The following is a 115,343-nucleotide window of genomic DNA, read 5'->3' on the forward strand; positions in this document are numbered from 1 at the left end:
GGGTGACAGTGCCTGTCGACCAAGCACGCTGTCGGCGAAGCCGGGAGCGAAGTGATCGACGGTGGCGATCATCAGGTCGGCGACGGTATCGCGGTGATCATCCCAGTGACGGCCATCGGGCAGCTCCGGCGCCACGTGCTGGCAGAACAGGCTGGCCACATGCTGCCCGGGTGGCGCCAGCGAATCATCCAGCGTGCTCGGAATCAGCATCTCCACGATGGGCTTGCGCGACCAGCCCTCGCGACGTGCGTCCAGCCAGGCACGGTCCATGTAATCCAGGCTGGGCGCCATGATGATGCCGGCACTGAGGTGATCGCCGGGACCGGGCAGGGCGCGGAAATCCGGCAGCCGCGACAGCGCGACGTTCATCCGGAACGTGCCCGAGCCGCAGCGCCAGTTCGCCATGCGTTCACGGGTGGTGGCGGGAACCTGGGCGGGCTGCAGCAGTTGTTCGTACAGCAGCTTCGGGTTGACGTTGGCCACCACGGCACGTGCGCGCAGGCTCTCGCCGCCGGACAGCGCGACGCCGACCACGCGCCCGTCCTCAACCAGCAGGCGTTGCACGCCGGCATCGACGCGCAGCTCGGCGCCGGCCGCACGCGCGGACGCGGCGATGGCCTGGCTGATCGCGCCCATGCCACCGATGGCGTGGCCCCACGCGCCCTTGACCCCGTTGCACTGGCCGAACACGTGATGCAGCAGTACGTAGGCGCTGCCTGGCGTGTACGGGCTGGCGTAGTTGCCAACAATGCCATCGAAACCAAACAGGGCCTTGATCGGCTCGCTTTCGAACCAGCGATCCAGGTACTCGGCGGCCGACAGCGTGAACAGGTCCAGCAGTTCCTGGCGCAGTGCAGGGTCCAGTGCGGCCAGCTCCCGTCCCAACCGGCCCATCTGCCACAACGCCGGCAACGCACGCCAGCCAGGCATCACCCCGAGGTCGGGCGGCGGGCGCAGCGCCCAGTCGCGCAGCACATCGGCAAATACCTCCAGGCGCGCTTCATAGGCGGGCAGCGCCTGCGCATCACGTTCGGAGAACTTCGCCACCTCGGCCTGGGTGCGGCCAGGTGCGGACAGCAGGTAGCGACCGTCAGGCAATGGCAGGAAGTTGTTGGCTGGCCGCGCGACGATGCGCAGCCCGTGCGCATGCAGCTGCAGCTCCTCGATCACCTTCGGCTGCAGCAGCGACACCGTGTACGAGGCCACCGAGTTGCGGAAGCCCGGGTGGAACTCCTCGGTGACAGCCGCGCCGCCAAGGATGCCGCGACGTTCCAGCACCAGCACCCGTTGCCCCGCGCGGGCCAGATACGCCGCGCACACCAGCCCGTTGTGGCCGCCACCAACGATGATCGTGTCCAACGTCGTCATGCGTTGCGGATCGCCGCTTCGATGGTGGCGATGTCGATCTTCTTCATCGGCATCATCGCGTTGAAGGCGCGCTTGGCCAGGGCCTTGTCCTTGCTGGTCACCGCGTCGATCAGCATGCGCGGACTGATCTGCCAGGACACGCCCCAGCGGTCCTTGCACCAGCCGCACTGGCTTTCCTGGCCACCGTTGCCGACGATGGCATTCCACAGGCGATCGGTCTCGGCCTGGTCCTCGGTGGAAATCTGGAACGAGAACGCTTCGCTGTGCTTGAAGCTCGGGCCACCATTGAGGCCGACGCAGGGAATGCCGCAGACCGTGAATTCGACGGTGAGCACGTCCCCCTGCTTGCCGTCGGGGAAGTCGCCGGGCGCGTGATGCACAGCGGTTACTTCGCTGTCGGGAAAGGTCTTCGCATAGAACGTGGCGGCCTCGAGCGCACCGTTGTCATACCAGACGCAGATCGTGTTCTTGTGGGCCATGGCGGGGCTCCGCAGTGGACGAAGGCGCAGCGATAGCATGGGCGGTGTTAATGCCGGATCGTGCTGCACTGCGGGAGCTGCCGGCGCCGCGCTACCATGGCCAGACGACACGACAGGGATGATGCGTGAAGATCCTGATTCTGGGTGGCTATGGTGTATTCGGAGGGCGTCTGGTCCGCTTGCTGGCCGACCTGCCGATGCTGGAACTGCTGATCGGTGGCCGCAACCTGGCAGCGGCGCAGGCCTTCTGCGCAAGCTATGTGGGGCAATCGAGGCTGCGTCCACTGCAGGTCGACCGGCAGCAGCTGGCCACGGCCCTGCAGGCCGAGCGACCGGAGCTGGTGGTGGATGCCTCCGGTCCTTTCCAGGACTATGGCGAACACCGCTATGGCGCGATCGAAGCCTGCATTGCCGCCGGCATTGATTATCTGGACTTCGCCGACGCGGCAGACTTCGTATTCGGCGTTTCGCAGTACGACGCGCAGGCCAGGGCGGCTGGCATCTACGCACTGTCCGGCGTCAGCAGTTTCCCGGTATTGACCGCGGCAGTGCTGCGCGAGATGGCCACGCACATGGATATCGTCAGCGTGGAAGGCGGCATCGCGCCATCGCCGTATGCCGGCATCGGCCTGAACGTGATGCGGGCGGTGGTCGGCTATGCCGGTTCGCCGGTGAAGCTGCGCCGCAGCGGTCGCGATGGGCACGGCATCGGCCTGGCCGAGAGTCGCCGCTTCACCGTCGCGGTGCCGGGGCGACTGCCGCTGCGCAACCTGCACTTCTCGCTGGTGGATGTGCCGGATCTACAGGTGTTGCCACCCGAACATCCGACGATGACCGACATCTGGATGGGGGCTGGCCCGGTGCCGGAGATCCTGCATCGCGTGCTCAATCTGCTGGCCAAGGCGCGCCTGCACCTGAAACTGCCATCGCTGGAGCCATGCTCGCGGTTGTTCTATACCGTGTTGAACCTGATGAAGTTCGGCGAGCATCGCGGCGGCATGATCGTGCGTGCCGTGGGCACCCGCGATGGTGCGCGTGTGGAACAGAGCTGGCACCTGCTGGCCGAGGCCGATGACGGCCCGTACATTCCATCGATGGCGATCGAAGCGGTGATCCGCAAGCAGCTGGCCGGTGATCGGCCGTCACCGGGTGCACGCCCGGCCACGCATGCGCTGGAACTGTCCGACTACGACCGGCTGTTCGACGGACGCACGATCCATACCGGTTTCCGCCGCGACATGCCCGGTGCCAGCCTGTACCAGCGCCTGCTGGGCAGCGCGTACGCGCAGCTGCCGGCCAGCGTGCAGGCGTTGCATGCACCGTCTGCCGCCAAGCGCTGGAGCGGGACGGCATCGGTCGAACGCGGTGGTGGGGTGTTGTCGCGGTTGCTGGGGAACGTGTTCGGTTTTCCGGCAGCGGGCGAGGCAGTGCCGGTCAGCGTCGAGTTCACCGCAGAGGCGGGGGGGGAGCGCTGGACGCGGACCTTTGCCGGCCGTCGTTTCTCTTCGTTGCAGACGCAGGGGCAGGGGCGCAACGAAGCGCTGCTGGTCGAACGGTTCGGTGCGGTATCGGTAGCGTTGGCACTTCTGGTCGACAACGGGCGGCTGCAACTGGTGCCGAGACGCTGGTCGATCCTGGGCCTGCCGTTGCCGCAGTGGCTGTTGCCCGGGGAGAACAGTTTCGAGAGTGATGAGGATGGGCGCTTCGTCTTCGACGTGGAGATCGGCGCGCCGGTGGTGGGGCGGATCGTGCATTACCGCGGAACGTTGGAGGCGTTGTGATGGGTGTCGGTGCAGCGCTGGATACACCACGAGTGTCGGAACCAGAACGCGGGGCTGTCGTATTGAACGCTTAACAGAACCCATCAACCGTGTTCATGTGACGGATATAACCGCTGGTGCCCCGCTGCGGATGCCGTCGCGACGGTGCCACTGATTGGCTGAAATCCCCATGTTTTCAGCTGTATGTCCCGATTCAGAGGCGTCGCCGATGCCTGCTTGCTGACGCTTCTGCCCTGATTCATCGCGGGTTGCAGCACTGCCTTGCGAGGAACACCCGTGCCTATAAATCCCCGTCAGTTTCATTACGGGAGAGAGCTTCATGGCATTTGCATCCACGCATCGTGTGTTGAAGCGCAGCGCGCTTTCGGCAGTGTTGTTTTCCATCGTTGGTGCCGTTGCTGCACAGAGCACGACCGGCACGTTGTTCGGCACCGCAGCCGGTGCCGAAGGCGCTACCGTTGTCGCCCAGAGCGAAAGCGGTCTACGGCGGACGGTAGTCGTCGATGCACAGGGGCGCTACAGCTTCGGCGCATTGCCGGTGGGGCGCTACAGCGTCAGCGTACAGCGCGACGGCCGTGTCATCGAGCAGCAGGAGAACGTCCAGCTGCGCGTGGGCAGTGGTACCGATGTAAGTTTCGCTGCACATGGGCCGGCCACCACGCTGGACGCGGTCAACGTCACCGCAGCGAACCTGCCGAAAATCGATGTGACCCACACCGTGTCGAAGTCCGTCATCACGTCCGAACAACTGGATGTGCTGCCGCTGGGCCGAAGTGCCGAGGCCATCGCTTTGCTGGCCCCTGGGGTGGTCGCCGGTAGCGGTGAATTCTCCAACGGTTCGCGATCGGTGCTGTCGTTCGGTGGCGCCAGCGTCACCGAGAACGCCTACTACCTCAACGGCTTCAATGTCACCAACCCGCTGAATAACCTCGGTGGGATCAGCCTGCCCTATGGATCCATCGATCAGCAGGAGACCTTCACCGGTGGGTACGGTGCGGGTTATGGCCGTTCCACAGGCGGTGTCATCAACCAACTGGGAAAGCGCGGTACCAACAGGTGGCGGTTCGGTGCCCAGGTGGCGTGGACACCGGCGGAGCTTGCCGAGTCGCCGGAATCGGTCAACTACCCCGACATGGCCCTGCCGGATGGGTATGCCTACGAGAACGAGTCCAAGCCCGGCACTTTGTACCGTTACCGTCGAGGGGACAAGGCGACCACAACCACCTACAGCGGATATGTCAGCGGACCCCTGATTGAGGATCGCCTGTTCATTCACTTGGCCGCTGAATCCAACCGGCGTGAGGGCGTTTCAACCGCCAGCGAGGCATCTGCGCAGCAGGCACGCAACCATTACCGCGTGGATACACCGAAGTTCTACGGCAAAATCGACTGGAACATCAATGACAGCAACATTCTCGAGTACACCCGTTTCCAGGACACTGATCGTTCCGGTGGTTACTACACCGGGTTCGACTACGACACCTTGACCGAGGGGGATCGCACGGGCACGTTTCCCAATACGACCAAGGCCACGACGGACGTCGATATCTTCAAGTACACGGGGTATCTCAACGACGACCTGACCTTGAGCGCAGTGTGGGGGCGCACCCGCGTCGGCAACCTGGAATTCAACCCACTGGATTCGGGCAACCCCTTCATCAGTGGTGCCGGGAACCAGGATCCGTCCCTCACTGGCGGAGCCCCGGTTCGCAATGACCAGGCTGGCCTGTACACCAAGGCTTCTGATGCGGGGAGTACCACGCAGGGGCTGCGCATGGACCTGCAGTACCGCATTGGCAACCACGAGCTGACCGCTGGCGTCGACAACATGACCTATCGGGCGCACAACGAAGGGCAGTCCATGACCGGCCCGGGTCATGCCTGGATCTACTCCCGCGGCAATCCGGGTGCGTCGCCCAACCCCGGCTTCGGCATCGCACCGCCGGGCGGCAATGGCTATTTTGTGCAGAAATACATCTTCTCCACCACCACCAGCATGTCGGTGAAGCAGAAGGCATACTACCTGGAAGACCGCTGGCAGCTGACGCCCGAGTGGTTGCTGACGCTGGGCCTGCGGAATGATCGTTTCACCAACTACAACAGCGATGGACGCGCGTATGTGGAAAGTGGCGACCAGTGGGCGCCACGGTTGGGCGCCAGTTGGGATGTGTTCGGTGACGCGTCGCTGAAGGTCTTCGCCAACCTGGGCCGCTACTACCTGGCATTGCCCAACAGTGTGGCCATCCGTGGTGCGTCCGCGTCGACCTACACCCGTGAGTATTTTACGTATACCGGCATTGATGCCGACGGCAACCCCACGGGCCTGACGCCTTTGGGCAATGGTCCAGTATCAACAAACAACGAGTACGGCCAGGCTCCGGATCCCCGTTCGGTGGCGCCCACAGACCTGCGTTCCCAGTACCAGGATGAGCTGATCCTGGGTTTCGAGAAAACCCTGGGCAGTAGCTGGAACAGTGGCGCAAAACTGACCTTCCGGCGGCTGCAGTCGGCCATTGACGACACCTGTGATTCCGATCGCTTCGCCGACCGGCTCGCTGGCATGGGGCTGGATACCGACGCGTACGAGCTCCCGGGCTGCGTGATCTTCAACCCGGGGCAGACCAATACGTTCCAGGTACGCCATCGCGATGGGTCCGGCTATACGCCGGTCAGCATGAGCACGTCCGATTGGGGCTACGACGGCAAGAAGGCCAAGCGCGAGTACGTGGCGGTCGATCTGTTCATCGAACACCCGATGTCCGAGCGCTGGTACGCGCGCCTGGACTACACCTGGTCACGTAGCTTCGGGAACACCGAAGGACAGGTGAAGTCCGATATCGGTCAGGATGATGTTTCCAAGACCCAGGACTGGGATGCGGTGTCGCTGATGGAGTACGCCGGTGGCTACCTCGCCAATGATCGCCGGCACCAGTTGAAGGCGTTCGGCGCCTACCAGATCAATGACGAATGGACGGCCTCGTCGACGGTTCGTGTGATGTCGGGCATGCCCAAGAGCTGCCTGGGTTACTACGGAAGCGACCAGAGCGATCCGGCGCATGGCTATGGATCGGCGTACCACTATTGCAACGGTGAGCCGTCACGGCCCGGTGATGCCGGCCGGCAGCCGTGGACGGCGCAGCTGGACATAGGCGTGATGTACCGGCCTGCGTCTGCCGACAACCGCCTTGGCCTGGGGTTGAATGTCTTCAACGTACTCAACCAGCGGCGCCAGCTGCAGTCGACGGCGAAGTATCAGACGGGTCCGGATACGGTCTCCAATCTCTACGGAATGGGCAGTTATTTCACGCCGCCGCGAACGGTTCGCTTGACCGCCTCGTACGACTTCTGACCTGCGCGCATAGCGGCTCACTCTCCGCATGGGTTGGCTTGGCCCTGATTCGTCAGGGTCCTTTTCCAGCAGAGCTCTCAACAAAAAAGGGCGCCCGTAGGCGCCCTTTTCATCAACACGAAACCATCAACCTCAGCGCCAGACCTTGATCTGCTCGCCGTCGGTGCGCTGCATCGGCTGGCCCGGCTTGCAGCTGAAGCTGGCGCCGAACGCCGGCAGGTTCGACAGCGGGCCGTTGGTGCGCCAGCGGCCCGGTGCGCGGATGTCGGCGGTCAGGCGGCGTGCGGCCTCGTTCGGCGAAAGCTGCTGCGGCCACAGCGCGGCCCAGGCGCGGAAGAAGCCCTGCTGCTGTGCCGGCTTGGCCTTCGGCTCCTGCGCGGTGTACGCGGCCCAGGCCAGCTCCAGACCGGCGATGTCGGCCAGGTTCTCTTCCTGGGTCAGCGTGCCGTTGACCTTGGCCCCCTTCACGCCGGGGAACTCGTAGGCGCCGTACTGCGCGGCGACACGGGTGCCGAGCAGGGTCCAGGCGGTCTTGTCGGCCGGCGTCCACCAGCTGCGCAGTTCGCCCTTGGCATCGACCAGCGCACCCTTGGCATCGATCGCACGGGTCAGCTCGTGGCCGACCAGGCCGCCGAAGCTGCCGAACTTGTCCGCGGCATCGGCCTTGGCGTTGAACACCGGGCCCTGCAGGATCGCCGCAGTGACGATCAGCCGGTTCTGCGCCAGGTCATAGGCCAGCGACGGCTGCTGCGGCAGCACGTCCCAGCGGCGGTCGGCGTTGCCCTTGCCGATGCGCTTCATTTCCTCGCGGTGGCGCCAGGTGGACGCGATCAGCATGTTGCCGCCGAACGAGCCACGGCCCATCGGCTGCACGCTGTAGTCCAGGTCGCGCAGCGGGGTGCCGATCTCGATCTTCAGCGCGGCCAGCTTGGCCTGTGCTTCGGTCTTGGCCTCGGCGCTCATCCAGCTGTTGTTCTTGACCGCTTCGATCTGCACTTCACGCACCTTGTCGACGATCCAGGCCGCCTGGCGGCGGTCTTCGGCGGACAGGTAACGGGCTGCGTATTCGCGGCCGACCATCGGGCCAGCGGCCACGTTGATCGCGTCCAGCACGCTTTCCCAGCGCTGCGGCGGCAGGGTCTCGCCACGCAGCACGCGGCCACGGAACTCGAACTCCGCGTCGCGGTACGCCTTGGACAGGTACGGCGCCATCGAGTCGCCCACGCGCCAGCGCAGGTAGGCCTTCCACTGGTCCGGCTTGAGCTTGGTGACCATGCCGTCGAGCTGCTTGAACAGCGCCGGATCGGCCAGCGACACCAAGTCATCGTTGACGCCCTGCGCCTTCAGGAACGCATCCAGCTGCAGGTTGCGGTAGCGGCTGTTGAGGTCCTTGGTGGAGATCGGCGCGTAGTTGTTGAACGGATTGTTGATGCCCGCCAGCGACTGCGCATTGCGGGCCAGTTCGGTTTCCAGCGCGATCACCGCCTGTGACTCGGCGTCCAGCTTGGCCGCCGGGGTGCCGGTCAGTGCGAGGATCTGCTTGACGTAGTTGCGGTAGCGGCCCATCAACGCGACGGTGTCGGCGTCGGTGCGGGTATAGAAGGCCGGATCAGGCAGGCCCATGCCACCCTGCATGAAGTAACCGATGTGGCGGTCCAGCGCCTTCAGGTCCACGTCCGGACCGAAGTTGAAGGCCACCGGGATGCCGACCTGGTGCAGCGCGGCGATCGAGGCCGGGACATCCTTGGCCTTCTTGATCGCGTTGATGCGGGTCAGCAGCGGTGCGATCGGGTTGGAGCCGTCGGCTTCCACGGCCGCTTCGTCCAGGCCGCTGGCCCAGAAGTCGCCCAGCAGCTTCTGCACGTTGCCCTGCGGCGCCTTCATCGAGGCGTCCAGCAGTTCACGCTGTTGCTGCCGGCTGCGGTCGACCAGCTGGCCCAGTGCGGTGGCGGCGCCGGCCTGCGGCACCGGGTTGGCCTTCAGCCAACCTGCATTGGTGGCGTCGTAGAAATCGCTGCACTGCGCACTGACGGCCGGGGCGCGTGCGGCCTTCTTCTTGGCGGCGAACGCATCGTGGGTCGGAACCAGGGTCGCCAGGCTGATGCCCAGGGCGATGGCAAGCGGACGGAAGTTGGGCATGTAGAACGAATCCGTGATGGATTGAGGGCGGGCGAACTATAGCAAGCCGCGCATGGGCAGGGGATGCACACCTCATGGTGCATCCGCCGGACATGGCCCGGCGCTACCGGGCGGGTGGCATGGGCAGGGGATGCGCGCATCACGGTGCATCCGCCGGGCATGGCCCGGCGCTACCGGGCGGGTGGGATGGCCACGCCATGCGTGGCTGCGGCCACCGCGCGAAAAAACAAAGGCCCGGGAAATCCCGGGCCTCTGCAGGCAAGCCGTGGCCTCAGCCGTGGCTTACCAGATCACCACCTGCGAGTCGCCGGTGCGCGACATCGGCGTACCCGGCTTGCACTGGAAGGCCGCGGTGAAGGTCGGCAGGTTCGACGGCGCACCGACGGCGCGGAACTGCGCCGGCGCGTGCGGGTCGGTTGCCAGGCGGACCTTGGCGTTCTCCGGGGTGTACTTGGTGCGCCACACGGTGGCCCAGTTGAAGAAGAAGCGCTGATCGCGGGTGAAGCCATCGATCTTCGCGTCTTCCTTACCGGCCGACGCCTTCTGCAATGCGTCGTAGGCGGTGGCCAGGCCACCCAGGTCGGCGATGTTCTCGCCCAGGGTCAGATGGCCGTTCACGGCCTGGCCGTCGACCTTGTACTGGTCGAACTGCTTGACCAGCTTGCCGGTCAGGCCAGCGAAGTTCTTCGAATCGGCTTCGGTCCACCAGTTCTCGAAGTTGCCGGTCGGCCCGAAGCGGCTGCCCTGGTCGTCGTAACCGTGGGTCATTTCGTGGCCGATGACCGCACCGATACCGCCGTAGTTCAGCGCGTCGTCGGCCTTCGGGTCGAAGAACGGCGGCTGCAGGATGGCGGCCGGGAACACGATCTCGTTCTGCAGCGGGTTGTAGTAGGCGTTGACCGTCTGCGGGGTCATGCCCCACTCGGTCTTGTCCACCGGCTTGCCGATCTTGGCCAGGTTGTACTGGTAGTTGAACGCGGTGGCCGCGCGCACGTTGCCCAGGTAGCTGTCACGGTTGGTCTGCAGGCCCGACCAGTCACGCCACTTGTCCGGGTAACCGATCTTCGGAGTGAAGGTTTCCCACTTGGCGATGGCCTTGGCCTTGGTCTCTTCGCTCATCCAGGACAGGCCCTGGATGCGTTCCTTCAGCGAGGCGGCCAGGTTCTTCACCAGCTCTTCCATCTTCGCCTTGGCTTCCGGCGAGAAGGCAACCTTCACGTACAGCTGGCCGAAGGCTTCGCCGGCATCGCTCTCGATGGTGCCCAGCACGCGCTTCCAGCGCGGCTTCTGTTCCTTCTGGCCATTGAGGGTCTTGCCGTAGAACTCGTAGTTCTCCTGCACGAACGCATCGGCCAGGTACGGCGAGGCACCGTCCACGGTGTGGAAGCGCAGGTAGGCGCGCCACACCGACGGATCGGTATCGCCCAGCGCCTTGCTCACTTCCTGGTGGAAGGCCGGGATGGCCAGCGAGAACTTCTCCGGCGCGGCCACGTTCTGCGACTTGAAGAACTCGGTCCAGCTGAAGTTCGGGGTCAGCGCATCGGCCTCGGCCAGGCTGACCGGGTGGTAGTACAGGGAAACGTCGCGCGACAGCTCGACGCTGGACTTGGACGCCTTGGCCAGGCGGGTCTCGAACTTGACGACTTCTTCAGCCTGCTTTGCGGCATCGGCAGCAGCCACGCCGGACAGTTCCAGCACCTTGGCGACGTGGGCCTGGTAGGCCTTCAGCTTGTCGGCCTTGGACGCATCGGTATAGAAGGTCTTGTCCGGCAGGCCCAGGCCGCCCTGGCTGGCGTAGGCCATGTTCACGGCCGAGTTCTTGAAGTCGGCTTCGGCGCCGAAGCCGAACAGCACGTTCTCGCCCTTGGCAGCGCTGGTGCGCAGGTAGTTGGCGATGGCGGCCTTGTCCTGCAGGCCGTCGATCGCGGCCAGGTCGGCCTTCAGCGGCTCGATGCCCTGGGCGTTGACCTTGGCTTCGTCCATGCCGGTGGCCCACAGGTCGCCGACGATCTTCTCGATGCCGGCCGGGTTCTTGACCTGCGCGACCTGCTCGGCCAGCTGATGCTGCACGGCCACCGAACGCTCATCGAGGATGGTGAAGGCGCCCCAGCTGGTGCGGTCGCCCGGAATCTCGTTGGCGGCCAGCCACTTGCCGTTGACGTAGTCGCCGAAGGCGGTGCAGGCGTCAAGGTTGCTGTCCAGATCGCTGGCCTGGAAGGCGTTGTAGGCCGGCAGCTTGCTCTCGTCGAGCTTGTAGGTGGTGGCGGCGTCGGCCGCGGCCGGCGTGGAGGCGGTGGCATCCTTTGCCGGGGTTTCGTTCTTGCCGCAGCCGACCAGCGCGGCCGAAACGGCCAGGGTCAGCAGCACGATCTTGGGAGTACGGGTCACTTGAATGGCCTCCAGGCCGAGTGAGTCAGGGAAGGGCCGGGGGAACGGCCGTGGGCCGAACGATACGCCGCCGGCCCACACTGCAAGGGTGTCGAAGGTCATGGCCGGGCGCAAGGGGGCCTTGCCGGCACCGGAAAAGACAGACCCGGCAAAAGCCGGGTCTGTCGGGTACTACATGTGTTGCTCGATCAGAACTTGTAGGTAGCGCCCATGTACATGTAACGGCCGATGTTGTCGTACATCGCCGAACCGACGTCGGAGCCGAAGTAGTTCACCGGCGGATCCTTGTCGAAGGCGTTGTCCACGCCCAGGTAGACGTCGATCTTGTCGCCCGGGAAGCGGTAGCCGAACTGGAAGTTGTGGTAGACGTACGAACCGTTGCGGATCGGGCTGCTCTGGCCCGGATTGGCCTGGTAGCTCTTGGGCTGCACGCGCAGGTTGCTGCTCACGTAGTTCAGGTCCCACGACGCGCGCCACTGACCCAGCGAGTACTTGGTCTGCAGCGAACCGCGCCAGCGCGGGTCGGTCACCCAGGTGACGTTCTCGTCGTACTCGTTCGGGAAGTCCTGGAAGGCCCATTCACGCGACTGCAGCAGGCGGGTACCTACCAGGCGGATCACCGTGTCGCCCTCGGCGAGCTTGAAGCGGTAGTCCATTTCCAGATCGACGCCGACGCGACGCGAGCGCGCCAGGTTTTCGTTCAGTGCAACCCAACGGCTGATCGAGTGTTCCGGGAAGGTGCGGCCGCCCGCATCGGTCTTGCCACCGACCGGTGCGCGCTCGATGAAGCCGCAGAAGCTGTTGTTGATGCCTCCCGGAGAATCCACGCAGCGGGTGGCATTGGTCTGCGCGGTCACTGCGCCGATTGCATCCTTCAGGCTGATCCACCAGTAGTCCACCGACATGCCGAAGCCCTGCAGGAAATCAGGCTGCCAGACCAGGCCATAGGTGAAGCTGCGCGCGCGCTCCGGCTTCAGGTTCGGGTTGCCGCCGCTGACACCCGGGCGGGTTGCGGTGTAGGTATCGACCCAGCCCACCGGCACGCCCAGCGCCGAGCAGTTGGCCTGGCGCAGGGCCGGATCAGCTGCCGTATTGGGGCGGTTGGAATTGGTGGCCAGGTAGTTGCAGGGATCGTTGACGGTGGCGAAGTTCTCGCTCTGCGGGTTGTACAGTTCGCCGATGCTCGGCGCACGCACCGCCTGCGACAGGGTGCCACGGGCACGCAGGGACGGAATGATGGTCCAGTCCAGGCCGACCTTCCAGGTGGTGGTCTTGCCGATGCTGCTGTAGTCGGACCAGCGACCGGCAGCGTCCATGGTCAGGTTGTAGATGCCCGGGATGTCGGCCAGCAACGGCACGGTGGCTTCGACGAACGCTTCGCGCACATCGTACTTGCCCATCCGGTTGGGGATCGCGTTGAGGAAGGTCAGGCCCTGCGCTGCCAGCGGATCGGTGATTTCGCGGCTCTTCTCGCGGCGGTATTCCACGCCACCGGCCACGCCGACGTCACCTGCCGGCAGGCTGAACAGCGAGGCGTTGGCCAGCGAGGCGCTGAACACCGACTGCTGCAGGCGCGAATAGTTGAACGAATCGACGTTCATCCAGTCGCGTGCTGCCTGGGTCACCGCGCCATTGCCGAACACCGAGAACGGCACGCAGCCTTCGCGGGCGAACTGCGAGTACACGCGGTTGCCGTTGTTGGGGTTGGTGGCGTTCGGGTTCAGCGTGGTGCGGCAGACGATCTGGCCGGTGGACGGATCGACCACGGTGTCCAGGCCTGCCTGCCAACGCTCGTTGATGCGGTTGTTGAGGTTCCAGCGCTTGACTTCGCTCTGGCCCCAGTTGCCGTACACGTCGTAGGTCCAGTTCTCGGTCAGGTTGCCTTCCACGCCGAGCACGAAGCGCTGGGTGTTGCGCTCCACGTGCTCGCCACGCTGGCCGGCATCGACGTTGAAGCGGCTCAGGGTCAACTGGCTGGCGCCGTTGGCGGCCATCAGCGCGCGCAGCTGCGGCGAAACGTAGGCATTGTCGCGCTGGATGCGCAGGGTCTGGTCGAACGACGGCTGGGCCAGGAAGTCCGAGACGGTCTCGGTGTACTTGCCTTCGAAGTACAGGCGGTGGTTGTCGGTCAGGTCGAAGTTGACGACCGCATTGACGCTCTTGCGGTCGAAGCCGGGCTGCAGATCGGCGACCGAATTGAGGTCGGCGAAGTCGCAGTTGACGCAGCTGGTGGTGCTCGGCATCACCCCGTCATAGCGCTGCGGGCGGTAGGTGCCATCCGGATTGAACTGGTAGCGGTTGCCCCAGGTCGCCTTGTTGGTGGGCGAGAACGCACCCAGCGTGAAGGTGCCGCCGAAGGAGATCGAGTGGTTGCCACCCGGACCGCTGAGCACGGTCTGCGGATTGGCTTCGTTGGAGGGCTTGGTCGGGTCGTAGTTGGGGTTCGGCACCGACACCAGGAATTCATTGCCGATCGCGCGGTCGCTGCGGACGAAGCGGTCCTGCCTGCTGTACTCCAGTGCGATCGCGGCGTTGCCGCGGCCGTTGGCGAAATCGGTGCCGGCCGAGGCACTGATGAAGGAGCGGTTGAAGCCGCCTTCACTGGCCATGCCGGTCTGGCCGCGCACTTCGGCGCCATCGAACGACTTCTTCATGATGAAGTTGACGACACCGGCCACGGCATCGGCACCGTACACGGCCGAGGCGCCACCGGTGATGACTTCAACGCGCTCGATCCACTCGACCGGAATCGTGTTGACGTCGACTGCCGAGGAGCCGGAGGTCGCGCCGACATGGCGGCGACCATTGACCAGCACCAGCGTACGCGAGGTGCCCATGCCGCGCAGGTCCATCAGGCCCACGCCGGCGGTGCCGATGAAGCGGGTGGAATTGCCCAGCGTATAGGTCGGGCTCAGCGCCGGCATGCGCGCCATCAGGTCGCCGATGTTGTTGGCGCCGGTGGCACGGATTTCTTCGGCCGTGATGGCGGTGACCGGCGAGGGGGTCACGAAGCCGGTACGCGCGATGCGCGAGCCGGTCACGCTGACGCGGTCCAGGTCGATGGGGTTGCTGCCGGAGCTGGCTTCCTGGGCCAGGGCCGGGGTTGCGGCCGCCATCATCAGGCCGGCGAGCAGGGCGTTGGTCAGCGGGTGGCGACCGAGCGTGCGGTGGTGCGTCATCAGGTAAATCCCCCTAGTGGAAAGAGATCGACCACCTCCCTGTGTCTGTTATGTCGTTGTTCATGTGTCTTCCTGACGTTCATCGAACCTAACATGCATTTAACGAAAAAAGCATGGGTTCGTCACATTTCCATGTCGTGCAAGGGGATTTCGATCATCAAATTGCAACAAATACAGTGTCTTAGTCTCATTTGTGATGCTTAAATTTTGTTTCTCCTGCAATTCATGAATGGGGTGTTAAGCGACACTTTGCGCAAATTGGCGGTTGAGTGCCTGCGCGCGCATCCCTCAAGGGCGAGCGGTACCCGGGGGCCAGGCAGCTCCGTTGAGGTTGTACTCCCGTCCTCCACGCTGCCAAGTCAGGCCGCCATCGGGCCACATATCAAGTCTAGGAGGGCGCAGGCCCGCAAAAAGGAAAGGGCGGCTTGCGCCGCCCTTCCCGGGTACTGCTGTTACTGCCGGATCAGAACTTGTACTTCAGACGCACGAACGGGGTGCGGCCGTAGTAGTCGTACTGGGTGGCGAAGGCCGGCACGTTACCGTAGCGGGAATCGGCGACGCCGGTGGAAACCAGCGGCGGGGTCTTGTTGAAGATGTTGCTGACGCCCACCAGGATTTCCCAATCGGCCTGCGCGTAGCTGACGGACGCGGTGTGGTAGATGCGCGAATCAGCCACGATGTCACGATAGGAGTTCGGACGGCCCTGGTAGGTGAACACCGGATCCAGATCGATGTCTTCGGTCTTGTGGATGTAGGTGGTCAGCCAGTTGTACGACCAGTCACCGCGGGTCAGGCTCAGCGCCAGGTTCCCCACCACCTTCGGACGGCCGATGTCGCCCAGCAGTTCCGACGAGGTCAGGCCGCTGGCCGCCGCGCTGGAGAACACCTGCTGGGTGTCTTCGATGGTGTAGGTGACCTGGGTCTCAGCCGAGAACTTGCCGAACGAGAAGTCGTGGTCGAAGTTCGCGGTCAGGTCATAACCACGGGTGCGCTGCTTGTTGATGTTGATGAACTTGTTCTGGATCTCGGTAACCGCATACGGCTGGGTAGCATTGGCCGGATTGCGGGTGAGCAGATCGCAGTAGCTGTTCGGGAACACCGAGCCGCCATAGCAGCCACGCAGGACGTTGGTGCTGCCCAGCTGCGCGATCTCATCGCTCACCTCATAGTCGAAGTAATCGATGGCCACGCTCAGGTTGGCGAAGGTCGGGGTGAACACGATGCCGGCGGTCTTCGCGCGCGAAGTTTCCGGAATCAGCGTGTTGCCACCGCCCTGGCCATATACGGTGCCACTGCTGCCACCACCGGCATAGTTGGCCGGAATGCCTGCGGCTGCGCAGTTGGCCTGGTAGTTGGTGTTGGAGCTCTCGCCCCAGCGTACGCACGGATCGTTTGCCTGCGAGAAGAAGCCGGTCTGGTTGCCCAGATACAGCTCGTACAGGCCAGGAGCGCGGTAGGAGGTGCCGATCGAGCCGCGCAGGCGCAGTGCCGGGATGATCTGCCAGTTCACGCCGACCTTCCAGACGTTGTCCGAGCCGGACACGGTGTCGTACTTGAACACGCGACCCGAGGCATTGACGCTCAGCGACTCGACGCCAGGCAGGCCCTTCAGCAGCGGCACGTCGAGTTCGACGAAGGCTTCCTTGACCTTGTCATTGCCCTTGGTCACGTCAGCCGAAGACGAACCCCAGATGTCGCCGGTACGGGACAGTTCGCTGGGCTGGTCGTTCAGCGAGTAGTAGCGGTATTCCAGACCAGCTGCCACGCCCACGGCGCCGGCAGGCATTTCAAACAGGTCGCCGCTGACGATCGCGTTGATCGTGGCCTGCTTGTAGATGGTCTTGCCCCAGTCCCACACGCCCAGCTTGTCGACCAGTTCGTCGACCTTGCGGCCGCTCAGATAGTCCGGGTCGAAGTAGTTCACCGCCGGCGGCGCGTCGGTGTAGTCCAGGTCGCCGCTCTTGGAGGCCTGGATGGCCAGGTTGCCGTACTTGCCCTTGGAGTGGCTGAAGTTCGCGTTGACTTCCCACGCCCAGGTGTCGGTGCCCTTGAACAGGCCATCGAGCTTGGTTGCGGCGTAGAAGTAATCGACCGTGACATCCTGCTGCGACTTGAACAGCATCACCGGGTTGGCAACGATCTGGGTGCCCGGAATGTACGCGTACGGGAAGAACTGGCGCCAGGAGAACGTCTCCGTTTCGCGGCGGTTGAACAGGAACTGGGTCTTCCAGTTGACCGAATCGAAGCCGAAGTCGGTGGCCAGGTAAGCAGTCTTCCGCTCCTGCTTGTTGATGATGTGGCCCTGGCCCCAGCGCGCGAAGTTCACCGGCTCATCGTAGAAGGCCTGGCCGCGCGTGTAGTTCTGGGTCTTGCGCGGGCGGTAGCCCGGCAGCGGGCCGACAGTGGTGCCATCACCCGATGGCACGTAGCGGGTGCTGCCGATGTCGACCACGTTGTGCAGCATGTTGTTGCAGTTGGCCAGCGGTGTACCGGCATTGAGCGAACGATCTTCGCGGTCGATGCGGTTGCCGTCGGCGTCCTTGATCAGGTCGTTGCTGCAGTTGAGGAAGTCGCGGTCGCCGCGGGTCAGTTCGTTGTGCTGATACCACTCGACGGCAGCGATGATGCTGCCCTTCTCGAAGTTCCAGCCATTGGCCAGCGACGCCGAGAACACTTCACCGCCGCCCTCGGTCGGCACGCGGCCGGTGACGGTCAGTTCCGGACGCTCGATGTTCTTCTTGGTGATCAGGTTGACCACACCAGCCACGGCATCGGAGCCGTAGATGGAGGACGAGCCGTCCTTCACGATCTCGGCGCGCTGCAGGATAGCGGTCGGAATGACGTTCAGGTCGAAGGCGCCCACGGCACCACGGGTACCGGCCGGGCCCGGACGCTGGCCGTCCAGCAGCACCAGGGTACGGTTGGCGCCCAGGCCGCGCAGCGACACGGTCTGCACGCCGGTGCCGCCGTCGACGACGAAGCCGCCGAACTGGTGGGTGATCTGCGTTTCAGCCGAGCCAATGGCCGACTTCTGCAGGAACTCGGCGACGTTGACCTGGCCCTGCTTGGCATTGGTCTCGGCGTTGATGGTGAACACCGGCGAGGTGGTTTCGTAGTCCGCACGGCGGATCAACGAGCCGGTGACGGTGACCTTGTCAAGGTCGGTCGCGCGCTGGGTGGAGGAAGAAGTGCTTGACGCCTTTGCTTCCTGCTGGGTGGTCTCCTGGGCCAGTGCCGGTGCGACCTGGAGGCAGGCCAGCACAGCGAGAGTCAGTGGTACGCGGCTTGGCTTGATGTGGCGGTTGGCGTTGCGCATTTCGTCGTGATCCCCACTTGTTATGCTTCGGTTAATGGAGTGTATGTGTGGCGTAAAGTAAATGCAACATGAATGGATATTTCCCGTAACCCGTTGTTGCTAAGGGAAAATTCAGTCATTCGGGCATTAAAAAACCCCGCCGGTTAAGCCGGCGGGGTTGTTGATCGGCCCCTCTGCTGGGGGTTACAGGCCGCCTGGCCCGCAGTCCTTGGCCAGGTAGTCGGCCATCAGGGTGAGGGTCGTCTGGAAGTGGCGCGGGTACCACGGCATGCTGTGCGGCATGTCGGGAATCAGCTCAAACCGGGCCGGAACCTTGCCCTGCACGGCGGAATAGAAGTTGCGGGCATGGAACGCCGGCGTGCGTACGTCGCGGTCGCCGACGAAGGTCAGCAGCGGGATGGTGGCCTTGGCGGTGTTCTGCATCGGGTCCATGCCCTTGACGGTGCGGCCCTGCAGGATGCGTTGCAGGCGGTTCTGGCTCCAGGACGTGCCCAGCCGGCCCAGGTCGGTGACCGGCGCGCCAGCAATGGCGCACTGGTACGGCGATGGGCTGCGTACGGTGGCTGCTGCCGCCGCGAAGCCACCATAGGAGTAGCCGAAGATCGCGATGCGATCCTTCGCCGCGATGCCCTGCGACACCAGCCAAGCGGCACCGTCGTCCTTGTCATCCTGCATCTTCTGGCCCCACTGGCCATCGCCGGCCAGCCACAGCTTGCGGCCCAGCCCGGAGCTGCCACGGTACTGGGGGCGCAGCACGGCATAGCCGCGCGAGGTGAAGAAGGGCACCCAGCCGGACACGTCCCAGCCCGTATAGTCACGCGCCCACGGTCCGCCATGCGGATGCACCAGTGCCGGCAGTGGGCCGTCGCCCTGCTTCCAGCCTGCCGGCAGATCGAGGATCGCCGGGATCTGCTGGCCATCACGCGCGGTGTAGGTCACCCAGCGCTGTTCGCCGATCTGCTTGCTGTCCACCCAGGGACGTTCGCTGCCCAGCGGCATCACGTCCTTGCGGTCGGCCAGGATGTAGTAGCTCTTCGGGTTGCGGTTGCTTTCCGTGGTGAACAGCACGCGCGAGAGATCGTCGTTGTAGCCGGTGATGTAGACGGTCAGGCCCGGATAGGCTTTCTGCAGGCCCTCCTGCAGGCCTTTCATCTGCGGGTCGACATAGATCGCCTGGCGCTGTGGTCCATCGATGTAGAAGCCGAGCACCTGGTTGAAGTTGCTCTTGCGTGTGCCCAGGATCAGCGAGCTGATGGAGAAGGTCGGGTGGGCCGCCAGAGGCTCCTTGTCGAATTCCTTCTTGACCGGGTCATACAGTCGCGCCTGTACCAGATCGGAGAACTGGTCGGTCAGCACGTACAGCTTGCCGCTGTCATCGTCGATGCCGACCACGTCCACCGTGAAGCGTTCGCTCAGCTTGGTGGTCAGCGGCGCATGCACCTCGAACTGGCCGGCGCTGTTCTTGATCAGCACACGCTGTTCGAAATCCTCGGCCCCGCTGGATTCTATCTGGGTCTGGGTCACCACCTCGCCGGTGCGTGGGTGGAACAGGCCCGGGGTCGTGCGCGAGCTGCCCTTGAACAGCAGTTCGGTCTGCCCGGTGCGCAGGTTGAAGCGGTAGTAGTTGGCCTGCAGGGTGGCTTCATTGAGCTGGTTGATGATGACCCGGTCCGGGTCCAGCGGCAGCAGGTGCACCAGCGAAGCGGTGCCGGCCAGCTCCAGGCAGCGCAGCGTATCGGCACTGACGCCCAGCGTTCGCGTGTTGCTGGCAAAGGCCTCGTCGAACTTCGCCTGGCTGGCGTCGGTCAGGTAGGCCTTGGTCAGGAAGGTCTTGGTGGCACCGGTACTGTTGCCTTCACCGCAGCCGCCCAGCTTGCCGGTCCACTCCTGGCGGCTGATGACCAGGTTGCGCCCGGCCTTGAGCGCGCTGGCGGCGATGAATTTCATCCGATCGCCGGACGGGGTGATGGCCACCGGCCCGGCGGTGAGGTTGTCCAGGTTCCAGTTGGCCAGGGCAGTGTCGGCGTTGTTGCTGCCGGGGGCGGCAATGATGGCGACCAGCTGCTTGCCGTCGGCACTCATCGTGACCGACTGCAGCGCGGGAATCTTGGCGAAATCCTCTGCGGGCAGAGGCGCGGCGGCGGCTTGGCCGACGCACAGGCCCAGCAGCATTGAAACGGCGGCACCCAGGCGGGCAGGCGTATATCGGAGTTGCATCATCAGCGGTTCCTTGTGGCGGGGCACGGCAACATGACCGGAAGATGAACGAAGCCCGGGTTCTCGTCAACTCCGCGTGAAGCCCATCCGCATGCGTACCATTGATGGAAGAGACCCCGCCGGAGCGGGGTCTTTTGCTGCAGGAAACGACGTCGACGGATCAGTTGTTGCCGAACTCGTACTTGGCCTGCACGTAGATGGCACGGCCATAAGCGTTGTACAGGTAGTTGTTGTACGGCTGGCCGCTGGTGCCGGCGAAGCTGTACCGCTGGTTGTCAGGCATCTTGTTGAACACGTTGTTGACCATCAGCGACAGGGTCAGGTTGTCCATCGCCCGATAGTTCACGCTCAGGTTGTAGGTGGTGTACGAACCCCACTTGCCGGCCTTGTAGCCGGAGCTGTGGACGTAGTCGTAGCCATTGCCCAGGTAGGCCATGTAGTTCGGCGTCTTGCCGATGTAGTTGGCATACAGGGTGGTGGTCCACTTGTCCTTGGCCCAGCCGATCGAACCGTCGGCGCGCACCTTGGCGTACGAGTCGTACACCCACATCGCATACGGGTCGCGCAGCAGGTCCAGGTACTCATCGCCCGGCTGCGGTTGCAGCTCGCGCTTGAGCATGTCGGTGTAGTTGCCGGAGAACTGCAGCGAACCGAAGCGGCCGATGTCCTGTACGTACTTGAAGCTGGCCGTCAGCGCCTGCAGGTTCTGGCTGGCCACGTTCATCTTCGGCGTATAGATTTCATCGAGTACGCCGGAGGCGTCGCGGGTGATCCAGTCGCTGACGTTCTGGCAGCTGGCAGAGGTGTTGTTGGTCTGGCCGTTGCGGCAGTAGTACTCGGCCAGCAGTAGCTGGTCGGAGCTGAGGGTGTTGACCTCGTTCTTGATCTTCCAGTTGTAGTAGTCCACCGACAGCGAGAGGTTGTTGATGGGCGCCCACACGATGCCGGCGTTCCAGACATCGGCGGTGATCGGCTCCAGGTCCGGGTTGCCGGATTGGGTGCCGAACACCGACACGCTGTCATACGGGCAGCCTGTGGTGTTGGCCGGGTCGTAGCCCAGCTGGCCGCAACGGTAGTAGTCGGTGGAGCCGTTGGCGTAGTAGCCGCTGACACCCTGGAAGGCATCGGACAGGGTGGGCGCGCGGAACGCGGTGCCGTACTTGCCACGGAACAGCAGGCTGTCGATCGGACGGAATTCCAGGCCGATGCTGTAGGTCGCCTTGTCGATGGTGTTGCCACCGATCTTGAAGGCGTCGTAGCGGCCGGAGCCGGTCACCGTCAGTGATTCCAGCAACGGCATGCGAAGTTCGCTGGTCACCGCGTAGCTGCTGCGATGGCCGGCGCCGGAAACCGCGGTGGTGCCCCACACGCTGCCATCCACCAGGCGGGTATCGGGCGTGTAATCCCAGCCTTCGCTGCCGCCTTCAACCACCACTGCGAAGCCGGCGTCGCCGCCGGGCAGCTTGAACAGCGAACCATTGGTGACCTGCGCACGCAGCAGGTTCTGCCAGGTGCGGCTCTGGCTGTAGGTGTAGCCGGTGAAGCTCTGGAAATCACCGCTCGGCAGTGGCGAGTAGAACGCTTCCCAGTCCGGGCTGTAGATGTTGTACCCGGTGCTGGTGGTGCCCAGCACCGGCCCCAGCACGCGCTGCTCGAAGTAGTCGTTGATCGGATCGTTCCAGCGCACGAAGTTGCGCTCGGTCAACTTGTATTCGCCGCGGGTGAAGCTCGCACTGTAATCCCAGCTGCCGGCCGTGCCGCGGCCGCCGAGCGTGACCTGGTAAGCCTTGTTGCGATCGGTGTTCATGATGTCGCGATAGCCGCCGGCGCCGATGTCCTCCGGCGCGAACACGCGCTGCAGGTTCAGGTACTGGCCGCTGTCCTGATCGTAGAAGCGGCCCCAGCCGGAGGAGGTGCCCCACCAGGTGTAGTTGGAGCCGGTGGCGTATTTCACTTCTTCCAGACTGTAGAGCGCGTCGCCGAACAACTGGATGTTGTCGTTCACATCGAAGGTCATCGAGCTGTAGATCTGCCCGCTTTCCTTGCCGTTCTTGATGGTCTTGTAGCCGGTGCCATAGACCGAGCCGCAGGCCTGGCCGGTCGGCCGGGTGCCGAGCACGGTGGTGCCGTCGAACTGGCCCGCCACGTTGGCGCACAGGTTCGGGTCCATCATCGCGTAGCGGTTGCTGTTGGCCGGCAGCAGCACCAGGAAGTCGTTGGAGACATACTGGGGGCTGTAGCCGTCGGGATTGTTGACCTTGGTCAGGTCACGCTGATAGCCCCAGATCGGGCTGGTTTTTTCATACTGCACGTTGACCAGCGCATGGAATCGATCGTCGACACCGTTGAAACCGCGTGCGGCACTGACGCGTACGCTGTTGCCGCCGCCCTCGGAGTAGGCACCGCCACGGACGTTGAGCACACCGCCATCCATGCGCTCCTTGAGGATGATGTTGACCACGCCGGCGATCGCATCCGAACCGTACAGCGAAGACTGGCCGCCGGGCAGGATCTCGATGCGCTCGACGATGTCGATCGGAATGCCGCTGATGTTGTTGAAACTGTCGCTGCCGTTGTACAGCGCCGGATACGAGAGCATCGGGCGGCCGTTGATCAGGTACTTGGTGTAGCCGGGGCTGAGCCCGAACATGCCGGCGGCCTCGGCACCCTGGGTGAACGACGCGGAGGTCTGCCCGCCCTGCAGGCCGCCGGTCGACAGCGAGGACTGCTGCAGGACGTCGGCGACGCTGGTGAAGCCGCGGGTCTGGATGTCCTCGGCGGTGACGGTCAGGACCGGCGTGTGGTTCTCGATCTGCGTCTGCGGGATCAGTGAACCGGTGACGGTGACGCGGTCAAGCTGGGTCGGGCCGGTGTCCTGCGCGTGGGCTGCGCCGGAGGCGAGCAGGGTGCCGATCAGGGCAAGGGTCAGGGGGTGACGCGAAGGCGTGGAGCGATGGCGAGACATGATGGATCCCCGTAATGAGCGATGTCGTCTGGCTGATGTCCTCCCTGACATCTTCATGAGGTGTTCAGTTGCAATCCATTCAGCCGGACCGTAACACGACGTTCACGCGGTCAAAATGGTCCCGTCACGCGGGTGTGCTGCCCATCGGATAGAAATCCCTTTTAAATCAGTGCACAAACGCGATTGTCTGGGAATGTTTCAAAATGTTGCGCTGCGGTACGAAATTGGGCAGGGCGGAGATTTCGCATGCTGATCAACTAGTTGCCGCCTCCGTGAAGCATTTCTGAATATTTAATTTATGGGACGTGCGCGGCTGTTGCGTCTCAATCAACGGGCAAAAAAAAGGCCCCGCCGAAGCGGGGCCTGGTCCGGAATCAAACCCGGAAATCGACGGGATTACTTGCCGAAGTCGTACTTTGCCTGCACGTACACGGTGCGGCCGTAGACGTTGTACAGGTAGTTGTTGAACGGCGTGCCGGAGGTGCCCTGGTAGCTGTGGGCCTGCTGCTCGGGCATCTTGTTGAACACGTTGTTGACCATCAGCGACAGGGTCAGGTCATCCTGCACGCGGTAGTTCACGCTCAGGTTGTAAGTGGTGTACGAAGCCCACTTGCCTGCCTTGTAGCCCGACGCACCATGGGTGTACTCGTAGCCGTTCAGGCCCGCCAGGTAGTTCGGGGTGTGGCCGATGTAGTTCGCGTACAGCGTGGTGGTCCACTTGTCCAGCGACCAGGCCACCGACGCGTCGGAACGGACCTTGGCGTAGCTGTCGTAGTTCCACATCGACTTCGGGTTGCCCAGCAGGTCCTGGAAGTCCTCGCCCGGCTGCGCCTGCACTTCACGCTTCAGCATGTTGGTGTAGTTGCCCGAGAACTGCAGCGAACCGAAGCGGCCGATGTCCTGCAGGTACTTGAAGCCGACGGTCACGGCCTGCAGGTTCTGGCGGGCCACGTTCATCTTCGGGGTGTACAGCGAGCTCAGGTTGCCGGCCGAATCGCGCACGACCCAGTCGGCCACGTTCTGGCAGGTGGCCGAGGAACCGTTCGGCAGGCCGTTGCGGCAGTAGTACTCGGCCAGCAGCAGCTGGTCGGTGCTGGCCGTATCGACCTCGTTCTCGATCTTCCAGTTGTAGTAGTCGGCCGAGATCGACAGGTTCGCCATCGGCGCCCAGACGATGCCCGCGTTCCAGACGTCGGCGGTGATCGGCTCCAGGTCCGGGTTGCCGGCACGCTCGGAGTAGACCGAGACGCTGTCTGCGTAGCGGCAGGCGTCGGTGTTGCCCGGCGCGTAGCCCAGCTCACCGCAACGGTAGTAGTCGGTGGAGTTGGCGGCGTAATAGCCGCTGCGGCCCTGGAACGCATCCGGCAGGGTCGGCGCGCGGAACGCGGTGCCGTACTTGCCGCGGAACAGCAGGCTTTCGATCGGACGGAACTCGACACCCACGCTGTAGGTGGCCTTGTCGACGGTGTTGTCGGCGATCTTGAAGGCGTCATAGCGACCGGAAGCGGTCACCGTCAGCGACTCCAGCAGCGGCATGCGCAGCTCGCTGGTCACCGCGTAGTTGCTGCGATGACCGTTGCCGGCAACAGCCGACGAGCCCCACACGTCGCCGTCCAGCAGGCGCTGGTCGGGGCTGTAGTCCCAACCTTCGCTGCCGCCTTCGACGACCACGGCCAGGCCGGCATCACCGCCCGGCAGCGAGAACAGCGAGCCGTTGGTGACCTGCGCGCGTGCCAGGTTCTGCCAGGTGCGGCTGTGGTTGGTGGTGTAACCGGTGAAGCCAGCGAAATCTTCCGGCGAGATCGGCGAGTAGAACGCGCCCCAGTTGGTGTTGTAGATGCCGAAGCCATCCTTGGTGCCCAGCTGCGGGCCCAGCACCTTGTCGGCGAAGTAGCTGTTGATGGCATTGCCGAAGCGCTGGAACTTGCTCTCATCCAGGCGGTATTCGCCACGGGTGAAGCTCAGGCTGTAGTCCCAGTTGCCGACCGCACCCTTGCCGCCCAGGGTGATCTGGTAGGCACGGCTCTTGTCGTTGTTCAGGATGCCCTTGTAGCCTTCGCCGCCGATGTCTTCCGGAGCGAACGCGCGCTGCAGGTTGACCAGCTTGCCGGAGGCCTGGTCATAGAAGCCACCCATGGTGCTCTTGGTGCCCCACCAGAGGTAGTTCGAGCCCGAGGTGTATTCGGTCTTTTCCTTGCTGTACAGCACGTCGGCGAACAGCTGGAAGTTGTCGTTCACGTCGAAGGTCATCGACGAGTAGAACTGGCCGCTGTCCTTGCCGTTCTTCAGGGTCTTGTAGCCGGCGCCGAAGACCGAGCCGCAGGACTGGCCCGTCGGGCGGTTCGCCAGCACGGTGGTGCCGTCGAACTGGCCGGCCACGTTGGCGCAGTTGCTCGGGTCCATCATGTACAGCGCATTGGTCTTGGCGTCGATGACGGCGAAGTCGTTCGACGGCAGCTGCGCGGTGTAGCCGTTCGCGTTGTTCTGCTTGGTCAGGTCACGCTGGTAGCCCCAGATCGGGTTGCTGCTTTCGATCTGCACGTTGACCAGTGCATTGAAGCGGTCGTCCAGCGCCGAGAAGCCGTGTGCACCGCTGACGCGGAAGCTGCTGCCACCGCCTTCAGTGGAAGTGCCGCCACGCACGGACAGGCTACCGCCTTCCATGTGGTCCTTCAGGATGATGTTGACCACGCCGGCGATCGCATCCGAGCCGTACAGGGAGGACTGGCCACCCGGCAGGACTTCGATGCGCTCGACGATGTCGATCGGAATGCCGCTGATGTTGTTGAACGCGTCGCCGCCGTTGTACAGCGCCGGGTAGGACATCATCGGGCGGCCGTTGATCAGGTACTTGGTGTAACCCGGATTCAGGCCGAACATGCCAGCGGCTTCAGCGCCCTGGGTGAACGAAGCGGAGGTCTGGCCACCCTGGATGCCGCCGGTGGTCAGCGAGGACTGCTGCAGCACCTCGGCGACGCTGTTGAAGCCGCGCGACTGGATGGCTTCAGCGCTGATGGTCATGACCGGGGTCTGGGTCTCGACCTGGGTCTGCGGGATCAGCGAGCCGGTGACGGTGATCTTGTCCAGATTGGTGGCCTTGTCCTGGGCCATTGCCGGCGAGGCGGCAACCAGGGCGGAGATCAAGGCGACAGCGAGGGTGTTGCGACGTGCAGAATTGCGAAGGTCTTTCATGTAGTTCCGTTCAGAGAGCAAATACGAGTACGGCACTGCGCATGCGCCATCGTGCGTGCCGTAGATCAGCAACGCAGCCCAAAACCAGTGCTCAGCGAACGTAACATGAACTTAACAATCTGTGCACGAATCTGTAGCAATCCTGAATTTCAGTCAGCGTACGTCCAGCTAGTATGATGTTGGGTTCTTCTTGTCGATCCACCCGGAGCCCGCAGTGAACAGTTCTTCCCGTCGTCCGCATGCCAGCCAGGTGCAGAAGGGACTGGCGCCGCATGCGCGCATCCGCAACGTGATCGCGGTGGGCTCGGGAAAGGGTGGCGTGGGCAAGTCGACCACGGCGGTCAACCTGGCCGTCGCACTGCAGCAGCTGGGGGCGCGCGTAGGCGTGCTTGATGCCGATATCTACGGCCCCAGCGTGCCGGCGATGCTCGGCCTGTCCGGTCGCCCGGAAAGCCCGGACAACAAGAGCATCGAGCCGATGCGGGCCTTCGGCGTGGACACCATGTCGATCGGTTATCTGGTCGAGGATGAAACGCCGCTGATCATGCGCGCACCGCGCGCGACGGCGGCGTTGACCCAGCTGTTCGAAGACACGCTGTGGGACGACCTGGACTACCTGCTGATCGATCTGCCGCCGGGCACCGGCGACATCCAGCTGACCCTGGTGCAGAAGATCCCGCTGGCCGGCGCGGTGATCGTCACCACGCCGCAGGACATCGCTACGCTGGATGCGAAGAAGGCGCTGAAGATGTTCGAGAAGGTCGAGGTGCCGGTGCTGGGCGTGGTCGAAAACATGGCGGTGCATACCTGCAGCAACTGCGGGCATGTGGAGCACCTGTTCGGCGAAGGTGGTGGCGAGCGCATGGCGGCGCAGTATGGCGTGCCGCTGCTGGGGTCGCTGCCGCTGCAGATCGGCATCCGCGAGCAGGGCGATGCCGGTACCCCGATCACCGCCGCGCAGCCGGAATCGGCGGCGGCCCAGGCCTACCACCGTGCCGCTCAGCGTCTGGTCGAGGAAGTGGGCAAGCGTCCGCGCGCTTCGATCCCGATCCTGTCCTCGCTGCTGTAAGGGCCCGCTGGGGGCAGCGGCGGCGACGCCCGGCCCCCTGCTAGAATCCTCGCGCCCCCTCGCACCCAGGACAGAGCATGAGCATCAAGAGTGACCGTTGGATCCGCCGGATGTCCGAACAGCACGGCATGATCGAGCCGTATGAGGCCGGGCAGGTCAAGCAGGCCAACGGTGAGCGCATCGTCAGCTACGGCACTTCCAGCTACGGCTACGACGTGCGCTGCTCGCGCGAGTTCAAGGTGTTCACCAACATCAACTCGACGATCGTGGACCCCAAGCATTTCGATCCGGGCAGCTTCGTCGATATCGTCGGTGACGAGTGCATCATTCCGCCCAACAGCTTCGCGCTGGCACGCACGGTCGAGTATTTCCGCATTCCGCGCGACACCCTGGTGGTGTGCCTGGGAAAGAGCACCTATGCGCGCTGCGGCATCATCGTCAACGTGACCCCGCTGGAGCCGGAGTGGGAAGGCCACGTGACCCTGGAATTCAGCAACACCACGCCGCTGCCGGCGCGCATCTACGCCAACGAAGGCGTGGCGCAGATGCTGTTCTTCCAGTCCGATGAAGTGTGCGAGACCTCGTACAAGGATCGCGGCGGCAAGTACCAAGGCCAGACCGGCGTGACCCTGCCGCGCACCTGACGGCTTGCCTCAGCGGGTATCGGTAGCGCCGGGCCATGCCCGGCGTTTCCGTTTGTGGGGCCGCGCGCTGCGTTCGCCGGGCATGGCCCGGCGCTACCTTATTTGCCGCGACCGAACAGGATCGCGATGCCCACGGCCACCAGGCCGAGTGGCCACCAGGTCAGCAGCAGGCGCGACAGGTTCAGGTTGGTCCAGCCCAGGTTGCTGGCCAGCATGAACAGGCCGATCAGGATCAGCAGGATGGCGGCGACGATATTGAATCGCATCGGGTCGGCACTGGCTCAGGAATGGGCTGGATATCCTAGCCGTTCCTTCCAGTAGGCGACATGCTGGTCCAGCGCGGCCGGCTCATAGCGGTGCGCCGGGCCACTGCCCCAGACCGGTCCCGGCCACGCCGGATCGCCGTCGTGGCGGCCGATCACGTGGAAATGCAGCTGGCGCACGATGTTGCCCAGCGCGCCGATGTTGATCTTCTCCACCCCGTCCGAACCGTGCAGGGCCTTGCAGGCGCGGTTGAGCTCGGTGCGCAGCTTGTCCTGCTGCTCGCCGTCCAGCTCGATCCACTCGGTCACCCCGGCCAGACGCGGCACCAGGACCAGCCAGGGGAATCGTTCGTCGTTCATCAGTCGCACTTGCGACAACGGGCCTTCGGCCACCAGCACGCTATCGGTGGCCAGGCGTGAATCGAGTTCGAAATCGCTCATCCAAGATGCTCCGAGAAGAAGTCCAGGGTGCGTTGCAGCGCCAGGGCGGCGCTGTCTGGATCATACGCATGTCCGACCTCGCGGTTGAAGGCATGGTCGGCCGGATACACGTAGGTCGCCATCTGCGGCAGCTTCTCACGGTGCGCCTGGACCGCCTCGGGCGGGATGCTCTTGTCCTGCGCGCCGAAGTGGAACATCACCGGGGCCTTCGGCGTCTCGTCCAGGAACTGCACGTTGCGTGCGCCGTAGTAGCTCACCGAGGGCAGGCCCAGGCGCAGCGCGGACAGCAGGGCGACGCTGCCACCCCAGCAGTAGCCGACCGTGCCGACCTTGCCATGCGGGGCCAGCCGGGTTGCCGCGGCGCGGACCACTTCCAGTGCCTTTTCCATGCCCAGCGCGGTGACCCGTTCCAGGCCATCCTTCACGCCCTCGGGGCTGTAGGGCAGGGCATCGGGGTCGGCCTCGGGGCCGTCGACCAGGTCGAAGAACGACGGCGCCAACACGGCGTAGCCCTCGGCCGCGAATCGCTCAGCGACACTGCGGATGTGCGGGTTGGCGCCGAAGATCTCCTGCACCACCACCAGCGCGCCGCGGGGTTTGCCCTCGGGCAGGGCCTGCCAGGCGCGGACCGGGCCGTAATGCGTATCCAGGGTGATCCATTCGGACATCGGGGGTACCTCGTTGCAGGGGCCAGGCCTGCATTGTCGGTGCTGGGCGGGTTAGCGCGATGTCAGCGGCTGTGCGGGATCGGGCGGCTGGGTGTTCAGGGGCGGGCGCATGGTCGCCATGTCAGTTGAGTGGGCTCCGGATTTTCTGACTGCAGAATCGGCTGCCTCTGACGATGATTTCATTAAAGCATCCGGTGGGATGGAAAAGGTCAACGAATATGATTTTGGCTGGCTTTATGGGGCGGTGGCGCCGCCGGGAGGCGCAGGGGCTGTTTCAGGTCGGTGTTCTATATTTTCTTCGGATCATGGATGGGAACTATTTTGATGAATACTAAACGGATTATTGGAGGAGTTTGGATGGCTGCTCTCGCACTGGCGTCTGCTTCAGCGCACGCGAGTGACAGGTCCTATACGGATCATGAGCTGGCGTCACGTGATGGAAAGAAGTGGATAACAAGGACTGCTGCTCTGACCGACTTCGATGGAGGTCAGGTTGTTGTCGAGTTGCGGTTGTTTGAAGATGGCAAGGGCGGGCTTGTCTATCGGTATGACGATCAAACCGAGGCTACCAAGCTCTATCATCAGGCTTCCTGTGAGGAAACCGGCGCTGAAGTCAGGCGCGGTGATACGGTTCTTGGGGGTGAGTCTGTGGCCGCGTGGTCATGCGTGGGGGCTGCTGACAAGCAGGCGGAGCTAGAGAAATCGACGGAGAGAACGGATGCGCCGCGAGCGGCCTATTACGTGCATGCTTTGGCGCCCAGCGGCAGCGCGCCTTTGGGGGTCAACTTCCACTCGGTAGGAATTGCCCGTTATCAAAGTTCCATTGCAGGGGAGTCCAATGGCAATGTCTCGATTGACAATGGTCGTTGTACTGCATCTGCTGTCGATCATCATACCGGCCCATTTGTTGGCAGCTACGAGCTCAAGGTGGTTTGTATTGGCACTCAGCGCGGACTGCTCAATACCTCCATGTCAGCATGTATTCCGAGGGTATGTTCGAAAGATGTCGGGGCCGTGGACGTGATTTAAGGTGTCCTGCGGGAGTTGGCGGAGGCATTTCAAGGGCTGGGCGGGCCGGGGGACGGGCGATTCAGTTCCACCCACCAAGACCATCCGCCAACCCCGGTATACTGGCGCCCCTTCAGGCCCCGGCCCCCAGGTCCCCTGCCATGCCGGCAGGAGCCCAGGCCCCCAGAGTCCCGCGATTCCATGTCCCAGCTGAACCCCAAAGTCGGCTTCGTCAGCCTTGGCTGCCCGAAGGCCCTCGTCGATTCCGAGCGCATCCTCACCCAGCTGCGGTCGGAAGGCTACGACATCGTCCCGTCCTACGATTCGGCCGACGTGGTGGTGGTCAACACCTGTGGCTTCATCGATTCGGCGGTGACCGAATCGCTGGATGCCATCGGCGAGGCGATGAACCAGAACGGCAAGGTCATCGTCACCGGCTGCCTGGGCAAGCGCCCGGAGCAGATCCGCGAGGCGTACCCGAACGTGCTGGCGGTGTCCGGACCGCAGGATTACCAGAGCGTGATGGAAGCGGTGCATGCGGCGCTGCCGCCCAAGCACGATCCGTTCGTGGATCTGGTGCCGGACTACGGCATCAAGCTGACCCCGCGCCACTACGCATACCTGAAGATTTCCGAAGGCTGCAACCACCACTGCAGCTTCTGCATCATTCCGTCGATGCGCGGCAAGCTGGTCTCGCGTCCCGTGGACGAGGTGCTGCGCGAAGCCGAGCGCCTGGTGCGCGGCGGTGTGCGCGAACTGCTGGTGGTTTCGCAGGACACCTCTGCCTACGGCGTGGATGTGAAGTACGCCGAGAAGATGTGGCGCGACAAGGCCTACCAGACCCGCCTGAAGGCACTGTGCGAAGGCCTGTCCGAACTGGATGCGTGGGTGCGCATGCACTACGTCTATCCGTATCCGCACGTCGATGACGTGGTGCCGCTGATGGCCGAGAGCCGGATCCTGCCGTACCTGGACATCCCGTTCCAGCACGCCAGCCCGCGCATCCTGCGCCTGATGAAGCGCCCCGGCGCGGTCGAGAAGACCCTGGAGCGGGTGCAGAACTGGCGCCGCATCGCGCCGGACATCACCGTGCGTTCGACCTTCATCGTCGGTTTCCCGGGCGAGACCGAGGTCGAGTTCGAAGAGTTGCTGTCCTTCCTGGACGAAGCGCAGCTGGACCGCGTCGGTGCGTTCGCCTACTCGCCGGTGGAGGGCGCTACGGCCAACAACCTGCCGGACCCGGTGCCGGAAGAAGTGAAGCAGGAACGACTGGCGCGCTTCATGGAGAAGCAGGCGCAGATTTCGGCTTCGCGTCTGGAAGCCAAGATCGGCACGGTGCAGCAATGCCTGGTCGATGCCATCGAAGGCGATATCGCGGTGGCCCGTTCCAAGGCCGATGCGCCGGAGATCGACGGCCTGGTGCATATCCAGAACGCAGACCAGGTGGCATTGCGCGTGGGTGAGTTCGTCGACGTGGAAATCACCGAGAGCGACGAGCACGACCTCTACGGCGACGCCCTGCCGCCGACCACGCGCCCGGCATTCGACCTCAAGGTGCTGTGACCGGGGCGGAGGCTGCTGATGGCGGCCCCCGCCGCTTCGTGCCACCGTTGCGTGCGGCGGTGGACAGGGCTGCGTTCGATCATCCGCTGTTTGCCGGTATCGCCGGGTTCGGTGATCTGCTGACGGCAGCGGACTGGCCACGCGTGGTCGATCTGGACGCGCGCCTGGCGCTGCCGGGCAAGCGCTTTGTTGAACAGGATGCGGCGTTGCTGGCCGACGGCCTGCACTACGAAACGCGCATTGCCGAAGGGCGCATCGCAACCCGCGCGGGCAACTGGCACGACCTGTTCAACGCCCTGGTCTGGGCACGCTACCTGCCGATCAAGTGCGCACTCAACGCGCAGCAATGCCGGCACATCGAGGGCAGGGCCGCAGGGCAGCGCAACCGCGCGCAGGCCGCGCTGACCCAGTTCGATGAAACCGGCGTGGTGGTGCGTGTGCGTGACCCGGCGTTGCTTGCAGCCTGGGATGCTCACCAGTGGCGCGTGCTGTTCGAACCGATCCATTGGCAGTCAGGACGGATCGCCATCGCCGCAGTATTCGGTCATGCCTTGATGGAACAGGCGCTGCTGCCGGGCCGGCTGCTGGTCGGCAAATGCGTGGTGCTGCAGGGCGATGACGATGCGGGCTGCATCGACACGGTCGCGCGCGCCATCGAGGAAGGCAGGGTGCTGCTCGATCCCTTGGAACTGCGTCCGCTGCCATTGACGGGTATTCCCGGCTGGCACACCGACCAGGCGCCAGCCTTTTACGCGAACGACGATTATTTCCGTCCGCTGCGCGAAGGGCGCCGCTATCCGCCGCCGCTTCTGTAGAACCGGGCCCATGCCCGGCTGAGCGCCGCTGCTCGCCACAGGCTCAGCCGTTGGCCGCGGTCTCGTACTCCACACCGATCACCGCAAAGGTGTGGTTGCCACTGGGCAGTTCCACTGAAAACTCATCATCCAGGCGCTTCTTCAACAAGGCCCGCGCCAAGGGCGAATCGATGCTGATCCAGCCCAGCCCCGCATCGGTCTCATCCGGCCCGACGATGCGGTAGCGGCTGGTCTGCCCGCTGTCCACGTTCTCCAGTTCCACCCACGCACCGAAGAACACCGCTTGCGGATCGGTCGGCGTGGTGTCGACCACGCGCAGTGATTCCAGGCGCTTGGTCAGGTAGCGCACGCGACGATCGATCTCGCCCAGCTGTTTCTTGCGGTAGGTGTATTCGGCATTCTCCGAGCGATCGCCTTCGGCCGCGGCCGCCGCCAGCGCCTTGACCACCTCGGGTCGACGCACCCGCCACAACTCATCCAGCTCGGTTTTCAGGCGTGCATGGCCGGCGGCGGTGATCAGTGCGGTGCTCTTTTCTGCGGGGGGGCGCCAACGCGACATGTAATGCGGATTCTCGTGCGGAATGAAACAACTACGGCGCGCCGTCGCCGGCGCGCCGCGAAGGTGAAGGTACTATCGGAGCTCTCAGCGCTTGCCGCCGAAGATGCCACCGAGGATGCCGCGCACGATCTGGTTGCCCAGCTTGGTGCCAACCGTACGGGTGGTCTGCTTGGCCATCGTCTCGATCATGCCCTGGCGGCGCTTGGTGCCGAAAATGGCGTCCTTGATCGACTGCCCGAAACCGCCTTCCTGCGCTTCGTCCTGCTCACGGCTGCGCGCGGCCGGCGCATCGGTTTTCTCGACGGCCTTCTGCGCGCGCTGGGCCAGCAGTTCGGCTGCCGATTCGCGGTTGACGGCAGTGTCGTAGCGCGTGCCGACCGGGCTGCCGGCACGCACCTGCGTACGTTCGGTGTCGGTGACCGGTCCCATGCGGCAGCGGGGTGGCGCGATCATCGTCTGCTGCACCGGCATCGGCACGCCCTTGTCCTGCAGCGTCGAGACCAGCGCTTCGCCGGTACCGAGCTGGCTGAGCACCTTCGCCACATCCAGCTTCGGGTTCGGCACGAAGGTCTCGGCGGCGGTCTTCACCGCCTTCTGGTCGCGCGGGGTGAATGCGCGCAGCGCGTGCTGTACACGGTTGCCGAGCTGGCCGAGGATGTTGGCCGGCACATCGTCCGGGAACTGCGAGCAGAAGTACACGCCCACGCCCTTGGAACGGATCAGCCGCACCACTTGTTCGATGCGCTGTACCAGAGCGGGCGGTGCATCGTCGAACAGCAGGTGCGCTTCGTCGAAAATGAAAACCAGCTTCGGCTTGTCGAGGTCGCCCACTTCGGGCAGCTGCTCGAACAGCTCCGACAACAGCCACAGCAGGAACGTGGAGTACAGCTTGGGCTTGAGCACCAGCTGGTCGGCGGCAAGGATGCCGATGACACCACGGCCGTCATGGTTGACCCGCATGATGTCGGCCAGTTCCAGCGCCGGTTCGCCGAAGAAATGCTCGCCGCCGTCCTGGGCCAGCCGCAGCAGGGCGCGCTGGATGGCGGCCACCGACTGCGCACTGACCAGGCCGTACTCGGTGGAGATGTCCTTGCGCTCCTCGGCCACCAGGCCGAGCAGGGCGCGCAGGTCGTCCATGTCCAGCAGCAGCAGGCCGCGGTCGTCGGCCAGCTTGAACACGATGTCGAGCACGCCGGCCTGGGTGTCGTTCAATTCCAGGATGCGGGCCAGCAGGGTCGGGCCCATCTCGCTCACGGTGGTGCGCACCGGGTGGCCGAGCTTGCCGTACAGGTCCCAGAACACGGTGGGGCTGGCGGCCGGGGCATAGTCGCTCACGCCGATCTCGGCCGCGCGCTTGAGCAGGTTCTCGGCGCCGGTACCCGGCACGGCCAGGCCGGAGACATCGCCCTTCACATCGGCCAGGAACACCGGTACCCCGATCCGCGAGAAGCCCTCGGCCAGGGTCATCAGGGTCACGGTCTTGCCGGTGCCCGTGGCGCCGGCCACCAGCCCATGGCGGTTGCCGAGCTTCGGCAGCAGGGTGACAGCCACATCGTCGGTGATGCCTTTGCCGAGCAGAATCGGATCCATGGTCCAGCCCTTGTGATGAATGTGCCAATGTTAACCGCCGACAGTGACGGGCCGAAGGTCGGCTTGCCCCGACCTTGGCAGCGCCGCTACTCTGCCTGCCTGTTTCATACACAGTGCCACCAATGCCCGTTCCTGTCCTGATTTCCCGCACCTGGCCGCTGCTGGCCCTGGCTGGCCTGGTTTCCCTGGCACCGGAGGCCCACGCACAGCGGGTTTCGGCCCGGGACAAGGTGAAGGTGGATGCACTGCAGCAGCGCATGACTGCAGCCGAGAAGCGCTACAGCGATGCCGTTCTGCTGGTGGCCAACGCCGATCCGAAGGGGCGCAACGAGGCCGATGCCGCGCTGGAGGACATGGAAGATGTCATCAGTGAGTGCGTGAAGCAGAAGGGCTGCCAGATGAGCAACATGCTGGCCACCTACAAGCGCCTGCTCAAGCACGATGCCGATGCCGCTGCCGATGATGACGTGGCCGACGAAGTCGGCGACCGCCTGGAGGCCGACCCGGACCATGTCGGCCCGCTGGCTGCCGACGTGCCCGAGGCGGCCCGCGCAGCGGCGCTGCTGAACGACAAGCGCCATGCCTTCGACAACATGGTCGAGTACAACCCCGCGGTGCAGGCCGGCATCCGCCGCTGGCTGACCGACATGCGCCCGGCGCTGATGACCACCTACGAGAACTACCAGAACCTGCGCGCGGTGATGTGGCCGGAATGGGAGAAGCGCGGCCTGCCCGAGGCGCTGCTGTTCGGCATCATGGCCAAGGAATCCAACGGTCGCGTGCATGCGTCCTCGCGTGCGGGCGCCGCGGGCCTGATGCAGTTCATGCCAGCCACCGGCCGCCGCTTCGGCCTGGGCCCGGACGGTACCGGTTTCGATACCCGCTTCGATGCGCGCAGCGCCGCTGAAGCCAGCGCGACGTACCTCAACGAGCGGATGCGTGAGCTCAACAACAACGTCGAACTGTCGCTGGCCGGCTACAACGGCGGTGAGGGCCGCGCAGCGCGCGTCTACAAGCAGTACCCGGGCCAGAGCTTCTGGGTGGACAGCGTCTACAACCAGTTCCCGGGCGAAACCAAGGACTACGTGCCGATGGTGATCGCTGCGTCCTGGATCTTCCTGCACCCCCAGCAGTACGGCGTGGAGTTCCCGAAGATCAACGCGCAGCCGGCCACCATCCGCCTGGCCCGCTCGACCACGATCTACGAACTGACCATCTGCCTGGGCAGCCATGGCACCCGCGATGGCTACATGCGCGCATTGCGCAACCTCAACCCGCGCTATGAGGCCGATGGCTGGATTCCGGCAGGCACCCTCATCAACGCCACCAACCGCATTGCTGGCCTGTACGCGCGCAACTGCGTCAGCGGCCCGCGTGCCGATCTGGCCCGCACCCTGATCACCGCCGACCTCAATGCCGCGATCGTGCGCCCGAGTGCTGCCAGCTACACCGGCAGCGTGGCCGTGGGCGGGGTGGTGCCGGTGGTCGATCCCAATGCCGCCAGCAGCGTGCCGACCACGCCTGCCGCGCCGGTGGCTGCGCCGCGCCCGGCGCCGGCCCCGCGCGCCAAGCCGGCCCGCAGCTACAAGGTCGGCAAGGGCGAGACCCTGGGCCGGATCGCCGCGAAGTTCCAGTGCGATGTGCCGGTGCTGGCCCGCGCCAATGGCCTCAAGGCCCCCGGCTACAGCCTGCGCCACGGCCAGGTGCTGAAGCTGCAGGGCTGCGACAAATAATCTTTCCGCACTCTGGATATCGCATGGACCTCGAAGACACCCGCAACCTGTTCACCAACCTCCGCGAGAACACCGACTGGGACCTGGACGCCCCGCTGCTGTGGGGGTACTTCTTCGTGCACTCCACCGCCGAGCCGCTGCACGCACTGGCCACCCACCTGCAGGCACAAGGTTATGTGCTGGTGGAAGTGTTCGAGCAGGAGCCGGAAGACGGTGAGGCTGCATTCCACGTGCTGCATGTGGAGCGCGTGGAAGTGCACGACGAAACCTCGCTGGACAAGCGCAACCAGGAACTGAGCGCGCTGGCCACGCAGATGGGCGTGGAAGACTACGACGGCATGGACGTCGGCCCGGCGCCGACCCTGCAGTAACGCACCTGTCCGGTAGTGCCGGCCGCTGGCCGGCAACACTGGACGCGTTGGATCAACGGAGATGCCGGCCAGCGGCCGGCACTACCGCAGGATCAGCGTAGCTTGGCCAGTGCCTGGCCCAGCTGTACCGGATGCTCGGCATCCAGGTGCGGGGCGAATTCGGCCACGCCCGGCGGCAGCAGCACGATCACGGTCGAGCCGTAATTGAAGCGCGCCATCTCTTCGAAGCGCTGCAGGGTGATGCCGCGGCCCCGGTAATCCTTGCGGGTGATGCGGTCGCCGTAGTGCGGAATCTCTTCGCCGCTCCACACCGTTTCCACGCCCGACACCAGCAGCGCACCGACCATCACGCTGACCATCGGGCCGAAGCTGGTGTCGAAATGGCAGACCAGGCGTTCGTTGCGTGCGAACAGGCCGGGCACGTTGTTCACCGCGGCCGGGCCGACGCTGAACAGGCGACCGGGCACGTGCACGGTTTCGCGCAGGGTGCCGGTCCACGGCATGTGCACGCGGTGGTAGTCGCGCGGCGACAGGTACACCGTGGCATACAGGCCCTCGTTGAACGGCTTGGCGTCCTCGGCGCTGCCCAACAGCTCGGCGGCGGTGAACGACTGCCCCTTGGCCTGGAAGATGCGCCCGGCGTCGATCTTTCCGAGCTGGCTGATGCGGCCGTCCGCCGGCATCACCAGGCTGCGCGGATCGGCATCGGCCACGCGCGCGCCGGGTTTCAGCGCGCGGGTGAAGAACTGGTTGAAGGTCGGGTAGCTGCGCGGGTCCGGATTGGCCGCTTCATCCAGGTTGACGTTGAACTTGCGGGTGACCGTGTCGATCAGCCAGCGCGATACGCGCGGGTTGTCCGAGTACGCCAGCGAACGCGCCATCGAGGACAGCAGGCGGTGGGGCAGGACGTACGTCAGGGCGGTGGTCAGACTCATGGGGCGGATTTCTCGGTCAGCTTCTGCAGGTCGCGGGCGATCGCCGGCGCATTGAACGGGGGCCGCACCAGGCCGGCGAGCCGGCCCTGCGGATCGAGCACGGCCAGGCTGGCGGAGTGCTCGAGGGTGTAATCCTCGGGATTCTCGTCGAAGTGCTTGCCCGGCACCTTCTGGAACACGAAGCCCAGCGAGGTGGCAAAGCGCTCCAGCGAGGGGATGTCGGCGGTCGCCGCCAGGGTGTCCTTGTGGAAGCCATGGGCGTACTCGCCCAGGCGCGTGGCGGTGTCGCGCTCCGGGTCGACCGAGACGAACAGCACGCGCGGGCGCAGGCCATCGGGCAGCGCTTCCCACTGATTCTGCGCGCCGGCCAGCTCGGCCAGGGTGGTCGGGCAGACGTCCGGGCAGAACGTGAAGCCGAGGAACACCAGGGTCCAGTGGCCCTTCAGTTCGCCGGGAATCAGGCGCGTGCCGTCGGACTGGGCCAGGTTGTAGTCGGGCAGGGCGCGCGGCTGCGGGTACAGGGTGATCGCTTCGGTGGCCGGCTGCCCGGCCGGCGGCTTCGGCGCGAACACCTGCTGGGCGGCGAGCAGGCCAAGGCCCGCCGCCAGGGCGATCAGCAGGATGATGCCGACGTTGCGATTGAACATGGGATTCCGCCGCAGGAAGTGGCCACCATCATACCGGCTGCGGCTGGATCGTTTCTGCCGCAACGGATGCCGGCGCAGGCGGCAACCCTTATAATCGGGGGCCACTTTGCCCGCAGTACCGCCATGACCGCTGAAACGGCCGCCGAACTCCATACGATCATCGATCTGATCCGCTACGGCACCAGCCGTTTCAATGCTGCGGGCCTGACCTTCGGGCACAGCTACGACAATGCCCTGGACGAGGCCACCCAGCTGGTGCTGCACGGCCTGCACCTGCCGCACGATCTCGGCCCGGCCTACGGCCAGGCGCGCCTGCTGCGCGAAGAGAAGCTGGCGGTGCTGGAACTGTTCCAGCGCCGCATCGACGAGCGCATCCCGGCCGCCTACCTGACCGGTGAAGCCTGGTTTGCCGGCCTCAGCTTCAAGAGCGACACGCGCGCCCTGGTGCCGCGTTCGCCGATCGCCGAGCTGATCGAGTGCGGCTTCGAGCCGTGGCTGGCCGGCCGCGATGTCAACCGCGCGCTGGACCTGTGCACCGGTTCGGGCTGCATCGCCATCGCCATGGGCCACTACTACCCGAACTGGGAAGTGGACGGCGTGGACCTCAGCGATGAGGCGCTGTCACTGGCCGAAGAGAACAAGGAACGCCTGCAGGCGCACAACGTGACCCTGCTGAAGTCGGACCTGTTCAACGGCCTGACCGGTCGCCACTACGACCTGATCGTCACCAACCCGCCGTATGTCACCAACGACGAGACCGACGCCCTGCCGCAGGAATACTCCTACGAGCCGGAGATGGGCCTGCGTGCCGGCGACGATGGCCTGGACCTGGTGCTGAAGATCCTGCGCGACGCGCCGCTGCACCTGAGCGAGGACGGCCTGCTGATCTGTGAAGTGGGCGAATCCGAACAGCACCTGATCAAGCTGCTGCCGGAAGTGGATTTCGCCTGGGTCGAATTCAAGGTCGGCCAGATGGGCATCTTCGCGGTCGAGTGCCGCGAGCTGATCGCCCACAGCGCGCGCATCACCGAACTGGCGGCGCAGCGCCCGTGAGCTCCAATTCGTTCGGCAAGCTGTTCACCGTCACCACGTTCGGCGAATCGCACGGGCCGGCCATCGGCTGCGTGATCGATGGCTGCCCGCCGGGGCTGGCGCTGGACGCGGCCGAATTCAACCATGACCTGCAGCGTCGCGCCACCGGCAAGAGCCGGCATACGTCGGCGCGGCGCGAGGCCGACGAGGTCGAGATCCTGTCCGGGGTGTACGAGGGCCTGACCACCGGCACCCCGATCGCGCTGCTGATCCGCAACACCGACCAGCGCAGCAAGGACTACAGCAACATCGGCCAGCAGTTCCGTCCGGGGCATGCCGACTACAGCTACTGGCACAAGTACGGCATCCGCGACCCGCGCGGCGGTGGCCGCTCCTCGGCGCGCGAGACCACCATGCGCGTGGCTGCTGGCGTGGTCGCCAAGAAATGGCTGGCCGAGCGTTTCGGCATCACCGTGCGCGGCTACCTGTCGCAGCTGGGCGGGATCACTCCGGCCGGTTTCGACTGGTCGGTAGTCGAGGAGAATCCGTTCTTCTGGCCGCACGCGGCACAGGTGCCCGAGCTGGAGGCGTACATGGATGCGCTGCGCAAGTCCGGCGATTCGGTCGGTGCCTGCGTGGACGTGGTCGCCGACAATGTACCGCCGGGCTGGGGCGAGCCGATCTACGGCAAGCTTGATGGCGAGCTCGCGGCCGCACTGATGAGCATCAACGCGGTGAAGGGCGTGGAGATCGGCGACGGTTTCGCCAGTGCCATGCAGAAGGGCACCGAACACCGTGACCTGCTGACCCCGCAGGGTTTTGCCAGCAACCATGCAGGCGGCATTCTCGGTGGCATTTCCACCGGCCAGCCGGTGGTCGCCTCGATGGTGCTCAAGCCGACTTCCAGCCTGCGCCTGCCCGGTGAATCGCTGGATACGGCCGGCAATGTGGTGGAGGTGGTCACCACCGGCCGCCATGATCCCTGCGTCGGCATCCGCGCTACGCCCATCGCCGAGGCGATGATGGCCCTGGTGCTGATGGACCAGGCGCTGCGCCACCGCGCGCAGTGCGGCGATGTCGGCACCATCACCCCGCGCATTCCCGGCCAGCTTGATGGCTGATACGCGGCCGACGGTATGGGTGAGCCAGCCGCTGATCGACGCGGCCATCGCGCCGCTGCGCGATCGCGTGCAACTGCGCACCACCGATACCGTCACCGCCTGGTCGCCACAGCAGATCGCCGCGCAGCTGGCCGACGTTGACGGGGCGATCATCACCCTCAACGAGCGCATCGGCCCGACCCAGGTCGCCGATGCCGCGGAGTTGAAGGTAATCGCCAATGTCGGGGTCGGCTACAACAACCTGGATGTCGATGCGCTCAGTGCCGCCGGCATTCTCGCCAGCAACACCCCGGACGTCCTCACCGAAACCACCGCCGATCTCGGCTTTGCGCTGCTGATGGCCACCGCGCGCCGGATCACCGAATCCGAGCGCTGGCTGCGCGAGGGCCAGTGGGGGCAGTGGTCGTTCCAGACCATGCTGGGGGCCGACATCCATGGCAGCACGCTGGGCATCCTCGGCATGGGCCGCATCGGCCAGGGCATCGCCCGTCGCGGCGCGCACGGCTTCGGCATGAAGGTGCTCTACCACAACCGTTCGCGGCTGCCGGCCGATACCGAAGCCGCGCTCGGCGCCACCTACGTGGATCTGGACACGCTGCTGGCGCAGTCCGACCATCTGTTGACCGTGTTGCCATACACCGCCGCCTCGCACCACATCATCGACGGCGCCGCGCTGGCCAAGATGAAGCCGTCTGCCACCCTGGTGAACATCGCCCGCGGCGGCATCGTCGACGAACTGGCGCTGGCCGAAGCACTGGCCAACGGTCGCCTGGCGGCGGCCGGCCTGGATGTCTACGAAGGCGAACCCAACGTGCGGCCGGAACTGCTGGCCCTGCGCAACATCGTGCTGACCCCGCATATCGGCAGCGCATCGCTGGCCACGCGCACGGCCATGGTGCAGATGGCCGTGGACAATCTGCTGGCCGGGCTTGGCCTGGACGGCAGCCCGTCGCGCATGCCGAGCGCGATCAACGCCGACGCGGCCCTTGCCGCGCGCGCGACCTCGGACAAAAAAAGCGGGAAACGATAGGGAACCTCCGCGCATCCATCCGAGGAGGCTCCCCGAACCCAGCTGTCGTGCGTGAGTTTTCCCCCTTCCCGTTTTCGTGAGAGTTCCCCCATGAGCAATGCACAACGCAGCTTCCACGTCGCCATCGTCGGCGCCACCGGCGCGGTCGGCGAGACCATGCTGGCCATCCTGGCCGAGCGCGATTTCCCGGTCGGCACCCTGAGCCTGCTCGCTTCCGAGCGCTCGGCCGGCGGCGAAGTCGAATACAACGGCAACAAGGTCAGGATCCAGGACCTGGCCACTTTCGATCCAAGTGGCGTGGATATCGCCCTGTTCTCGGCCGGTGGCAGCGTGTCCAAGGAATACGCCCCGAAGTTCGCTGCCGCTGGCGCGGTGGTGATCGACAACTCCTCGGCCTTCCGTTACGACGATGACGTGCCGCTGGTGGTGTCGGAGGTCAATCCGGACCAGGTCGCCAACCGTCCGCGCGGCATCATCGCCAACCCGAACTGCTCGACCATGCAGATGCTGGTCGCGCTGGCACCGCTGCACCGCAAGTACGGCATCGAGCGCATCAACGTGTCCACCTACCAGTCGGTATCCGGCGGTGGCCGTTCGGCACTGGAAGAACTGGGCAAGCAGACCGGCCAGCTGCTGAGCTTCCAGGAAATCGATCCGCAGCGTTTCCCGGTGCAGATCGCCTTCAACCTGATCCCGCACATCGACGACTTCCTGGATAACGGCTTCACCAAGGAAGAGATGAAGCTGGTCTGGGAGACCCGCAAGATCCTGGGCGACGACAGCATCCTCGTGAACCCGACCGCGGTGCGCGTGCCGGTGTTCTATGGCCATTCCGAATCGGTGGCGATCGAAACCCGTGACAAGGTGACCGTGGCCGAAGCGCGCGCGTTGCTGGAACAGTCGCCGGGCATCGAGGTGGTGGATCGTCGCGAGGCCGGTGGCTACCCGACGCCGGTCACCCATGCCTCGGGCACCGACGCGGTGTACGTCGGCCGCATCCGCGAGGACCTGTCGCATCCGCGCGGCCTGAACCTGTGGATCGTGTCGGACAACGTGCGCAAGGGCGCAGCCCTCAACGCGGTGCAGCTGGCCGAGCTGGTCGCCGCCGAGAAGCGCTGATCCCCGCTGTTGCCTGACCGGTAGTGCCGGCAGCTGGCCGGCACCAGCGCGGTTCGCCTCCCCGGTGGGTGCGGACCGTGGTCCGCACGCTTTATAGTGTCGCCCATGAATAAACGAGCCAAGGGCGCACGGCGTCCGCTCACCTGTCTTTCCGCCGCGCTGCTGGCCCTGGTCAGCAGTTCGGCCATGGCCCTGGGCCTGGGCGACATCCGGGTCCTGTCCAAGCCGGGACAGCCGTTGCTGGCCGAGATCCCGGTGATCTCGGCCGATCCGTCCGAACTTGAGAACCTGCGCGTCGCGCTCGCTTCGCCGGTCACCTTCGAGCGCGTTGGCCTGCAGCGCCCGGTGGGTCTGGTCAGCGAACTGCAGTTCGAGCTGACCCGCAATGCGCAGGGCAGGGCGGTGGTACGGGTGACCTCGCAGACGCCAGTGGAAACTCCCTCGTTGAGCTTCCTGGTCGAGGCCGACTGGGGCCAGGGCCGGCTGGTGCGTGAGTACTCGGCGCTGGTCGATGCACCGGCCAGTGCACTGGCCGTGGCCGAACCGGAAATCGTCGCGCCAGCCGGTGTGCTGTCGGACACCATCGTCCGGGATGCGCCTGCCACCGCTGCAACCGTACCCGAGCCGGCACCGGTCACGGCGGCCGCCGCACCTGCCGCACCGCGTCCACGGGCTGCGTCACCTGCGCCAGCACCTGCACCTGCACCAGCGCTCGCTGCAGACGGCAGTGTGACCGTGCAGCGCGGACAGACGCTTTCGCAGATCGCCGGCTCGCTGGCCCGTGGCAATCAGATCAGTCGCGACCGGGCGATGATCGCGCTGTTGCGTGCCAACCCCGAAGCCTTCATCCGTGGCAACGTCAACCTGCTCAAGCAGGGCGCGGTGCTGCGCATGCCGGGCGATACCGCACTGGCCGCGGTGGATGCGGCCGAGGCGGCCGCGCTGGTCCGCGAACATGCCGCGCAGTGGCGGCAGGCACGCACCGTGCCACAGCCGGCTGGCGCCGCGATGCCGGTGGCCAAGGCCGATGGCGCTGCTTCTTCCCCGGCTGCGGCCACAGGGGCACGACTTGAAATCGCTCCGGCGCTGGCATCCGACGCCGCGCACGCGGGCACAACCACCGGCACCAGTGCCGGCAGCGAGGGTGACATGCTGGGCAACGAACAACTGCGCCAGGCCAAGGAGGACATCGCCACCCGCGATGCCGAAATCGGCGATCTGAAGCAGCGCGTGGCGGAGCTGGAGAAGCTCAAGGAGCAGCAGCAGTCACTGATCGCGATGAAGGACAACGACCTGGCCGCCGCCCAGCAGCGTTTGGCCCAGGCGCCCGGTGCGCCCGGCGCTGGCACGCCGTGGTACTGGCTGGGCCTGCCGCTGCTCGTGCTGGTTGCCCTGGGCGCCTGGCTGCTGCGTCGTCGCAAGCCCTCGCCGCTGCCGCCGCTGCGCGAGGAACACGATGCCGCCGGCCTGGCAGCAGCGCTGCCGGCAGGTGCCGCGCTGGATACCCTGACCGAACAGGACGCCGGGGTGAACTTCGCCGCCGATGGCGGACGCCAGGAACCGGCGATGCCGGCCTGGGCTGCCACCGACCATGACGTGCCGGCTGCGGACATCCAAGTGGATGCCTCGCCGGCCGAGTGGCGGGCGGGTGAGCTTGATGAAGACCAACGGGTTGAACTGCCTGCTGCGGTGAACGATCTGCCGCGCTGGGACGATCCTGCCGGCGCTGCTGCGGTGGCGCCCATCGCGCCAGCCGAGGTGGCCGTGCCCGAATACGCGCTGCAGGCCGAACAGGAGCCGCAGTTCCGCGGTGTGTTCGATCTGCCGGCCGAACCGCATGAGCATGAGACGGCTGCACCGGTCGATCTGCACGACGACCGTGCTGCCGCCGAGGACGCCGTCGGGTCTGCTGCAGACAATGGCCATGACTGGGCACCGCGTATCGGCCAGGAACGGCTGGAACTGGCCATCGCCTATCTGGACCTGGGCGACGCGCAGACCGCGCGCACCCTGCTGCAGGAGGTTGCCGAAGGGGGTGACCTGCATTGCCAGGCGCAGGCCCGCGAACTGCTGGCCCGTCTGCCCTGACACCCTTTCGACAAGGACCTGCGATGACCCGCGAACGCCGTCTCGACTACGTTGAATTCGCCTCGAGCGACCCGGCTGCGAGCCGCGCGTTCTTCGAGGTCGTGTTCGGCTGGTCGTTTGTCGATTACGGCAGCGACTACACCGCTTTCGATGATGGCCGCCTGCAGGGAGGCTTCTTCCGTGGCCAACCACAACGTGCCAGCGAAGGCGCGCCACTGCTGGTGCTGTATGCCGACCAGCTGGCGCCGATGGAAGCGGCGGTGCGTGCGGCCGGTGGTCAGATCGTGCGGACCGTGTTCTCTTTCCCTGGCGGCAGCCGTTTCCAGTTCGTCGAGCCCGGTGGCAACGAACTGGCGGTCTGGTCCGAGCGCGACCCGGCCTGAGCGCCGCCCCACCCGCAACATCGAGGTAGCACATGCGTTACGCGCTCGGCGTCGAGTACGACGGCAGCGATTTCAGGGGCTGGCAGAACCTGGGCGAGGGCGGACCCAGCGTCCAGGCCAGCCTGGAACAGGCCCTGTCATCGGTGGCCGATACCCCGCTGCAGGTGGTCTGCGCCGGCCGCACCGATGCCGGCGTGCACGGCCAGTGCCAGGTCGTGCACTTCGACACCGACGTGGTGCGTGATCCGCGCGCGTGGATGCTCGGCACCACCACCCGCCTGCCGCGTTCTATCGCCGTGCGCTGGTGCGTGCCGGTGGCCGACGATTTTCATGCCCGTTTCTCTGCCCGCGCACGACGTTATCGCTACCGCCTGCTCAATCGCGAAGTGCGCCCGGCGCTGGGCCGGCAGACCCTGAGCTGGGAGCGGCGCCCGCTCGATGCCGAGCGCATGCACCTGGCCGGGCAGGCCCTGCTGGGCGAGAACGATTTCAGCGCCTTCCGCTCGGTCCAGTGCCAGGCCCTGCATGCCCGGCGAGAGCTGCAGTCGCTGCAGGTCAGCCGCCACGACGACGTCATCGAGGTGGCGGTGCGCGGCAATGCATTCCTTCATCACATGGTCCGCAATATCGTCGGTTCGCTGATACTGGTCGGCAGTGGCGAGCAGCCGGTGGAGTGGATCGCCGAACTGCTGGCCGGGCGCGACCGCACCGTGGCCGGTCCCACCGCTCCCCCGCAGGGACTGGTGTTCCTGGGGCCGCTGTACCCCGACAACTGGCATCTGCCCGCCGAGGTAACGCTATGAGCCGCTCCTACTACCGTACCCGCATCAAGTTCTGTGGCATGACCCGTGCCGGCGACGTGCGCCTGGCCGGCGAGCTGGGCGTGGATGCGGTGGGCTTCATCTTCGCCCGCGAGAGCAGCCGCCGGGTCGCGCCGGCCGAAGCGCGCGCGATGCGCCAGGCCATCGCACCGATGGTCGACGTGGTGGCGCTGTTCCGCAACAACAGCAGGGAAGAAGTGCGCGAGGTGCTGCGTACCGTGCGGCCGACCCTGCTGCAGTTCCATGGCGAGGAAGACGAGAGCTTCTGCCGCAGCTTCAACATGCCTTACCTGAAGGCGATCGCCATGGGCGGGCGCGAGGAAATCAATGCGCGCACCCTGCAGCTGCGCTACCCCAGCGCCGCCGGCTTCCTGTTCGACAGCCATGCGCCGGGCGGCGGCGGCGGTACCGGCGTGGCCTTCGACTGGTCGCGTATCCCCACCGGCCTGCACCGGCCGTTCCTGCTGGCCGGAGGCCTGACGCCGGAGAACGTGCATGACGCCGTGCTGGCGACCCTGCCGTGGGGCGTGGATGTCTCCAGTGGCATCGAACTGGAGCCGGGCATCAAGGACGGCTACAAGATGCGCACGTTCGTGGAAGAAGTCCGGCGCTCCGATTGCGCCGTGCTGGATTGAGACACGGTCACTTCCGAGGTGTCCGGTCTTCACATTTGAGCCTGCACACCCTCTTCACATAGGATGATCCCAAGCGTGCTGGCCATGAGGGCCGGCACGAGGATCGACGGAGCCGCTGGTGGCGTGCTCCGAACGGGCGCCTGGCGCCCCCGCCCAGGAAGGCAAGCGATGCAGGAATTCCTAACCGTCGTACTCGGTTATCCGACCCTCCCGTACAGCGTCGCGCTGGCGGTGGCGGTGCTGTATTGGGGGATTGCCGCCTTTGGCCTGGTCGATGACGGTTTCGGCGAGGCCGGTGCCGATGGCGCCCTTGAAGGCGATGCCCATCTCAGTGGCCTGTCAGCGCTGCTGGCGCGCTGGGGCCTGGGCGGCGTGCCGCTCATGGTGGTGGTGACGCTGCTGAGCCTGTTCGCCTGGACCCTCACCTACTTCATCCATCTGTACCTGCTGCTGCCGTTGCCCGACCTGCTGCGCTGGTCATTGGGCACCGTCGTGGCGGTGCTTGCACCCCTGCCGGCCGTGCCGGTCACCGCGATGCTGCTGCGTCCCATCCGCCGCTTCCTGCTGCGCCTGCGCCCGGTGCCGCAGGCCTCGCTGCTGGGCCGGGTCGGCGTGGTCGCTTCGCCCAAGGTCGACGCACGCAGTGGCCATGCCACCGTCGATGACGGCGGTGCCGGCCTGGTCCTGCAGATCCGCAGCGACATCGAACTGCAGCGCGGCGAGCGCATCGTGCTGGTCGAGCACGTGGCTGCACAACACCATTACCGGGTGGTCCGCGCCGACGCGGTCGCCCTCGACTTCCAGGACAACCTGCTTCCGGGCAACAAGGAGAAACATCAATGACGTTGGCATCCGTGCTCCCCTTCCTGATCATCGTGGGCGGCGTCCTCGCCCTCCTGCTCGGCGTGGCGGGCCTGTTCAAGGCGTTCTACCGCAAGGTCGACCAGGGCGTGGCCCTGATCGTCAACGACATGAGTTCCACCCCGAAAGTGCATTTCACCGGTGCGCTGATCATTCCCGTGCTGTACCGCGCCGAGCTGATGCGGATCAGCCTGATCACCCTGCAGATCGACCGCCGCGGCAAGGAAGGCCTGATCTGCCGCGACAACATGCGCGCCGACATCGCCGTGGCGTTCTACCTGCGCGTCAACGAGACCCAGGCCGACGTACTGCGCGTGGCCAAGGCGATCGGCGCCGACCGCGCGTCGGACAAGCATGCCGTCGATGAGCTGTTCAACGCCAAGTTCTCCGAAGCACTGAAGACGGTCGGCAAGAAGTTCGATTTCACCGAGCTGTTCGAGAAGCGCCAGGAATTCCGCGACGAGATCATCGCGGTGATCGGCAACGACCTCAACGGGTATGTGCTGGAAGACGTGGCCATCGACTACCTGGAGCAGACCCCGAAGTCGCTGCTGGACCAGTTCAACATCCTCGACGCGCAGGGCATCCGCAAGATCACCGAGCTGACCGCTGCGCAGAACGTGGTGACCAACGAACTGGAGCAGAACGAGAAGCTGGCCATCACCAAGAAGAACGTCGAAGCCCGCGAAGCACTGCTGGCCCTTGAACGGCAGCAGGCCGAAGCCGAGGCACGGCAGAAGCGCGAGATCGAGACCATCCGTGCGCGCGAGGAAGCCGAGACCGCCAAGGTGCAGGAAGAGCAGCGCCAGCTGTCCGAGAACGCCCGCATCGAAGCGCAGCAGCTGATCGACATCCGCGAGCAGAACCGCATGCGCGAAGTTGAAGTGGCCGAGCAGAACCGCCAGCGCGCCGTGGCCATCGAAGCCGAGCGCGTCGAGCGCGCACGCCAGCTGGAGCAGGTCACCACCGACCGCGAAGTGCAGCTGCAGGGCGTGGAGCGCGACAAGGTGGTCGAGCAGGGCAAGATGGACGTGGCCAACATCACCCGCGAACGCATCTCCATCGACAAGACCGTGGCGCAGGAAGAAGAGCGCATCAAGGAAGTGCGCGAAGTCTCCGAGGCCGACCGCCAGAAGCAGGTGTTGATCCTGGAAGCCGAGGCGAAGGCGCAGGAAGCGCTGGTGCGCGAAGTGAAGGAAGCCCAGGCCCGCGAGACCGCCTCCAAGCATCGCGCGGTGGAGCTGACCACGCTGGCGCAGGCCGAGCACGAAGCCGCCGGCAAGCAGGCCGAGGCCAAGCGCCTGCTGGCCGACGCCTTCCGCGCCGAGCAGGCCGCGCCCGGCCTGGCCGAAGCGCAGGTACGCGAAGCGTCGGCGCTGGCGATCGAGAAGGTCGGCATCGCCGAGGCGCGCGTGATCGAAGCCAAGGCCGAAGCGAACCTGAAGCAGGGCAGCAACGAGGCGCGCGTGCTGGCCGAGACGCTGCAGGCACAGGCGCAGGGCGAGGAGAAGATGGGCCTGGCCCGTGCCACCGCCACCGAATCGCTGGGCAACGCCGAAGCCGGCGTGGTGCAGAAGAAGCTGCTGGCCGAGGCCGAGGGCCTGGTCCGCAAGTTTGAAGCCATCGCTTCGCTGAGCGACCAGGCGCGCGGCCATGAAGAGTTCCGCATGATGCTGGACAACAGCCTGAAGCAGGCGCTGGCCTCGATCGAAGCCGGCAAGGAAGTCTCGCGCGAGAACGCCGGCGTCATCGCCAGCGCGCTGCGCAACGCCGACATCGACCTGGTTGGCGGCGACGGCGGCATGTTCGAGAACCTGATCAAGGCGGTTTCGCTGGGCAAGTCGATCGAAGGCTTCGCCGGCAAGAGCCCGATCGTGCAGGACCTGATGCAGCGCTACCTGGGTGTCAACGTGGCCGATAGTGCACCACGGCAGATCGCCGAGGACACGGAGACCGTGCCCGTCGCGGCGGCCGTCGTGGTCGACAGCGCGCGCTGATCCACCCGGCGATGGCCATCGCCATCGCCCACCCGTGCCGGCCGCATCGACGGCCGGCCGTCCGTGAGCCGGAAACCTGCTGATGTCCGAAACCAAACCGTCCACCGAGTCCACCGCACCAGAGGCTGCCGGCGATACCGTCGACCATGCCGTAGCCCAGGGCGGCGCCTATGACGTCCTGCGGCGCCGTCTCGGCGAACAGGGCCAGCGCCTGCAGGCCGTTGCCGAGCAGCTGAACCGCCAGCGCCTGGCCGAGTTCGGCGACAGCCGCCTGGAGGTGGTCGGCCGTTTCCGTATCCGCAGCGAGAACAACTGTGTCGGCCGCGACATCGTCCAGGTCGGCCCGGATCGCCTGCTGTTCGGCTACAACGTGTTCATCGGGCTCAAGACCCAGACCCGCATCGAAGATGTGTTCGGTCTGTACCGGCTGGTACAGGGCGCCGATGGCTACGACGTCGCTGCCCTTGAACTGAAGGGCAGTTTCCTCGACCAGCCCGGCTTCGTGCATGACTTCAACGAGCTGTACGCGTACTACAAGCATGCGCGCCTGCTGCAGCTGATCGTGGTGGGCGACAAGCTGCTGGCCTCGTTCCAGATCGGCGAGCGCAGCAGCGACGTGCGCGTGTTCCGCTGGGCGTTGTCACGCGAAGGTGAACTGACCTATCTCGATGCGCGCGGCGAGCGTGACATCGCCTTGCCGCCACCCTTCGATTTCGAATGGACCCGCGCCACGCGCGACCTTGCCGTCAACGGCCGCCATTCGCATCTGAACGTCCTCGATACCCTGTTCGTGGAAACCACCGGTGGCGATCTCACCATCAAGGTGGAGAACAACACCGAAACCGGGCAGGGCATCTACAGCGAACCGGTGGAGGACAGCACGCAGTCGCTGGACGATGCCCAGTTCGAGTTCGCCCGGGTCGGCTCGCTGGTGCTGCTGAAAGTGCTGCCCTACCGCGAAACCGAATGGCGCGGACTGATCTACAACACGCTTACCGGCGACATCGTGCGCAACGATGCCATCGTCCAGGCCTGCGTGCAGCTGCCCGAAGACCACGGCATCATCTTCCCCGGCGGCTATTACCTGCAGGGTGGCGAGCACAAGGCGTTCGACGCCTCGATGGATGGCATGCAGTTCAAGCGCAGCATCCGTTCGCCCAACGGCGAGGACGTGCTGTACATCTTCTACGAGCGCGAAGGCGGGCGTTCGGCGCTGTTCGTCTACAACACCATCCAGCGCGTGCTGCAGAACCCCGTGTTCGGCCACGGCTACGCCTTCATGCAGGACGGACGCATGGTGCTGTTCCATGCCGAAGGCACCGAGCCGACCCGCATCCATCCGATGCAGGTCTGGCAGACGCCCTTCAGCAGCGATGAGTTCGCCGCCAGCCGTCCGCCCGGCAATACCTTCATGGGGCGCATCGGCAACGCCGAGCTGGTTCGCGGCATCTCCAACCTGTTCAACCTGGCGCGCGAGATCGACGGCCAGGATGTATCGGTGCAGCGCTACCAGCGCCTGGTAGCCGATACCCGGCGGCTTTTCGATGCGCATCATTGGCTGGGTGACGAGGCCTGCGATGGCGCCGAAGCCCTGCTGCGGCAGATCAGCGCCACCGGCGAATCGGTGCTGGACGAATACGAAAAGGTGCAGTCGATCCGCCAGCAGTCGGCCCAGGCAATGGCCGAGGCCGAGGCCACGCACAAGGCGCTGCTGGGCCGGCTGCAGCCGGAAAACTGGAACGAGGTGCAGGCCTTCGTCGAAGCGCTCAACGCGATCACCGCACTGCGCGGTCGACTGCTGACCATCCGCGAACTGCGCTACATCGATACCGCGCGCATCGAGGCGATGGCCGCCGAACTGGTGCAGGCGCACGACCGTGTCGGCGCCGCCACCGGTACCTTCCTTGCCGGCGATGCAGCGCTGGCCCCCTTGACCGCCCGCATGCAGGCGCTGGACGAAGCCGCACAGCAGGCCGCCAGTGCACGCCAGCTGGATGAGCAGCTGGACGGCCTGCGCGGCATGGCCGGCGACCTGGACATGCTGTCCGAGCTGATGGCCGGGCTGAAGGTCGACGATGCGACTGCGCGCACCCGCGTGGTCGAATCCATCTCGCTGCTGTACGGGCGCCTGAACCAGGCACGCGCCCGCGCCGAACAGCGCCGCAAGTCGCTGGGTTCGGCCGAAGCCGTGGCCCAGTTCGCCGCCCAGTTCGCCCTGTTCTCGCAGTCGATCACCAGCGCGCTGGCGATGGCCAGCGACCCTGAGCGGGCCGACGAACAGCTGTCGCGCCTGCTGGTGCAGCTGGAAGAACTGGAAAGCCAGTTCGGCGAGCACGAGCAGTTCCTCGGCGACATCCTGAGCAAGCGCGAAGAGCTGGTCGAAGCCTTCGATACGCACAAGCAGGCCCTGCTGGATGATCGCCAGCGCAAGGCGCGCTCGGTGCTCGATGCCGCCAACCGCATCCTTGATGGCCTCGGAAAGCGTACCGAGCGGTTCGGCACGGCCGACGAGCTCAACGCGTTCTTCGCCGGCGATCCGCTGATCCTCAAGCTGCGTGAACTGGCCGAGCGCCTGCGTGCGCTGCGCGACAACGTCAAGGCTGACGATGTCGAGGCGCGCCTGAAGGGCGTGCGCGACCAGGCCGTGCGCCAGCTGCGCGACCGCAGCGACCTGCACGAGGCCGGCGGCAACGTGGTCCGCCTTGGTCCGCGCCATCGATTCAGCGTGAACACCCAGGCGCTGGACCTGACCCTGCTGCCACGGGGTGGAACCCTTGCCATCCACCTCACCGGCACCGATTTCCTGGAGACGCTGCACGATCCCGAGCTTGATGCGCTCAAGCCGTTCTGGCCGGTGACCCTGGATTCGGAATCGGCAGCGATCTACCGCGGCGAATACCTGGCCGGGTGCCTGTTGCTGGCTGCGGAGGAGGGCCGCGATGGCCTGGACCTGGCCCAGCTGCAGCACGATGCAGCCGAACCGGAAGCGCTGGGCCAGCGGGTCCGCGCCTTTGCGGCACCGCGTTATCGCGAGGGCTACGAGCGCGGTATCCATGACCATGACGCCGCCCTGATCCTGCGCGCGCTGTTGCCGCTGCAGCAGGCCGCCGGACCGCTGCGGCATTCGTCCCATGTGCGTGCGTTGGCACTGCTGTTCTGGGCCGCGCGGCAACGCGATGAAGCCGTGGCGCAGTGGCCCGGCCGGCAGGCCGGTGCGGAGGCCATCGCGCGCCTGTTCGGTTCCGACGAGGGGCGCCAGGCCCTGCGTGCGGAAATGGCCAAGGCGCTGCATGACCATGCACTCGCGCATGCACTGCCGTTTGACGCCGCCGCCGCCGATGCAGCAGCGGCATACCTGGGCGAAGAACTGGTGGCCGGCGAGCCGGTGTTCAGCACCAGCCGGCACGCGCAGGCATTGCTGGACGCGCTGTCGCAGCAACTGGAGCAGGCGGGCCAGCGTGATGCGCTTGAACGTGCGCTGCAGCGCTCGCAGGATCCGCTGGCCATGCGTTGGGCATTGGCCGGGCAATGGCTGCGGGCGCTCGCCGGGCTGCCGACACAGTCGGCGCATGCCGGCTATGTCGAAGAAGCGGCGGCATTGCTGCTGGTGCAGCGACAGCTGCGCACCCGTGCCAGCGATGCACCGCTGCAGGCGGAGGTCAGCGGCCTGCTGGGCGAACACGCCCGCATCCACAACGGCAGCCTGACCGTGTCGCTGGACGATTTCCTGGCACGCCTGCAGCATCACCTGCAGGCGTTCGTACCGGCCTTCCATGCCTATCAGGCGGTGCGCCAGGGCATCATCGGTCGCGAACGCGAAACCCTGCGGCTGTCGGAGTTCAAGGCCCGGCCGTTGTCTTCCTTCGTGCGCAACAAGCTGATCAACGACGTATATCTCGGCGTGATCGGCGACAACCTGGCCAAGCAGATGGGCACCGTTGGCGAGAACAAGCGCAGCGACCTGATGGGCCTGCTGATGATGATCTCGCCGCCTGGCTATGGCAAAACCACGTTGATGGAGTACGTGGCACATCGCCTCGGCCTGGTCTTCATGAAGATCAACGGCCCGGCGCTGGGTCATGAAGTGCGGTCGCTGGATCCGCAGCAGGCACCGGATGCCACCTCGCGGCAGGAGCTGGAAAAGCTCAACCTGGCGCTGGAGATGGGCAACAACACCATGTTGTATGTCGATGACATCCAGCACACGCACCCCGAGTTCCTGCAGAAGTTCATCTCGTTGTGCGATGGCACGCGCCGCATCGAAGGCGTATGGCGCGGCCGTACGCGCACCTACGACATGCGTGGCAAGAAGTTCTGCGTGGTCATGGCCGGCAACCCGTACACCGAATCCGGCGAAGTGTTCAAGATTCCGGACATGCTGGCCAACCGTGCCGACATCTACAACCTGGGCGATGTGCTCGGTGGCATGGAAGCAGCCTTCACGCTCAGCTACATCGAGAACAGCCTGACCTCCAACCCGGTATTGGCGCCACTGGCCACGCGCGAGATGGCCGACCTGTACCTGCTGGTCGACCGCGCGATGGGCAAGGATGTGTCCACCAACGGCCTGAGCCACGCCTACAGCGGCGCCGAGATCAACGAGATCACCGCCACCCTGCAGCGCATGCTGCAGGTCCGCGATGTGGTCTACAAGGTCAACCAGCAGTACATCGCCAGCGCTGCCCAGGATGACCGCTATCGCACCGAGCCGCCTTTCCGCCTGCAGGGCAGCTACCGCAACATGAACAAGCTGGCGGAGAAGATTTCGCCGGTGATGAATGACGACGAGCTGCAGCAGCTGATCTCCGACCACTACCTGGGCGAAGCGCAGCTGCTGACCACCGGTGCCGAAGAGAATCTGCTGAAGCTGGCCGAGCTGCGTGGCGTGCTCGATGAAGAACGCGCGCAACGCTGGGCGCAGATCAAGCGTGATTTCCTGCGCAACAAGGCAATGGGTGCCGGTGACAGTGATGTCGGTGGCCGCGTGGTCGCGCAGCTGGCCGACATCGCCAGTGCGTTGCAGCTGCCACCGCCGCCGCCGCCGGCAGAGGTGGCCGTCGTACCGGAGCCTGCGCCATGGCCGGCCTTGCTGGCAGCGCTGCAGCGCCTGGCCGATGCACGTCCGGCCAGCGCGCCGGCTGCCGCCGTACCGCAGGCCGCAGCCACGCCATTGGCCGAAGACCTGCAGGCTGGTCTGGCACCGCTGCTGCAGCTGCTGGTCGCCTCGCAGGAACAGCAGGTGCAGTTGTCGCAGACGTTGGCGGCGTTTGCCGGGTGGGCCCGGCAGCAGGTAACGGCCGATGTGGCCACGACCGACACGCGTCGTCGCCCGCGGGTGCGTCGTGCAGCGACTCCGGAAGAACGTGCGCTGGACGAAGCGCTGATGCGCCACTTCTACGGTGAATCATTGCCGCCGGAAACGCTGGCTGATGACGGCCCACGGCCGCCGCCACTGCCGTGACCTGTGTGCGCTCCCTGCCAGAACCCACGCTTCCGGCGCACGCCGATGTGGCCACGCTGGCAGCGTATGGCAGCCACTTGCTGCAGGTATTGGCCGAGCCTGCACCGTTGCAGGCCGGCGCGGAAGGCGAGGGACTGGTGGCTGCGCTGGCGCGGATCGCATTGGCGTTGCAGGCCAGCGATCCGGCGCGCCTGCGCCGGCAGGAGAGCTGGTGGGGGCGCCTGCTCGGCCGTGACGTTGAACGCCAGGCACAGGCGCAGGGGCTGCAGGCGCAGCTGGGCGTGCTGGCGCTGCAGGCGCGCGAGCAGGCGCAGGGTCTCGCGCAGCGTGTGCAGCAGCGTGCCCGGGCCATCATCGACAACGATGCGGCTGCCGCCGCGTTGGAGGCCTGGGCCACGTTCGGCGCCGCGCAGCTGGCGACACTGCAGGGAGCTGCGCAGGTCGCGCTGGCCCCACGCGTGGACCATCTGCAGCGGCTGGCCACGCTGCGACGCATCGAAAGCGGGCAGTGGCGGCTGCTGCAGGAGCAGGACGAAGCCCTGCTGCAGCGCTTCGTCCGCATCCACGATGTCCTGCTGCCGGCCTGGCGCCAGGCCGCATTGGCGCGCCAGGCACTGGCGCAGGCTGCACAGGCCGAGCAGGCAGCCACGCTGCAGGCCCAGATCGACGACGAAGTAGCCGCTGCTCAGGCTAGACTGCCCTGAGCCGGCCGCCGCTGCCGCTTATCCACCGCAAGGACACTGCCCGATGACCCAGGACAGCCAGAACTCCGGCACGCTCGTGCCCGCCACCATGCCCGCCCCTGAACTTGATGACAGCACGTTGAAGGCCCTCGGCCTGGTCCGCGACGACCTGCCGCGCATCGCCGAAATCGGCCGCGAACTGGAAGACCTGCGGCCGGGCAACCTGCAGGTGTTCGGCCGTGAGGCCGCCGCACGCACAACGGCCTTTTCCAGCCAGCTGCTGGACCAGGTGCGCAACCGTGACCTCGATGCCAATGGCGAGAAACTCGGCGAAGTGGTGCGCATCGCGCGCGAGCTCAAGCTGGATGGTTTTTCCCAGCGCTCGAAGGTGCCGTTGATCGGTGGCCTCATCGATCGCCTGCGTTCTTCCAAGGGCGAGCTGGTGCAGAAGTTCAGCGATACCAATTTGCAGATCGAACAGCTGCTCGGCGACGTGGGTGCGCAACAGGCGCTGATGGGCAAGCGGGTAAGCGATTTCGACCGCATGCATGACATCGTCCGCGAGGAGCGTCATGCGCTGGGCCTGTATGCCGCCGCCGGCAAGCAGCGCCTGGCCCAGCTGCAGTCCGAGCAGTTGCTGGGGCAGGGCAGCGATGACCCGCAGCAGCGCATCCGCCAGAGCGAGATCGACAATGCGATCCGCCTGATCGAGAAGCGCGTCTCCGACCTGCAGCTGATGCAGCACGCGGCTGACCAGTCGCTGCCGATGATCCGCCTGATTCAGGCCAATGCGCTGCAGCTGATCGAGAAGTTCAACACCGTCCGCGACATCACCATCCCCTCGTGGAAGCGCCAGTTCGCGATCCAGTTGTCGCTGGGCGAACAGAAGAACGCCGCCGAACTGGCCAATGCCATCGACGATGCGACCAATGAGCTGATGCGACGCAATGCCGACCTGATGCGCCAGGCGTCGGTGGACACCGCACGCAGCAACCAGCGCGGCGTGATCGATGTGGCTACGTTGCGCCACGTGCACGATCAGCTGATTGCTACCGTCGAGGAAGTGCGCAGCATCCATCGCGAGGGCATGCAGCAGCGTCAGCAGGCCGAAGTCGAGTTGTCGCGCCTGCGCGAGGACCTGCAGCAGCGCCTGGCGGCGCCGACGGCGCCGTAACGGTCACCCCACATCCACCAGGCATCTGGCCGGACACAATGCACCCAACCTGCCACGGCTGGGTGCCAGCCGTGCGCGTTCCATCATGGCGCGCCGTCTGCGGTGCGACATGCCGTCAATGAGGTTGCAAATGGATATGCCCCTTCTCCGTTCGCGCATGGCCCGCATCGCCGCTGTTCCAGGTTTGCTGCTCGCTCTGGCTGCGTGCGCCGCCGGAGAATCGTCGAGCCCGGCCACTTCGTCGCCAACCATTGCAACGGCGCCCGCCACTGCTTCGATGGCCGCACCCGTGTCTGCATCAGCATCGGCCGACAGCGGGTTGGCCGCGTTGATCCAGGCCAGCGGGGTGAAATGCAGCGACGCCAGCAAGGGCGCTGGCTGCACGGCGGGTGACGTCAACAGCGGTGACTTCTACGACGTCGAGCTTTCCCCGGCCTGTGGCGAACAGGGCTTCTTCGCCGGCGTTGCCGAGGACAAGGGCGTGGACACCCTGGACGCAGTGCCGAGCACCGGCAGCAGGGTTTCGACGACCGCAAGGCTGTCGAAAGGGCAGCTGGTCTGCGTACAGGGCATCGGTCGTGCCGGACAGAATCCGCTCTTCTATTACGTGGTCGCCATTCCCGCCGCAACGGTCGGCAAGTGCAAAGGCAGCGCGTTGTGTGAGACCTATGGTGACAGGCCCATCAGCGGCATGAATGAAATGGGAAGCGAAGGCTGCCACGTGGCAGGGCCGGGACACTACGCTGGCAACTGCGCGCAGGGCTGGGTCAGTGCTGACGTGCTCGACCTGTTTTCTGACGGGATGTAATCGACGTCAAGCGAGGTTGCCCACCGTGGCGCCCACTTCGTGACGGCGATCTTCACTTCAGCTGGGCTCCCGCCCAATCGGCCAACGCGTCCACGCGCGCATCGACAGGGCCGTCCGGCCGCGCCAGCACCCAGAACCCGCCGGTCGCGGCGAACCCCCATGGCGCGACCAGCCGCCCCGCTGCCAGATCCTCGGCCACCAGTGGCTCCGGCGCGATTGCCGGGCCCAGCCCCGCTACCGCTGCTTCCAGCAGGTAATACAGGTGTTCGAAGCCGGTGCCGAGCTGCAGCTGGGCCGGGTCCAGCCCGTGCGACTGCGCCCATGCAGGCCACGCCTGCGGGCGCGAACGGGTGTGCAGCAGCGTTTCCCGCAGCAAGGCCGACGGGGGGGCATGGCGCAACCGTTGCGCCGCCGGGTGCGAGGGCGCCACCACCACACCCACCCGTTCCGGTGCCAGCTCGCGCACCTGCCAGCCGCGCGGCCATGGTCCCTGTGCCAGCAGCAGCACCGCATCCAGCGTGGCCTGCGCCTCGGTGAAACTGCCATCCAGGGCCGACCACTGCAGGCGCACGCCGGGCAGGGCAGCCTGCAGTGCCGGCAGCCGCGGAATCATCCAGCGCGCCAGCACGCTGCCGCTGCAGCCCAGCACCAGGGCCGGCTCCGCGCTTGGCCGCCGCAGTTCGCGCACGCAGTCTTCAATGCCGCCGAACGCCTCGCTGCATGCCTGTTGCAGGCGGGTGCCGGCGGCGGTCAGGCGCAGTCCGCGGCCGGCGCGCTGGAACAGGGCCAGGCCCAGATGGTCTTCCAGCAGCTTCAGTTGCCGGCTGATCGCGCCATGGGTCACATGCAGCGCCTGGGCCGCGCGGCCAACGCCGCCCAGACGTGCGGTGGCCTCGAACGCCCGCAGGGCATTCAGGGGCGGCAGCAGTGATGTGCTCATGTGAGATTTCCTGACGGGATAGGCCAGATAATATCCATTTTCCGGACACAAACCGTGCGCTAGAGTATCCACCTGTCTGAACGACCGGTCGTCTCCATGCCTGACTCTCCCATCGCCGATTTCCATGCCTTCCCTGACGCCCAGGGCCACTTCGGCCGTTACGGTGGCAGCTTCGTCGCCGAAACCCTGGTCGGCCCGCTGCAGGAACTGGCCCAGGCCTATGACCAGGCCCGCCAGGATCCGGCGTTCCAGCTGGCCTATGACCGCGACCTGGCCCATTACGTGGGCCGGCCGAGCCCGATCTACCATGCTGAACGACTGAGTGACCACGTCGGTGGCGCGCAGATCCTGCTCAAGCGCGAGGACCTGAACCACACCGGCGCGCACAAGATCAACAACACCATCGGCCAGGCGCTGCTGGCGGCGCGGATGGGCAAGAAGCGCATCATCGCCGAGACCGGCGCCGGCCAGCATGGCGTGGCCAGTGCCACCGTCGCGGCGCGGCTGGGCCTGGAGTGCGTGGTGTACATGGGCGCCACCGACATCGAGCGGCAGAAGATCAACGTCTACCGCATGAAACTGCTCGGGGCGACGGTGGTGCCGGTCACCTCCGGCTCGGCCACTCTGAAGGACGCCCTCAACGAAGCGATGCGCGACTGGGTCACCAACGTGCAGGACACCTTCTACATCATCGGCACGGTAGCGGGTCCTGACCCGTACCCGCGCATGGTGCGCGACTTCAACGCCATCGTCGGCCGCGAGGCACGCGAGCAGATGCTGGCCGAGTACGGTCGCCTGCCTGATGCGATCACCGCCTGCGTCGGCGGCGGCAGCAACGCGATCGGCCTGTTCCATGCCTTCCTCAACGACCGCCAGGTCGAGATCGTCGGCGCTGAAGCGGCCGGTGATGGCATCCACACCGGCCGCCACGCAGCTTCCATCGCCGCCGGCCGCCCGGGCGTGCTGCACGGCAACCGCACCTATGTGCTGTGCGACGACGATGGCCAGATCATCGAGACCCATTCGGTGTCGGCCGGCCTGGATTACCCGGGTGTCGGCCCCGAGCATGCGTTCCTGGCCGACAGCGGCCGTGCGCGCTACGTCGGCATCACCGACGAAGAGGCGCTGCAGGCCTTCCATCTGCTGGCCCACACCGAAGGCATCCTGCCGGCGCTGGAGTCCAGCCACGCGCTTGCGCAGGCGATGAAGCTTGCGCGCGGGCGTCCGCGTGACCAGATCGTGCTGTGCAACCTGTCAGGGCGTGGCGACAAGGACGTGCATACCATCGCTGCGCGCGAAGGCCTGGTGCTGTGAGTGCGCTGATGCGCAACAGCAGCGTACTGCTGCTGGCATTCAGTCTGGGCGCCTGCCAGCCGCCGGAGCCGCCCGTGCTGGCGCCGGCGGCCAAGGCAACCACGCAGCCTGCGCAGCAGGCCGCCGCCAATGAAGATGTCGACCCTCTGGCGCGCACGCCGATTGATGACCCGCCCGCAGCAGAAGGCGAGGGCGACGACGAGGGCCCGGCCGTGGTCTCGGTGGCGCTGGACCATGCCGGCGAGGTGCTGATCGGCCAGCACTTGAGCGATCTCAAGGCACTCGGGCCGTGGACGGCGCAGGGGGCGGTCGAAGCCCTCGGCGGCAGTTGCGAGTATTACGACGGCAAGGCCCTGCCGGCGGGCGTGTCGATGATGACCGACGAGGACCGCGTGGTTCGTTTCGACCTCGGCCTGGATCCGGACAGCGGGGCGCCGGCCGAGCAACCCGGCCCGTTTGGCCTGCGCGTGGGAATGACCCGCGCCCAAGCGGTCGCCCGGTTCCCGAAGCCGCCTGTGTCCAGCCCGCATGCCTACGACGGCGAGCAGGGTGAATACCTGACCTGGCAGGATCCGGGCTCGGCCCTCGGCATCCGCGTGGAACTGTTTGAAGGGAGGGTCCTCCAGATGTACTGGGGAACCAGTGAAGCGATTGAACTGATTGAAGGGTGTGCCTGAAATGTCCGTATCCCGACTCGATGCCTGTTTCCAGCGCCTGCGCCAGCAGCAGCGCAAGGCCCTGATCCCCTTCATCACCGCCGGTGATCCGTCGCTGGAAGCCACGGTGCCGGTCATGCACGCGCTGGTCCAGGCCGGTGCCGATGTGATCGAACTGGGCGTGCCGTTCTCCGATCCGATGGCCGACGGCCCGACCATCCAGCGCAGCTCCGAGCGCGCGCTGGCGCGCGGTGCCGGCAACCGTTACGTGCTGCAGGCGGTGGCGCAGTTCCGGCAACAGGATACGCAGACGCCGGTGGTGCTGATGGGCTATCTCAACCCGGTGGAGATCCACGGTTACGTCGCGTTCGCCGAAGCGGCGGTGGCCGCTGGCGTGGACGGCGTGCTGCTGGTCGACCTGCCGCCGGAAGAGGCCGGCGAAGCCCAGCAGGCCTTCGACGCTGCAGGCCTTGCGCTGGTTCTGCTGGCATCGCCGACCACCAGCGAGGCACGCGCCGACAAGCTGCTGGCGCTGGCCCGTGGCTATCTGTACTACGTCAGCTTTGCCGGGGTCACCGGCGCCTCCGAGCGATTGGACAGCGACGCGGCCAGCGCACGCCTGCAGGCGCTGCGGGCCAGGGCCAGCGTGCCGGTGGTGGCCGGCTTCGGCATCAAGGACGCAGCCAGTGCGGCAGCCATGGCCCGCCAGGCCGACGGCGTGGTGGTCGGCAGCGCGCTGGTGGCGGTGCTGGCCGAAGCGAGCTCCGCCGACGATGCGGCGCAGCGCGCCGCAGCCTTCCTGGCTCCGCTGCGGCAGGCGTTGGATCAGTAATGGTGGCGCCGGGCCATGCCCGGCGCTACCCAGCACCTAAACGTACGTCCCAGCATGGTTTTTTCCAGCGGGCCCAAGGCCGGGCAGGGGGTGCACGGGCGGGGAAAGCGGAGCTAGACTGTCCGCCTTTGCGGCCCCCGGGCCGCCCTGAACGGAAGTGTCCTCCCGCATGAGTTGGCTCAGCAAGTTGATGCCGTCTGGCATCCGCACCGACAACACCCCCAGCAAGAAGCGCAGCGTCCCCGAGGGCCTGTGGGAAAAGTGCAGCAACTGCGGCAGTGCGTTGTACCGTCCGGAGCTGGAAGAGAATCTGGAGGTCTGCCCGAAGTGCGGCCACCATATGGCCATCCGCGCGCGCGCCCGTCTGGCTGCACTGTTCGACGCCGACAGCACCACCGAGATCGCTGCCCGCCTGGGGCCGACCGACCTGCTGAAGTTCAAGGACCAGAAGAAGTACAGCGAGCGCATCAAGATCGCGCAGAAGAACACCGGTGAGTACGACGCGCTGATCGCCATGCGCGGCCTGCTCAAGGGCCGTCCCCTGGTGGCCTCGTCCTTCGATTTCGCCTTCATGGGGGGCTCGATGGGCTCGGTGGTCGGCGAGCGCTTCGCCCTTGCCGCCGAAACCGCCGCCGAGATCGGCGCACCGTACGTGTGCTTCTCCGCCAGTGGTGGCGCGCGCATGCAGGAAGGCCTGTTCTCGCTGATGCAGATGGCCAAGACCTCGGCCGCGCTGGGCAGACTGCGTGAAGCCGGACAGCCGTACATTTCGGTGCTGACCCACCCGACCACCGGCGGTGTGTCCGCATCGTTCGCGATGCTGGGTGACATCAACATCGCCGAGCCGCATGCGCTGATCGGCTTCGCCGGCCCACGCGTGATCGAACAGACCGTGCGCGAAAAGCTGCCGGAAGGGTTCCAGCGTTCGGAATTCCTGCTTGAGCACGGCGCCATCGACCAGATCTGTGACCGTCGTGAACTGCGCGACCGTCTGGCCGACCTGCTGGCGATGCTGCGTCGCGAGCCGGCACCGGAGGAAGCTTGATGGGGAGCCGCAAGTACTTCGGTACCGACGGCATCCGCGGTCGGGTCGGTCAAGGGCCGATCTCGGCTGATTTCGTGCTGCGCCTGGGCAACGCCCTGGGCCGTGTGCTGGTTGCCCAGCGTGGCCAGGAGGGGCGCCGCCCGATCGTGGTGATCGGCAAGGACACGCGGATCTCCGGTTACATGTTTGAAGCCGCGCTGGAAGCCGGGCTGGTTGCTGCGGGTGCTGACGTGCAGCTCCTCGGCCCGATGCCGACCCCGGCCGTTGCCTTCCTGACCCGTACTCTGGGCGTGGATGCGGGCATCGTCATCAGTGCTTCGCACAATCCGCATTACGACAACGGCATCAAGTTCTTCTCCGCCCAGGGCGAGAAGCTCGACGATGCCACCGAGCTGGCGCTGGAAGCCGCATTGGACGTGCCGTTCACCACGGCCGTTTCGGAGAAGCTTGGCAAGGCCTCGCGTGCACGCGAGGCCGTCGGCCGCTACATCGAGTTCTGCAAGTCCAGCGTGCCACGCGCGTTCGATCTGCGCGGTGTACGCCTGGTGCTCGACTGCGCGCATGGCGCCACCTACCAGATCGCGCCGCTGCTGTTCCGCGAACTGGGGGCGGAGGTCATCGGCATCGGTGCCGAACCCAATGGTGTCAACATCAACGACGGCGTCGGGTCGACCCACATCGACAACCTCGCTGCAAAGGTGCGTGAGACCCGCGCCGATCTGGGCATCGCCTTCGATGGTGATGGTGACCGGGTGTTGATGGCCGATGACCGCGGCAACCCGGTCGATGGCGATGACCTGGTGTACATCCTGGCGCGCGCATGGCAGGCCGACGGTCGCCTGCGCGGTCCGGTGGTCGGCACCCTGATGAGCAATTTCGGTCTGGAAAAAGCCTTGGCCGAACTGCAGATTCCGTTCCAGCGCAGTAACGTCGGCGACCGCTACGTGCATCAGGCACTGGTGGAGGGAGGCGGCGTACTCGGTGGCGAAGCGTCCGGCCATCTGCTGTGCCTGGACCGGGCCACCACCGGCGACGGCATCGTCAGTGCCCTGCAGGTACTGGTGGCGCTGAAGCAGCAGGGAAAGAGCCTGCGCGAAGCGCTGCAGCCGTTGTCCAAGGTGCCGCAGAAGACGGTCAACGTGCGCCTTGGCGATGTCTCGGCCAAGGCCACCGTGCAGGCCGAGAGCGTGCAGGCTGCGCTGCTCGAAGCGCAGCAGGCGGTATCCGGTCGCGGGCGTGCCTTCCTGCGTCCTTCCGGCACCGAACCGGTGGTGCGGGTCACGGTCGAGGCCGATGACGCGACGCTGATGCAGGACACCCTGGACCGGCTTTCGGCGGCGGTCAGGACGGCGGCTGCGGCCTGAACCCTGTCGCTGGATCGAACTGACAACATGGCCGCTTGTGCGGCCATGTTGCTGTCTGCCGCAAGCAAGGCGTCAGGCGCTGCGCGGCATCTCCGTCTGCCATTTCCAGGTGTCGCGGCACATGTCCGCCAGGCCATGGCGCGCGGTCCAGCCCAGCTCGCGCAGGGCCAGGGACGGGTCGGCAAAACTCACCGCGATGTCGCCGGTACGGCGACCGGTGATCCGGAACGGAATCGGCCGGCCGACGGTCTGCTCGAAGGCCTTGATCAGTTCCAGCACGCTGTGGCCCTGGCCGGTGCCCAGGTTCAGGGTGATGCTGCGGCGCTTGTCGCGCAGGTACTGCAGCGCCAGCACGTGGGCCCGCGCCACGTCCTGCACATGGATGTAGTCGCGTACGCCGGTGCCGTCACAGGTCGGATAGTCATCGCCGAATACCTGCACTTCGGGCAGCAGGCCGGCGGCCACCTGGGCGATGTAGGGCATCAGGTTGCTGGGCGTTCCGTGCGGCAGCTCGCCGATCAGCGCGCTTGAATGCGCACCCACCGGGTTGAAGTAGCGCAGCGTTGCCACATGCAGCGACGTGTCGGCGCCGACCAGGTCGGACAGCAGCTGCTCCACCACCAGCTTTGAACGGCCATAGGGCGTCATCGCGCAGGTCGAGGCCGTTTCGGCCACCGGGCAATGGTCCTGGTCGCCGTACACGGTTGCCGACGAGCTGAACACGAACGTTCCCACGCCGGCATCGCGCATGGCGCCGAGCAGGGCGAGGGTGCCGCTGATGTTGTTGTCGAAGTAGTCCAACGGCATCTGCCGCGATTCGCCAACCGATTTCAGCGCGGCAAAATGCAGTACCGCATCGATCGAATGCTCGCGCAGCACCGCGGTGATCCGCGCACGGTCACGCACGTCGGCCTGTACGAACAGCGGCGCGATGCCGGTGATGTCGCCGATCCGGCCGATCACCCCGGCGTCGCTGTTGCACAGTGAATCGACGACGACCACCGCATGGCCCTGCTGCTGCAGTTCCACACAGGTGTGGGAGCCGATGAATCCAGCGCCGCCGGTAACCAGAACGTTCATTTCCTGTAGTCCTTCCACTCAGTGGGAGCTTCCTTGCCGAAGCTGTGTCAGCCCAGTGCTGGCAGCGCCATCACGGCCCCGGCACCATCTTCTTCTGCCGTGCCTTGAAGCCGTTGAACAGCGGTGCGATCAGCGGGTTGTAGCTCCACGCGATACGCTTGCGCAGCCAGCTTGCCGGCCGGTTGCGGATGGCGAAGCGGTAGATGCGCTCGGGATCGCCGCCTACCACGTTGCGGCCGAACGGATGGGTGGTATGCAGGTAGCGGAACCCCTGCTCACGCGCCACTTCGATGTAGTCCTGGTCGAAATCGCCGTATGGCCAGCACAGGGTGTCGGACACTTCGCCCAGCTTCTCCAGCAGCACTTCCTTGGCCATCGACAGGTCGCCACTGATGCCGGCGCGGCGCTGGGCGCGATCCAGGTCCTGGCGGCGCAGCCAGCGCGTGTGGGTGTGGGTATGGCAATGGATCTCGAAGGTGCCTGCCTCGATGGCCGCACGTGCTTCGCTCCAGCGCATCATCACCTCATCGCTGCGGCCCTGCTTGTAGATCAGGTCTTCGCAGGCGCGATGCTCGGGCGTTTCCGGCAGCGTGGCGCCGGCGATGCCGGCATGTGGGCGTATCGGGCCCTCGTGCAGCCAGCCGGTCACCACGAACACCACCGCGTGCATGCCGTACTTCTGCAGGATCGGATGGGCGTAGACCCAGTTGTCCAGGTAGCCATCATCGAAGGTGATCACGATCGACTTGCGCGGCACCGGCTTGCCTGCCAGGAAGCCGGCGTACTGGTCCAGCGTCAACGAGGTCCAGCCGGTGCGCGCCAGCCAGGCGATCTGGCTTTCGAAATTCTCCGGCGACACCGTGATCATGCCGGGCGAGTTGCTGACGTGATGATGCATCAGCACCGGTACGGTTCTGGCATTAGCCATGACCCAGCTCCTTCATCCATTGGTGGTAATAGTGTTCGGTGGCTTCAGCGTGGCCTTCGGGGCTGAAACGCGTGGCGCTGCGGATCCAGTCCCAGCCGGAACGTCCCATCTGCCGGCGGCGCTCGGGATCATCCACCAGCAGCCGCAGCGCGCCGGTGAGGGCAGCGCTGTCGCCAAGCCGGGTGAGGATGGCATTGCTGCCTTCCACCAGCATTTCAGGCACGCCGCCGACCCGATGCGACACGATCGGCAGGCCCGCCTGTGCCGCTTCCAGGAAGACCGTGCCCGATGCTTCCTTGTGGGTGGCCAGGGCGAAGATGTCAAAGCCGGGCATCAGCTGGCTGGCATCGCTGCGGAAGCCCAGCAGATGGACCTGGCGCTGCAGATCGTGTTCGGCGCAGGTGGCCTGCAGGCGCTGCATCACGGCCTGGCCATCGCCGACCACTACCAGATGCAGGTGCGGGTTGGCTTTGCACAGCGGCACCATGGCCTGCAGCAGCTCGGCGTGGCCCTTGGGTTCGCGCAGCACGGCCACGCAGCCTACGACGATGTCCTGTTCCTCGAATCCGAGCTCGGCGCGCACGCGTGCGCGCGTCTCCTGCAACGCCTGCCAGGAGGGCTCATGCGTGGCGTCGGTTGGCGCAAGCGCCATCGGCGGCACGATACCGATGTGATCGGCGGGAATGCCACGGTCGGCCAGCAGTTGCTTGACGAAGTTGCTCACCGTGATGACCCGGTGCGGCAGGCCGGTATAGGTCAGCAATGAATTCACCGGGCTCATCAGGTGGCGTGAGCGCACCACCAGCGGCGTACCGCCCAGGCGTGCACCGGCCGCGGCGATCAACGCATCGCGACGGCTGGTGGTGTTGACCACGTCGTAGCGCTCGCGGCGGACCAGCCGTGACACCGACCAGATGCCGCGCAGCAGCCGGGCCATGCCACCCATGCGCAGCGTATGCACGGTGAAGCCATCGTCGCGCGCGCGCGTGGCCAGGCGCGCATCCGGCTGGCACAGCAGGGCGACATGATGGCCGCGCGCGCGCATCACCTGCATGTGGCGGAAAATATAGATCTCCTGCCCACCCATGCCTTTGGCGGCTTCGGTATGCAGGATGCGCAGCGGACGGTTCATGCGTGGATCGGTCCTTCGGTTCAGCGGTTGCGGAAGCGCGTCAGCGCTTCCCATGCCGCGCGGATGCTGGCGGCGTCGGGGGTCTGTTGCGGCAGGGGGCGGTAGCGCGCATCGAGCGCGGTGGCGTTGCCGAATTTGTCGAACACGTAGATCGCCTCGCCATTGCGTACTGCGCGCTGCGACCAGCTTTCCACCACCAGCGCACGCTTGCCGGTCGGTGCAGCCAGCAGGTCGTGGCCGGTGCTGTAGTCGGTCAATGCGTTCTCGCAGCCCAGGCCGTGGCGCATCAGCGTCGGCACCCAGTCTTCATGCGAACTGATCCGCGCGTCGCGGCCGCCACCCTGGCCGGGCCAATGCAGCACGAAGGGCACCTGCAGCTGGTAGTTGGAGAAGTTGCCGTTGTGGCCCCAGTAGTTCAGCTTGAGGTCGTTGAATTCCTCGGCGTGGTCACCGGTCACCAGCACGATCGTGTCCTGCTCCAGCCCCTGCGCGCGCAGGTCGTCCAGCAGCGATCCAATCAGGCTGTCGGCGTAATGCACCGCGGTGTGATAACGGTTCAATTCCGGCGTTGGATCGTGCCCGGGGCCGAACTTGAGGAAATCGATGGCATCGGCCATCGGCGTGGCGAGCGGCCGATAGCCGGCCGGCATGTGGTAGGGCGCGTGGGTGGAATCGAGGAACACGAAACCAAACCACGGGCGCTGCGCAGCCTGGCTGGCGCGGATGTCCTTCTGCAGTCCAGCGACGATGGCGGCATCGCGGCCATCGGAGGTCAGTTCGGACGGCCCCTGGTGCAACTGGTCGCGGACATCGGCGAACGCGGTGCGATCGAACTCCGGGCTGTACAGCGGCGCGCTGCCATACAGATGCAGGTCATAGCCCTGCTGTCCCAGCACCTTGAACAACTGCGAGCCGCGCTGCTCGTCGAGCATGCTCGGCCAATAGCCACCCGGCAGGCCGTAAAGCAGCCCGAACAGACCATAGCGGGTGGCGTTGCCGGTGCTGAAATGATGTTCGTACACCCGCGAGGAACGGGCCAGTTGCGACACGTTGGGCATGAACTGCGCGGTGAGCACGTCATGGCGCAACGACTCCAGTACCACCATCAGCACGTTCGGCCGCTGGTGGCTCTGGCAGCGCAGGGGCTGCAACGGATAGTTGAGCTGGGCATGGCGCGGATCGGGCAGGCCGACCTGGTGCTGGCTGACCACGCCGAAGCGACGCATCGCGCTCTTGGCGGTGATCGGCTGCGCCCATGGCAGGTAGTTCCATTGGCTGATCACTGCGCGCTCGCCGAGCGCGTCGTAGTAGGCAGTGGCGACCTGGCCGCCGCCCATCAGCAGGGCAACCACCGCCCAGGCCTGCAGTACCCGCCGCCGCCGTGGCGCTGCAGGCAGCAGCTTCCAGCACGCCCAGGCCAGCAGGCCCTGCGCGGCGAAGATCGCCGATACCAGAACCGCCACTTGCAGCCAGGTCTTCCAGGACAGGCTGACCTGATCCTGCAGGGCGCCGCCGAACACCATGTTGGCGACCATCGCGTTGAGGTGGAAGCGATACAGCGCGAAGACCTTGGCATCCACCAGCAGCAGGCACAGCCACAGGCCCTGGCAGATCACCGCCGAGACGCTCAACGCGCGCGCGCTGCGCGGCCACAGGCCGATGGCCAGCGGCAGCAGGCCGGCCAGGGCACCGAACGCGAGCAGGTGGCCGGGCAGGGCGAATGCCAGGTAGGCCAGGCCGAGTGTGCCGCCAGGGTTGTCGCGCAGCGGCACGTTGCCCAGCGCGATGAGCGCGGCCAGCACGGCATTGGCCGCGATGAACAGCGACCACCACGCCAGCCTGCGCCAGCGTCGGGCGGGCCCGGGAAGAGCGGCGGTGGTGGCGTCGGGCGGGGCGGCGACCATGGAGGGGGGCGGGTTCAAGTGGGCGGCAAGGGCGTTTCCCGGCGTGACGAAGTCGTTAAACCGCGCGCGGGTGGCGCATTGTATCGGTTTGTTTCAGTGTGTCGGTGGCATGCCCCGATCTATCTGTCACAATGTTCAGATCGGTCGCCATGACATGGCGGGCCCGTACCGACTCAACGACAAGCCAGGAACCGCTGTGAGCCAGATCCCCACCCTCGACATCACCCGTTTCGACAGTGACCGCGACGCCTTCGTGGCCGAGCTGGGGGCGGCATATCGCCAATGGGGGTTTGCCGGCATCCGCAACCACGGCATTCCGCAGGCCGACATCGATGCGGCCTACGACGTCTTCAAGGCCTTCTTCGCACTGCCGGATGAGACCAAGCGGAAGTACCACGTGGCTGGCAGCGGCGGCGCCCGTGGCTATACCCCGTTCGGTGTGGAGACCGCCAAGGGCTCCAAGCACTTCGACCTGAAGGAGTTCTGGCACATCGGCCGCGAGATCGCCGACGACTCCAAGTACCGGGACGTAATGGCGCCCAATCTGTGGCCGTCCGAGGTCGAGGGCTTCCGTGAGCGTGGTTACGGCCTGTACCAGGCGTTGGACAACCTGGGGTCGCGCGTGCTTTCGGCCCTGGCCCTGCACATCGGCCTGCCGGAGCACTTCTTCGCCGACAAGACCAATTTCGGCAATTCGATCCTGCGCCCGATCCATTACCCGCCGATCACCACCGACGACATTCCGAACGTGCGCGCCGGTGCGCATGGCGACATCAACTTCATCACGCTGCTGGTCGGTGCCAGCGCGGCAGGCCTGGAAGTGCAGTCGCATGACGGGAACTGGGTGCCGTTCACCTCGGACGCGGACACCATCGTGGTCAACATCGGCGACATGCTGCAGCGCCTGACCAACCACGTGTATCCGTCGACCATCCACCGGGTGGTCAATCCCCCGGGTGAGCTGGCCCGCCAGCCGCGCTATTCGGTGCCGTTCTTCCTGCACCCGAACCCGGATTTCCTGATCGACGTGCTGCCTTCGTGCGTCACCGAGGAGAACCCGAGCCGGTACCCGGAACCGATCACCGCGCACGGCTTCCTCGAAGAGCGCCTGCGCGAGATCAAGCTGAAGTAACAAGAAGGCCGCCGAAAGGCGGTCTTCTTGTTACGGGTAGCGCCGGGCCATGCCCGGCGAGCGCAGCGGAGGGGTTTCGGCAGGGTTGCACCCTGCACCCTGCGCCCGCAGAGGCCAAAGCCAAAGCCAAAGCCAAAGCCAAAGCCAAAGCGGCTCTGGGTTTCTGTGGGTTGGGCGGGGCGGTGTGGGCTGGCAGGACACGCCGTAAACCCGTCCATGGGGGCTCCAACGGTCCTGCCAACCCACACCGCCCCGCCTTCGACAGTTTCCCGGTGACGGTTGGATTACATCTGGCGGCGGCACGACGGTTCGGCTGCGTCTGGTAGATCCACGCCATGCGTGGATGAGATCTGTCAGGTCTCGAGGCAGGGAGGAGTTGAAGCTCTGCTTTCGCTTTCGCTTTCGCTTTCGCTTTCGCTTTTGCTTTTGCTTTTTGCTTTTGATCTTCTTTTTTCTTTCCGTGGCGGGCGGAACCGCCGGAATGTGTCAGGGGCCGGCCGGGTCGGCTGCGCAGGGGCGCAGGCGCCATGGATGGCGCCTACGAGCTTACAGGGGTGAGGGCGCTTTGCCTGCGAAGCACTGCTTCGCAAGCGCCCGAACGCACAGCCGCCAGCGGCTGGGCCGGGCCCCGGAGGGGGACTTGCAGCGACCCCTGCGCAGTCCCACCCGCCCGGCCAACCCCGCAAATCCACCCGGGGCTCTCCGCGACCAACCTAAACCCGCCACGAGGGGCTGCGCCGTTGGCTGAAAATCCATGTAACCGCTTACACGGAAACGGTTTTTTGCCGCAGCAGGTATCATGGGCGGCTGAGTTCACACAGGAGCCACCCGCTCATGCGCCGCAAGATCGTCGCTGGAAACTGGAAGCTGCACGGCAGCCGTCAATTCGCCACCGAACTGCTGGGGCAGGTCGCTGCCGGGCTGCCAAAGAGCGGGGTGGAGGTGGTCATCCTGCCGCCGATGCCCTACCTGGGTGAGCTGGTCGAAGACTTCGGCGAGACCGGCCTGGCCTTTGGTGCACAGGACGTCAGCAGCAACGAGAAGGGCGCCTACACCGGTGAGGTCTGTGCGGCCATGCTGCACGAGGTGGGCGCCCGCTACGGCTTGGTCGGCCACTCCGAGCGCCGCCAGTACCATAACGAGAGCAGCGAGCTGGTCGCGCGCAAGTTCGCCGCCGCCCTGCATGCCGGCCTGGTGCCGGTGCTGTGCGTCGGTGAAACCCTTGAGCAGCGCGAGGCCGGGCAGACCGAGGCGGTCATTGCCAGCCAGCTGGCCCCGGTGCTCGAGCTTGTCGGGGCCGAAGGCTTCGCCAATGCCGTGGTCGCCTATGAGCCGGTCTGGGCGATCGGAACCGGCCGTACCGCAACCAAGGAGCAGGCGCAGCAGGTGCACGCGTTCATTCGTGGCGAAGTCGCGCGCATCGATGCTAGAATTGCTGATTCACTGCCCATTGTTTACGGCGGTAGCGTGAAGCCCGACAATGCCGGGGAACTGTTCGCGCAGCCGGATGTCGATGGTGGGCTGGTTGGTGGTGCCTCCCTGGTGGCCGCCGACTTCCTGGCCATCGCAGAGGCGGCGGCAAACAATTAGTTACGGTTGCCGGCTAGTCGCCGGCACTCTAGTCCGAGGGCGGATTTCCAATGCTGATGTTGATCCTCAATGTCGTCTACGTGCTGGTTGCCGTGGCCATGGTCGCGCTGATCCTGATGCAGCGTGGCTCGGGTGCGGCGGCAGGTTCGGGCTTTGGCGCTGGCGCCTCGGGGACCGTGTTCGGCGCGCGTGGCGCGTCCAACTTCCTGTCCAAGTCGACCAAGTGGCTGGCCGTGGTGTTCTTCGGCATCAGCCTCTTCATGGCCTGGTACGCCGGCCATGGCAACCGCCCGGCCGCTGATCAGGATCTGGGTCTGATGTCCGCCCCGGCGGCCAGCGCTCCGGCCGCTCCGGCGGGCGAATTGCCGGCCGTTCCGAAGGCCGATGCGGTCCCGGCCGCCCCGGTTCCGGCCGCAACTGTGCCGGCTCAGGCGGAATCTTCGGTTTCTGGTGAAGAAAAGCCTTCGGAAGGCTCCCAGAAAGACTGAAGCCGGTTACAATACGCGGCGCATCGGGAAGATAGTCTGATGTGATCGTTTGCCCAGGTGGCGGAATTGGTAGACGCACTACCTTGAGGTGGTAGCGACTTAGGTCGTAGGGGTTCGAGTCCCCTCTTGGGCACCATTTAGTAAGTAAAGCGGGTTGGTCTGGCGCGCAAGGCGCCAGGCAGCTTCCCGTCCACTCCCCCATGCCAAAGCGCCTGCAGGCGCAGCGGCAGAGGCAAGAGAGAATCGCTGTGCTGGCCGAATATTTGCCGTCTCTGCTGTTTCTGATCGTTGCCACCGGTATCGGCATTACGCTGATGCTGGTTGGTCGATTCCTCGGTCCCCGCCGCCCCGATCTGGAAAAGCTGTCGCCGTACGAGTGCGGCTTCGAAGCCTTCGAAGACGCGCGTATGAAGTTCGACGTGCGCTACTACCTGATCGCGATCCAGTTCATCGTCTTCGACCTGGAAATCATCTTCATCGTGCCGTGGACGCAGGTCTTCATGGAGCTTGGCGCGCGTTCGCTCGTCACCATGGGTCTGTTCGTCGGCATGCTGTTCCTCGGTTTCATCTATGTCTGGAAGAAGGGAGCGCTGGAATGGGAGTGATTCAGACTCTCGATGGCCTGATGACCAATCCTGTCCCGGAAGGGCGGGTTGACGACATCCTGCGGCCGGAAGGCGACAACCCGCTGCTGGAAAAGGGCTTTGTCACCACCAGCGTCGATGCGCTGCTGAACTGGGCACGCACCGGCTCGATGTGGCCCATGACCTTCGGTCTGGCCTGCTGTGCGGTCGAAATGATGCACGCAGGTGCGGCGCGCCTGGACCTTGACCGCTACGGTGTGGTGTTCCGCCCGTCGCCGCGCCAGTCCGACGTGATGATCGTCGCCGGCACCCTGGTCAACAAAATGGCCCCGGCGCTGCGCAAGGTCTATGACCAGATGCCCGACCCCAAGTGGGTGATCTCCATGGGCAGCTGCGCCAATGGCGGTGGTTACTACCACTATTCCTATTCTGTGGTGCGCGGCTGTGATCGCGTGGTGCCGGTGGACGTCTACGTCCCGGGCTGCCCGCCGACCGCCGAGGCGCTGGTGTACGGGATCCTGCAGCTGCAGAAGAAGATCTGGCGTACACAGACCATCGCCCGCTGACCCCTTCACCTGACAAGAGCGCGCCAAGCCCCCATGGCAGAGCAAGCATCCTTCATCGACCGACTCTCCGCACGTTTCGCTGGTGCGAAGATCATCGTGGTCGAACCCCGCGGCGAAGTGACGCTGGAAGTGCCTGCCGCTGAGTGGCACGCCACCGCCCTCGCGCTGCGTGACGAGTTTGGTTTCGAGCAGGCCGTGGACCTCTGCGGCGTCGATTACCTCGGTTATGGCTCCGACGAATGGGACACCGCCGACGTGTCCTCGCAGGGCTTCAGCCGCGGTGTCGAGGGCAAGGCCCAGGGCCGCTTCGCCTGGGGCGAATTCCCCAGCGAAGAGAGCGCCGACGGTGCCCGTCCGCAGCACATGCCGACCCAGCGCTTTGCCGTGGTCGCACAGCTGCGTTCGTACCAGCACAACCTGATGATGCACCTGCGCTGCTTCGCGCCTGACGAAGCGCTGCCGGTGGTGTCCTCGCTGACCAGTATCTGGCCGGGCCTGAACTGGTTTGAGCGTGAAGCGTTCGATCTGTATGGCGTGATCTTCGAAGGTCACCCGGACCTGCGCCGGATCCTGACCGACTACGGTTTCGTCGGCCATCCGTTCCGCAAGGACTTCCCGCTGATCGGCAACGTCGAAGTCCGCTACGACGAAGAAAAGAAGCGTGTCATCTACGAACCGGTCACCTCGGTGGAGCCGCGCGTCGGCGTGCCGCGCGTGATCCGCGACGACGCCCGCCTGCAGACCGCTGCCGGCGAGCGCTCGCAGGAGGCAGTGAAGTGAGTCACGTACACCAGGCCGGCGAAGCATTCGCCAGCAACGCTGCCGAAAGCCGGCAGGAAATCCGCAACTACACCATGAACTTCGGCCCGCAGCATCCGGCCGCGCACGGTGTGCTGCGCCTGATCCTGGAGATGGACGGCGAGACCATCATGCGTGCCGACCCGCACGTGGGTCTGCTGCACCGGGGCACCGAGAAGCTGGCCGAGTCCAAGCCCTTCAACCAGTCGATCGGCTACATGGATCGTCTGGATTACGTGTCGATGATGTGCAACGAGCACGCCTACGTGCGCTCGATCGAGACCCTGATGGGCATCGAGGCGCCGGAGCGTGCGCAGTACATCCGCACGATGTTCGACGAGATCACCCGCATCCTGAACCACCTGATGTGGCTGGGTTCCAATGCACTCGATCTGGGTGCGATGGCGGTGATGCTGTACGCCTTCCGCGAGCGCGAAGAGCTGATGGACTGCTACGAAGCGGTCTCCGGTGCGCGCATGCACGCGGCGTACTACCGTCCGGGCGGTGTCTACCGCGATCTGCCGGACCACATGCCGAAGTACAAGGAATCGCGCTGGCACAAGGGCAAGGCCCTGAAGAACCTCAACGCCTCGCGCGAAGGTTCGCTGCTGGACTTCCTGGAGAACTTCACCAATGAGTTCCCGGGCCGTGTCGACGAATACGAGACCCTGCTGACCGACAACCGTATCTGGAAGCAGCGTACCGTCGGCATCGGCGTGGTCACCCCGGAGCTGGCCCACCAGTGGGGCATGACCGGCGTGATGCTGCGTGGCTCGGGCGTCGCCTGGGATCTGCGCAAGAAGCGCCCCTATGCGAAGTACGATGCCGTCGATTTCGACATCCCGCTGGGCAAGGAAGGCGATTGCTACGATCGCTACCTGTGCCGCGTTGCCGAAATGCGTCAGTCCAACCGCATCATCAAGCAGTGCGTGGCATGGCTGAAGGCCAACCCCGGCCCGGTCATGGTCAAGAACTTCAAGGTCGCTCCGCCCAAGCGCGAGGACATGAAGGACGACATGGAAGCGCTGATCCATCACTTCAAGCTGTTCAGTGAAGGCTATTGCGTGCCGGCCGGCGAGACCTACGCCGCGGTTGAAGCGCCCAAGGGCGAATTCGGCTGCTACCTGGTTTCCGACGGCGCCAACAAGCCGTTCCGCGTACACCTTCGTGCGCCGGGCTTTGCCCACCTGTCCTCGATCGATTCGATCGTGCGCGGCCACATGCTGGCCGACGTGGTGGCGATGATCGGTACCTACGATCTGGTGTTCGGCGAGGTTGACCGGTAATGCCGTCCGCCACGCCAACGCCCGCTGCAGGCAGCCGGCGCAAGCCGGCGCCGCAGTTTCTGCAATTTCACGTTATGCATTTCGCTGAGGTCGGCCGATGAAGGCGACAGGTAATTTCGAGGCGGCGCGCGACGTCGACCCGATGGTGGTGTTGAGCGACAAAACCCGCGCTCACATCGATCACTGGCTGTCCAAGTTCCCGCCGGACCGCAAGCGCTCTGCCGTGTTGCAGGGTCTGCATGCTGCCCAGGAGCAGAACCAGGGCTGGCTGACCGACGAGCTGATCGCCGGCGTGGCCAAGTACCTGGACCTGCCGCCGGTGTGGGCCTACGAGGTTGCCAGCTTCTACTCGATGTTCGAGACCGAGAAGGTGGGCCGCAACAACGTGGCCATCTGCACGAACATCAGCTGCTGGCTCAATGGCGCCGAAGACATCGTGCGCCACTGCGAGAAGAAGCTGGGCATCAAGAACGGTCAGTCGACCGCTGACGGCCGCGTCTACCTCAAGCGCGAGGAAGAGTGCCTGGCCGGCTGCGCGGGTGCACCGATGATGGTCATCAATGGTCACTACCATGAGCGTCTGACCCTGGAAAAGGTCGACGAGCTTCTGGACGGGCTGGAGTAAGGGCATGGCACATCACCACGAATCCAAGGGTCCGGTCGGCCCCGCGCCGCTGCCGCACCAGGTGGTCTACACCACCCTGCATTACGACACCCCGTGGTCGTACGAAAGCTATCTGAAGACCGGTGGCTACGCTGCCCTGCGCAAGATCCTCGAAGAGAAGATCCCGCCGGAGCAGGTCATCGAGATGGTCAAGGCCTCGGGCCTGCGCGGCCGCGGCGGCGCAGGTTTCCCGACCGGCCTGAAGTGGTCCTTCATGCCCAAGGGCAACGTGCAGAAGTACATCCTCTGCAACTCGGATGAATCCGAGCCGGGCACCTGCAAGGATCGCGACATCCTGCGCTACAACCCGCATTCGGTGGTCGAAGGCATGGCGATTGCCTGCTACGCCACCGGTTCGACCGTGGGCTACAACTACCTGCGCGGTGAATTCCACCACGAGCCGTTCGAGCACTTCGAGCAGGCCCTGGCCGATGCCTATGCAAACGGCTGGCTGGGCAAGAACGTGCTGGGTTCGGGCGTGGATATCGACATCTACGGCGCCCTGGGTGCCGGCGCCTACATCTGCGGCGAAGAAACCGCGCTGATGGAATCGCTGGAAGGCAAGAAGGGCCAGCCGCGCTACAAGCCGCCGTTCCCGGCCAATTTCGGCCTGTATGGCAAGCCGTCGACGATCAACAACACCGAAACCTACGGTTCGGTGCCGGCGATCATCCGCAATGGTCCGGAGTGGTTCAAGGGCCTGAGCCTGACCGCCAATGGCGGCCCGAAGTGCTTCTCGGTGTCCGGCTGCGTGCAGAAGGGCGGCAATTTCGAAGTGCCGCTGGGCACCACCTTCGACGACCTGCTGGAAATGGCCGGCGGCCTCAAGCCGGGTCGCAAGCTGAAGGGCGCGATCCCGGGCGGCGTGTCCATGCCGGTGCTGACCGCGGCCGAACTGAAGGGCCTGCCGATGGACTACGACACCATCCGTGCGCTGGGCTCCGGCCTGGGCTCCGGTGCGGTCGTGGTCCTGGATGACAGCGTCTGCTGCGTCAAGTTCGCCTGCCGCATCAGCCAGTTCTTCCACAAGGAATCCTGTGGCCAGTGCACCCCGTGCCGCGAAGGTACCGGCTGGATGCACCGCGTGCTGGAGCGCATCGTCGCTGGCAAGGCCACCATGGAAGACCTGCACCAGTTGAAGACTGTGGCCGGCCAGATCGAAGGCCATACCATCTGTGCGTTCGGCGAAGCGGCGGCATGGCCCATCCAGGGCTTCCTGCGCCAGTTCTGGGACGAATTCGAGTACTACATCGTCAACGGTCATTCGATGGTTGACGGCAAGAAGGTGGAGGCAGCCGCTGCATGAGCGCGCAACCCATAAATCCCAGCGTGCCACCGGACCACGTCACCATCGAGATCGATGGCAGGTCACTGGTCGTGCCCAAGGGTTCGATGATCATCCAGGCCGCCGACAAGGCGGGCATTTCGATTCCGCGCTTCTGCTACCACGAGAAGCTGCCGATCGCTGCCAACTGCCGCATGTGCCTGGTGGATGTGGAAAAGTCGCCGAAGCCGGCACCGGCCTGCGCCACGCCGGTGATGGAAGGCATGAAGGTCGCCACCCGCAGTGAAAAGGCGCTGAAGTTCCAGCGCTCGGTGATGGAGTTCCTGCTGATCAACCACCCGCTGGATTGCCCGATCTGCGATCAGGGCGGCGAGTGCGAACTGCAGGACGTGTCGCTGGGCTACGGTCGTTCGGTCAGCCGCTTCAACGAGCGCAAGCGCGTGGTGGCCGACGAGGACATGGGCCCGCTGGTCGCCACCGAGATGACCCGCTGCATCCAGTGCACCCGTTGCGTCCGCTTCACCGCCGACGTTGCCGGTACCTATGAACTGGGTGGCATGTACCGCGGTGAGAACCTGCAGATCGGCACCTACGACGGCAAGCCGCTGACCACCGAGCTTTCGGGCAACGTCGTCGACGTGTGCCCGGTCGGGGCGCTGACCAACAAGGTGTTCCAGTTCCGCGCCCGTCCGTGGGAACTGACCGCGCGCGAATCGCTGGGCTACCACGACGCGATGGGCTCGAACCTGTTCCTGCACGTGCGTCGCGGCGAAGTGCTGCGTACCGTGCCGCGCGACAACGAGGCGGTCAACGAGTGCTGGCTGTCCGATCGTGACCGTTATTCGCACCAGGGCCTGTACAGCGAAGACCGTGCGGTCAAGCCGCTGCGCAAGGTCAATGGCGAGTGGAAGGAAGTGAGCTGGGCTGAAGGCCTGGCCGCGGCCGCCGGGATCCTCAAGGCCAACCAGGGCGACAACCTGGGCGTGCTGGTGCACCCGTCGACGTCGAACGAAGAGGGCGCACTGCTGGCCCGCCTGGCCACCGGCCTGGGTTCGGCCAACATCGACCACCGCATCAACAACCGCGACTTCTCCGACGCCGCCACTGCCGAAGTGTTCGGCCTGCCGCTGGCCGAGATCGAAGGCGCGGACCGCATCGTCGTGCTCGGCAGCAACATCCGCCACGAGCTGCCGTTGCTGCACGCCCGCCTGCGCAAGGCGCAGACCCAGAACGGCGCGAAGATCCACGTGGTCAACCCGGTCGACTTCGACTTCGCGTTCAGCGTTGCCGGCAAGCAGATCGTGGCTCCGTCGAAGTTCGCCGATGCGCTGGCCAACGCCGAGCTGCGTTCGGCGGTGCAGGGCGGTACCAATACGGTGCTGATCGTCGGTGGCATCGCCGAGAACCATCCGCAGGCTGCCGCGATCCGCGCCGCTGCGCGTGATTTCGCCGCCGCCACCGGTGCCAAGCTGTGCCGCATCCCGCAGGGTGCCAATGCGATCGGCCTGACCCGCGCCGGCGTGCTGCCGGCCGGCAAGGACGTCGCTGCGATGCTGGCCGATCCGCGCAAGGCCTACGTGGTCTATGGCCTGGAACCGGGCCTGGACTTCGCCGATGCTCCGGCCGCGCGCAAGGCGCTGGTCGGCGCACAGGTGGTGGCCTTCAGCCAGTTCGCCTGCGCCTCGACCCGCGACGTTGCCGACGTGATCCTGCCGATCGGTGCGCTGCCGGAAATCGACGCGACCCTGACCAACCTCGATGGTCGCGAGCAGTCGGCGCGTGCCGGCGGCAAGCTGCCGGGCGAAGCCCGCGAGGGCTGGCGCGTTCTGCGTGCGCTCGGCGGTGAGCTGGCCGTGGCCGGTTTCGAATTCATCGACCTGGCCGGCCTGCGCGCCAGCCTGGCACCGGTGACCGTGCAGGTGTCCGCTTCGGCACAGCCGGTGCTGGCGGGCGAGGGCATGGAAGTGGCCTCGACCGCTGCGATCTACCGCACCGATGCGGTGGTCCGTCGCGCCCCGGCGCTGCAGTCGCATCCGCTCAACAACGCCCCGCGCATCGTGCTCAACGCTGACGATGCCGCCCGCCTGCAGCTGCAGGAAGGGCAGATGGCCAAGGTCGGCACCGATGCCGGCAAGGCCACCCTGCCGGTGGTGGTCGACGCCCGCGTCGCAGCGGGTTCGGTCTGGATTGAATCGGGCCACGGCGCAACCGCGCCGCTGGGTGCCGCTCGTGTTTCGGTGGTGGCTGCATGAACGAATTGCTGATTAACGCGGTCGATCCGCTGCACCAGTGGCTGCTTGGCCTGGGTGACATCGGCGCGCTGATCTGGATCATCCTGAAGATCCTGGTGATCACCGTTCCGGTGATCGTCTCGGTGGCCTTCTACGTGGTCTGGGAACGCAAGCTGATCGGCTGGATGCACGTCCGCCACGGCCCGATGTACGTGGGCATGGGCATCTTCCAGGCCTTCGCCGACGTCTTCAAGCTGCTGTTCAAGGAAGTGGTCCAGCCGAGCAGCGCCAACAAGGCGATCTACCTGCTGGCACCGCTGATCACCCTTGCCCCGGCCTTTGCGGCCTGGGCGGTGGTGCCCTTCGATTCGCAGCTGGTGCTGTCCAACGCCAACGCCGGCCTGCTGTACCTGCTGGCGATGACCTCGTTGGGCATCTACGGCATCATCCTCGCCGGTTGGGCGTCCAACTCGAAGTATGCGTTCCTGGGTGCCATGCGCGCCTCGGCGCAGATGATCAGCTACGAAATCGCGATGGGTTTCGCCCTGGTCGGCGTGATGATCGCTTCGGGCAGCCTCAATCTCAGCAACATCGTGATGGCCCAGGCCGGCAACTCCGGTTTCTTCGACTGGTTCCTGTTGCCGCTGTTCCCGCTGTTCATCGTGTACTGGGTGTCCGGCGTTGCCGAGACCAACCGCGCGCCGTTCGACGTCGTGGAAGGCGAGTCGGAAATCGTCGCCGGCCACATGGTCGAGTATTCCGGCGGTGCGTTCGCCCTGTTCTTCCTGGCCGAGTACGCGAACATGATCCTGATCAGCTTCCTGATCTCGATCTTCTTCCTCGGCGGCTGGCTGAGCCCGATCCAGGGCTGGGTCAACCCGGGCGAGATCTCGCCGTTCATCGACTGGATCTGGAAGGGCGGCTGGCCGTGGCTGTTCGTCAAGGTCTTCTTCTTCGCCAGTGCCTACATCTGGTTCCGTGCAAGCTTCCCGCGCTTCCGCTATGACCAGATCATGCGCCTGGGCTGGAAGGTCTTCATCCCGCTGACCATTCTCTGGATCGCGGTTACCGCCGTCATGGTGTTCTTCGGCGTGATTCAAAAGGGCGTCTAAGTGATGAACAGGATTACCCATTACTTCAAGAGCCTGCTGCTGCTCGAACTGCTGGCCGGTCTCTGGCTGACGCTGAAGTACAGCTTCAAGCCGAAGTACACGATGATGTACCCGATGGAGAAGTTCCCGCAGTCGCCGCGCTTCCGTGGCCTGCATGCCCTGCGCCGTTATCCCAACGGTGAAGAGCGCTGCATCGCCTGCAAGCTGTGCGAAGCGGTGTGCCCGGCATTGGCCATCACCATCGATTCGGCCAAGCGCGAGGACGGCACCCGCCGTACCACCCGCTACGACATCGATCTGTTCAAGTGCATCTTCTGCGGCTTCTGTGAGGAAAGCTGCCCGGTGGACTCGATCGTCGAGACCCACATCCTCGAGTACCACTTCGAGAATCGTGGCGAAAACATCGTTACCAAGCCGCAGCTGCTGGCCCTGGGCGACCGTCTCGAATCCGAGATCGCCGAGCGTCGTGCCGCCGATGCCGCTTACCGCTGAGGTCGAGAGATGGATTGGGTAAATATCGCTTTCTGGGTCTTCGCCATCGCGGCAACGGTTTCGGCCGGTGCGGTGATCAGCGTGCGCAACCCCGTGCACGCCGTCCTGTGCCTGGTGCTGACCTTCTTCTCCATCGCCTGCGTGTGGCTGCTGGTCGGCGCCGAGTTCCTCGGCGTGGCCCTGGTGCTGGTCTACGTGGGTGCGGTGATGGTGTTGTTCCTGTTCGTGGTGATGATGCTCGACATCGATCCGGACAAGCTGCGTGAAGGCTGGGTGCGCTACCTGCCGGTCGGCCTGATCGTCGCCGTGGCGATGTTGGTGCAGATGCTGATCCTGATCGGCGTGAAGGGCAGGACGGTCAACCCGTTCCCGGCCGACAATGCCGCCGCGATGGCCGCCGACAGTTCCAATGTCACCTGGCTGGCACGCAGCCTGTTCACCGAATACCTGCTGCCGTTCGAGTTCGCCGCCGTCATCCTGACCGTGGCCGTGGTCGCCGCGGTGATGCTGACCCTGCGCCGTCGTGAAGGCCTGAAGACGCAGAACCCGTCGCAGCAGACCATGGTCAAGGCACACGACCGCCTGCGCATGGTCAAGATGGACGCCGAACAGCCGCAGATCCACAGCAACAGCACGCCGGCCGCGGGCGACGAGGAGACCAAGGCATGATCTCGATCACTCTGGGCCACATCCTGGCGCTGGGCGCGGTGCTGTTCTGCATCAGCCTCGCCGGCATCTTCCTCAACCGCAAGAACATCATCGTCCTGCTGATGTCCATCGAGTTGATGCTGCTGTCGGTCAACATCAATTTCGTCGGGTTCTCGCGGGAACTGGGGGACACGGCCGGCCAGCTGTTCGTGTTCTTCATCCTGACCGTGGCTGCTGCCGAGGCCGCCATCGGCCTGGCGATCCTGGTGACCCTGTTCCGTACACGCCGCACGATCAATGTCGGCGAAGTCGATTCGTTGAAGGGCTGATCCACAGATGGAAATCACTCTCTCCAAGAGTCTGTTGATCGCAGTGGTGCTTGCACCGCTGTTCGGCAGCATCATCGCCGGCCTGTTCGGTCGCCAGGTCAAGCGCTTCGGTGCGCAGACCATCACCATCCTCGGTGTCGCCGTTGCCTGCGGCCTGTCGATGCACACGCTCTACCAGCTGCTGTGGGGCGGGGCGCAGCCGTTCAACGAGAACCTGTACACGTTCTTCGAAGTCGGCCAGTACTCGGCCCACGTCGGCTTCATGGTCGACAAGCTGACCGCGATGATGATGGTGGTGGTGACCTTCGTGTCGCTGCTGGTCCACATCTACACGATCGGCTACATGCAGGACGATCCGGGCTACCAGCGGTTCTTCAGCTACATCTCGCTGTTCACCTTCTCGATGCTCACCCTGGTGATGAGCAACAACTTCCTGCAGCTGTTCTTCGGCTGGGAAGCGGTGGGCCTGGTGTCGTACCTGCTGATCGGCTTCTGGTTCAAGCGCCCGACCGCGATCTTCGCCAACATGAAGGCATTCCTGGTCAACCGCGTCGGCGACTTCGGCTTCCTGCTGGGCATCGCCGGCGTGCTGTGGGTGTTCGGTACCCTGGACTATTCGCAGGTGTTCTCGCAGGCCGGCATGCTCGCCGACCCGCGCGCCCAGCTGCAGATCTGGGACGGCACCATGTTCGGCATGCAGCTGCTGAACGAGCCGGTGATCTGGTCGATCGCCACCGTCATCTGCATCGGCCTGTTCATCGGTGCCATGGGCAAGTCGGCCCAGGTTCCGCTGCACGTCTGGCTGCCTGATTCGATGGAAGGCCCGACCCCGATCTCCGCGCTGATCCACGCCGCGACGATGGTGACCGCCGGTATCTTCATGGTCACCCGCATGTCGCCGCTGTTCGAGCTGTCGCAGACCGCGTTGAACTTCATCCTGTTCATCGGTGCCACCACCGCGTTCTTCACCGGCCTGATCGGCATCGTGCAGAACGACATCAAGCGTGTCGTCGCGTACTCCACGCTGTCGCAGCTGGGTTACATGACCGTGGCGCTGGGCGTGTCGGCGTACTCCGCCGCCGTGTTCCACCTGATGACCCACGCCTTCTTCAAGGCGCTGCTGTTCCTGGGTGCCGGCTCGGTCATCATCGCGATGCACCACGAGCAGGACATGCGTAAGATGGGCGGCCTGCGCAAGTACATGCCGATCACCTTCATCACCATGTGGATCGGCACCCTGGCCCTGGTCGGCACGCCGTTCTTCTCCGGCTTCTACTCGAAGGACACGATCATCGAGGCCGCCGAGATCCACGCCCACATGCAGGACAGCTGGGTGGCCACCTATGGCTACTGGGCAGTGCTGGGTGGCGTGCTGGTGACCAGCTTCTACAGCTTCCGCCTGCTGTTCCTGACCTTCCACGGCAAGGAACGCTTCCGCGACGCGCATGATGACCACGGTCATGGTCATGACGACCACCATGCTGCCGATGCACATCATGCCGACCCGCATGACGACCACGGCCATGGCCACGGTCCGCATGAGCCGCATGAAACGCCGTGGGTGGTGACGCTGCCGCTGATCCTGCTGGCCATCCCGTCGATCGCCATCGGTTTCTTCAGCATCGGTCCGATGCTGCACGGCACCGACTGGGCCGGTCACCACGCCCATGCGGCGATCAAGGGCCAGGTCAACACGTTCTTCACCGGCATCGTCGATTTCTACGATCCGGCCAAGAACACCGTGGCCTTCCTGGGCGAGGAGTTCCATGGTCCGGTGGCGTTCGCGCTGCACGGCATGATGCTGCCGCCGTTCTGGCTGACCCTGGCAGGCTTCCTGCTGGCTGCGTTGTTCTACCTGTGGAAGCCGGACCTGTCGGGCAAGGCACGCAAGACCTTCGCCCCGGTGGTGTCCGTGCTGGAAAACAAGTACGGCTTCGACAAGCTGTGGATCGATGGCTTTGCCGGTGGCAGCGTCAAGCTGGGCAAGGTCTCGCGCTGGATCGACAGCAACATCGTCGACGGCGTGGTCAATCTCTCGGCACGTGTTGTGGACGTCGCAGCCAGCGTGCTGCGCCGTACCCAATCCGGTTTCCTCTATCACTACGCCTTCGCGATGATCATCGGCCTGATTGCCCTCCTGGGCGTGCTGATGCATTACCTGCGTTGATGACCTGTACGGAATAAGAAGACGTGTCGAACTGGCCTCTACTCAGTGTCCTCATCTGGCTGCCGATCCTCGGCGGTGCCCTGATCCTTGCGATCCGTGATGCGCAGACCGCCCGCTGGGCGTCGCTGGGCGTCGCGGTGCTGACCTTCGTGGCGAGTCTGTCGCTGCTGGGCGGCTACAACCCGGGCATCGACGCGCTGCAGTTCGTCGAGACCCACGCCTGGATCCCGACCTACAATATCGGCTACAACCTGGGCGTGGACGGCATCGCCGTAGCGCTGATCCTGCTCACCACGCTGGTCAGCGTGCTCGCCCTGATCGGCGCCTGGAGCGCGATCGACAAGCGCGTGAACCAGTACGTGGCCGCCTTCCTGATCCTGGAAGGTGTCACCGTCGGCATCTTCGCCGCCACGGACGCGATGCTGTTCTACGTGTTCTTCGAGGCGATGCTGATCCCGATGTTCCTGATCATCGGTGTCTGGGGTGGCCCGCGTCGCATCTACGCCGCACTGAAGTTCTTCCTGTACACCTTCCTCGGCTCGGTGCTGATGCTGGTGGCGCTGATCTACCTGTACATGAAGGGCGGCAGCTTCCAGCTGGCCGACCTCTACGCACTGCAGCTGTCGGGCAAGGAACAGACCTGGATCTTCTTCGCCTTCCTGATCGCGTTCGCGGTCAAGGTGCCGATGTTCCCGGTGCATACCTGGCTGCCGGACGCACACGTGGAAGCGCCGACCGCCGGTTCGGTGATCCTGGCCGCCATTGCACTGAAGATCGGTGGCTACGGCTTCCTGCGCTTCAACCTGCCGATCGTTCCTGATGCCTCGCAGGAATGGGCATGGCTGGTCATCGCGCTGTCGCTGATCGCAGTGATCTACGTCGGCCTGGTCGCCCTGGTGCAGGACGACATGAAGAAGCTGATCGCCTATTCGTCGATCGCGCACATGGGCTTTGTCACCCTGGGTACCTTCATCGCCCTGTGGCTGGTGCGTGAAGCCGGCAACGTCGATGCGGCCCGCCTGGGCCTGCAGGGTGCGATGGTGCAGATGATCTCGCACGGCTTCGTCTCCGGCGCGATGTTCTCCTGCGTCGGCGTGCTGTACGACCGCATGCACAGCCGCCGCATCGCCGATTACGGCGGCGTGGTCAACGTGATGCCGTGGTTCGCCACGTTCGCCATGCTGTTCTTCATGGCCAACGCCGGCCTGCCGGGCACCAGCGGTTTCGTCGGTGAATTCATGGTCATCCTGTCGGCGTTCCAGCGGAACCCGTGGATCGCCCTGGGCGCAGCCACCACCCTGATCATCGGTGCTGCCTACACCCTGTGGCTGTACAAGCGCATCTTCTTCGGTGAGGTGGCCAACAGCCACGTCGCCGAACTGAAGGACATCAACGGCCGCGAATGGCTGGTGCTGGGCGTGTTCGCCATTGGCGTACTGGCCCTGGGCATCTACCCCAAGCCGCTGACCGACCTGATGGAGCCCTCGATCGCAAAGCTGGCGATGCAGATCGCATCCAGCAAGTTGCTGTAATTCCAGGATTTGATGATGACCACCTCGCCGCTGCTGCCACTGACCGCTGCTGACCTGCCACCGCTCGCTCCCGAGCTGGTGCTGATCGGCAGTGCCTTCGCCCTGATGATCCTCGACCTGTTCGTCAGCGAACGGAACAAGATCGTCACCCACCTGTTCTCGGTCGCCGCACTGGCCGTGGTGCTGTTCATGCTGGCCACCGGCGTGGGCGGGCAGGGGGAGGTCTTCCATGGCATGTTCGTGCGCGATACCGCCGCGGACGTGATGAAGACCGGGATCGTGCTGCTCAGTGGCCTGACCCTGATCTACGGCTGGGGCTACCTGCGCGAGCGCAAGCTGTTCCAGGGTGAGATTCCGGTGCTGATCCTGTTCGGCACCGCCGGCATGATGATCCTGGTGTCCGCCGGCAGCCTGCTGATGGTGTACCTGGGCCTGGAACTGCTGGCCCTATGCTCCTACGCACTGGTTGCCAGCAACCGTGACAACGGCCTGGCCTCGGAAGCGGCGATGAAGTACATCGTGCTCGGCTCGCTGGCCTCGGGCCTGCTGCTGTACGGCATGTCGCTGATCTACGGCGCCACCGGCAGCCTGCACCTGGATGCCATCCAGGCCGCCATCCCGCACTCGGAAGAGCGCGTGCTGCTGGTCACCGGCGCGGTGTTCATGATTGCCGGCGTCGCCTTCAAGCTGGGTGCCGCACCGTTCCACATGTGGCTGCCCGACGTGTACCAGGGTGCCCCGGCGCCGGTCGCGCTGTTCATCAGCTCGGCGCCGAAGCTTGCCGCTTTCGGCATGGCCTACCGCCTGCTGGAAATGGGCGTGGGCCCGCTGTCCACCGAACTGCAGCTGCTGATCGCTGGCCTGGCTGCGGTCTCGCTGGTGATCGGCAACCTGATGGCCATTGCGCAGAGCAACCTCAAGCGCATGCTGGCGTTCTCCACCGTCTCGCATATCGGCTTCCTGCTGATGGGCATCGCCGGCGGCGGTGCGCAGGGCTATGCGGCCGCGCTGTTCTACGCCCTGGCCTACGCGATCATGTCGACCGCGGCCTTCGGCGCGATCATCGCGCTGTCGCGTGCCGGTTTCGAGGCCGAGAACATCGAGGACTTCAAGGGCCTGAACGCCCGCAATCCGTGGATGGCCGGCCTGGTGCTGTGCATCATGGCGTCGCTGGCAGGCATTCCGCCGTTCCTCGGCTTCTGGACCAAGCTGGCCGTACTCGGCGCTGCCATCAATGGCGGCCTGCTGTGGCTGGCGATCCTGGGCGTGCTGTGTGCCGTGGTCGGCTGCTTCTATTACCTGCGCGTCATCAAGGTCATGTACTTCGATGAGCCGGTGGGCGAGGTCATGCCGCGCAGCAAGGACCGCGTGCTGGGTGTCGTGCTGGGCGTGAACGCACTGGCGCTGCTGGCGCTCGGCCTGGCCTGGAACCCGATCATGGTCTGGTGCCAGCAGGCATTTGCGCATCTTGCATAAAAATTGACACAAAGCTGCGCGATTCGTGTAATATGCGCAGCCTGAGTTGTCACTGCAGCGGTTCAGCCAGAACTTCGTTGCGGAGAGCCTACCTCGCCAGGGTGGGGCAGCAGTTCAAACACTTCCGGTGCGGGGTGGAGCAGTCTGGCAGCTCGTCGGGCTCATAACCCGAAGGTCGCAGGTTCAAATCCTGCCCCCGCTACCAACACATCGAATCGGCGCCAACCAGTTCGATGAATGAGGAAAAGCTTGCAGGTTTTGAAGTTATCCCTCATAATTCCGCTTCTGATGCGGGGTGGAGCAGTCTGGCAGCTCGTCGGGCTCATAACCCGAAGGTCGCAGGTTCAAATCCTGCCCCCGCTACCAAGTAAAGAATGCGCCTTCGAAGCTCTGCTTCGAGGGCGTTTTTCTTTGCGGCTTCCGCCGATCCGCCGAGCATGGCCGCGGCGCCACCATCGCGCGGTCACCCGGTAGCGCCGGCCCATGCCCGACGAGTGCAGCGGACGGTTCCAGGACGGCCGCAGCCTTGCACCAGAGCGGTGCAGGGGCTATCATCAGCGGCCTAGAAGTACCCCTGACGGCGGCACTCCCCATCGGAGATCCACCCGGAAGGAGGGCCGCAGCACGCTTGTTCAGCGCGCTGCAACCGGAATCCAGTCACCGGAGTCTTTCCGGAAAAGGGGCCCAGCGGGCCCTTCGTCGTTTTCGGGGCGTCATGTTTCCATGCTGGCCACGGCCGGCACCCAACCAAGAGATCAAGGCAGGCTGTGAGCGACAAGGCAACCGACATCGCGAATCTGCTCGCCCCGACCGTTGTGTCGCTGGGCCTGGAGCTGCTGGGCGTTGAGTATCTGCCGGCCCCCGGCGGTGCGACCCTTCGCCTTTACATCGACGTGCCGCTGGCGGAACAGCCGGAGCGCATCATCAATGTGGACGACTGTGAGCGGGTAAGCCGCGAAGTGTCCGCACAGATGGACGTCGAAGACCCGATCAGCGGCAATTACACGCTGGAAGTGTCTTCGCCGGGCGTGGATCGCCCGCTGTTCAACCTGGAGCAGTTCGGTCGTCACCTCGGCGAATCGGCCAAGGTCACCCTGAAGCTGCCGCAGGAAAACCGTCGTCGCCTGCAGGGTCGCATCGAAGCGGTCGACGAGGCGCAGGGCAGCATCACCTTCATTGTCGACAACGCCGCACTGGTGGTGTCGGCCGACAACATCGACAAGGCGCGGATCATGCCTGACTGGGTGGCGCTGGGGCTGGCCCCGAGCAAGCCGACCGGTCCGGCGCCGAAGCGTCCGAAGCCGAACAAGAATTCTTCTTCCAACGAGCCGGCGGCAAAGAAGCCGCGCGCGGAGTGAGCCAATGAGCAAGGAACTGTTGCTGGTAGTGGACGCGGTCGCCAACGAGAAGGGCGTGCCGCGTGAAGTGATCTTCGATGCCATCGAGGCCGCCCTGGCCTCGGCAGCGAAGAAGCGCTATCCCGACGAGGAAGTGCTGACCCGCGTGGTCATCGACCACAAGGATGGCAACTACGAAACCTTCCGCCGCTGGGAAGTGGTGGCCGACGACGTAGTGATGGAATCGCCGGATCGCCAGATCCGCCTGATGGACGCCATCGACGAAGCCGAAGGCGTGGATGTCGGCGATTACATCGAAGAGCAGATCGAGAACCCCGACTTCGGTCGCATCGCCGCCCAGGCCGCCAAGCAGGTGATCGTGCAGCGCGTGCGCGAAGCCGAGCGCCAGCAGGTGGTCGATGCCTGGGCCGATCGCGTCGGTGAGCTGATCACCGGTGTGGTCAAGCGCGCCGAGCGCGGCAACATCTATGTCGACCTGGGCGGTAACGCCGAAGGCTTCATTCCGAAGGACAAGGGCATTCCGCGTGACGTGCTGCGTGCCGGCGACCGCGTCCGCGGCTACCTGGCCGAAGTGCGTTCGGAGCCGCGTGGCCCGCAGCTGTTCATCAGCCGCGCCGCACCGGAATTCATGATCGAGCTGTTCAAGCTGGAAGTGCCGGAAGTCGGCCAGGGCCTAGTGGAAATCAAGGCCTGCGCCCGCGATCCGGGCGACCGCGCCAAGATCGCCGTGCTCGCCCACGACCAGCGCACCGATCCGATCGGCGCCTGCATCGGCATGCGTGGTTCGCGCGTGCAGGCCGTGTCCAACGAGCTCAATGGCGAGCGCGTGGATATCGTCCTGTGGAACGAGAACCCGGCCAACTTCGTCATCAATGCGATGGCGCCGGCCGAGGTGCAGTCGATCATCGTCGATGAAGACAAGCATTCGATGGACCTGGCCGTTGCCGAAGACCGCTTGGCCCAGGCGATCGGCAAGGGTGGCCAGAACGTGCGCCTGGCCAGCCGCCTGACCGGCTGGCAGCTCAACGTGATGACCCAGGACCAGGTGACCGCCAAGTCGGAAGCCGAGCAGGCTTCGGCCCGCCAGCTGTTCATGGACAAGCTGGAAGTGGACGAGGAAATCGCTGGCATCCTGGTCAGCGAAGGCTTCGGCACGGTCGAGGAAATCGCATATGTACCGGTCGGCGAACTGCTGGCCGTGGAAGGTTTCGACGAAGACATCGTCGAAGAGCTGCGCGCACGTGCCCGCGATGCGCTGCTCAATGAGGCCCTGGCAGTCGAGGAAGGCCTGGAGGACGGCCAGCCGGCGCAGGACCTGCTGTCCCTGAAGGGCATGGACGAAGCCACCGCATATGCGTTGGCCGGCCACGGCGTGCGTACCAGCGAGGACTTGTCCGACCTGGCCGCCGACGAGGTCATGGACTTCGGCATCGAAGGGCTGGACCAGGAGCGCGCCGCGGCGCTGATCCTGGCCGCGCGTGCCGAGGAAATCGCCCGACTGGAACGCGGCGAATGAGCCGGCAATGAACAGGGCCCTGAGCCGATCAGGGCGTAGAATCCGCGCCACCTCCAGATGCGGGGGGGCGCCCACAAGATCATAGGATCCGAATGTCGCAGCAAACCACCATCCGCAAGCTTGCTGAACTGGTCAATACACCGGTCGAAAAACTGCTGGAACAGCTGGCTGGTGCCGGCATGAAGTTCAGCGGTCCCGACCAGGTCGTGACCAGCTCCGAGAAAGTGAAGCTCCTGGGCTTCCTTCGTCGCTCGCACGGCAAGCCCGAGCAGGCCCCGGAAGAGACTGATCAGTCTGCCAAGAAGATCACCCTCAACCGTCGCAAGCAACAGGAAGTGACGGTCAATTCCGGTCGCAGCAAGACAACCGTGAACGTGGAAGTGCGCCAGAAGCGTACCTACGTCAAGGCCGATGGTGGTCGCGCGATGACCCCGGACGAAGAGCGTGCCGACATTCTGCGCAAGCTGGAAGAATCGCGCGCACGCAACCTCGCCGAGCAGCAGGCACTGGCCGAGAAGGATCGCCTGCGTGACGAGGCGATCGTCCGTGCACGCGAGGAAGAAGTCGCCGCCAAGGAGCGTGCCGAGGCCGAGAAGAAGGCGGCCGAGGAAGCTGCGGTTGCCGCCAAGGCTGCCGAGGCGCTGGCTGCCAGCCAGCCCAAGGTGCGCGCACCGATCGACGAAACCGCGCCGCGCCCGCCGCGCACTCCTGCTGCGGCCCCGGCTGCTCCGCGCAGTGCACCGCCGCGCAGCGACGACCGCAACAACCGCAGCGCGCCGCGCAACGAGCGTGGCCCGGGTGATCGCTTCGCCGGCCAGATGCATCTGTCGGCCGCCGATCGCGCGCGCCGTGGCAACAGCAACAACAGCAACAACCGTGGTCGCCCGGGCAGCCGCCCGACGTCCGGCCGTCGCGACATGTCGCGCGGCGGTGGCAACGCCGGCCCGCATGCCTTCGAGCGGCCGACCGCACCGGTCGTGCGTGAAGTGGCGATCGGCGACACCATCACCGTGGCCGACCTGGCGCAGAAGCTCGCGCTGAAGGGCGGCGAGGTGGTGAAGGCGCTGTTCAAGATGGGCGTGATGGCCACCATCACCCAGTCCATCGACCACGACACCGCGGCCCTGGTCACCGAAGAACTGGGTCACAAGGCGATCCGTGCCAGCGACAACGACGCCGAAGACGCGCTGCTGGCATCGGCCGGTGAGAACCAGGGCGAGGCCGTGCAGCGTCCGCCGGTGGTCACCATCATGGGTCACGTCGATCACGGCAAGACCTCGCTGCTGGATTACATCCGTCGCACCAAGGTCGCCACCGGCGAAGCCGGCGGCATCACCCAGCACATTGGTGCGTACCACGTTGAAACGCCGAAGGGCGTCATCAGCTTCCTGGACACCCCGGGCCACGCCGCGTTCACCTCGATGCGTGCCCGCGGTGCCAAGCTGACCGACATCGTGGTGCTGGTTGTGGCTGCCGATGACGGCGTCATGCCGCAGACCAAGGAAGCGATCCAGCACGCCCGTTCGGCGGGTGTGCCGCTGATCGTGGCGATCAACAAGATCGACAAGTCCGGCGCCGACCCGATGCGGGTCAAGAACGAACTGCTCTCCGAGCAGGTCGTGGCCGAAGACTTCGGTGGCGACACCCAGATGGTGGAGATCTCGGCCAAGACCGGCCTGGGCATCGACGATCTGCTGGAAGCTGTTTCGGTCCAGGCTGAACTGCTGGAACTGAAGGCGGTCGACGACGGCCGTGCCAACGGCGTGGTCATCGAATCGTCGCTGGACAAGGGCCGTGGCCCGATCGCGACGGTGCTGGTGCAGCAGGGCCGCCTGAAGAAGGGCGATTACCTGGTGTGCGGCATCCAGTACGGCCGCGTGCGTGCGCTGTTCGACGAAACCGGCAAGCAGCCGGAGTTCGCCGGCCCGTCCATCCCGGTGCAGGTCCTGGGCCTGTCCGGCGTGCCGGAAGCCGGCGACGACTTCGTTGTCGTCGACGACGAACGCCTGGCCAAGGACGTTGCCCAGCAGCGTGAGACCAAGCGCCGCGAATCGCGCCTGGTCGCCACCGCTGGCAGCCGCATGGAAGACATCATGGCGACCCTGGGCAAGGGCGAGGGCCAGCAGGTCCTCAATCTGGTCATCAAGGCCGACGTACAGGGTTCGGTGCAGGCGTTGAGCCAGGCCCTGGTGGCGCTGTCCAACGACGACATCCGCATCAACGTGATCCACTCCGGCGTGGGCGGCATCACCGAGTCGGACGCCAATTCGGCTGCCGCTTCGAAGGCCACCGTCATCGGCTTCAACGTGCGTGCGGATGCTTCGGCCCGTCGCATCATCGAATCCAACGGCGTGGACCTGCGTTACTTCTCGATCATCTATGACGTGATCGACCAGGTGAAGCAGGTGGCCTCCGGTCTGCTGGGCGTGGAGATCCGCGAAGAGATCATCGGTATCGCCGAGGTCCGCGACGTCTTCCGCAGCTCCAAGCTGGGTGCCGTCGCCGGCAGCATGGTCATCGAGGGCGTGGTCAAGCGCAACAAGCCGATCCGCGTCCTGCGCGACAGCGTGGTGATCTTCGAAGGCGAGCTGGAATCGCTGCGCCGCTTCAAGGAGAACGTCGAGGAAGTCCGCAACGGTACCGAATGCGGTATCGCGGTGAAGGCCTACAACGACGTCAAGCCGGGTGACCAGATCGAGTGCTTCGAGCGTATCGAAGTGCCGCGCACCCTGTAATGCTGTGCGGTGGCCCGACCAACGGTCGGGCCCTACCATGTACATGTAGCGCCCGACCGTTGGTCGGGCGACACCTCAATCAAGAGTCCCTCGTGCCCAAGACTTTCCATCGAACCGACCGTGTCTCCGCCCAGCTGCGCCGTGAACTCGGCACCCTGGTGCACAACGCCGTGCGCGAACACGGGTTGCCCTCGGTGAGCGTGTCCGACGTGGAAATCACCCGCGACATGGCCCATGCCAAGGTGTTCGTCACCGCGCTGATGCCGGAACGTTCGGTTGAGGCAGTGAAGGGCCTGAAGGAACTGGCGTGGGGCCTGCGCATGGAGCTGGCCCGCGCGATGAAGCTGCGGCATGTGCCGGAGCTGCATTTCCACTACGACGACTCGGTCGATCGTGGCGAGCGCATCGACAACCTGCTGCGCGACCTGCCAGATACCGTCGCCGCCGAAAAGCGTCGCGAAGGCGACGAAGAATAACCGCGCGACGCCGGGCATGCCCGGCGTTGTCGCATTCCGGCTGCGCGATGTCTGATGCAGACCGCGCTGCGCGCTCGCCGGGCATCGCCCGGCGCTACCCGTACCTGTCATGACCCGAATTCAGTTCCGCCGCCTGGATGGCATCCTGCTGCTCGACAAGCCGACCGGCATGAGCTCCAACGCAGCCCTGCAGGTCGCCCGTCGCCTGTTCCGTGCGGAGAAGGGCGGCCACACCGGCAGCCTCGACCCGCTGGCTACCGGCCTGTTGCCGCTGTGCTTCGGCGAGGCGACCAAGATCGCCGGCCTGCTGCTGGGCTCGGCCAAGGCCTACGACGCCGAGATCGTGCTGGGCCAGACCACCGATACCGACGACGCCGAGGGCCAGGTGCTGCTTGAGCGGCCGGTGCCCGTGATCAGCCCCGAGGCCCTGCGGGCGGCGATCGCGCCGCTGCTTGGCGAGATCCTGCAGCGTGCGCCGATCTATTCCGCGCTCAAGCAGGGTGGGGAGCCGCTGTATGTGAAGGCCCGCCGCGGAGACGCCATCGAGGCGCCCCAGCGCCAGGTGGTGGTTCACGCCATCGAGATTCTGGAGCAGCAGCCCGAACGGCTGCGGCTGCGGGTCACCTGCGGCTCGGGCACCTATATCCGCAGTCTGGCCCGTGACCTGGGTGAAACGCTGGGCTGTGGCGCGCACATCAGCGCCCTGCGGCGCCTGTGGGTGGAACCGTTCCACGAACCGGCGATGGTCACCCTGGAGCAGCTGAGGGCCCTGGTGGAGGCGCAGGACGAAGCCGCCATGGACGCGCTGCTGCTGCCGCTGGCGGCGGGCCTGTCCGAATACCCCCGGGTCGACCTGGACGCCGGGCAGGCCCAGCGCTTCTGCGTGGGCCAGCGCCAGCGCGACCTCTCCTGGCCGCGCGGCCTGGTGGCGGTGTTCGGCCCTGGATCGGTGGTGCAGGGCCTGGGCCAGGTCGACGACAGCGGTCTGCTGGCCCCGCAGCGCCGCTTCAACCTCTGAACGGGGAGGCCCGGTTCAGCCCCGGACCTTGTTCCAGAAGCCCCTGGCCGTTACAATTCCGCGGCCGTTTTACGGCAGCCTGCCGCAGGCGGGTTTCATCCATTTGTTGGTTCACGGCGAGCCAGGCGGTGCGCGAAAGCGCGTTCCTGCCGGCCACGCATCACAGAGAAAAAAGACATGTCGATCGACACCCAGAAGGTCATTGAAGACAACAAGCGCAGCTCGGCTGACACCGGCTCTCCGGAAGTCCAGGTTGCACTGCTGACCGCCCGCATCGAACTGCTGACCGGCCACTTCAAGACCCACAAGAAGGATCACCACAGCCGCCGCGGCCTGCTGCAGATGGTCAACCGCCGCCGCAGCCTGCTCGACTACCTGAAGAAGAAGGACGTCGAGCGTTACAAGGCCCTGATCGAGAAGCTTGGCCTGCGTCGCTAAGCAACGAATCCCCCGCGGCGCAGCGATGCGCCGCGGTTTTGTTTTGTAGCACCGCAATACCTTTTTCAGACCGGAACGACCGGTCATCCGTTGGCGGCAAGGGTCGCCCGCGGTCCATTCGCAGACAGCATCCCAAGGACACCATCCGTGGCAAAAATCACCAAAACCTTCCAGTACGGCAAGCACACCGTCACGCTTGAGACTGGCGAAATCGCCCGTCAGGCCGGTGGCGCCGTCATCGTCAAGTTCGACGACACCGTGCTGCTGGTCTCCGCCGTTGCCGCCAAGAGCGCGCGTGAGGGCCAGGACTTCTTCCCGCTGACCGTCGATTATCAGGAGAAGTTCTACGCCGGTGGCCGTATCCCGGGTGGCTTCTTCAAGCGCGAAGGCCGCGCGACCGAGAAGGAAACCCTGATCTCGCGTCTGATCGACCGTCCGATCCGTCCGCTGTTCCCGGAAGACTACAAGAACGAAGTCCAGATCATCGCCACGGTGATGTCGCTGAACCCGGACATCGACGGTGACATTCCGGCCCTGATCGGCGCTTCGGCCGCCCTGTCGCTGGCCGGCACCCCGTTCATGGGCCCGATCGGCGCAGCCAAGGTCGGTTACAAGGATGGCCAGTACATCCTCAACCCGACCGTGACCGAGCTGAAGGATTCGCAGCTGGAGCTGGTCGTCGCCGGTACCTCCAACGCCGTGCTGATGGTGGAATCGGAAGCCGCGCTGCTGTCCGAAGAAGTGATGCTGGGCGCCGTGACCTTCGGTCACCGCGAGATGCAGAAGGTCATCAACGCCATCAACGAGCTGACCGTCGAAGCCGGCACCAAGCCGTCGACCTGGGAAGCCCCGGCCAAGAACGAAGCGCTGATCAGCGCCCTGAAGGAAGCCATCGGCCCGCGTCTGGGTGAAGCCTTCCAGGTGCGCGACAAGCTGCAGCGTCGCGATGCCATCTCCGCGATCAAGAAGGACGTGCTCGAGACCCTGGCTGGCCGCGTGGCCGCCGAGGGCTGGAACCCGGCCGAGCTGTCGAAGGAATTCGGCGAGCTGGAATACAGCACCATGCGCAACTCGGTGCTGGACACCAAGGTCCGCATCGACGGCCGTGCGCTGGACACCGTCCGCCCGATCGCCGTGAAGACCAGCGTGCTGCCGCGTACCCACGGTTCCTCGCTGTTCACCCGTGGTGAGACCCAGGCCATCGTGACCATCACCCTGGGCACCGCCCGTGACGGCCAGGTCATCGATGCCGTCTCCGGTGAGTACAAGGAAAACTTCCTGTTCCATTACAACTTCCCCCCCTACTCGGTGGGTGAGTGCGGCCGCATGATGGGCCCGAAGCGTCGCGAGATCGGCCACGGCCGTCTGGCCAAGCGCGGCGTGCTGGCAGTGATGCCGTCGCTGGAATCCTTCCCGTACACCATCCGCGTCGTCTCGGAAATCACCGAGTCGAACGGTTCCTCGTCGATGGCGTCGGTCTGCGGCTCGTCGCTGGCCCTGATGGACGCCGGCGTGCCGGTGAAGGCTCCGGTGGCGGGTATCGCCATGGGCCTGGTCAAGGAAGGCGATCGCTTCGTCGTCCTGTCCGACATCCTGGGTGACGAAGATCACCTGGGCGACATGGACTTCAAGGTTGCCGGTACCGCTGAGGGCATCTCCGCCCTGCAGATGGACATCAAGATCGAAGGCATCACCGAAGAGATCATGAAGCAGGCTCTGCAGCAGGCCAAGGCTGGCCGCCTGCACATCCTGGGCGAAATGGCCCACGGCCTGACCGCCCCGCGTGAGGAGCTGTCGGACTACGCGCCGCGCCTGCTGACCATCAAGATCCACCCGGACAAGATCCGCGAAGTGATCGGCAAGGGTGGTTCGACCATCCAGGCCATCACCAAGGAAACCGGCACCCAGATCGACATCCAGGATGACGGCACCATCGTCATCGCTTCGGTCAATGCCATCGCTGCCCAGGCCGCCAAGGCCCGCATCGAGCAGATCACCTCGGACGTCGAGCCGGGCCGCATCTACGAAGGCAAGGTCGCCAAGATCATGGACTTCGGTGCGTTCGTCACCATCCTGCCGGGCAAGGACGGCCTGGTCCACGTGTCGCAGATCTCCAGCGACCGCGTCGAGAAGGTCGGCGACGTGCTGAAGGAAGGCGATGTGGTCAAGGTCAAGGTGCTGGAAGTCGACAAGCAGGGCCGTATCCGCCTGTCGATGAAGGCCGTCGAGGAAGGCGAAGGCGCCTCCGCCGAGTAATCGACCGCAGGTCGATGACGGTAGGTGTCAACCTTGGTTGACACGCCAGAATGAAAAAGCGGGCTTCGGCCCGCTTTTTCTTTGCCTGTCGTCCGGCCCTGCCGGCGTCGTACCGCGGCGCTATGCTTCACCCATGGACACCCTGCGCCTGCTTGACCTGCAGATCGACCGCCCCGCGCAGCGGGTCAGCCGCGACGGCGACGTGCTGCCGATCCAAGGGCTGAGCTGGCGCCTGTTCGACGTGCTGCTGGCACACGGCAACGACGTTGTCGACTTCGACACGCTGGCTGCACAGGTGTGGGCACCTGCAGTGGTTGGGGAGGATGCGATCAGCCAGCGGGTCAAGCTGTTGCGGCAGGCGCTGGGTGATGACAGCCGACGCCCGCGCTACATCCGTTCGGTACGCGGGCGCGGCTATCAGTTGTGTGCATTGCCGACCATCGCACCGCCGGCAGCGGCGGTGCCCGTTACCGCGCACCGGAAGAAATGGCCATGGCTTGCCGGCGCCGGTGTCGTCGTTCTCGTCGCTGCCGCCTCGTTCTGGCCGCGCGCGCCGGCGGCCGGTGGCCCGCTGCCGTTGCTGCAGCGCGCCGACTATTACGCCAGCATCGGCCAGGCCAGCAACAACGAGCGCGCCATCGCCCTGTACCGGCAGGCATTGCAGGTGGACCCTGATTCCAGTCCGGCGCGCCGCGGCCTGTCACGAGCGTTGTCCGCGCAGGGCTGTCTGTTCAATGGATCGCCCGAGCAGGTCCGGGAAGGGCTGGCGCTGGCCACCATCGAACGTGAACTCGCGCCGCAGGAGGGTGCTGTGTACGCGCTTCGAGGTTATGCCTACGACTGCCTCGGGCAGATGCCGCAGGCCATTTCCGAATACGAGCGGGCGATCGCGCTGGATCCGGGCGACGAGCGCACCCGTGCCTCGCTCGCCTACCTGCACCAGGAGCGCGGCCACCTTGCCCTGGCCCTGCGTGCAAATCTTGCATTGACGACGCCCGAGCGCCTGCGCTTCCGTGATGTGCAGGTGGCGCGCGAACTGGAGCTGCTCGGTTTCACTCACGCGGCCGCGCAGCGCCACGCGCGTAATTTCCAGCTGTATCCGGACAACGTCTTCGCCAACATCGCCTGGCCGCGCAGTCTGTTCGCGGCAGGTGACCCGGGCCGGGCGGGGCAGGCGTTGACCGAGGCGCTGGCACGCGGCACGCCACATCCGCAGTTGCTGCGGCTGCAGGGCGAACTGGCGCTGCTGGCGGGCGATCACGCCGGTGCTGCCGATGCCTTCGAGCGCGGGCGGCAGCTGCGTCCACAGCAATCGCTCGGTCAATCGCTGGCGGCCCTGTACGCGCAGCCCGCGGCATCGCCGGAGTGGGTCGCTTCGCGTCTTGCAATGTTACAGGCGCAGCGCGGCGACGGTTGGTCCGATGCCGCGCTTGAGCGGGCCCTGCTGCTGCAGGCGCAAGGCGACCCGGAGGCTGCCGTCACCGCGCTGCAACAGGCGGTCGATGATGGCTTCCGCGATGCGGCGTGGTTGCGCTCCACGCCGCTGTTTGCGTCCCTGCACGAAGCGCGCGGCTGGGCGCCGCTGCTGGCGCGCATCGATGCCGATATCGGCCGCCAGCGTGCGCAGGTGCTGGCGACCGACTGGCGTCCCGCCGGGCTGGCCGACCTCAGCGCAGCGCCGGCAGCAGGAATTCGGTGAGAATGCGGCGCGACTGCGGGTGAGCGATGCTGCGGTTGTAGGCCTGGCTGGTCACCACCGCCACAGCGCGCTGTTGCGGCAGCAGGAACACGTAGTTGCCGCCGTTGCCGGACATTGCCCATACGGTCTGTGGCTGGCCACCGACAGTCAGTTTCAGGCCCCACCATTGATAGCCGTAATCGCTGCCGTCGCCGGCCGTTGCCTGCGGTGACAGCATCGCGGCGACGTAGTCGCGTGGAACCAGCTGGCGCCCCTGCCAACGACCGCCATCAAGCACGAGCTGGCCGAGGCGGGCCAGGTCCCGGCTGCGGTAGCGTGTGCCGCCTCCGCCCATGCCGATGCCCTCGGGGGAACGGTTCCACTGGCTGTGGGTGATGCCCAGTGGTCGTTCCAGTGCATGGGCTGCGTAATCGGCCAGCGGTTGTCCGGTCGCACGTTCCAGTACCGCGCCGAGCACGAACGAGTTGGCGGTGCAGTAGGCAAACGCGCGCCCGTGAGGACTGTCCTCCGGGCGCGCCATCCAGGGCGCGAAGCCCTTCACCGGCAGCGCCAGGGCGAAATCGAGCCAGCGCTCGCCGACGTACATGCGCTCCTCGTGGCCGGCCGAGAACGGGTTCTCGTCGTCGCACTCCCACAGCGTGCTCATCGCCAGCAGGTCCTCCACCGTGGTGCCACGCAGGCGGGGGTCCACGTCGTGGTGGGCGACGAAGGCCGGGAAGTAGTCGTACACCTTCGCGCGAACGCCCGGCAGCCGGCCGTCGCCGATCGCTGCGCCGACCAGCAGGGCGGTCACGCTTTTGCTGGCCGAGCGCACGTCGTGCAGGGTCTGCGCATCGGCACCGTTGAAATAGCCCTCGTACACGACCTGTCCATCAACCTGCAGCAGCACGCTGCGGATCTGTTTCAGCTCATCGCTGGCGATGGCCTGCTCCAGCGCGCGCATGCGGCCGGGATCAGGGTGGGCAGGCCCTGCGATGCAGGGGAGGGCATACAGGCACAGCAGCAGGGTGGACACAGGCAGGGGCGAACGCATGATCGGACTCCATCGAAAGGAGTGCCGATTCGGCCAGAGGGCTGGCTGAAGTGCAGGAAGGACGCCTGAAGAATTCTGAAAGCCTTGTGCCGCAAGGCCTGCAGCGCCCTGCCGTCATTCGTCCGCTTCTTCGTGACCCAGCCACCACACCTGGCCCGGCTGCGGACCCTGCTGCGGGTGCTCACGGTGTTCGATCGCATCGAGCGTGCGCCCGGTGCCTGCCGCGGCCCAGGCCGACATCAGTTTTTCGACCGCAGCGCGGCCCTGCGCGGCAATACCGAGATTGCGCTCGCGCACCCAGCCGCCGTCATCCTCGTGGCTGTCGTCATCGTGCTGGTGCGGTGCGCCATAGCTGCAACGCAGGCACAGGTGACGTACCGAATGGGTCCAGTCTTCGACCAGGCCGATGCCGGGCAACGTCATTGCGCGCAGCGCGGCGATGTCGTCCGGCGAACCGCATTGCACGAACACGGCGTAGGTCGCCATGTCCGACTGCTGCAGGCGCTGCATGGCATTGAACACCGGTACTTCGCGCTCGCCGTAGGTCCGGCGCCCGGTGGAGGCACCGTCGTGCAGCACGATGTCGCCGAAGCGGAACCCGCTCTCCGCAAGCGGCACGTTTTCCAGCCGCGCGCGCACCGGATCGAGCCGGCGCATGTACACGGTCTCGCCGCTGGACCACGGATTCAGGCGAACACAGGCAACGCCGAAATTGCCGTTGATCGGGCCTTCGCCCTCGGGGAGGGTGATGCCGCAGCGGGTCCATTGCCGGCGTGCCTCGGCCCAGTCGCCGGCGCCGGTGGCGGCAATTCCCGCATTCCACGCGGTCGCCTCATCGACTTCATCGCGCAGCTGCTCGGAGCGGAGATTGTCCTGCAGCGACAACGCCCACTCGCGCAGGTACTTGTGTGCCAGCCCGCGCATGTAGTGCAGGTGGGGGATGTCGGGTGTCCATTCGACGAGCTGGCCGAACAGGATTGCTGCGTCAGCCAGGTCGCCGGCATCAAAGGCCGCATAGGCGCGGGCCTCCAGCGCCTGCAGCTTTTCGAGGGTTTCGTCGTCCAGCAGTTCGCCGTCTGCGTCGTGGTCTGCGGTCATGTCCGTGTGCCAGTGAAGATCCAGCGCCACCTTAGCTCAGGCAGGTCGTGTGTTGTCCTGCAGCGAAGTGCTTTCGACGTTGTGCAGGCACGACCGTGTCAGCTTCCAGCGGCACGCCACTGTCCAGCGGACGACATGCACGGACATCCGCACCACGGGCCGATCTGTTTGCTAACGTGGCGGCGCCTTCGACCCGGGAGTTTCCATGTTCCGCCAGACCTTGGCCGTACTTGCAGTGCTGATCGCCGGCGCCCTGCCCATTGCCGCGCAGGCGCAACCGGCGCAACCGCCGATTTTCGGCGCGTATTACCCCGGCGGTTCGGCCGAGCGCTATCCGGTATCGAGCATCCCGGCCGAACGACTCACCCATCTGTTCTATGCGTTTTCCACCATCGAGGACGGACGCTGTGTGATCGGTGCCGAGGCGCCAGCCAACTTCGCCGCGTTGGCCGAGCTCAAGCGCAGGCATCCGCATCTGCGCACGTTGATTTCGATCGGGGGCTGGGGCGCGGGCGGATTCTCCGATGCGGCGCTGACCGAGACCAGCCGCAGGCGCCTGGTCGATTCGTGCATGGCGTTGTTCTTCGAGCGCCATGCCGGCAGCTTCGATGGCGTGGACATCGACTGGGAGTTCCCCGTCAGCGGTGGCCCGAAGGAACTGGCGCACCGGCCGCAGGACCGTGCCAACCTGACCAGGCTTGCGCAGGCATTCCGCCTGGCGCTGGATGCCCGCGGCAGGAAGGCGGGGCAGCCGATGCTGCTGACCGCCGCGCTGGCCGCTGGCCGTCTGCAGACCGATGGGCCGTACGACCCCGCCGCCAGCTACGATCTGCCGGCGTTGGCCAAGGTGTTCGATTTCATCAACCTGATGAGCTACGACATGGGCACTGGCTTCTCGGCGGTGTCGACTTTCAATGCACCGCTGCATGAAGTGCCTGCAGACCCGCTGGCGCCGGAACTGCGGCGCTGGAACAACGTGGCCGGTGCCGTGCAGTACTACCGCGAGCATGGCGTGCCAGCGGCCAAGCTGGTGCTGGGCGTGCCGTTCTACGGGCGCGGCTTCAAGGTCACCGGCGAGTCGGCGGACGGCCTGTACCAGGCCTACAGCGCGCCGGCCGACGCCGGTGACTGGCGGGTGATCAAGGCGCGCTATCTCGACCAGCCGGGTTGGACGGAGCATTGGCAGCCGCAGGCACAGAGTCCGTGGCTGTACAACCCGGCGCAGAAGATCTTCATCAGTTACGAGGATCCGCGCTCCATCGGCCTGCGTGCGCAGTTCGCGCGCGAGCAGGGCCTGGCCGGTGTCTTCATGTGGGAGCTGACCGGTGACGACGAGCAGGCCAGCCTGCTCAACGCCATGCTCGCTCCGTGGCAGAAGGCCCGCGTCGGCGACTGACCGGTTCGACATCTCCGGACCGGGGCTGGTACGGCGGTGACGGGCAAACGCTGTGGCCTGAAACCGCACATCGGCGCCATGCACGCAGCGCTAAGCTGCGTGCATGATCATCATCGACCGCCTGGACCATCTGGTGCTTACCGTTGCCGACATCGAGCGCAGCTGCGACTTCTACCAGCGCGTGCTGGGCATGCAGGTCGTGCGCTTCGGCGCCGGCCGCGTCGCCCTGCAGTTCGGCCAGCAGAAGATCAACCTGCACCCGGCCAGCGCGCCGTTGCAGCCCCACGCGCTGCTGCCGACCCGTGGCAGCGCCGATCTGTGCCTGATCACCCCGCTGGGCGTACAGGCGGTGCTGGCCCACCTGCAGTCCCAGCAGGTGACGATTGAAGAAGGACCGGTGCCGCGTACCGGAGCGCTTGGGCCGATCGAGTCGGTGTACTTCCGTGATCCGGATGGGAATCTGATCGAAGTGGCCCGCTACGTGGAAGCCATGTAAACCCGCGTGCTGCGAGCGGGCCCGGTCAGTTCGCCCACACGCTGTTGGGGTCACCGTTGCGGGCCCGCCGCTGGCTCGCATACGCCAAGCGGGCAAAGCCAAAGGCCATCGCCAGTGCCATCGCATCGATCCAGAACAACGGCCAGTGGCCGCGTGCGGCGGCCAGCCACGGCCAGTCACCGTTGAGGGCGCCGTGCGCCAGCGGCACCAGCGCGGTGCTGATCGCCGCAGCCCACAGCAGTTCGCGCGCCGCCTGTGCCGGGCGGCGCAGGGCTGCCCACAGCGCACACGCCGCCCAGGTTACGAAGCAGGCCCAGCGGATGCCGTGGTCGACCTGGGCAGGCGCTACCCGCTCCAGCACCAGCGCGGCCACGAAGGCCACCGAGATCGCCACGCACAGGCCGATGCAGACGCCCACCGTGGCCCGCGCCATGTTGACGGCCGCGCGCGACTGCTGCGGCTGACGGCGCTTGCGGCGCGATTCGATCCACAGCAGGTTGCCCGAATAGAACAGGAAGGCGCCGCCGAGGCCCAGCAGGAAGTACAGCCAGACCACCACGCCGTTGCCGAATTCGCCGAAATGCAGGGCATAGGCGGCACTGAGCGTGGCGTGGTTGGCATCGCGCTGGCCGGGCAGCTGGCTGGCCAGCACGCGGCCGCTCTCGACATCCAGCGCAACAGCGCCGAGCGGGCCGAGGGTGCCGCTGGCCTCGCCGGTGATCTCGATGGTCGCGTTGGCATCACCGCCATTGGCCAGCTTCAGGTAGGCCGGTTCGAAGTTGGCCACGCCCTGCGCGCGGGCCACTTCCAGCGCCCGCGCGTGCAGTTCGCGCAGGCTGCCCGGTGCGGCAGGGATGCCACTGGCTTCGCGCAGCGGCGCGGTATCCATCGCCGTCGGTACCGCCTGCAGCGCCTTGCCGTCGTAGATCAGGGGATCGAGTACCGCCATCTGCATGAACACCAGGCAGAGCAGGGCGCCGGTCACCGCGAACATCAGGTGGAACGGCAGGCTGAGCACGCCGATCACGTTGTGCGCGTCCTGCCACTGCTGCTTGAGATTGCGGCCCGGGCGCAGCGCGAACAGATCGCCCAGCAGCTTGGGCAGGTGGATCACCAGCCCGCTGAGCAGGGCCATGCCGTACAGCAGGCTGACGATGCCCATCACGTAGACGCCGGCCACCGGCAGGCCCAGGCTGTAATGCAGTTCGTTGACCAGTTCGGCCAAGCCCGTCTGCGGTGGCGTCGGGCTGCCGCCGGTCTGTCCCGGCCATGCATAGCGCCAGCTGCCGTCTTCGGCCTGCCAGTAGGCCAGTGGCTGCGGATGATCGGCGCCCGGGAAGGTCATGCCGACGTGGCGTCGCGCTTCCGCATGCGTGGCCAGCACATCGTCGAGCAGGTACTGGGCGTCATCCAGGCCGGCCGGCAAGGCGGTTGCCGCGCCAGGCGTCTGCCACAGCGGGAGGTCATGGTGGAACAGGGTCAGTGCGCCGGCATAGAACGCCACGAACAGCCCGAAGCCGGCGACCAGGCCGACCCAGGTGTGCAGGGTGGTGAACGTGCGCAGGGTCTGTGAACTGAATTTCATGCGGTCGATCTCACTGCACTGCGCCGGCCAGGCGCAGCAGCCCGAGTACGGCAAAGCCCAGGGCCGCGCAACCGGCCAGGGTCAGCCAGGCGCGCAACGGGCTGCGGAAACTGAAGGCCCACAGCGCGGCCAGCATCCACAACGGGACGAACGCGATCAGGCTCGGCACCAAGGCCTTCTGCCAGGGGCCCGGCGGCAGCCATGCGACCAGGCCGGTCGCCGCAGCGGCAAGGAAGAAGCCGGCGAAGATGCCGGCCAGTGCGCGCGACCACATCAGCGCGGCTCCACATCGGGGCGGTGCCACGCGGCCAGTGCCGGCAGCAGCATGGCGGCCAGCATCCAGGTGCACAGCATCGCCACCAGGCCGGCGGCAAAGCCCAGTTCGGCCATCCACAGCCACAGCGCAGCGACTGCAGCGACCAGGCCGATCTGCCGGCCCAGGCGCCCGGCACGGCGCAGGCGTGGCCAGCGGCAGTGCGGGGAGGCGGCATAGAAGGCCAGCGCGGAGAACATCGCCGACAGCATGCCGAGGCTGCAGAAGCCCAGGGTCGACAGGCCAACGGTGATCATCGGGGGCTCCGGGCCCGGCATATGGCCGGTGAACGCGGGGCACGGGCGGGACCGGCAGGCGCCGGTCGGGGCGGGTGGCGCATTGCAGGATCCTGGGGGAAGCGGGCAGGCCGGCACGGGGCGGGCTGCGCGGACATGGTAATCATTGCGTTTTCACGCCGCCAGCCAGCGCCATTCAGGCACCGCTTGGGCTTTGTCCGCCGCTGGTTTAAGATCACGGGCAACCACATCCTGGAACCAAGGTGGCCCGCGCACTGCGCCGGCCGAGCGTGCGACATGAGCACTACCACCGCCCACTGTTGACCTGCCCCGAAGGCCCTGCATTCCAGGCGCCCTCGCGGCGCTTTTTTATTGCCCGGACGACAGCCCGGGAGCGCTTTCCAGCCCGCCACGACGGGCCCCGCATGAAGCCATTGCAATGATCACGATTACCCTTCCCGACGGCAGCCGCCGCGAATTCGAAAATCCCGTCAGCGTCATGGACGTCGCCCAGTCGATCGGCGCCGGCCTGGCCAAGGCCACCATCGCCGGTTCGGTGGATGGCGTGCTGGTCGATGCCAGTGACGTCATCGACCACGATGCGTCCCTGCGCATCATCACCGCCAAGGACGAGGAGGGCGTGGACATCATCCGCCACTCCAGCGCCCACCTGGTCGGCCACGCGGTCAAGCAGCTCTATCCGGACGTGAAGATGGTCATCGGCCCGGTGATCGCCGAGGGCTTTTACTACGACATCTACTCCGAGCGCCCGTTCACCCCGGACGACATGGCCGCGATTGAAAAGCGCATGGGCGAACTGATCGCGCAGGACTACGACGTCATCAAGAAGATGACGCCGCGTGCGGAAGTCATCGAGATCTTCAAGGCCCGTGGCGAGGACTACAAGCTGCGCCTGATCGAAGACATGTCCGACGACATCCAGGCGATGGGCATGTACTACCACCAGGAATACGTGGACATGTGCCGTGGTCCGCACGTGCCGAACACGCGCTTCCTGAAGGCCTTCAAGCTGACCCGCATTTCCGGCGCCTATTGGCGTGGCGATGCAAAGAACGAGCAGCTGCAGCGCATCTATGGCACCGCATGGGCCGACAAGAAGCAGCTCGAGGCTTACATCAAGCGCATCGAGGAAGCCGAGATGCGCGACCACCGTCGCATCGGCAAGCAGCAGGACCTGTTCCACCTGCAGGAAGAAGCACCGGGCCTGGTGTTCTGGCATCCCAAGGGCTGGGCGCTGTGGCAGGTGGTCGAGCAGTACATGCGCAAGGTCTACCGCAACAGCGGCTATGGCGAAGTGCGCTGCCCGCAGATCCTGGACGTGAGCCTGTGGAAGCAGTCCGGCCACTGGGACAACTACCAGGACAACATGTTCTTCACCGAATCGGAGAAGCGCACCTACGCGGTCAAGCCGATGAACTGCCCGGGCCACATCCAGGTGTTCAACCAGGGCCTGCACAGCTATCGCGACCTGCCGATCCGCTACGGTGAATTCGGTTCCTGCCACCGCAACGAGCCCTCCGGGGCGCTACACGGCATCCTGCGCGTGCGTGGCTTCACCCAGGACGACGGCCACGTGTTCTGCACCGAGGCGCAGATCGAATCGGAAGTGACCGCGTTCCACCAGCAGGCACTGGCGGTATACCAGCACTTCGGCTTCGACGAGATCCAGATCAAGATCGCCCTACGCCCGGAATCGCGCCTGGGTGACGATGCCACCTGGGACAAGGCCGAGGGCGCGCTGCGTTCGGCGCTGACCGCCTGTGGCGTGGAATGGCAGGAACTGCCGGGCGAGGGCGCCTTCTACGGCCCGAAGATCGAGTACCACCTGAAGGACGCCATCGGCCGCACCTGGCAGCTGGGCACCATGCAGGTCGATTTCATGATGCCCGGCCGTCTGGGCGCTGAATACGTGGACGAGAACAGCCAGAAGAAGCATCCGGTGATGCTGCACCGGGCCATCGTCGGCTCGATGGAGCGTTTCCTGGGCATCCTGATCGAGCACCATGCCGGCCAGTTCCCGGCCTGGCTGGCGCCGACCCAGGTGGTGGTGGCCAATATCACCGATGCGCAGGCTGAATACGTCTCTGCGGTGACCAAAAGCCTTGCGGATCAAGGCTTCCGCGTCAGCGCCGATTTGCGTAACGAGAAGATCGGCTATAAGATTCGCGAGCACACGCTGCAGCGCGTGCCGTACCTGCTGGTCATTGGTGACCGCGAGAAGGAAAACGGCGCTGTGGCGGTGCGTACGCGTTCTGGCGAAGATCTCGGCAGCATGAGCCTCCAGGCTTTCACCGAGCGGCTCCAGGCCGAGGGCGCGTAAACAAAGGTCCGGCCCGTGCGCATTGGCGCCCGGGCCGGGTTCGACACCCTTGGGAGATCGCAATATCAGTACCCCTGACAACAAACAGAACCGCAAGAATCAGGAAATCCGTGTGCCGCGCGTCCGCGTGATCGGCAGTGACGGAGAAATGATCGGCGTGTTGACGCGAGACGAAGCGTTGTCCATGGCCGAAGATGAAGGCCTGGACCTGGTCGAGATCCAGCCGCAGGCCGATCCGCCGGTGTGCAAGATCATGGACTTCGGCAAGTTCAAGTTCGAAGCCCAGAAGAAGGCCAGCGAGGCCAAGAAGAAGACCAAGCAGGTCGAGATCAAGGAAGTGAAGTTCCGTCCGGTCACGGACGAGGGCGACTACCAGATCAAGCTGCGCAAGATGCGCGGTTTCCTTGAAGAAGGCGACAAGATCAAGGTCAACATCCGTTTCCGTGGCCGTGAAATGAGCCATCAGGAACTGGGCCGCGAGATGGCTGGCCGGATCGAAGCCGATCTGGGCGAAGACATCGTCATCGAATCCCGTCCGCGCCTGGAAGGCCGTCAGATGGTGATGATGATCGCGCCGAAGAAGAAGACCTGACGCCTGACGGGCTGCCTCGCGGGGCGCCTGGCGGCTGAATGGATGAAGGTGAAGGGACGCCGCTGGCGTCCTTTTGCTTTTTGCGGGGCGGCAGGGCCGGACTCGGTGTGAAAACGGTGTGGGGGCTGGTTACAGGGCTGATTTGCCTGTATCATGCCCGGCTCGACCCACCCAGGACGGGTCGTACGCCGATCATGGCAGGACGGAAAGAGCGGCCCAGGCCGCCGCCAGATCAGTCAGAAACCAGGGTCATATCCCATCAAGGACATTGCAATGCCCAAGATCAAGACCAACCGGGCAGCGGCCAAGCGTTTCCGCAAGACCGCCTCGGGCAAGTACAAGTGCGGCCACGCCAACCGTAGCCACATCCTCACGAAGAAAGCGACCAAGCGTAAGCGTAACCTGCGTCAGACGAATCACGTCCGCGCAGAAGACGCAGGCCGTCTGGACCGCATGCTTCCCTACCTCTGAGGACTGATACATGGCACGAGTAAAGCGTGGCGTACAGGCGCGTCGCCGCCACAAGAAAATCCTTGATCTGGCGAAGGGCTACTACAATGCCCGTCGCAAGGTCTTCCGCGTCGCCAAGCAGGCGGTCATCAAGGCACAGCAGTACGCCTACATCGGCCGTAAGCAGAAGAAGCGCAACTTCCGTTCGCTGTGGATCACCCGCATCAACGCGGCTGCCCGCATCAACGGCCTGAGCTACAGCCGTTTCATGAACGGCCTGCTGAAGGCTGGCATCACCCTGGACCGCAAGGTTCTGGCTGACATCGCCGTGCACGACGCAGCTGGCTTTGCTGCACTGGCCGAAAAGGCCAAGGGCGCACTGGCGGCATAAGTCCTTCCCGATGCCGTTGCCGTTCACGGAGAACGGTGTCAGGTAGAGGCAATGCATGGGGAAGGGCGCAAGTCCTTCCCCATTCTTTTTTGTGCCGGGCGCAGCCGTGCAGATGGCGGGCGACCGGCAAGCGGTTGCGACGGCGCGGCCCTTCGCGCATCGCGATGGCAGACCGACTGGAGTTCCGGCTACCCATGAGCGACATCCAATCCCTCACTTCCCAGGCGCTGGCCGACGTGGCCGCCGCGCAGAGCCCGGACGCGCTGGAGCAGCTGCGCGTGGCCCTGCTTGGCAAGAGCGGCAGCATCACCTCGCAGCTCAAGCAGCTCGGTGCGCTGCCGGCCGACGAACGCAAGGCGGCCGGTGAGGCCATCAACCAGGCCCGCGACGCGCTGAGCAGCGCGCTGGGCGAGCGCAAGGCGGTGCTGGAAGATGCTGCGCTTGATGCGCGGCTGGCGGCCGAGGCGATCGACGTCACCTTGCCGGGCCGCAGTGGCGAACGCGCCGGCCTGCACCCGATCACCCGTACCCTCGAGCGCATCACCGGCATCTTCGGCCGGCTGGGCTACGAGTTGTCCGAAGGGCCGGAGATCGAGGACGACTGGCACAACTTCGAGGCGCTGAACTTCCCGCCGCACCATCCGGCGCGTGCCATGCATGACACCTTCTACTTCGGTGACGGCCGGCTGCTGCGCACGCATACCTCCGGTGTGCAGGTGCGCTACATGGGCGAGCACCAGCCGCCGCTGCGCATGATCGCCGCCGGCAAGGTCTACCGCAGCGACAGCGACCAGACCCACTCGCCGATGTTCCACCAGGTCGAAGGCCTGCTGGTCGACGAGCATTCGACCTTCGCCGACCTGAAGGGCACGCTGTCCGAGTTCGTGCGTGCGTTCTTCGAGCGCGATTTCGAGATGCGCTTCCGCCCCAGCTACTTCCCGTTCGTTGAACCCGGCGCGGAAGTGGACATCGCCTGGCAGCAGCCCGATGGCAGCACCCGCTGGCTGGAAGTGCTCGGCTGCGGCATGGTGCACCCGAACGTGCTGCGCAACGTCGGCATCGATCCGGAACGCTACACCGGCTTTGCCTTCGGCATGGGCGTGGAGCGTTTCGCGATGCTGCGCTACGGCGTCAACGACCTGCGCGCGTTCTTCGAGAACGACGTGCGCTTCCTCAAGCAGTTCGCGTAACGCATCAGGTAGCGCCGGGCCATGCCCGGCGGACTCAACAACGCAGGCCCAGGCGCAGGCGCCGGGCCCACCAGGGTAACCCCATGAAATTCTCCGAAAACTGGCTGCGCAGCCACGTCCCGACCACTGCCTCGCGCGATGAGCTCAGCGCGGTGCTGACCGCCATCGGCCTGGAAGTGGAAGAGGTGACCGCGCTTGGCGATGGCCTGCAGCACGTGGTCGTCGCGCGTATCGTCGAAGCCGAGCGCCATCCCGAAGCCGACCGCCTGCAGGTGTGCAGGGTTGATGCGGGGCAGGCCGAGCTGCTGCAGATCGTCTGTGGTGCGCCGAATGCACGACCGGGCCTGGTCGCGCCGCTGGCCATGGTCGGTGCGCAGATCGGTGAGTTGAAGATCAAGCCGGCCAAGCTGCGCGGCGTCGAATCCAACGGCATGCTGTGCTCGGCCAAGGAGCTGGGCCTGGACAACGATGCCTCGGGCCTGCTGGAGTTGCCCGATGACGCCCCGGTCGGCCAGACCCTGGTGGAGTACCTCGGCCTGCCGGATGCCAGCATCGAGATCAAGCTGACCCCCAACCGCGCCGACTGCTTCAGCATCCGCGGCATCGCCTATGACGTTGCCGCGGCGACGCGCAGCGAGGTGCTGGATTTCATCGCAGCACCGATTGCTGCCCAGAGCAGCCGCGAGTTGGCGATCCAGCTTGACGCCGGTGCCGAAGCGCCGCGCTATCTGGGTCGTGTCATCGAAGGTGTCAACGCCGCGGCGAAGACCCCGTTGTGGATGGCCGAGCGCCTGCGCCGCAGCGGCGTGCGCCCGGTATCGCTGCTGGTCGACATCACCCAGTACGTGATGCTCGAGCTGGGCCAGCCGATGCACGCCTACGATCTCGGCACCCTGCAGGGCACGATCGGCGTGCGTCGTTCGCGCGCAGGCGAAAGCCTGAAGCTGCTGGATGGCCGCGATGCTGCGCTGGACGACAGCTTCCTGGTGATCACCGACGCTGATCGCGCGGTCGGCCTGGCCGGCCTGATGGGCGGCTTCGACACGCGCGTCACCGATGCCACCACCGCCGTGTTCCTGGAAGCGGCGCACTTCGCGCCGGCCGCGATCATGGGCCGCGGCCGCAAGCTGGGCCTGCACACCGATGCCGGCCACCGCTTCGAGCGTGGCGTTGACCCGGCGCTGCCGCGTACTGCCATCGAATACGCCACCCGCCTGGTGCTGGACCTGGCCGGCGGTACCCCCGCACCGGTTACCGAAGCGGTACGGGAGGCCGACCTGCCGCAGCCGGCGACGATCCTGCTGCGCCGCGCGCGCATCACCCGCGTGCTGGGCATCACCATCGAAGACGCCGAAGTCGAGCGCATCCTGCGCGCGCTGGGCATGCAGGTGGTGGACGCTGGCGAAGGCTGGCAGGTCACCGCGCCGAGCCGCCGCTTCGACATCGCCATCGAAGAAGACCTGATCGAGGAGCTGGCCCGGATCCACGGTTATGAGCAGATCCCGACCACGCTGCCGGGTGGCGCATCGCGTGTCGCGATGCCGTCCGAGACCCAGCTGGACGCGCTGAGCGTGCGCCGCCAGCTGATCGCACGCGATCTGCAGGAAACCGTCAATTTCGCCTTCGTCGACGATGGCCTGCTGGGCCAGTGGCAGTTGCGCGAGGATCTGGTGCCGCTGGCCAACCCGCTGTCGGCCGAACTGGCGGTGATGCGCCCGTCGCTGCTGCCGGGCCTGGTCGCCACACTGGGCCGCAACGCCGCCCGCCAGCTCGGCCGGGTGCGACTGTTCGAACTCGGCCGCGTATTCGCGCAGCAGGCCGGAGATGGCCAGCCGGCGCCGCTGGAAACCCCGCGCGTGGCCGCTGCGGTCTGCGGTGAAGCGCAGGCGGTGCAGTGGGGCCTGCCGACCCGCAAGGTTGATTTCCATGACCTGAAGGGCGACCTGGAATCGCTGGCCGCGGCCAGTGGCGCGGTCCTGGAGTTCCGCCCATCCTCGCGTGCCTACGGTCATCCGGTGCGTTCGGCCGAGGTGTTCCGCGACGGCCTGGCCATCGGCTGGATCGGCCAGATCCACCCGCGCCTGGCCAAGGCGATGGACATCGACGTGGACGTGTACGCCTTCGAGCTGGATCTGGAAGCGCTGTCGGCCCGTGCGCTGCCGCGCGCCGGTGAACTGTCGCGCTACCCGGCAGTGCGCCGCGACCTGGCCTTCCTGGTGCCTGAACAGGTGGTCTGGAGTGACCTGGCCGCGACCATCCGCCAGGCTGCCGGTCCGCTGCTGCGCGAGCTGAACCTGTTCGATCGCTATGTCGGCCAGGGCGTCGAGCCGGGATTCAAGAGTCTCGCTATGGGCTTGATTTTGCAGGACAAGTCGCGCACTCTGACGGACCGCGACGTGGAAGCGGTAGTGGCCGAGGCGGTCACTGCCATCGAGCGTGAACACCACGCCCGGATCCGCGGCTGAGCGGGCAGCACTCGGGGGTAGCAGGCAATGGCATTGACCAAGGCGGAGATGGCGGAAAAGCTGTTCGACGAAGTCGGTCTGAACAAGCGGGAAGCCAAGGAATTCGTCGACGCGTTCTTCGATGTGCTGCGTGAAGCATTGGAACAGGGACGTCAGGTGAAGCTGTCGGGCTTTGGCAATTTCGACCTGCGGCGCAAGAACCAGCGCCCGGGTCGCAACCCCAAGACCGGCGAGGAAATTCCGATTTCCGCCCGTACGGTGGTTACCTTCCGTCCGGGCCAGAAGCTCAAGGAGAGGGTGGAAGCTTATGCTGGATCCGGGCAGTAACCGCGAACTTCCGCCGATTCCGGCCAAGCGCTACTTCACCATTGGTGAAGTCAGCGAACTGTGCGACGTCAAGCCGCACGTGCTGCGCTACTGGGAAACCGAGTTTCCCAGTCTCGAGCCGGCCAAGCGCCGTGGCAACCGTCGTTACTACCAGCGCCACGACGTGCTGATGGTGCGGCAGATCCGCAGCCTGTTGTACGAACAGGGCTACACCATCGGTGGCGCGCGCCTGCGCCTGGATGGTCCGGATGCGCGCGAGGAATCGGCCTTGAGCAACCAGATCATCAAGCAGGTGCGGATGGAACTGGAAGAAGTGCTGCAACTGCTGCGTCGCTGACCCATTTCCGCCGTAATCCGCTATACTTCACGGCCCGCCGCACTGGCGGGCACATCGCAGCATCAGTCGGGGCGTAGCGCAGCCTGGTAGCGCATCTGCCTGGGGGGCAGAGGGTCGTCGGTTCGAATCCGGCCGTCCCGACCACTGTGATGTAACAGACAAGCCTGCGCAGCGATGCGTGGGCTTTTTTGTTGCGGCGTTGTATCCTGCGCGCACTCGTACTACCGCGGCTGCTGAACCCGGTACTCACGAGAACACGATCATGGAAACGCAAAGGAACCGCGCCTGGAGGCGCTCGCAGTCGCGCCACCACGCTGGCGACCACACGGCAGCACCGTCGATCTTCAAGCCGGAAAAGAACTGGAAGCTGATGTATACGCGCGGCGACAAGCTGCTGCGGGCGCGCCAGCTGGGTTTCACCTATCCAGTGCTCAGCCCGCGGCAACTGCTGGACCAGGAATGTTGAACCTGTTGTTTGTCTGCAGTCGCAACCAGCTGCGCAGCCCCACCGCTGAAGCGATGTGGCAGCGCCGGCCAGGTATCAGTGCGCGCTCGGCAGGCACCAGCCCGCATGCGCGCCGGCCCATCAGCCCAGCGGATATCCGCTGGGCTGATGTCATCTTCGTGATGGAGCCCAAGCACCAGCATCGGCTGCAGGCGAATTTTGCCCGCCTGCTTGAGCACACGCCGCTGCACTGCCTGGATATCCCCGACGACTATCGCTGCATGGATCCGGCGCTGATGGCGCTGCTGGAAGCGAAGGTCGCGCCTTACCTCACATCGTCAGCAGCGAAGCGGTAGATCAACTCCGGATCGCCTTCGTCGAGGCCGTGCACGATGCCGCACTGCTGGAAACCAGCGGCTGCCAGCAGCCGCTGCATGTGGGCGTTGGATTGGTTGGTGGAGGTGAAAAGCCTGGCACCTGCGCTGCACGACGTGGCATGCAGAAGCAGCGCGCTGCCGACGCCGTTTCCGCGCAGTGGCGCGGTGACCATCAGCATCTCGATGAAGGCTTCACCGAAGAAGTGCCGGTGCTGGACCCGGTAGCCGGCCAGCGTGTCGTCGAGTTCGGCGACGTGCATGTGGCCATCCGCCAGCCATTGGCCGATCTGCACGGCACGCCGTGGGTCATCGGCCGCAACGCTGTCCAGGGCGATCAGTGCCGGAAGATCCGTGCACACGGCCGCGCGTATCCGAACTGCTGGCGCCCGCACGTTCATCGCCGACGGCTGCGCAGCAGCAAACCGCTGCCGCTGACCAGGCAGGCCAGAAGCGTGAGCAGCGACAGGGGCAGGTGGAATTCATCGCGACCGGCCGCAGCGAAGCCTGCATGGATGAGGGCTGTGCCGATACCCAGCGCGCCGCACAGCAGTGCGTAGCGGCGCGCAGAGCCCAGGCCGAGCACGACCTGACGGTAACCGTGCAGCAGTACGCCGATGGCAAGCAGATTGAAAAGCAGGAATCCCTGGATCCCGCCGGGCACCTGGAACATCCGCCACTCCTGCCAGAACGCGGCATCGATCTGATGCAGCAGCAAGGACATCATCGTTGCCAGGTACCAGCGTTCCATGCGGTGTTTCCTGCTGCGGGAGCTTCATTCTAGCGATGATGGGCCCGCAGCCATCGCACTCAGTAGACGCGGAATTCGGCGCGGCAGCCGTCGCTGACCCATACACCGCGTCGGTCCCAGCCCCAGTTGCGGTCCTCGGTGCAGGGGGTGACCGATTTCTGCTTGACCAGCCGCACGTCATGACGGACGCGGATGCGGCACTGTTTCTCCTTGTTTTCGTAGGATTCGCAGACCAGGCGCTCGCCATCGCGATCACGGTCACGGTCACGCCCACGCCCGGGCCAGCGGCCACGTCCGCGTTCTTCGGCGACGAATTCGGCGCGGCAGCCGTCGGTAACCCACAGCATGCCGCGGCGCTGTCCCCAGTTGTCATCTTCAACGCATCGCGTCACCGACAGCTGCCGCGCCAGTCGCGCGCGTCCTTCGAACGGGCACTGCTGGGTCTTGTTGAAGTGCGATTCGCAGGTCGTGCGCGGTGACGATTCGCTGTCGTAATCCTGGGCCGAGACGGTCGTTGCGGCCAGCAGCAGGGCAAGTGCAGAGCCGCCCAAGGGCAGTAG

The 115,343-nt window shown here is 65.5% G+C and carries 95 protein-coding genes and 4 tRNA genes (2 of these 99 only partly in view); 69 read left to right on the forward strand and 30 right to left on the reverse strand.

Features of this window, described 5'->3' with window-relative positions; all coding sequences use genetic code 11:
* Together K5K93_RS18450 and K5K93_RS18455 are read right to left on the reverse strand one after the other, a co-directional pair.
* Positions 1-1,368: the 5' portion of an NAD(P)/FAD-dependent oxidoreductase gene (locus K5K93_RS18450; protein ID WP_222388639.1), read on the reverse strand. Its footprint begins 219 nt before the window's first position; only the first 1,368 of its 1,587 coding nucleotides appear in the window; its start codon is at positions 1,366-1,368; its stop codon lies beyond the left edge, outside the window.
* On the reverse strand, positions 1,365-1,847 hold the full coding sequence (locus K5K93_RS18455; protein ID WP_080148336.1) for a VOC family protein: 483 nt from the start codon (positions 1,845-1,847) through the stop codon (positions 1,365-1,367). Before K5K93_RS18455 ends, K5K93_RS18450 begins: the two co-directional genes overlap by 4 nt.
* Positions 1,848-1,972: 125 nt before the next feature.
* Between K5K93_RS18455 and K5K93_RS18460 the strand changes: the two genes are divergently transcribed.
* Entirely contained in the window at positions 1,973-3,628 is a 1,656-nt protein-coding gene (locus tag K5K93_RS18460) for an SDR family oxidoreductase (protein ID WP_222388640.1), read from the forward strand.
* A gap of 93 nt (positions 3,629-3,721) precedes the next feature.
* Here K5K93_RS18460 and K5K93_RS18465 read toward each other — a convergent pair whose 3' ends face one another.
* Positions 3,722-4,012, reverse strand: a complete 291-nt coding sequence (locus K5K93_RS18465) for a hypothetical protein (RefSeq protein ID WP_222391145.1) — start codon at positions 4,010-4,012, stop codon at positions 3,722-3,724.
* Here K5K93_RS18465 and K5K93_RS18470 point away from each other — a divergent pair.
* Positions 3,948-6,977, forward strand: a complete 3,030-nt coding sequence (locus tag K5K93_RS18470) for a TonB-dependent receptor (protein ID WP_222388641.1) — start codon at positions 3,948-3,950, stop codon at positions 6,975-6,977. The two genes, K5K93_RS18465 and K5K93_RS18470, sit on opposite strands and share 65 nt — an antisense overlap.
* 132 nt (positions 6,978-7,109) lie before the next feature.
* On the opposite strand, the gene K5K93_RS18475 is transcribed toward K5K93_RS18470, so the two are convergent.
* From K5K93_RS18475 to K5K93_RS18505, 7 genes are all read right to left on the reverse strand, one after another.
* Positions 7,110-9,116 (reverse strand): M13 family metallopeptidase, encoded by a 2,007-nt coding sequence (locus K5K93_RS18475; protein WP_222388642.1) that lies wholly within the window; start codon positions 9,114-9,116, stop codon positions 7,110-7,112.
* A 282-nt stretch (positions 9,117-9,398) separates the two neighbouring features.
* Positions 9,399-11,504 (reverse strand): M13-type metalloendopeptidase, encoded by a 2,106-nt coding sequence (locus tag K5K93_RS18480; RefSeq protein ID WP_080148338.1) that lies wholly within the window; start codon positions 11,502-11,504, stop codon positions 9,399-9,401.
* 188 nt (positions 11,505-11,692) lie between these two features.
* Complete coding sequence (locus K5K93_RS18485) at positions 11,693-14,683, reverse strand: TonB-dependent receptor (protein ID WP_222388643.1); 2,991 nt, start codon at positions 14,681-14,683, stop codon at positions 11,693-11,695.
* A 463-nt stretch (positions 14,684-15,146) separates the two neighbouring features.
* Entirely contained in the window at positions 15,147-17,999 is a 2,853-nt protein-coding gene (locus K5K93_RS18490) for a TonB-dependent receptor (protein ID WP_222388644.1), read from the reverse strand.
* A gap of 183 nt (positions 18,000-18,182) precedes the next feature.
* Positions 18,183-20,216, reverse strand: coding sequence for a prolyl oligopeptidase family serine peptidase (locus tag K5K93_RS18495; protein ID WP_093820704.1), 2,034 nt, complete (start codon positions 20,214-20,216; stop codon positions 18,183-18,185).
* Positions 20,217-20,376: 160 nt separating this feature from the next.
* Positions 20,377-23,181 (reverse strand): TonB-dependent receptor, encoded by a 2,805-nt coding sequence (locus tag K5K93_RS18500; protein WP_222388645.1) that lies wholly within the window; start codon positions 23,179-23,181, stop codon positions 20,377-20,379.
* Between the two features lie 396 nt (positions 23,182-23,577).
* Positions 23,578-26,373, reverse strand: a complete 2,796-nt coding sequence (locus K5K93_RS18505; RefSeq protein ID WP_222388646.1) for a TonB-dependent receptor — start codon at positions 26,371-26,373, stop codon at positions 23,578-23,580.
* A 214-nt stretch (positions 26,374-26,587) separates the two neighbouring features.
* On the opposite strand from K5K93_RS18505, the gene apbC reads away from it, so the two are divergent.
* On the forward strand, positions 26,588-27,442 hold the full coding sequence (gene apbC, locus K5K93_RS18510; protein WP_025876115.1) for an iron-sulfur cluster carrier protein ApbC: 855 nt from the start codon (positions 26,588-26,590) through the stop codon (positions 27,440-27,442).
* Positions 27,443-27,519: 77 nt separating this feature from the next.
* On the forward strand, positions 27,520-28,086 hold the full coding sequence (gene dcd / locus K5K93_RS18515; RefSeq protein ID WP_025876117.1) for a dCTP deaminase: 567 nt from the start codon (positions 27,520-27,522) through the stop codon (positions 28,084-28,086).
* Between the two features lie 98 nt (positions 28,087-28,184).
* On the opposite strand, the gene K5K93_RS18520 is transcribed toward dcd, so the two are convergent.
* From K5K93_RS18520 to K5K93_RS18530, 3 genes are read right to left on the reverse strand one after another with little or no spacing between them, the layout of a single operon-like run.
* Complete coding sequence (locus tag K5K93_RS18520; protein ID WP_025876120.1) at positions 28,185-28,352, reverse strand: DUF5668 domain-containing protein; 168 nt, start codon at positions 28,350-28,352, stop codon at positions 28,185-28,187.
* A 15-nt stretch (positions 28,353-28,367) separates the two neighbouring features.
* A complete protein-coding gene (locus K5K93_RS18525; RefSeq protein WP_032975033.1) occupies positions 28,368-28,790 on the reverse strand; it encodes an HIT family protein in 423 nt (140 codons plus the stop codon).
* Positions 28,787-29,458 carry a dienelactone hydrolase family protein gene (locus tag K5K93_RS18530; RefSeq protein ID WP_222388647.1) on the reverse strand — a complete coding sequence of 224 codons (672 nt, stop codon included), beginning with the start codon at positions 29,456-29,458 and terminating at the stop codon, positions 28,787-28,789. The genes K5K93_RS18525 and K5K93_RS18530 overlap by 4 nt, the downstream gene beginning before the upstream one ends.
* 282 nt (positions 29,459-29,740) lie before the next feature.
* Between K5K93_RS18530 and K5K93_RS18535 the strand changes: the two genes are divergently transcribed.
* The 3 genes from K5K93_RS18535 to K5K93_RS18545 all read left to right on the forward strand — a co-directional run bounded on the left by K5K93_RS18535 (position 29,741) and on the right by K5K93_RS18545 (position 32,844).
* On the forward strand, positions 29,741-30,487 hold the full coding sequence (locus tag K5K93_RS18535) for a hypothetical protein (RefSeq protein WP_222388648.1): 747 nt from the start codon (positions 29,741-29,743) through the stop codon (positions 30,485-30,487).
* Positions 30,488-30,667: 180 nt separating this feature from the next.
* Positions 30,668-32,029, forward strand: a complete 1,362-nt coding sequence (rimO, locus tag K5K93_RS18540; RefSeq protein WP_222388649.1) for a 30S ribosomal protein S12 methylthiotransferase RimO — start codon at positions 30,668-30,670, stop codon at positions 32,027-32,029.
* The gene (locus K5K93_RS18545) at positions 32,026-32,844 is read left to right on the forward strand and encodes a DUF3025 domain-containing protein (RefSeq protein WP_222388650.1); all 819 of its coding nucleotides are present in this window, start codon (positions 32,026-32,028) and stop codon (positions 32,842-32,844) included. Before rimO ends, K5K93_RS18545 begins: the two co-directional genes overlap by 4 nt.
* A 43-nt stretch (positions 32,845-32,887) precedes the next feature.
* Here K5K93_RS18545 and greB read toward each other — a convergent pair whose 3' ends face one another.
* Both greB and K5K93_RS18555 read right to left on the reverse strand, forming a co-directional pair.
* Positions 32,888-33,403, reverse strand: a complete 516-nt coding sequence (gene greB, locus K5K93_RS18550) for a transcription elongation factor GreB (protein WP_032975018.1) — start codon at positions 33,401-33,403, stop codon at positions 32,888-32,890.
* An 84-nt stretch (positions 33,404-33,487) separates the two neighbouring features.
* Entirely contained in the window at positions 33,488-34,993 is a 1,506-nt protein-coding gene (locus tag K5K93_RS18555) for a helicase HerA-like domain-containing protein (RefSeq protein ID WP_222388651.1), read from the reverse strand.
* 122 nt (positions 34,994-35,115) lie between these two features.
* Between K5K93_RS18555 and K5K93_RS18560 the strand changes: the two genes are divergently transcribed.
* Positions 35,116-36,726: a transglycosylase SLT domain-containing protein gene (locus tag K5K93_RS18560; RefSeq protein WP_222388652.1), complete on the forward strand. Its 1,611-nt coding sequence runs from the start codon at positions 35,116-35,118 to the stop codon at positions 36,724-36,726.
* Between the two features lie 23 nt (positions 36,727-36,749).
* Entirely contained in the window at positions 36,750-37,097 is a 348-nt protein-coding gene (locus tag K5K93_RS18565; protein WP_025876137.1) for a ribonuclease E inhibitor RraB, read from the forward strand.
* 92 nt (positions 37,098-37,189) lie between these two features.
* Here K5K93_RS18565 and asd read toward each other — a convergent pair whose 3' ends face one another.
* Entirely contained in the window at positions 37,190-38,032 is an 843-nt protein-coding gene (gene asd / locus K5K93_RS18570) for an archaetidylserine decarboxylase (protein ID WP_025876139.1), read from the reverse strand.
* Positions 38,029-38,679, reverse strand: a complete 651-nt coding sequence (locus K5K93_RS18575; protein ID WP_025876141.1) for an SCO family protein — start codon at positions 38,677-38,679, stop codon at positions 38,029-38,031. Before K5K93_RS18575 ends, asd begins: the two co-directional genes overlap by 4 nt.
* 123 nt (positions 38,680-38,802) lie before the next feature.
* Between K5K93_RS18575 and prmB the strand changes: the two genes are divergently transcribed.
* The 14 genes from prmB to K5K93_RS18645 all read left to right on the forward strand — a co-directional run bounded on the left by prmB (position 38,803) and on the right by K5K93_RS18645 (position 57,892).
* Positions 38,803-39,732 carry a 50S ribosomal protein L3 N(5)-glutamine methyltransferase gene (gene prmB / locus K5K93_RS18580; RefSeq protein WP_025876143.1) on the forward strand — a complete coding sequence of 310 codons (930 nt, stop codon included), beginning with the start codon at positions 38,803-38,805 and terminating at the stop codon, positions 39,730-39,732.
* On the forward strand, positions 39,729-40,832 hold the full coding sequence (gene aroC / locus K5K93_RS18585) for a chorismate synthase (RefSeq protein ID WP_080148350.1): 1,104 nt from the start codon (positions 39,729-39,731) through the stop codon (positions 40,830-40,832). The genes prmB and aroC overlap by 4 nt, the downstream gene beginning before the upstream one ends.
* Complete coding sequence (locus tag K5K93_RS18590; RefSeq protein ID WP_222388653.1) at positions 40,825-41,862, forward strand: D-glycerate dehydrogenase; 1,038 nt, start codon at positions 40,825-40,827, stop codon at positions 41,860-41,862. The genes aroC and K5K93_RS18590 overlap by 8 nt, the downstream gene beginning before the upstream one ends.
* 90 nt (positions 41,863-41,952) lie before the next feature.
* The gene (locus K5K93_RS18595; RefSeq protein ID WP_222388654.1) at positions 41,953-42,981 is read left to right on the forward strand and encodes an aspartate-semialdehyde dehydrogenase; all 1,029 of its coding nucleotides are present in this window, start codon (positions 41,953-41,955) and stop codon (positions 42,979-42,981) included.
* Positions 42,982-43,086: 105 nt separating this feature from the next.
* Positions 43,087-45,069 (forward strand): FimV/HubP family polar landmark protein, encoded by a 1,983-nt coding sequence (locus K5K93_RS18600; RefSeq protein ID WP_222388655.1) that lies wholly within the window; start codon positions 43,087-43,089, stop codon positions 45,067-45,069.
* Positions 45,070-45,092: 23 nt separating this feature from the next.
* Positions 45,093-45,452 (forward strand): VOC family protein, encoded by a 360-nt coding sequence (locus tag K5K93_RS18605; RefSeq protein WP_025876153.1) that lies wholly within the window; start codon positions 45,093-45,095, stop codon positions 45,450-45,452.
* A 32-nt stretch (positions 45,453-45,484) separates the two neighbouring features.
* Positions 45,485-46,255, forward strand: a complete 771-nt coding sequence (gene truA, locus K5K93_RS18610; RefSeq protein ID WP_025876154.1) for a tRNA pseudouridine(38-40) synthase TruA — start codon at positions 45,485-45,487, stop codon at positions 46,253-46,255.
* Positions 46,252-46,908, forward strand: a complete 657-nt coding sequence (locus tag K5K93_RS18615; RefSeq protein WP_025876155.1) for a phosphoribosylanthranilate isomerase — start codon at positions 46,252-46,254, stop codon at positions 46,906-46,908. The genes truA and K5K93_RS18615 overlap by 4 nt, the downstream gene beginning before the upstream one ends.
* A gap of 168 nt (positions 46,909-47,076) precedes the next feature.
* Positions 47,077-47,751: a YqiJ family protein gene (locus tag K5K93_RS18620; RefSeq protein ID WP_222388656.1), complete on the forward strand. Its 675-nt coding sequence runs from the start codon at positions 47,077-47,079 to the stop codon at positions 47,749-47,751.
* Positions 47,748-49,766, forward strand: coding sequence for a hypothetical protein (locus K5K93_RS18625; RefSeq protein WP_093820635.1), 2,019 nt, complete (start codon positions 47,748-47,750; stop codon positions 49,764-49,766). The genes K5K93_RS18620 and K5K93_RS18625 overlap by 4 nt, the downstream gene beginning before the upstream one ends.
* An 82-nt stretch (positions 49,767-49,848) precedes the next feature.
* On the forward strand, positions 49,849-55,227 hold the full coding sequence (locus tag K5K93_RS18630; protein ID WP_222388657.1) for a DNA repair ATPase: 5,379 nt from the start codon (positions 49,849-49,851) through the stop codon (positions 55,225-55,227).
* Positions 55,228-55,232: 5 nt separating this feature from the next.
* A complete protein-coding gene (locus K5K93_RS18635) occupies positions 55,233-55,931 on the forward strand; it encodes a hypothetical protein (protein WP_261311876.1) in 699 nt (232 codons plus the stop codon).
* 43 nt (positions 55,932-55,974) lie between these two features.
* Positions 55,975-57,084, forward strand: a complete 1,110-nt coding sequence (locus tag K5K93_RS18640; protein WP_222388659.1) for a toxic anion resistance protein — start codon at positions 55,975-55,977, stop codon at positions 57,082-57,084.
* Between the two features lie 157 nt (positions 57,085-57,241).
* Complete coding sequence (locus K5K93_RS18645; protein WP_261311877.1) at positions 57,242-57,892, forward strand: hypothetical protein; 651 nt, start codon at positions 57,242-57,244, stop codon at positions 57,890-57,892.
* 52 nt (positions 57,893-57,944) lie between these two features.
* Here K5K93_RS18645 and K5K93_RS18650 read toward each other — a convergent pair whose 3' ends face one another.
* Positions 57,945-58,832, reverse strand: a complete 888-nt coding sequence (locus K5K93_RS18650; protein WP_222388660.1) for a LysR family transcriptional regulator — start codon at positions 58,830-58,832, stop codon at positions 57,945-57,947.
* 96 nt (positions 58,833-58,928) lie between these two features.
* On the opposite strand from K5K93_RS18650, the gene trpB reads away from it, so the two are divergent.
* The 5 genes from trpB to glmM all read left to right on the forward strand — a co-directional run bounded on the left by trpB (position 58,929) and on the right by glmM (position 64,043).
* Positions 58,929-60,146 carry a tryptophan synthase subunit beta gene (gene trpB / locus K5K93_RS18655; protein ID WP_032975005.1) on the forward strand — a complete coding sequence of 406 codons (1,218 nt, stop codon included), beginning with the start codon at positions 58,929-58,931 and terminating at the stop codon, positions 60,144-60,146.
* The gene (locus K5K93_RS18660) at positions 60,143-60,823 is read left to right on the forward strand and encodes a hypothetical protein (RefSeq protein ID WP_222388661.1); all 681 of its coding nucleotides are present in this window, start codon (positions 60,143-60,145) and stop codon (positions 60,821-60,823) included. The genes trpB and K5K93_RS18660 overlap by 4 nt, the downstream gene beginning before the upstream one ends.
* Position 60,824: 1 nt before the next feature.
* Positions 60,825-61,634 (forward strand): tryptophan synthase subunit alpha, encoded by an 810-nt coding sequence (gene trpA, locus K5K93_RS18665; protein ID WP_222388662.1) that lies wholly within the window; start codon positions 60,825-60,827, stop codon positions 61,632-61,634.
* A 169-nt stretch (positions 61,635-61,803) separates the two neighbouring features.
* A complete protein-coding gene (gene accD / locus K5K93_RS18670) occupies positions 61,804-62,679 on the forward strand; it encodes an acetyl-CoA carboxylase, carboxyltransferase subunit beta (protein ID WP_093820622.1) in 876 nt (291 codons plus the stop codon).
* Positions 62,679-64,043, forward strand: a complete 1,365-nt coding sequence (gene glmM / locus K5K93_RS18675; RefSeq protein WP_222388663.1) for a phosphoglucosamine mutase — start codon at positions 62,679-62,681, stop codon at positions 64,041-64,043. The genes accD and glmM overlap by 1 nt, the downstream gene beginning before the upstream one ends.
* 72 nt (positions 64,044-64,115) lie before the next feature.
* Here glmM and galE read toward each other — a convergent pair whose 3' ends face one another.
* The 4 genes from galE to K5K93_RS18695 form a co-directional block, all read right to left on the reverse strand.
* A complete protein-coding gene (gene galE / locus K5K93_RS18680) occupies positions 64,116-65,123 on the reverse strand; it encodes a UDP-glucose 4-epimerase GalE (protein WP_093820618.1) in 1,008 nt (335 codons plus the stop codon).
* Positions 65,124-65,193: 70 nt separating this feature from the next.
* Positions 65,194-66,051 carry a polysaccharide deacetylase family protein gene (locus K5K93_RS18685; RefSeq protein WP_222388664.1) on the reverse strand — a complete coding sequence of 286 codons (858 nt, stop codon included), beginning with the start codon at positions 66,049-66,051 and terminating at the stop codon, positions 65,194-65,196.
* Entirely contained in the window at positions 66,044-67,183 is a 1,140-nt protein-coding gene (locus tag K5K93_RS18690) for a glycosyltransferase family 4 protein (RefSeq protein WP_222388665.1), read from the reverse strand. Before K5K93_RS18690 ends, K5K93_RS18685 begins: the two co-directional genes overlap by 8 nt.
* Positions 67,184-67,203: 20 nt before the next feature.
* On the reverse strand, positions 67,204-69,087 hold the full coding sequence (locus K5K93_RS18695) for a DUF3413 domain-containing protein (RefSeq protein ID WP_222388666.1): 1,884 nt from the start codon (positions 69,085-69,087) through the stop codon (positions 67,204-67,206).
* Between the two features lie 154 nt (positions 69,088-69,241).
* On the opposite strand from K5K93_RS18695, the gene K5K93_RS18700 reads away from it, so the two are divergent.
* The 28 genes from K5K93_RS18700 (at position 69,242) to K5K93_RS18835 (ending at position 98,963) form a co-directional block, all read left to right on the forward strand.
* On the forward strand, positions 69,242-70,219 hold the full coding sequence (locus K5K93_RS18700; protein ID WP_222388667.1) for a 2-oxoglutarate and iron-dependent oxygenase domain-containing protein: 978 nt from the start codon (positions 69,242-69,244) through the stop codon (positions 70,217-70,219).
* Between the two features lie 834 nt (positions 70,220-71,053).
* Positions 71,054-71,809, forward strand: a complete 756-nt coding sequence (gene tpiA, locus K5K93_RS18705; protein ID WP_140226407.1) for a triose-phosphate isomerase — start codon at positions 71,054-71,056, stop codon at positions 71,807-71,809.
* Between the two features lie 50 nt (positions 71,810-71,859).
* Positions 71,860-72,297, forward strand: coding sequence for a preprotein translocase subunit SecG (secG, locus tag K5K93_RS18710; protein ID WP_025876192.1), 438 nt, complete (start codon positions 71,860-71,862; stop codon positions 72,295-72,297).
* A 51-nt stretch (positions 72,298-72,348) separates the two neighbouring features.
* Positions 72,349-72,433, forward strand: a tRNA-Leu gene (locus K5K93_RS18715).
* A gap of 112 nt (positions 72,434-72,545) precedes the next feature.
* On the forward strand, positions 72,546-72,902 hold the full coding sequence (locus tag K5K93_RS18720) for an NADH-quinone oxidoreductase subunit A (RefSeq protein ID WP_005414075.1): 357 nt from the start codon (positions 72,546-72,548) through the stop codon (positions 72,900-72,902).
* Positions 72,893-73,447 (forward strand): NADH-quinone oxidoreductase subunit B, encoded by a 555-nt coding sequence (locus K5K93_RS18725; RefSeq protein ID WP_025876198.1) that lies wholly within the window; start codon positions 72,893-72,895, stop codon positions 73,445-73,447. Before K5K93_RS18720 ends, K5K93_RS18725 begins: the two co-directional genes overlap by 10 nt.
* 33 nt (positions 73,448-73,480) lie before the next feature.
* A complete protein-coding gene (locus K5K93_RS18730; protein WP_222388668.1) occupies positions 73,481-74,227 on the forward strand; it encodes an NADH-quinone oxidoreductase subunit C in 747 nt (248 codons plus the stop codon).
* A complete protein-coding gene (locus tag K5K93_RS18735) occupies positions 74,224-75,531 on the forward strand; it encodes an NADH-quinone oxidoreductase subunit D (RefSeq protein WP_049465988.1) in 1,308 nt (435 codons plus the stop codon). Before K5K93_RS18730 ends, K5K93_RS18735 begins: the two co-directional genes overlap by 4 nt.
* A gap of 97 nt (positions 75,532-75,628) precedes the next feature.
* The gene (gene nuoE / locus K5K93_RS18740; RefSeq protein WP_025876204.1) at positions 75,629-76,156 is read left to right on the forward strand and encodes an NADH-quinone oxidoreductase subunit NuoE; all 528 of its coding nucleotides are present in this window, start codon (positions 75,629-75,631) and stop codon (positions 76,154-76,156) included.
* A gap of 4 nt (positions 76,157-76,160) precedes the next feature.
* Positions 76,161-77,501, forward strand: a complete 1,341-nt coding sequence (gene nuoF / locus K5K93_RS18745; RefSeq protein ID WP_025876206.1) for an NADH-quinone oxidoreductase subunit NuoF — start codon at positions 76,161-76,163, stop codon at positions 77,499-77,501.
* The gene (gene nuoG, locus K5K93_RS18750) at positions 77,498-79,732 is read left to right on the forward strand and encodes an NADH-quinone oxidoreductase subunit NuoG (RefSeq protein WP_222388669.1); all 2,235 of its coding nucleotides are present in this window, start codon (positions 77,498-77,500) and stop codon (positions 79,730-79,732) included. The genes nuoF and nuoG overlap by 4 nt, the downstream gene beginning before the upstream one ends.
* Positions 79,729-80,823, forward strand: a complete 1,095-nt coding sequence (nuoH, locus tag K5K93_RS18755; protein WP_080148362.1) for an NADH-quinone oxidoreductase subunit NuoH — start codon at positions 79,729-79,731, stop codon at positions 80,821-80,823. Before nuoG ends, nuoH begins: the two co-directional genes overlap by 4 nt.
* A 3-nt stretch (positions 80,824-80,826) precedes the next feature.
* Complete coding sequence (nuoI, locus tag K5K93_RS18760) at positions 80,827-81,315, forward strand: NADH-quinone oxidoreductase subunit NuoI (RefSeq protein ID WP_005417924.1); 489 nt, start codon at positions 80,827-80,829, stop codon at positions 81,313-81,315.
* Positions 81,316-81,324: 9 nt separating this feature from the next.
* On the forward strand, positions 81,325-81,984 hold the full coding sequence (locus K5K93_RS18765; RefSeq protein WP_222388670.1) for an NADH-quinone oxidoreductase subunit J: 660 nt from the start codon (positions 81,325-81,327) through the stop codon (positions 81,982-81,984).
* Positions 81,981-82,292, forward strand: coding sequence for an NADH-quinone oxidoreductase subunit NuoK (gene nuoK, locus K5K93_RS18770; protein WP_032951897.1), 312 nt, complete (start codon positions 81,981-81,983; stop codon positions 82,290-82,292). The genes K5K93_RS18765 and nuoK overlap by 4 nt, the downstream gene beginning before the upstream one ends.
* Before the next feature lie 7 nt (positions 82,293-82,299).
* A complete protein-coding gene (gene nuoL / locus K5K93_RS18775; RefSeq protein ID WP_222388675.1) occupies positions 82,300-84,459 on the forward strand; it encodes an NADH-quinone oxidoreductase subunit L in 2,160 nt (719 codons plus the stop codon).
* A 23-nt stretch (positions 84,460-84,482) separates the two neighbouring features.
* Entirely contained in the window at positions 84,483-85,991 is a 1,509-nt protein-coding gene (locus K5K93_RS18780) for an NADH-quinone oxidoreductase subunit M (RefSeq protein WP_025876221.1), read from the forward strand.
* Positions 85,992-86,006: 15 nt separating this feature from the next.
* The gene (gene nuoN / locus K5K93_RS18785; protein ID WP_093820598.1) at positions 86,007-87,467 is read left to right on the forward strand and encodes an NADH-quinone oxidoreductase subunit NuoN; all 1,461 of its coding nucleotides are present in this window, start codon (positions 86,007-86,009) and stop codon (positions 87,465-87,467) included.
* Between the two features lie 128 nt (positions 87,468-87,595).
* A tRNA-Met gene (locus tag K5K93_RS18790) sits at positions 87,596-87,672 on the forward strand.
* An 84-nt stretch (positions 87,673-87,756) separates the two neighbouring features.
* Positions 87,757-87,833, forward strand: a tRNA-Met gene (locus tag K5K93_RS18795).
* 401 nt (positions 87,834-88,234) lie between these two features.
* On the forward strand, positions 88,235-88,825 hold the full coding sequence (rimP, locus tag K5K93_RS18800; protein WP_093820596.1) for a ribosome maturation factor RimP: 591 nt from the start codon (positions 88,235-88,237) through the stop codon (positions 88,823-88,825).
* Between the two features lie 4 nt (positions 88,826-88,829).
* On the forward strand, positions 88,830-90,341 hold the full coding sequence (nusA, locus tag K5K93_RS18805; RefSeq protein ID WP_093820594.1) for a transcription termination factor NusA: 1,512 nt from the start codon (positions 88,830-88,832) through the stop codon (positions 90,339-90,341).
* Between the two features lie 92 nt (positions 90,342-90,433).
* Positions 90,434-93,076: a translation initiation factor IF-2 gene (gene infB, locus K5K93_RS18810; protein WP_093820592.1), complete on the forward strand. Its 2,643-nt coding sequence runs from the start codon at positions 90,434-90,436 to the stop codon at positions 93,074-93,076.
* 92 nt (positions 93,077-93,168) lie between these two features.
* Positions 93,169-93,552, forward strand: coding sequence for a 30S ribosome-binding factor RbfA (rbfA, locus tag K5K93_RS18815; protein WP_025876229.1), 384 nt, complete (start codon positions 93,169-93,171; stop codon positions 93,550-93,552).
* 109 nt (positions 93,553-93,661) lie between these two features.
* On the forward strand, positions 93,662-94,570 hold the full coding sequence (gene truB, locus K5K93_RS18820) for a tRNA pseudouridine(55) synthase TruB (protein ID WP_093820590.1): 909 nt from the start codon (positions 93,662-93,664) through the stop codon (positions 94,568-94,570).
* A 177-nt stretch (positions 94,571-94,747) separates the two neighbouring features.
* Positions 94,748-95,008, forward strand: coding sequence for a 30S ribosomal protein S15 (rpsO, locus tag K5K93_RS18825; RefSeq protein WP_005410445.1), 261 nt, complete (start codon positions 94,748-94,750; stop codon positions 95,006-95,008).
* A gap of 147 nt (positions 95,009-95,155) precedes the next feature.
* Positions 95,156-97,264, forward strand: a complete 2,109-nt coding sequence (gene pnp, locus K5K93_RS18830; protein ID WP_132824590.1) for a polyribonucleotide nucleotidyltransferase — start codon at positions 95,156-95,158, stop codon at positions 97,262-97,264.
* A gap of 133 nt (positions 97,265-97,397) precedes the next feature.
* Positions 97,398-98,963 (forward strand): winged helix-turn-helix transcriptional regulator, encoded by a 1,566-nt coding sequence (locus K5K93_RS18835; RefSeq protein ID WP_222388680.1) that lies wholly within the window; start codon positions 97,398-97,400, stop codon positions 98,961-98,963.
* Here K5K93_RS18835 and K5K93_RS18840 read toward each other — a convergent pair.
* Together K5K93_RS18840 and K5K93_RS18845 are read right to left on the reverse strand one after the other, a co-directional pair.
* Positions 98,932-99,996, reverse strand: coding sequence for a serine hydrolase (locus K5K93_RS18840; RefSeq protein ID WP_025876243.1), 1,065 nt, complete (start codon positions 99,994-99,996; stop codon positions 98,932-98,934). The two genes, K5K93_RS18835 and K5K93_RS18840, sit on opposite strands and share 32 nt — an antisense overlap.
* A gap of 114 nt (positions 99,997-100,110) precedes the next feature.
* Positions 100,111-101,094, reverse strand: a complete 984-nt coding sequence (locus tag K5K93_RS18845) for a hypothetical protein (protein WP_222388683.1) — start codon at positions 101,092-101,094, stop codon at positions 100,111-100,113.
* A gap of 205 nt (positions 101,095-101,299) precedes the next feature.
* Between K5K93_RS18845 and K5K93_RS18850 the strand changes: the two genes are divergently transcribed.
* Together K5K93_RS18850 and K5K93_RS18855 are read left to right on the forward strand one after the other, a co-directional pair.
* Entirely contained in the window at positions 101,300-102,490 is a 1,191-nt protein-coding gene (locus K5K93_RS18850) for a glycoside hydrolase family 18 protein (protein WP_222388684.1), read from the forward strand.
* Between the two features lie 106 nt (positions 102,491-102,596).
* Positions 102,597-102,986 (forward strand): VOC family protein, encoded by a 390-nt coding sequence (locus K5K93_RS18855; RefSeq protein WP_345777161.1) that lies wholly within the window; start codon positions 102,597-102,599, stop codon positions 102,984-102,986.
* A 25-nt stretch (positions 102,987-103,011) separates the two neighbouring features.
* Here K5K93_RS18855 and K5K93_RS18860 read toward each other — a convergent pair whose 3' ends face one another.
* The 3 genes from K5K93_RS18860 to K5K93_RS18870 are packed head-to-tail and all read right to left on the reverse strand — an operon-like array spanning position 103,012 to position 105,141.
* Entirely contained in the window at positions 103,012-104,571 is a 1,560-nt protein-coding gene (locus tag K5K93_RS18860) for a PepSY-associated TM helix domain-containing protein (RefSeq protein WP_222388686.1), read from the reverse strand.
* A 10-nt stretch (positions 104,572-104,581) separates the two neighbouring features.
* Complete coding sequence (locus K5K93_RS18865; RefSeq protein WP_025876252.1) at positions 104,582-104,845, reverse strand: hypothetical protein; 264 nt, start codon at positions 104,843-104,845, stop codon at positions 104,582-104,584.
* A complete protein-coding gene (locus K5K93_RS18870) occupies positions 104,845-105,141 on the reverse strand; it encodes a hypothetical protein (RefSeq protein ID WP_025876254.1) in 297 nt (98 codons plus the stop codon). Before K5K93_RS18870 ends, K5K93_RS18865 begins: the two co-directional genes overlap by 1 nt.
* Before the next feature lie 418 nt (positions 105,142-105,559).
* On the opposite strand from K5K93_RS18870, the gene thrS reads away from it, so the two are divergent.
* The 11 genes from thrS (at position 105,560) to K5K93_RS18925 (ending at position 114,014) form a co-directional block, all read left to right on the forward strand.
* Positions 105,560-107,461 (forward strand): threonine--tRNA ligase, encoded by a 1,902-nt coding sequence (gene thrS / locus K5K93_RS18875; protein ID WP_093820576.1) that lies wholly within the window; start codon positions 105,560-105,562, stop codon positions 107,459-107,461.
* Between the two features lie 49 nt (positions 107,462-107,510).
* Positions 107,511-108,053 (forward strand): translation initiation factor IF-3, encoded by a 543-nt coding sequence (infC, locus tag K5K93_RS18880; RefSeq protein ID WP_025876259.1) that lies wholly within the window; start codon positions 107,511-107,513, stop codon positions 108,051-108,053.
* Positions 108,054-108,326: 273 nt separating this feature from the next.
* On the forward strand, positions 108,327-108,524 hold the full coding sequence (gene rpmI, locus K5K93_RS18885) for a 50S ribosomal protein L35 (RefSeq protein WP_002811096.1): 198 nt from the start codon (positions 108,327-108,329) through the stop codon (positions 108,522-108,524).
* A gap of 10 nt (positions 108,525-108,534) precedes the next feature.
* Positions 108,535-108,894 (forward strand): 50S ribosomal protein L20, encoded by a 360-nt coding sequence (rplT, locus tag K5K93_RS18890; RefSeq protein WP_005410435.1) that lies wholly within the window; start codon positions 108,535-108,537, stop codon positions 108,892-108,894.
* A 194-nt stretch (positions 108,895-109,088) separates the two neighbouring features.
* Entirely contained in the window at positions 109,089-110,084 is a 996-nt protein-coding gene (pheS, locus tag K5K93_RS18895; protein ID WP_222388687.1) for a phenylalanine--tRNA ligase subunit alpha, read from the forward strand.
* Positions 110,085-110,167: 83 nt separating this feature from the next.
* Positions 110,168-112,549: a phenylalanine--tRNA ligase subunit beta gene (gene pheT, locus K5K93_RS18900; protein WP_222388688.1), complete on the forward strand. Its 2,382-nt coding sequence runs from the start codon at positions 110,168-110,170 to the stop codon at positions 112,547-112,549.
* 27 nt (positions 112,550-112,576) lie between these two features.
* Positions 112,577-112,876: an integration host factor subunit alpha gene (locus K5K93_RS18905; protein ID WP_005410432.1), complete on the forward strand. Its 300-nt coding sequence runs from the start codon at positions 112,577-112,579 to the stop codon at positions 112,874-112,876.
* On the forward strand, positions 112,857-113,213 hold the full coding sequence (locus K5K93_RS18910) for a MerR family transcriptional regulator (protein WP_005410431.1): 357 nt from the start codon (positions 112,857-112,859) through the stop codon (positions 113,211-113,213). Before K5K93_RS18905 ends, K5K93_RS18910 begins: the two co-directional genes overlap by 20 nt.
* A 67-nt stretch (positions 113,214-113,280) precedes the next feature.
* A tRNA-Pro gene (locus K5K93_RS18915) sits at positions 113,281-113,357 on the forward strand.
* Positions 113,358-113,475: 118 nt separating this feature from the next.
* Complete coding sequence (locus K5K93_RS18920) at positions 113,476-113,679, forward strand: hypothetical protein (protein ID WP_025876303.1); 204 nt, start codon at positions 113,476-113,478, stop codon at positions 113,677-113,679.
* On the forward strand, positions 113,673-114,014 hold the full coding sequence (locus K5K93_RS18925; protein WP_093820570.1) for a phosphotyrosine protein phosphatase: 342 nt from the start codon (positions 113,673-113,675) through the stop codon (positions 114,012-114,014). Before K5K93_RS18920 ends, K5K93_RS18925 begins: the two co-directional genes overlap by 7 nt.
* Here the strand turns inward: K5K93_RS18925 and K5K93_RS18930 are convergent.
* The 3 genes from K5K93_RS18930 to K5K93_RS18940 all read right to left on the reverse strand — a co-directional run.
* The gene (locus K5K93_RS18930) at positions 113,984-114,433 is read right to left on the reverse strand and encodes a GNAT family N-acetyltransferase (protein ID WP_222388689.1); all 450 of its coding nucleotides are present in this window, start codon (positions 114,431-114,433) and stop codon (positions 113,984-113,986) included. The genes K5K93_RS18925 and K5K93_RS18930 overlap by 31 nt on opposite strands.
* Positions 114,430-114,756: a DUF6713 family protein gene (locus K5K93_RS18935; protein ID WP_223495865.1), complete on the reverse strand. Its 327-nt coding sequence runs from the start codon at positions 114,754-114,756 to the stop codon at positions 114,430-114,432. Before K5K93_RS18935 ends, K5K93_RS18930 begins: the two co-directional genes overlap by 4 nt.
* Before the next feature lie 86 nt (positions 114,757-114,842).
* Positions 114,843-115,343: the 3' portion of a DUF3011 domain-containing protein gene (locus tag K5K93_RS18940; protein ID WP_222388691.1), read on the reverse strand. 15 nt of this gene lie beyond the right edge of the window; the window shows 501 of its 516 coding nt (coding positions 16-516); the start codon falls outside the window, past its right edge; the stop codon is at positions 114,843-114,845.

The sequence above is a fragment of the Stenotrophomonas sp. DR822 genome, assembly GCF_019793815.1.
GTDB lineage: Bacteria > Pseudomonadota > Gammaproteobacteria > Xanthomonadales > Xanthomonadaceae > Stenotrophomonas > Stenotrophomonas indicatrix.

What these genes read in the sequence shown, in the direction of transcription:
- K5K93_RS18615 (WP_025876155.1), top strand. Translation starts at nt 46,252, where the DNA reads ATGAGCCGCTCCTACTACCGTACCCGCATCAAGTTCTGTGGCATGACC.
- K5K93_RS18600 (WP_222388655.1), top strand. Translation starts at nt 43,087, where the DNA reads ATGAATAAACGAGCCAAGGGCGCACGGCGTCCGCTCACCTGTCTTTCC.
- K5K93_RS18500 (WP_222388645.1), bottom strand. Translation starts at nt 23,181, where the DNA reads ATGTCTCGCCATCGCTCCACGCCTTCGCGTCACCCCCTGACCCTTGCC.
- K5K93_RS18590 (WP_222388653.1), top strand. Translation starts at nt 40,825, where the DNA reads ATGGCTGATACGCGGCCGACGGTATGGGTGAGCCAGCCGCTGATCGAC.
- trpB (WP_032975005.1), top strand. Translation starts at nt 58,929, where the DNA reads ATGCCTGACTCTCCCATCGCCGATTTCCATGCCTTCCCTGACGCCCAG.
- nuoG (WP_222388669.1), top strand. Translation starts at nt 77,498, where the DNA reads ATGAGCGCGCAACCCATAAATCCCAGCGTGCCACCGGACCACGTCACC.
- K5K93_RS18650 (WP_222388660.1), bottom strand. Translation starts at nt 58,832, where the DNA reads ATGAGCACATCACTGCTGCCGCCCCTGAATGCCCTGCGGGCGTTCGAG.
- asd (WP_025876139.1), bottom strand. Translation starts at nt 38,032, where the DNA reads ATGAGTCTGACCACCGCCCTGACGTACGTCCTGCCCCACCGCCTGCTG.
- K5K93_RS18470 (WP_222388641.1), top strand. Translation starts at nt 3,948, where the DNA reads ATGGCATTTGCATCCACGCATCGTGTGTTGAAGCGCAGCGCGCTTTCG.
- rimO (WP_222388649.1), top strand. Translation starts at nt 30,668, where the DNA reads ATGTCCCAGCTGAACCCCAAAGTCGGCTTCGTCAGCCTTGGCTGCCCG.
- secG (WP_025876192.1), top strand. Translation starts at nt 71,860, where the DNA reads ATGCTGATGTTGATCCTCAATGTCGTCTACGTGCTGGTTGCCGTGGCC.
- K5K93_RS18765 (WP_222388670.1), top strand. Translation starts at nt 81,325, where the DNA reads ATGGATTGGGTAAATATCGCTTTCTGGGTCTTCGCCATCGCGGCAACG.
- nuoL (WP_222388675.1), top strand. Translation starts at nt 82,300, where the DNA reads ATGGAAATCACTCTCTCCAAGAGTCTGTTGATCGCAGTGGTGCTTGCA.
- K5K93_RS18575 (WP_025876141.1), bottom strand. Translation starts at nt 38,679, where the DNA reads ATGTTCAATCGCAACGTCGGCATCATCCTGCTGATCGCCCTGGCGGCG.
- trpA (WP_222388662.1), top strand. Translation starts at nt 60,825, where the DNA reads ATGTCCGTATCCCGACTCGATGCCTGTTTCCAGCGCCTGCGCCAGCAG.
- K5K93_RS18700 (WP_222388667.1), top strand. Translation starts at nt 69,242, where the DNA reads ATGGCGGGCCCGTACCGACTCAACGACAAGCCAGGAACCGCTGTGAGC.
- K5K93_RS18645 (WP_261311877.1), top strand. Translation starts at nt 57,242, where the DNA reads ATGGCCCGCATCGCCGCTGTTCCAGGTTTGCTGCTCGCTCTGGCTGCG.
- nusA (WP_093820594.1), top strand. Translation starts at nt 88,830, where the DNA reads ATGAGCAAGGAACTGTTGCTGGTAGTGGACGCGGTCGCCAACGAGAAG.
- K5K93_RS18475 (WP_222388642.1), bottom strand. Translation starts at nt 9,116, where the DNA reads ATGCCCAACTTCCGTCCGCTTGCCATCGCCCTGGGCATCAGCCTGGCG.
- K5K93_RS18920 (WP_025876303.1), top strand. Translation starts at nt 113,476, where the DNA reads ATGGAAACGCAAAGGAACCGCGCCTGGAGGCGCTCGCAGTCGCGCCAC.
- K5K93_RS18930 (WP_222388689.1), bottom strand. Translation starts at nt 114,433, where the DNA reads ATGAACGTGCGGGCGCCAGCAGTTCGGATACGCGCGGCCGTGTGCACG.
- K5K93_RS18620 (WP_222388656.1), top strand. Translation starts at nt 47,077, where the DNA reads ATGCAGGAATTCCTAACCGTCGTACTCGGTTATCCGACCCTCCCGTAC.
- K5K93_RS18935 (WP_223495865.1), bottom strand. Translation starts at nt 114,756, where the DNA reads ATGTCCTTGCTGCTGCATCAGATCGATGCCGCGTTCTGGCAGGAGTGG.
- K5K93_RS18605 (WP_025876153.1), top strand. Translation starts at nt 45,093, where the DNA reads ATGACCCGCGAACGCCGTCTCGACTACGTTGAATTCGCCTCGAGCGAC.
- thrS (WP_093820576.1), top strand. Translation starts at nt 105,560, where the DNA reads ATGATCACGATTACCCTTCCCGACGGCAGCCGCCGCGAATTCGAAAAT.
- K5K93_RS18690 (WP_222388665.1), bottom strand. Translation starts at nt 67,183, where the DNA reads ATGAACCGTCCGCTGCGCATCCTGCATACCGAAGCCGCCAAAGGCATG.
- K5K93_RS18555 (WP_222388651.1), bottom strand. Translation starts at nt 34,993, where the DNA reads ATGGATCCGATTCTGCTCGGCAAAGGCATCACCGACGATGTGGCTGTC.
- K5K93_RS18560 (WP_222388652.1), top strand. Translation starts at nt 35,116, where the DNA reads ATGCCCGTTCCTGTCCTGATTTCCCGCACCTGGCCGCTGCTGGCCCTG.
- K5K93_RS18495 (WP_093820704.1), bottom strand. Translation starts at nt 20,216, where the DNA reads ATGCAACTCCGATATACGCCTGCCCGCCTGGGTGCCGCCGTTTCAATG.
- nuoK (WP_032951897.1), top strand. Translation starts at nt 81,981, where the DNA reads ATGATCTCGATCACTCTGGGCCACATCCTGGCGCTGGGCGCGGTGCTG.
- K5K93_RS18625 (WP_093820635.1), top strand. Translation starts at nt 47,748, where the DNA reads ATGACGTTGGCATCCGTGCTCCCCTTCCTGATCATCGTGGGCGGCGTC.
- K5K93_RS18730 (WP_222388668.1), top strand. Translation starts at nt 73,481, where the DNA reads ATGGCAGAGCAAGCATCCTTCATCGACCGACTCTCCGCACGTTTCGCT.
- K5K93_RS18490 (WP_222388644.1), bottom strand. Translation starts at nt 17,999, where the DNA reads ATGCGCAACGCCAACCGCCACATCAAGCCAAGCCGCGTACCACTGACT.
- rpsO (WP_005410445.1), top strand. Translation starts at nt 94,748, where the DNA reads ATGTCGATCGACACCCAGAAGGTCATTGAAGACAACAAGCGCAGCTCG.
- nuoH (WP_080148362.1), top strand. Translation starts at nt 79,729, where the DNA reads ATGAACGAATTGCTGATTAACGCGGTCGATCCGCTGCACCAGTGGCTG.
- nuoI (WP_005417924.1), top strand. Translation starts at nt 80,827, where the DNA reads ATGAACAGGATTACCCATTACTTCAAGAGCCTGCTGCTGCTCGAACTG.
- K5K93_RS18465 (WP_222391145.1), bottom strand. Translation starts at nt 4,012, where the DNA reads ATGGAAAACAACACTGCCGAAAGCGCGCTGCGCTTCAACACACGATGC.
- K5K93_RS18865 (WP_025876252.1), bottom strand. Translation starts at nt 104,845, where the DNA reads ATGTGGTCGCGCGCACTGGCCGGCATCTTCGCCGGCTTCTTCCTTGCC.
- K5K93_RS18695 (WP_222388666.1), bottom strand. Translation starts at nt 69,087, where the DNA reads ATGGTCGCCGCCCCGCCCGACGCCACCACCGCCGCTCTTCCCGGGCCC.
- nuoE (WP_025876204.1), top strand. Translation starts at nt 75,629, where the DNA reads ATGAAGGCGACAGGTAATTTCGAGGCGGCGCGCGACGTCGACCCGATG.
- dcd (WP_025876117.1), top strand. Translation starts at nt 27,520, where the DNA reads ATGAGCATCAAGAGTGACCGTTGGATCCGCCGGATGTCCGAACAGCAC.
- K5K93_RS18835 (WP_222388680.1), top strand. Translation starts at nt 97,398, where the DNA reads ATGGACACCCTGCGCCTGCTTGACCTGCAGATCGACCGCCCCGCGCAG.
- K5K93_RS18630 (WP_222388657.1), top strand. Translation starts at nt 49,849, where the DNA reads ATGTCCGAAACCAAACCGTCCACCGAGTCCACCGCACCAGAGGCTGCC.
- K5K93_RS18845 (WP_222388683.1), bottom strand. Translation starts at nt 101,094, where the DNA reads ATGACCGCAGACCACGACGCAGACGGCGAACTGCTGGACGACGAAACC.
- K5K93_RS18640 (WP_222388659.1), top strand. Translation starts at nt 55,975, where the DNA reads ATGACCCAGGACAGCCAGAACTCCGGCACGCTCGTGCCCGCCACCATG.
- K5K93_RS18565 (WP_025876137.1), top strand. Translation starts at nt 36,750, where the DNA reads ATGGACCTCGAAGACACCCGCAACCTGTTCACCAACCTCCGCGAGAAC.
- K5K93_RS18910 (WP_005410431.1), top strand. Translation starts at nt 112,857, where the DNA reads ATGCTGGATCCGGGCAGTAACCGCGAACTTCCGCCGATTCCGGCCAAG.
- rplT (WP_005410435.1), top strand. Translation starts at nt 108,535, where the DNA reads ATGGCACGAGTAAAGCGTGGCGTACAGGCGCGTCGCCGCCACAAGAAA.
- prmB (WP_025876143.1), top strand. Translation starts at nt 38,803, where the DNA reads ATGACCGCTGAAACGGCCGCCGAACTCCATACGATCATCGATCTGATC.
- K5K93_RS18525 (WP_032975033.1), bottom strand. Translation starts at nt 28,790, where the DNA reads ATGAGCGATTTCGAACTCGATTCACGCCTGGCCACCGATAGCGTGCTG.
- K5K93_RS18925 (WP_093820570.1), top strand. Translation starts at nt 113,673, where the DNA reads ATGTTGAACCTGTTGTTTGTCTGCAGTCGCAACCAGCTGCGCAGCCCC.
- rpmI (WP_002811096.1), top strand. Translation starts at nt 108,327, where the DNA reads ATGCCCAAGATCAAGACCAACCGGGCAGCGGCCAAGCGTTTCCGCAAG.
- glmM (WP_222388663.1), top strand. Translation starts at nt 62,679, where the DNA reads ATGGGGAGCCGCAAGTACTTCGGTACCGACGGCATCCGCGGTCGGGTC.
- K5K93_RS18725 (WP_025876198.1), top strand. Translation starts at nt 72,893, where the DNA reads ATGGGAGTGATTCAGACTCTCGATGGCCTGATGACCAATCCTGTCCCG.
- nuoF (WP_025876206.1), top strand. Translation starts at nt 76,161, where the DNA reads ATGGCACATCACCACGAATCCAAGGGTCCGGTCGGCCCCGCGCCGCTG.
- accD (WP_093820622.1), top strand. Translation starts at nt 61,804, where the DNA reads ATGAGTTGGCTCAGCAAGTTGATGCCGTCTGGCATCCGCACCGACAAC.
- pheT (WP_222388688.1), top strand. Translation starts at nt 110,168, where the DNA reads ATGAAATTCTCCGAAAACTGGCTGCGCAGCCACGTCCCGACCACTGCC.
- K5K93_RS18685 (WP_222388664.1), bottom strand. Translation starts at nt 66,051, where the DNA reads ATGGCTAATGCCAGAACCGTACCGGTGCTGATGCATCATCACGTCAGC.
- greB (WP_032975018.1), bottom strand. Translation starts at nt 33,403, where the DNA reads ATGTCGCGTTGGCGCCCCCCCGCAGAAAAGAGCACCGCACTGATCACC.
- K5K93_RS18850 (WP_222388684.1), top strand. Translation starts at nt 101,300, where the DNA reads ATGTTCCGCCAGACCTTGGCCGTACTTGCAGTGCTGATCGCCGGCGCC.
- truA (WP_025876154.1), top strand. Translation starts at nt 45,485, where the DNA reads ATGCGTTACGCGCTCGGCGTCGAGTACGACGGCAGCGATTTCAGGGGC.
- pheS (WP_222388687.1), top strand. Translation starts at nt 109,089, where the DNA reads ATGAGCGACATCCAATCCCTCACTTCCCAGGCGCTGGCCGACGTGGCC.
- infB (WP_093820592.1), top strand. Translation starts at nt 90,434, where the DNA reads ATGTCGCAGCAAACCACCATCCGCAAGCTTGCTGAACTGGTCAATACA.
- K5K93_RS18505 (WP_222388646.1), bottom strand. Translation starts at nt 26,373, where the DNA reads ATGAAAGACCTTCGCAATTCTGCACGTCGCAACACCCTCGCTGTCGCC.
- tpiA (WP_140226407.1), top strand. Translation starts at nt 71,054, where the DNA reads ATGCGCCGCAAGATCGTCGCTGGAAACTGGAAGCTGCACGGCAGCCGT.
- K5K93_RS18860 (WP_222388686.1), bottom strand. Translation starts at nt 104,571, where the DNA reads ATGAAATTCAGTTCACAGACCCTGCGCACGTTCACCACCCTGCACACC.
- K5K93_RS18530 (WP_222388647.1), bottom strand. Translation starts at nt 29,458, where the DNA reads ATGTCCGAATGGATCACCCTGGATACGCATTACGGCCCGGTCCGCGCC.
- K5K93_RS18905 (WP_005410432.1), top strand. Translation starts at nt 112,577, where the DNA reads ATGGCATTGACCAAGGCGGAGATGGCGGAAAAGCTGTTCGACGAAGTC.
- K5K93_RS18595 (WP_222388654.1), top strand. Translation starts at nt 41,953, where the DNA reads ATGAGCAATGCACAACGCAGCTTCCACGTCGCCATCGTCGGCGCCACC.
- K5K93_RS18455 (WP_080148336.1), bottom strand. Translation starts at nt 1,847, where the DNA reads ATGGCCCACAAGAACACGATCTGCGTCTGGTATGACAACGGTGCGCTC.
- truB (WP_093820590.1), top strand. Translation starts at nt 93,662, where the DNA reads ATGACCCGAATTCAGTTCCGCCGCCTGGATGGCATCCTGCTGCTCGAC.
- K5K93_RS18485 (WP_222388643.1), bottom strand. Translation starts at nt 14,683, where the DNA reads ATGACGCACCACCGCACGCTCGGTCGCCACCCGCTGACCAACGCCCTG.
- galE (WP_093820618.1), bottom strand. Translation starts at nt 65,123, where the DNA reads ATGAACGTTCTGGTTACCGGCGGCGCTGGATTCATCGGCTCCCACACC.
- K5K93_RS18520 (WP_025876120.1), bottom strand. Translation starts at nt 28,352, where the DNA reads ATGCGATTCAATATCGTCGCCGCCATCCTGCTGATCCTGATCGGCCTG.
- K5K93_RS18870 (WP_025876254.1), bottom strand. Translation starts at nt 105,141, where the DNA reads ATGATCACCGTTGGCCTGTCGACCCTGGGCTTCTGCAGCCTCGGCATG.
- nuoN (WP_093820598.1), top strand. Translation starts at nt 86,007, where the DNA reads ATGACCACCTCGCCGCTGCTGCCACTGACCGCTGCTGACCTGCCACCG.
- K5K93_RS18840 (WP_025876243.1), bottom strand. Translation starts at nt 99,996, where the DNA reads ATGCGTTCGCCCCTGCCTGTGTCCACCCTGCTGCTGTGCCTGTATGCC.